The 111,873-nt window shown below is 65.6% G+C and carries 107 protein-coding genes and 1 riboswitch (2 of these 108 only partly in view); of the genes, 69 read left to right on the plus strand and 38 right to left on the minus strand.

The annotated features are described in order from the left end of the window. Positions 1-281 carry the 3' portion of a M48 family metallopeptidase gene (locus C8C99_RS04780; protein ID WP_108625119.1) on the plus strand. Its footprint begins 244 nt before the window's first position, so only the last 281 of its 525 coding nucleotides appear in the window; the start codon falls outside the window, past its left edge; it ends in the stop codon at positions 279-281. A gap of 104 nt (positions 282-385) precedes the next feature. Here C8C99_RS04780 and murI read toward each other — a convergent pair whose 3' ends face one another. The 3 genes from murI to C8C99_RS04795 form a co-directional block, all read right to left on the minus strand. Beyond that, positions 386-1,276 carry a glutamate racemase gene (gene murI, locus C8C99_RS04785; protein ID WP_108627043.1) on the minus strand — a complete coding sequence of 297 codons (891 nt, stop codon included), beginning with the start codon at positions 1,274-1,276 and terminating at the stop codon, positions 386-388. A gap of 142 nt (positions 1,277-1,418) precedes the next feature. Further along, positions 1,419-2,051, minus strand: a complete 633-nt coding sequence (locus tag C8C99_RS04790; RefSeq protein ID WP_056638176.1) for a DUF6882 domain-containing protein — start codon at positions 2,049-2,051, stop codon at positions 1,419-1,421. A 160-nt stretch (positions 2,052-2,211) separates the two neighbouring features. Beyond that, positions 2,212-3,768, minus strand: coding sequence for a fumarate hydratase (locus C8C99_RS04795; RefSeq protein ID WP_056638179.1), 1,557 nt, complete (start codon positions 3,766-3,768; stop codon positions 2,212-2,214). A 213-nt stretch (positions 3,769-3,981) separates the two neighbouring features. Between C8C99_RS04795 and fumC the strand changes: the two genes are divergently transcribed. Next, positions 3,982-5,367 (plus strand): class II fumarate hydratase, encoded by a 1,386-nt coding sequence (fumC, locus tag C8C99_RS04800; RefSeq protein ID WP_108627044.1) that lies wholly within the window; start codon positions 3,982-3,984, stop codon positions 5,365-5,367. A 17-nt stretch (positions 5,368-5,384) separates the two neighbouring features. Here fumC and C8C99_RS04805 read toward each other — a convergent pair whose 3' ends face one another. The 6 genes from C8C99_RS04805 to C8C99_RS04830 form a co-directional block, all read right to left on the minus strand. Further along, positions 5,385-6,545, minus strand: a complete 1,161-nt coding sequence (locus C8C99_RS04805; protein WP_108625120.1) for a DNA topoisomerase IB — start codon at positions 6,543-6,545, stop codon at positions 5,385-5,387. Positions 6,546-6,734: 189 nt separating this feature from the next. Beyond that, the gene (locus tag C8C99_RS04810; RefSeq protein WP_056638182.1) at positions 6,735-7,433 is read right to left on the minus strand and encodes a response regulator; all 699 of its coding nucleotides are present in this window, start codon (positions 7,431-7,433) and stop codon (positions 6,735-6,737) included. Continuing rightward, complete coding sequence (locus C8C99_RS04815) at positions 7,430-9,094, minus strand: ATP-binding protein (protein ID WP_108625121.1); 1,665 nt, start codon at positions 9,092-9,094, stop codon at positions 7,430-7,432. The genes C8C99_RS04810 and C8C99_RS04815 overlap by 4 nt, the downstream gene beginning before the upstream one ends. Before the next feature lie 6 nt (positions 9,095-9,100). Next, the gene (locus tag C8C99_RS04820) at positions 9,101-9,379 is read right to left on the minus strand and encodes a hypothetical protein (RefSeq protein ID WP_056638187.1); all 279 of its coding nucleotides are present in this window, start codon (positions 9,377-9,379) and stop codon (positions 9,101-9,103) included. Positions 9,380-9,422: 43 nt separating this feature from the next. Beyond that, entirely contained in the window at positions 9,423-10,301 is an 879-nt protein-coding gene (locus C8C99_RS04825) for an intradiol ring-cleavage dioxygenase (protein WP_108625122.1), read from the minus strand. Between the two features lie 213 nt (positions 10,302-10,514). Further along, a complete protein-coding gene (locus C8C99_RS04830) occupies positions 10,515-11,114 on the minus strand; it encodes a TIGR00645 family protein (protein WP_056638193.1) in 600 nt (199 codons plus the stop codon). A 258-nt stretch (positions 11,115-11,372) separates the two neighbouring features. Between C8C99_RS04830 and acs the strand changes: the two genes are divergently transcribed. Further along, positions 11,373-13,367: an acetate--CoA ligase gene (acs, locus tag C8C99_RS04835; protein WP_056638196.1), complete on the plus strand. Its 1,995-nt coding sequence runs from the start codon at positions 11,373-11,375 to the stop codon at positions 13,365-13,367. Between the two features lie 274 nt (positions 13,368-13,641). Then, positions 13,642-14,115: a hypothetical protein gene (locus C8C99_RS04840; RefSeq protein ID WP_056638200.1), complete on the plus strand. Its 474-nt coding sequence runs from the start codon at positions 13,642-13,644 to the stop codon at positions 14,113-14,115. 148 nt (positions 14,116-14,263) lie between these two features. On the opposite strand, the gene C8C99_RS04845 is transcribed toward C8C99_RS04840, so the two are convergent. Then, entirely contained in the window at positions 14,264-14,569 is a 306-nt protein-coding gene (locus tag C8C99_RS04845) for a c-type cytochrome (RefSeq protein WP_015014827.1), read from the minus strand. Positions 14,570-14,684: 115 nt separating this feature from the next. On the opposite strand from C8C99_RS04845, the gene C8C99_RS04850 reads away from it, so the two are divergent. Continuing rightward, positions 14,685-14,927, plus strand: a complete 243-nt coding sequence (locus tag C8C99_RS04850; protein WP_056638203.1) for a TIGR04438 family Trp-rich protein — start codon at positions 14,685-14,687, stop codon at positions 14,925-14,927. A gap of 201 nt (positions 14,928-15,128) precedes the next feature. Here C8C99_RS04850 and ilvD (C8C99_RS04855) read toward each other — a convergent pair whose 3' ends face one another. Further along, entirely contained in the window at positions 15,129-16,832 is a 1,704-nt protein-coding gene (ilvD, locus tag C8C99_RS04855; protein ID WP_056638205.1) for a dihydroxy-acid dehydratase, read from the minus strand. A gap of 246 nt (positions 16,833-17,078) precedes the next feature. Here ilvD (C8C99_RS04855) and ilvD (C8C99_RS04860) point away from each other — a divergent pair, with 246 nt between their 5' ends. From ilvD (C8C99_RS04860) to C8C99_RS04870, 3 genes are all read left to right on the plus strand, one after another. Continuing rightward, entirely contained in the window at positions 17,079-18,938 is a 1,860-nt protein-coding gene (gene ilvD / locus C8C99_RS04860) for a dihydroxy-acid dehydratase (protein ID WP_108625123.1), read from the plus strand. A 256-nt stretch (positions 18,939-19,194) separates the two neighbouring features. Further along, a complete protein-coding gene (gene lgt / locus C8C99_RS04865) occupies positions 19,195-20,022 on the plus strand; it encodes a prolipoprotein diacylglyceryl transferase (protein ID WP_056638452.1) in 828 nt (275 codons plus the stop codon). A 299-nt stretch (positions 20,023-20,321) separates the two neighbouring features. Continuing rightward, positions 20,322-21,812 (plus strand): M20 family peptidase, encoded by a 1,491-nt coding sequence (locus C8C99_RS04870; RefSeq protein ID WP_056638455.1) that lies wholly within the window; start codon positions 20,322-20,324, stop codon positions 21,810-21,812. A gap of 9 nt (positions 21,813-21,821) precedes the next feature. Here C8C99_RS04870 and C8C99_RS04875 read toward each other — a convergent pair whose 3' ends face one another. Continuing rightward, on the minus strand, positions 21,822-22,739 hold the full coding sequence (locus C8C99_RS04875) for a DMT family transporter (RefSeq protein WP_056638211.1): 918 nt from the start codon (positions 22,737-22,739) through the stop codon (positions 21,822-21,824). Between the two features lie 123 nt (positions 22,740-22,862). Here C8C99_RS04875 and C8C99_RS04880 point away from each other — a divergent pair, with 123 nt between their 5' ends. From C8C99_RS04880 to C8C99_RS04905, 6 genes are all read left to right on the plus strand, one after another. Beyond that, positions 22,863-23,780, plus strand: coding sequence for a LysR family transcriptional regulator (locus C8C99_RS04880; protein WP_108627045.1), 918 nt, complete (start codon positions 22,863-22,865; stop codon positions 23,778-23,780). 377 nt (positions 23,781-24,157) lie between these two features. Beyond that, positions 24,158-24,826, plus strand: a complete 669-nt coding sequence (locus tag C8C99_RS04885) for a GntR family transcriptional regulator (RefSeq protein ID WP_108625124.1) — start codon at positions 24,158-24,160, stop codon at positions 24,824-24,826. Next, positions 24,823-26,310: a malonyl-CoA decarboxylase gene (locus C8C99_RS04890; protein ID WP_108625125.1), complete on the plus strand. Its 1,488-nt coding sequence runs from the start codon at positions 24,823-24,825 to the stop codon at positions 26,308-26,310. Before C8C99_RS04885 ends, C8C99_RS04890 begins: the two co-directional genes overlap by 4 nt. 67 nt (positions 26,311-26,377) lie before the next feature. Then, on the plus strand, positions 26,378-27,367 hold the full coding sequence (locus C8C99_RS04895) for a tripartite tricarboxylate transporter substrate binding protein (protein WP_108625126.1): 990 nt from the start codon (positions 26,378-26,380) through the stop codon (positions 27,365-27,367). Positions 27,368-27,514: 147 nt separating this feature from the next. After that, a complete protein-coding gene (locus C8C99_RS04900) occupies positions 27,515-28,318 on the plus strand; it encodes an enoyl-CoA hydratase/isomerase family protein (RefSeq protein WP_108627046.1) in 804 nt (267 codons plus the stop codon). 82 nt (positions 28,319-28,400) lie between these two features. After that, a complete protein-coding gene (locus C8C99_RS04905) occupies positions 28,401-29,954 on the plus strand; it encodes a malonyl-CoA synthase (protein ID WP_108625127.1) in 1,554 nt (517 codons plus the stop codon). 45 nt (positions 29,955-29,999) lie between these two features. Here the strand turns inward: C8C99_RS04905 and C8C99_RS04910 are convergent, their stop codons facing one another. Further along, entirely contained in the window at positions 30,000-30,974 is a 975-nt protein-coding gene (locus C8C99_RS04910) for a LysR substrate-binding domain-containing protein (RefSeq protein WP_056638223.1), read from the minus strand. A gap of 224 nt (positions 30,975-31,198) precedes the next feature. On the opposite strand from C8C99_RS04910, the gene C8C99_RS04915 reads away from it, so the two are divergent. The 6 genes from C8C99_RS04915 to C8C99_RS04940 all read left to right on the plus strand — a co-directional run bounded on the left by C8C99_RS04915 (position 31,199) and on the right by C8C99_RS04940 (position 37,028). Further along, positions 31,199-32,431, plus strand: a complete 1,233-nt coding sequence (locus C8C99_RS04915) for an amidohydrolase family protein (protein ID WP_056638226.1) — start codon at positions 31,199-31,201, stop codon at positions 32,429-32,431. 42 nt (positions 32,432-32,473) lie between these two features. After that, positions 32,474-33,694: an ABC transporter substrate-binding protein gene (locus C8C99_RS04920; protein WP_108625128.1), complete on the plus strand. Its 1,221-nt coding sequence runs from the start codon at positions 32,474-32,476 to the stop codon at positions 33,692-33,694. Between the two features lie 87 nt (positions 33,695-33,781). Further along, entirely contained in the window at positions 33,782-34,657 is an 876-nt protein-coding gene (locus C8C99_RS04925) for a branched-chain amino acid ABC transporter permease (protein WP_056638232.1), read from the plus strand. 12 nt (positions 34,658-34,669) lie between these two features. Next, the gene (locus C8C99_RS04930) at positions 34,670-35,551 is read left to right on the plus strand and encodes a branched-chain amino acid ABC transporter permease (RefSeq protein ID WP_056638235.1); all 882 of its coding nucleotides are present in this window, start codon (positions 34,670-34,672) and stop codon (positions 35,549-35,551) included. Then, positions 35,548-36,318 carry an ABC transporter ATP-binding protein gene (locus tag C8C99_RS04935; RefSeq protein WP_082576724.1) on the plus strand — a complete coding sequence of 257 codons (771 nt, stop codon included), beginning with the start codon at positions 35,548-35,550 and terminating at the stop codon, positions 36,316-36,318. Before C8C99_RS04930 ends, C8C99_RS04935 begins: the two co-directional genes overlap by 4 nt. Next, positions 36,315-37,028: an ABC transporter ATP-binding protein gene (locus tag C8C99_RS04940; RefSeq protein ID WP_108625129.1), complete on the plus strand. Its 714-nt coding sequence runs from the start codon at positions 36,315-36,317 to the stop codon at positions 37,026-37,028. The genes C8C99_RS04935 and C8C99_RS04940 overlap by 4 nt, the downstream gene beginning before the upstream one ends. A gap of 122 nt (positions 37,029-37,150) precedes the next feature. Here the strand turns inward: C8C99_RS04940 and C8C99_RS04945 are convergent, their stop codons facing one another. Then, positions 37,151-37,594, minus strand: a complete 444-nt coding sequence (locus C8C99_RS04945; protein ID WP_108625130.1) for a universal stress protein — start codon at positions 37,592-37,594, stop codon at positions 37,151-37,153. Positions 37,595-37,702: 108 nt separating this feature from the next. Here C8C99_RS04945 and C8C99_RS04950 point away from each other — a divergent pair, with 108 nt between their 5' ends. The 9 genes from C8C99_RS04950 to C8C99_RS04990 all read left to right on the plus strand — a co-directional run bounded on the left by C8C99_RS04950 (position 37,703) and on the right by C8C99_RS04990 (position 45,817). Then, entirely contained in the window at positions 37,703-40,207 is a 2,505-nt protein-coding gene (locus C8C99_RS04950; protein WP_369867748.1) for a heavy metal translocating P-type ATPase, read from the plus strand. Further along, positions 40,207-40,344, plus strand: a complete 138-nt coding sequence (gene ccoS / locus C8C99_RS04955; RefSeq protein ID WP_010460651.1) for a cbb3-type cytochrome oxidase assembly protein CcoS — start codon at positions 40,207-40,209, stop codon at positions 40,342-40,344. Before C8C99_RS04950 ends, ccoS begins: the two co-directional genes overlap by 1 nt. Before the next feature lie 64 nt (positions 40,345-40,408). After that, positions 40,409-41,848, plus strand: coding sequence for a cytochrome-c oxidase, cbb3-type subunit I (ccoN, locus tag C8C99_RS04960; protein WP_056638247.1), 1,440 nt, complete (start codon positions 40,409-40,411; stop codon positions 41,846-41,848). Between the two features lie 18 nt (positions 41,849-41,866). After that, a complete protein-coding gene (gene ccoO, locus C8C99_RS04965; protein WP_056638251.1) occupies positions 41,867-42,499 on the plus strand; it encodes a cytochrome-c oxidase, cbb3-type subunit II in 633 nt (210 codons plus the stop codon). A 16-nt stretch (positions 42,500-42,515) separates the two neighbouring features. Then, a complete protein-coding gene (locus tag C8C99_RS04970; protein WP_056638254.1) occupies positions 42,516-42,653 on the plus strand; it encodes a cbb3-type cytochrome c oxidase subunit 3 in 138 nt (45 codons plus the stop codon). 24 nt (positions 42,654-42,677) lie between these two features. Continuing rightward, positions 42,678-43,592: a cytochrome-c oxidase, cbb3-type subunit III gene (gene ccoP / locus C8C99_RS04975; protein WP_056638257.1), complete on the plus strand. Its 915-nt coding sequence runs from the start codon at positions 42,678-42,680 to the stop codon at positions 43,590-43,592. A gap of 83 nt (positions 43,593-43,675) precedes the next feature. After that, positions 43,676-45,121, plus strand: a complete 1,446-nt coding sequence (gene ccoG, locus C8C99_RS04980; RefSeq protein ID WP_056638260.1) for a cytochrome c oxidase accessory protein CcoG — start codon at positions 43,676-43,678, stop codon at positions 45,119-45,121. A 64-nt stretch (positions 45,122-45,185) separates the two neighbouring features. After that, positions 45,186-45,464, plus strand: coding sequence for a FixH family protein (locus tag C8C99_RS04985; protein WP_056638263.1), 279 nt, complete (start codon positions 45,186-45,188; stop codon positions 45,462-45,464). A 59-nt stretch (positions 45,465-45,523) separates the two neighbouring features. Next, entirely contained in the window at positions 45,524-45,817 is a 294-nt protein-coding gene (locus tag C8C99_RS04990; protein WP_056638267.1) for a hypothetical protein, read from the plus strand. Positions 45,818-45,923: 106 nt separating this feature from the next. Here the strand turns inward: C8C99_RS04990 and fnr are convergent, their stop codons facing one another. Then, positions 45,924-46,646, minus strand: a complete 723-nt coding sequence (fnr, locus tag C8C99_RS04995; protein WP_015014806.1) for a fumarate/nitrate reduction transcriptional regulator Fnr — start codon at positions 46,644-46,646, stop codon at positions 45,924-45,926. A 189-nt stretch (positions 46,647-46,835) separates the two neighbouring features. On the opposite strand from fnr, the gene hemN reads away from it, so the two are divergent. From hemN to C8C99_RS05015, 4 genes are all read left to right on the plus strand, one after another. Beyond that, positions 46,836-48,218 carry an oxygen-independent coproporphyrinogen III oxidase gene (hemN, locus tag C8C99_RS05000; RefSeq protein ID WP_056638269.1) on the plus strand — a complete coding sequence of 461 codons (1,383 nt, stop codon included), beginning with the start codon at positions 46,836-46,838 and terminating at the stop codon, positions 48,216-48,218. A gap of 5 nt (positions 48,219-48,223) precedes the next feature. Beyond that, positions 48,224-48,961, plus strand: coding sequence for a sulfite exporter TauE/SafE family protein (locus C8C99_RS05005; protein WP_056638272.1), 738 nt, complete (start codon positions 48,224-48,226; stop codon positions 48,959-48,961). 234 nt (positions 48,962-49,195) lie between these two features. Further along, positions 49,196-50,500: an HD-GYP domain-containing protein gene (locus C8C99_RS05010; protein WP_056638276.1), complete on the plus strand. Its 1,305-nt coding sequence runs from the start codon at positions 49,196-49,198 to the stop codon at positions 50,498-50,500. After that, entirely contained in the window at positions 50,497-52,941 is a 2,445-nt protein-coding gene (locus C8C99_RS05015; protein WP_056638280.1) for an EAL domain-containing protein, read from the plus strand. Before C8C99_RS05010 ends, C8C99_RS05015 begins: the two co-directional genes overlap by 4 nt. A gap of 61 nt (positions 52,942-53,002) precedes the next feature. Here C8C99_RS05015 and C8C99_RS05020 read toward each other — a convergent pair whose 3' ends face one another. From C8C99_RS05020 to C8C99_RS05030, 3 genes are all read right to left on the minus strand, one after another. Next, on the minus strand, positions 53,003-53,818 hold the full coding sequence (locus C8C99_RS05020; RefSeq protein ID WP_056638283.1) for a sulfite exporter TauE/SafE family protein: 816 nt from the start codon (positions 53,816-53,818) through the stop codon (positions 53,003-53,005). Between the two features lie 405 nt (positions 53,819-54,223). Further along, on the minus strand, positions 54,224-54,598 hold the full coding sequence (locus C8C99_RS05025) for a cell division protein ZapA (RefSeq protein WP_056638286.1): 375 nt from the start codon (positions 54,596-54,598) through the stop codon (positions 54,224-54,226). Beyond that, a complete protein-coding gene (locus tag C8C99_RS05030) occupies positions 54,595-54,819 on the minus strand; it encodes a hypothetical protein (RefSeq protein ID WP_056638289.1) in 225 nt (74 codons plus the stop codon). Before C8C99_RS05030 ends, C8C99_RS05025 begins: the two co-directional genes overlap by 4 nt. Positions 54,820-54,982: 163 nt before the next feature. After that, positions 54,983-55,222: riboswitch (cobalamin riboswitch) on the plus strand. 84 nt (positions 55,223-55,306) lie between these two features. On the opposite strand from C8C99_RS05030, the gene C8C99_RS05035 reads away from it, so the two are divergent. From C8C99_RS05035 to C8C99_RS05090, 12 genes are read left to right on the plus strand one after another with little or no spacing between them, the layout of a single operon-like run. Beyond that, on the plus strand, positions 55,307-57,190 hold the full coding sequence (locus C8C99_RS05035) for a TonB-dependent receptor domain-containing protein (RefSeq protein ID WP_056638292.1): 1,884 nt from the start codon (positions 55,307-55,309) through the stop codon (positions 57,188-57,190). After that, positions 57,187-58,569, plus strand: a complete 1,383-nt coding sequence (locus tag C8C99_RS05040) for a cobyrinate a,c-diamide synthase (protein WP_056638467.1) — start codon at positions 57,187-57,189, stop codon at positions 58,567-58,569. Before C8C99_RS05035 ends, C8C99_RS05040 begins: the two co-directional genes overlap by 4 nt. Further along, positions 58,566-59,168 carry a bifunctional adenosylcobinamide kinase/adenosylcobinamide-phosphate guanylyltransferase gene (locus C8C99_RS05045; protein WP_056638295.1) on the plus strand — a complete coding sequence of 201 codons (603 nt, stop codon included), beginning with the start codon at positions 58,566-58,568 and terminating at the stop codon, positions 59,166-59,168. Before C8C99_RS05040 ends, C8C99_RS05045 begins: the two co-directional genes overlap by 4 nt. Further along, on the plus strand, positions 59,168-60,091 hold the full coding sequence (locus tag C8C99_RS05050; RefSeq protein WP_056638300.1) for an ABC transporter substrate-binding protein: 924 nt from the start codon (positions 59,168-59,170) through the stop codon (positions 60,089-60,091). Before C8C99_RS05045 ends, C8C99_RS05050 begins: the two co-directional genes overlap by 1 nt. After that, the gene (locus C8C99_RS05055; protein ID WP_082576728.1) at positions 60,091-61,173 is read left to right on the plus strand and encodes an iron ABC transporter permease; all 1,083 of its coding nucleotides are present in this window, start codon (positions 60,091-60,093) and stop codon (positions 61,171-61,173) included. The genes C8C99_RS05050 and C8C99_RS05055 overlap by 1 nt, the downstream gene beginning before the upstream one ends. Beyond that, on the plus strand, positions 61,174-61,980 hold the full coding sequence (locus C8C99_RS05060) for an ABC transporter ATP-binding protein (RefSeq protein ID WP_056638307.1): 807 nt from the start codon (positions 61,174-61,176) through the stop codon (positions 61,978-61,980). A gap of 21 nt (positions 61,981-62,001) precedes the next feature. Continuing rightward, on the plus strand, positions 62,002-62,571 hold the full coding sequence (gene cobO, locus C8C99_RS05065) for a cob(I)yrinic acid a,c-diamide adenosyltransferase (protein ID WP_056638310.1): 570 nt from the start codon (positions 62,002-62,004) through the stop codon (positions 62,569-62,571). A gap of 39 nt (positions 62,572-62,610) precedes the next feature. Further along, positions 62,611-63,588 carry an adenosylcobinamide-phosphate synthase CbiB gene (cbiB, locus tag C8C99_RS05070; protein WP_056638470.1) on the plus strand — a complete coding sequence of 326 codons (978 nt, stop codon included), beginning with the start codon at positions 62,611-62,613 and terminating at the stop codon, positions 63,586-63,588. Next, positions 63,585-64,670 carry an aminotransferase class I/II-fold pyridoxal phosphate-dependent enzyme gene (locus tag C8C99_RS05075; protein WP_233247159.1) on the plus strand — a complete coding sequence of 362 codons (1,086 nt, stop codon included), beginning with the start codon at positions 63,585-63,587 and terminating at the stop codon, positions 64,668-64,670. Before cbiB ends, C8C99_RS05075 begins: the two co-directional genes overlap by 4 nt. Continuing rightward, positions 64,667-65,461: a HipA family kinase gene (locus tag C8C99_RS05080; RefSeq protein ID WP_108625133.1), complete on the plus strand. Its 795-nt coding sequence runs from the start codon at positions 64,667-64,669 to the stop codon at positions 65,459-65,461. Before C8C99_RS05075 ends, C8C99_RS05080 begins: the two co-directional genes overlap by 4 nt. After that, positions 65,448-65,840, plus strand: a complete 393-nt coding sequence (locus C8C99_RS05085) for a DUF3037 domain-containing protein (protein ID WP_108625134.1) — start codon at positions 65,448-65,450, stop codon at positions 65,838-65,840. Before C8C99_RS05080 ends, C8C99_RS05085 begins: the two co-directional genes overlap by 14 nt. Before the next feature lie 35 nt (positions 65,841-65,875). Then, positions 65,876-67,330: a cobyric acid synthase gene (locus C8C99_RS05090; protein ID WP_108625135.1), complete on the plus strand. Its 1,455-nt coding sequence runs from the start codon at positions 65,876-65,878 to the stop codon at positions 67,328-67,330. A gap of 28 nt (positions 67,331-67,358) precedes the next feature. Here C8C99_RS05090 and C8C99_RS05095 read toward each other — a convergent pair whose 3' ends face one another. Further along, positions 67,359-68,147, minus strand: a complete 789-nt coding sequence (locus C8C99_RS05095) for a class I SAM-dependent methyltransferase (RefSeq protein ID WP_108625136.1) — start codon at positions 68,145-68,147, stop codon at positions 67,359-67,361. Here C8C99_RS05095 and cobT point away from each other — a divergent pair. Next, the gene (gene cobT, locus C8C99_RS05100; protein WP_108625137.1) at positions 68,146-69,210 is read left to right on the plus strand and encodes a nicotinate-nucleotide--dimethylbenzimidazole phosphoribosyltransferase; all 1,065 of its coding nucleotides are present in this window, start codon (positions 68,146-68,148) and stop codon (positions 69,208-69,210) included. The two genes, C8C99_RS05095 and cobT, sit on opposite strands and share 2 nt — an antisense overlap. A 21-nt stretch (positions 69,211-69,231) precedes the next feature. On the opposite strand, the gene C8C99_RS05105 is transcribed toward cobT, so the two are convergent. Next, on the minus strand, positions 69,232-70,365 hold the full coding sequence (locus C8C99_RS05105; RefSeq protein WP_233247160.1) for a GGDEF domain-containing protein: 1,134 nt from the start codon (positions 70,363-70,365) through the stop codon (positions 69,232-69,234). A gap of 248 nt (positions 70,366-70,613) precedes the next feature. Between C8C99_RS05105 and C8C99_RS05110 the strand changes: the two genes are divergently transcribed. From C8C99_RS05110 to C8C99_RS05135, 6 genes are all read left to right on the plus strand, one after another. Then, positions 70,614-71,684 carry an ABC transporter ATP-binding protein gene (locus C8C99_RS05110; protein ID WP_108625138.1) on the plus strand — a complete coding sequence of 357 codons (1,071 nt, stop codon included), beginning with the start codon at positions 70,614-70,616 and terminating at the stop codon, positions 71,682-71,684. A gap of 60 nt (positions 71,685-71,744) precedes the next feature. Further along, on the plus strand, positions 71,745-73,037 hold the full coding sequence (locus tag C8C99_RS05115) for a PotD/PotF family extracellular solute-binding protein (RefSeq protein ID WP_108625139.1): 1,293 nt from the start codon (positions 71,745-71,747) through the stop codon (positions 73,035-73,037). A 181-nt stretch (positions 73,038-73,218) separates the two neighbouring features. After that, entirely contained in the window at positions 73,219-74,133 is a 915-nt protein-coding gene (locus tag C8C99_RS05120; protein WP_108625140.1) for an ABC transporter permease, read from the plus strand. A 1-nt stretch (position 74,134) separates the two neighbouring features. Then, positions 74,135-75,028, plus strand: a complete 894-nt coding sequence (locus C8C99_RS05125; RefSeq protein ID WP_108625141.1) for an ABC transporter permease — start codon at positions 74,135-74,137, stop codon at positions 75,026-75,028. A 13-nt stretch (positions 75,029-75,041) separates the two neighbouring features. Next, complete coding sequence (locus C8C99_RS05130; RefSeq protein WP_108625142.1) at positions 75,042-75,806, plus strand: GntR family transcriptional regulator; 765 nt, start codon at positions 75,042-75,044, stop codon at positions 75,804-75,806. Positions 75,807-75,829: 23 nt separating this feature from the next. Next, positions 75,830-76,576, plus strand: a complete 747-nt coding sequence (locus C8C99_RS05135) for an aspartate/glutamate racemase family protein (RefSeq protein ID WP_108625143.1) — start codon at positions 75,830-75,832, stop codon at positions 76,574-76,576. A 210-nt stretch (positions 76,577-76,786) separates the two neighbouring features. Here the strand turns inward: C8C99_RS05135 and nth are convergent, their stop codons facing one another. Further along, a complete protein-coding gene (gene nth, locus C8C99_RS05145; RefSeq protein ID WP_108627047.1) occupies positions 76,787-77,425 on the minus strand; it encodes an endonuclease III in 639 nt (212 codons plus the stop codon). Positions 77,426-77,427: 2 nt separating this feature from the next. Continuing rightward, positions 77,428-78,393, minus strand: coding sequence for a LysR family transcriptional regulator (locus C8C99_RS05150; RefSeq protein WP_108625144.1), 966 nt, complete (start codon positions 78,391-78,393; stop codon positions 77,428-77,430). 123 nt (positions 78,394-78,516) lie between these two features. Here C8C99_RS05150 and C8C99_RS05155 point away from each other — a divergent pair, with 123 nt between their 5' ends. Together C8C99_RS05155 and C8C99_RS05160 are read left to right on the plus strand one after the other, a co-directional pair. Then, positions 78,517-79,989: an amidase gene (locus C8C99_RS05155; protein WP_108625145.1), complete on the plus strand. Its 1,473-nt coding sequence runs from the start codon at positions 78,517-78,519 to the stop codon at positions 79,987-79,989. 81 nt (positions 79,990-80,070) lie between these two features. Further along, positions 80,071-81,048 carry a tripartite tricarboxylate transporter substrate binding protein gene (locus C8C99_RS05160; RefSeq protein ID WP_108625146.1) on the plus strand — a complete coding sequence of 326 codons (978 nt, stop codon included), beginning with the start codon at positions 80,071-80,073 and terminating at the stop codon, positions 81,046-81,048. 52 nt (positions 81,049-81,100) lie between these two features. Here the strand turns inward: C8C99_RS05160 and C8C99_RS05165 are convergent, their stop codons facing one another. Further along, complete coding sequence (locus C8C99_RS05165; protein ID WP_108625147.1) at positions 81,101-81,580, minus strand: GyrI-like domain-containing protein; 480 nt, start codon at positions 81,578-81,580, stop codon at positions 81,101-81,103. Between the two features lie 124 nt (positions 81,581-81,704). On the opposite strand from C8C99_RS05165, the gene C8C99_RS05170 reads away from it, so the two are divergent. Further along, complete coding sequence (locus tag C8C99_RS05170) at positions 81,705-82,895, plus strand: PLP-dependent aminotransferase family protein (RefSeq protein ID WP_108625148.1); 1,191 nt, start codon at positions 81,705-81,707, stop codon at positions 82,893-82,895. Positions 82,896-82,902: 7 nt separating this feature from the next. Continuing rightward, entirely contained in the window at positions 82,903-83,130 is a 228-nt protein-coding gene (locus C8C99_RS05175) for a SlyX family protein (protein WP_008906148.1), read from the plus strand. 24 nt (positions 83,131-83,154) lie between these two features. Here the strand turns inward: C8C99_RS05175 and C8C99_RS05180 are convergent, their stop codons facing one another. Beyond that, positions 83,155-83,787, minus strand: a complete 633-nt coding sequence (locus C8C99_RS05180; RefSeq protein WP_108625149.1) for a TetR/AcrR family transcriptional regulator — start codon at positions 83,785-83,787, stop codon at positions 83,155-83,157. 109 nt (positions 83,788-83,896) lie between these two features. On the opposite strand from C8C99_RS05180, the gene C8C99_RS05185 reads away from it, so the two are divergent. Beyond that, positions 83,897-85,951, plus strand: a complete 2,055-nt coding sequence (locus tag C8C99_RS05185; RefSeq protein ID WP_108627048.1) for an NADPH-dependent 2,4-dienoyl-CoA reductase — start codon at positions 83,897-83,899, stop codon at positions 85,949-85,951. Positions 85,952-86,126: 175 nt separating this feature from the next. Here C8C99_RS05185 and C8C99_RS05190 read toward each other — a convergent pair whose 3' ends face one another. The 3 genes from C8C99_RS05190 to pstS form a co-directional block, all read right to left on the minus strand. Further along, on the minus strand, positions 86,127-86,795 hold the full coding sequence (locus C8C99_RS05190) for a 3'-5' exonuclease (RefSeq protein ID WP_082576725.1): 669 nt from the start codon (positions 86,793-86,795) through the stop codon (positions 86,127-86,129). Positions 86,796-86,873: 78 nt separating this feature from the next. After that, positions 86,874-88,397 (minus strand): CYTH and CHAD domain-containing protein, encoded by a 1,524-nt coding sequence (locus C8C99_RS05195; protein WP_108625150.1) that lies wholly within the window; start codon positions 88,395-88,397, stop codon positions 86,874-86,876. A gap of 111 nt (positions 88,398-88,508) precedes the next feature. Further along, positions 88,509-89,576, minus strand: coding sequence for a phosphate ABC transporter substrate-binding protein PstS (pstS, locus tag C8C99_RS05200; RefSeq protein WP_108625151.1), 1,068 nt, complete (start codon positions 89,574-89,576; stop codon positions 88,509-88,511). Positions 89,577-89,915: 339 nt separating this feature from the next. On the opposite strand from pstS, the gene C8C99_RS05205 reads away from it, so the two are divergent. Together C8C99_RS05205 and C8C99_RS05210 are read left to right on the plus strand one after the other, a co-directional pair. Next, complete coding sequence (locus tag C8C99_RS05205) at positions 89,916-91,568, plus strand: methyl-accepting chemotaxis protein (RefSeq protein WP_233247162.1); 1,653 nt, start codon at positions 89,916-89,918, stop codon at positions 91,566-91,568. 77 nt (positions 91,569-91,645) lie between these two features. Beyond that, entirely contained in the window at positions 91,646-91,849 is a 204-nt protein-coding gene (locus C8C99_RS05210; protein ID WP_056638382.1) for a hypothetical protein, read from the plus strand. A 102-nt stretch (positions 91,850-91,951) separates the two neighbouring features. Here the strand turns inward: C8C99_RS05210 and C8C99_RS05215 are convergent, their stop codons facing one another. After that, the gene (locus C8C99_RS05215) at positions 91,952-93,214 is read right to left on the minus strand and encodes a sensor domain-containing diguanylate cyclase (RefSeq protein WP_108625152.1); all 1,263 of its coding nucleotides are present in this window, start codon (positions 93,212-93,214) and stop codon (positions 91,952-91,954) included. A 90-nt stretch (positions 93,215-93,304) separates the two neighbouring features. Here C8C99_RS05215 and C8C99_RS05220 point away from each other — a divergent pair, with 90 nt between their 5' ends. After that, entirely contained in the window at positions 93,305-93,652 is a 348-nt protein-coding gene (locus C8C99_RS05220; RefSeq protein ID WP_108625153.1) for a DUF6172 family protein, read from the plus strand. 75 nt (positions 93,653-93,727) lie between these two features. Here the strand turns inward: C8C99_RS05220 and C8C99_RS05225 are convergent, their stop codons facing one another. Next, the gene (locus C8C99_RS05225) at positions 93,728-95,008 is read right to left on the minus strand and encodes a DEAD/DEAH box helicase (RefSeq protein ID WP_108625154.1); all 1,281 of its coding nucleotides are present in this window, start codon (positions 95,006-95,008) and stop codon (positions 93,728-93,730) included. A 235-nt stretch (positions 95,009-95,243) separates the two neighbouring features. Between C8C99_RS05225 and C8C99_RS05230 the strand changes: the two genes are divergently transcribed. From C8C99_RS05230 to C8C99_RS24020, 4 genes are all read left to right on the plus strand, one after another. Then, entirely contained in the window at positions 95,244-95,714 is a 471-nt protein-coding gene (locus C8C99_RS05230) for a DUF2721 domain-containing protein (protein ID WP_056638396.1), read from the plus strand. Further along, positions 95,711-96,073, plus strand: a complete 363-nt coding sequence (locus C8C99_RS05235) for a translation initiation factor Sui1 (RefSeq protein WP_108625155.1) — start codon at positions 95,711-95,713, stop codon at positions 96,071-96,073. Before C8C99_RS05230 ends, C8C99_RS05235 begins: the two co-directional genes overlap by 4 nt. 13 nt (positions 96,074-96,086) lie before the next feature. After that, positions 96,087-96,299 (plus strand): DUF3820 family protein, encoded by a 213-nt coding sequence (locus tag C8C99_RS05240; protein WP_108625156.1) that lies wholly within the window; start codon positions 96,087-96,089, stop codon positions 96,297-96,299. A gap of 96 nt (positions 96,300-96,395) precedes the next feature. After that, positions 96,396-96,569, plus strand: coding sequence for a LiaI-LiaF-like domain-containing protein (locus C8C99_RS24020; protein ID WP_199226324.1), 174 nt, complete (start codon positions 96,396-96,398; stop codon positions 96,567-96,569). A 44-nt stretch (positions 96,570-96,613) separates the two neighbouring features. Here C8C99_RS24020 and C8C99_RS05245 read toward each other — a convergent pair whose 3' ends face one another. After that, the gene (locus C8C99_RS05245) at positions 96,614-97,093 is read right to left on the minus strand and encodes a group III truncated hemoglobin (RefSeq protein ID WP_108625157.1); all 480 of its coding nucleotides are present in this window, start codon (positions 97,091-97,093) and stop codon (positions 96,614-96,616) included. Then, complete coding sequence (ytfE, locus tag C8C99_RS05250) at positions 97,090-97,860, minus strand: iron-sulfur cluster repair protein YtfE (protein ID WP_199226326.1); 771 nt, start codon at positions 97,858-97,860, stop codon at positions 97,090-97,092. The genes C8C99_RS05245 and ytfE overlap by 4 nt, the downstream gene beginning before the upstream one ends. Positions 97,861-97,951: 91 nt before the next feature. On the opposite strand from ytfE, the gene C8C99_RS05255 reads away from it, so the two are divergent. Continuing rightward, positions 97,952-98,470, plus strand: coding sequence for an Rrf2 family transcriptional regulator (locus tag C8C99_RS05255; protein ID WP_108627049.1), 519 nt, complete (start codon positions 97,952-97,954; stop codon positions 98,468-98,470). Positions 98,471-98,562: 92 nt separating this feature from the next. Here C8C99_RS05255 and serB read toward each other — a convergent pair whose 3' ends face one another. The 5 genes from serB to C8C99_RS05280 form a co-directional block, all read right to left on the minus strand. Then, positions 98,563-99,276 carry a phosphoserine phosphatase SerB gene (gene serB, locus C8C99_RS05260; protein ID WP_108625158.1) on the minus strand — a complete coding sequence of 238 codons (714 nt, stop codon included), beginning with the start codon at positions 99,274-99,276 and terminating at the stop codon, positions 98,563-98,565. A gap of 148 nt (positions 99,277-99,424) precedes the next feature. Further along, positions 99,425-99,613, minus strand: coding sequence for a DUF3149 domain-containing protein (locus tag C8C99_RS05265; protein WP_056638411.1), 189 nt, complete (start codon positions 99,611-99,613; stop codon positions 99,425-99,427). 101 nt (positions 99,614-99,714) lie between these two features. Next, positions 99,715-100,512, minus strand: a complete 798-nt coding sequence (gene map, locus C8C99_RS05270; protein WP_108625159.1) for a type I methionyl aminopeptidase — start codon at positions 100,510-100,512, stop codon at positions 99,715-99,717. Then, positions 100,509-100,763, minus strand: a complete 255-nt coding sequence (locus C8C99_RS05275) for a ParD-like family protein (RefSeq protein ID WP_015014749.1) — start codon at positions 100,761-100,763, stop codon at positions 100,509-100,511. Before C8C99_RS05275 ends, map begins: the two co-directional genes overlap by 4 nt. 89 nt (positions 100,764-100,852) lie before the next feature. Next, the gene (locus tag C8C99_RS05280; RefSeq protein WP_056638421.1) at positions 100,853-101,521 is read right to left on the minus strand and encodes an energy-coupling factor ABC transporter permease; all 669 of its coding nucleotides are present in this window, start codon (positions 101,519-101,521) and stop codon (positions 100,853-100,855) included. 424 nt (positions 101,522-101,945) lie between these two features. On the opposite strand from C8C99_RS05280, the gene C8C99_RS05285 reads away from it, so the two are divergent. Further along, complete coding sequence (locus tag C8C99_RS05285; protein WP_146186013.1) at positions 101,946-104,315, plus strand: bifunctional diguanylate cyclase/phosphodiesterase; 2,370 nt, start codon at positions 101,946-101,948, stop codon at positions 104,313-104,315. A gap of 33 nt (positions 104,316-104,348) precedes the next feature. Here the strand turns inward: C8C99_RS05285 and mfd are convergent, their stop codons facing one another. After that, positions 104,349-107,816: a transcription-repair coupling factor gene (mfd, locus tag C8C99_RS05290; protein WP_108625160.1), complete on the minus strand. Its 3,468-nt coding sequence runs from the start codon at positions 107,814-107,816 to the stop codon at positions 104,349-104,351. A gap of 300 nt (positions 107,817-108,116) precedes the next feature. Here mfd and C8C99_RS05295 point away from each other — a divergent pair, with 300 nt between their 5' ends. From C8C99_RS05295 to ispF, 3 genes are all read left to right on the plus strand, one after another. Then, positions 108,117-110,027, plus strand: coding sequence for a DUF4253 domain-containing protein (locus tag C8C99_RS05295; RefSeq protein WP_108625161.1), 1,911 nt, complete (start codon positions 108,117-108,119; stop codon positions 110,025-110,027). Between the two features lie 60 nt (positions 110,028-110,087). Next, a complete protein-coding gene (locus C8C99_RS05300; protein ID WP_199226327.1) occupies positions 110,088-110,996 on the plus strand; it encodes a 2-C-methyl-D-erythritol 4-phosphate cytidylyltransferase in 909 nt (302 codons plus the stop codon). Between the two features lie 113 nt (positions 110,997-111,109). Next, positions 111,110-111,589: a 2-C-methyl-D-erythritol 2,4-cyclodiphosphate synthase gene (gene ispF / locus C8C99_RS05305; RefSeq protein ID WP_056638431.1), complete on the plus strand. Its 480-nt coding sequence runs from the start codon at positions 111,110-111,112 to the stop codon at positions 111,587-111,589. 32 nt (positions 111,590-111,621) lie between these two features. Here the strand turns inward: ispF and C8C99_RS05310 are convergent, their stop codons facing one another. After that, positions 111,622-111,873, minus strand: partial view of a LacI family DNA-binding transcriptional regulator gene (locus C8C99_RS05310; protein ID WP_056638434.1) — the 3' portion only. The gene runs 786 nt beyond the window's last position; the window shows 252 of its 1,038 coding nt (coding positions 787-1,038); its start codon lies off the right edge, out of view — the gene reads right to left on this strand; it ends in the stop codon at positions 111,622-111,624.

Genomic DNA, 111,873 nt, shown 5'->3' on the forward strand with positions numbered 1-111,873 from the left:
TGGGCCTGCACACGGCCGTGTCGCGCGTGCAGGGCAACCGCTTGGCAGCCAGGCACGAGATCCGCATCGCGGCAATGTTCAAGCAGGCGCCAGAAGAATTTCTGCGCATGATCGTCGTCCACGAGCTGGCCCACCTGCGCGAGAAGGACCACGACAAAGCCTTCTACCAGCTGTGTACCCACATGGAGCCGCAGTACCACCAGTACGAATTTGACCTGCGCCTGTACCTCACCCATGTGGAGCAGGCAGGCACCCGGCTTTGGGGCGTGGACGGTTCCTGAAGACCGAGGCCCGCCGACACGTTCCAAGTCTCAAAGCGAGGTCGCTGCAAAAATAATAGCGACTCGTGCATATGAATCGGGCGCTGGCAGCCTTTTTTACCAAATCACGGCACTGAAACGCTCCGGCAGAGGCTGGGAGGCAGATTCAGCCAGCGCTGGGCTGCTGCTTCCAGCATGGCCACAGGGCCCGTGGTCAGCAGTTGTACGGACTCCGGGCCCTCGCGGGATGTGGGCTGGCCGTTGGGGTGCGGGGGCGGCGGCAACGCGAGCAGGTCGGCTGCCTCCAGCAGGCGCCGCGTCTGGCGCGCCACGGGTTCGCCCGTCTCTATGAACTGAACCTCGGGTCCCACCAGTGCACGCAACTCGTGGGCCACAAAAATGTAATGCGTGCACCCGAGCACCAGGGTGTCCATTTGCCCGGGCTCCTTACCAAAGCCACCCATGGCCTGCACATAGCGCTTGCACAGCGCTCCGGTCTCCGTGGCATCGACGGGACTGCCCGCGGCGGCTGGAGGCAGTGCCACGCTGCGCTCAATGGCGTGCGCCAGACCATCGCAGGGCTGCACCACAAAGTGGGCCTGGTCGGCCAGCGAGGTCATGAGCTTGCTGAACTTCGCGCTGGTCAGCGTGCCCCGGGTGCCAATCACGCCCACATGCCCTGTTTTGGTCACGGCAAGCGCAGGCTTGATGGCGGGCTCCAGACCCACCAGGGGCAATTCCGGGTGGCTGCTGCGCACCTCGTGAATGGCAGCCGCGGTGGCCGTGTTGCACGCCACCACCAGGGCCTTGATGTGGTGCTGGTCGCGCAGGTACTGGGTGATGGCGTGGGTGCGGGCGGCCACAAAGGCGTCACCACGCTCGCCATAGGGGGCGTTGGCGCTGTCGGCCAGGTACACGAAGCGCTCGTGGGGCATCGCGGCCAGCAGGGCGCGCAGCACGCTCAGCCCGCCCACGCCGCTGTCAAACACACCGATAGGAGAAGAGGCCAGCGGCATCAGGGAGCCCATGGTTGGACAAAAGGCTGGATTGTAGGAAAACAGCGGGGCCGGCGGCGTGTGCTGTGTATTGCCATGTACAGGGCAAGCGTGTGACCCTCGCCATGTCCGGCGAACCTGCGAGGTCCGTGAGACGAATGGGTCAACGTGCGGGCGTTTTGGCTTTGCCGCTGTCACTGGCAGAAGCGGCTGTGACTTTCGGGTGGGACAGCAGGTAGTAGCGTTTGACCACGGCCTTTTGCCCCTCCGGGCCCCCGGCGACCAGCTCGCTGGCCAACTGCGCAGTGTCGGCCTGCAGGATGTCGATACCGTGTTCCCGCCCGTACAAGCGTGTTTGTGCGCTGCCGGTGGCAAACGACTTGCGTTTCGGGTCTTTCAGGTCTGGGTCGTTCCAGGTGCGCTCAACGGCCGTCCATTCCCAGCGCCGGTCTTCGGGCCACCAGGTACCCAGCAGCTCCGCATCGAACACCGTGCGCTGGCCACCACGGACCACGGTGAAGGTCTTGGCAAAAAAGTCCAGTGTGCGCAAGGTGCTGCCGGATAGATGCCGGCTGTTCAGCAACTGCTGGCGTTCGATGTGCGAGGCGAGGCTGGCGTCCAGCAGCGCCGCATCGCGTGCGGGCAGTCGTCCGCCAAAGGCGGCCTGCGCGTCGCGTTGCGGGACCATCGGCGGATTGGCGCTGGCCGCCAAGGGCAGGGTGCCAATCAACGCTGTCACCAGCAGGGCGCACAGCCGCGGCCGAATGAATTGCACAAACCGGTGGTCCAGAAACATGGAAGAGGTGGCACAGGCCAACAGGAAGTGTTGAAGAGGCTTGATCCGTATTTTTGTCGAACTGCGGGTGCTGCAGGGGGGGGGATGGCCCAAAAAAACCGCCCGAAGGCGGTTCTTGGTCGGGGAAGAGCGCCGTGGCGCCCCGGCCCTCAAAAACGCATCAGGCCGCAGCGACCTCAATGCCCTTGAACTCGCCCGAGGCGATGCGCTTTTGCCACTCGGCCGGGCCGGTGATGTGGGCGCTGGTGCCGCCAGCGTCCACGGCCACGGTCACAGGCATGTCCACCACGTCGAATTCGTAGATGGCTTCCATGCCCAGGTCGGCAAAGCCCACGACCTTGGCGGTCTTGATGGCCTTGGAGACCAGGTAGGCGGCGCCGCCCACGGCCATCAGGTAGGCGCTCTGGTGCTTCTTGATGGCCTCGATGGCGACCGGGCCGCGCTCGGCCTTGCCCACCATGGCGATCAGGCCGGTCTGGGCCAGCATCATCTCGGTGAAGCCGTCCATGCGCGTGGCGGTGGTGGGGCCTGCAGGGCCCACGGCCTCGCCCTTCACGGGGTCCACAGGGCCCACGTAGTAGATAACGCGGTTGGTGAAGTCCACGGGCAGCTTCTCGCCCTTGGCCAGCATGTCCTGGATGCGCTTGTGGGCGGCGTCACGGCCGGTCAGCATCTTGCCGTTGAGCAGCAGCGTGTCGCCGGGCTTCCAGCTGGCGACTTCTTCTTTGGTCAGCGTGTCGAGGTTGACCTTCTTGCTCTTGTTGTAGTCCGGCGCCCAGTCCACGTTGGGCCACAGGTCCAGGCTGGGGGGCGTGAGGTACACGGGGCCCGAGCCGTCCATCACGAAGTGCGCGTGGCGCGTGGCGGCGCAGTTGGGGATCATCGCAATCGGCTTGCTGGCCGCGTGCGTGGGGTACATCTTGATCTTGACGTCCAGCACCGTGGTCAGGCCGCCCAGGCCCTGCGCGCCAATGCCCAGGGCGTTGACCTTTTCAAACAGCTCCAGGCGCAGCTTTTCGACATTGTCGAGTTCGGCACCGCTGGCTTGCTTGGCTTGCAGTTCGTACATGTCCAGGTCGTCCATCAGGCTTTCCTTGGCCATGAGCACCGCCTTCTCCGCCGTGCCGCCAATGCCGATGCCCAGCATGCCGGGCGGGCACCAGCCGGCGCCCATGGTGGGCACGGTCTTGAGCACCCAGTCCACCACGTTGTCGCCGGGGTTGAGCATGTACATCTTGGACTTGTTCTCCGAGCCGCCGCCCTTGGCTGCCACCGTCACGTCCACGGTGTTGCCGGGCACGATCTCGGTGAAGATCACGGCGGGAGTGTTGTCCTTGGTGTTCTTGCGGGCGAACTGGGGGTCGGCCACGACCGAGGCGCGCAGCGTGTTGTCGGGGTGGTTGTAGCCACGGCGCACGCCTTCGTTGATGGCGTCATCCAGGCTGCCGGTGAAGCCTTCCCAGCGCACGTCCATGCCCACCTTCAGGAACACGTTGACGATGCCCGTGTCTTGGCAGATGGGGCGCTGGCCGGTGGCGCTCATCTTGCTGTTGGTGAGGATCTGCGCGATCGCATCCTTGGCCGCCGGGCTCTTTTCGCGCTCGTAGGCGCGGGCCAGGTGGGCGATGTAGTCGGTGGGGTGGTAGTAGCTGATGTACTGCAACGCGCCGGCAATGGATTCGATCAGGTCTTCTTGGCGAATGGTCGTCGTGGTCATGGCGGTGGGGTTTTAGGGAAAACGCGAACCCCGAATTATCCCCCGGCGGGCTTGCACGGTCCTGTCAGGGCCGATCAGGGCGGCCAAGAGAGGGTGGGGAGTGGCGCGCCTGGGGCTTCGGTGGGTATGCTGCGGCCTGGTGTTGTTCCCTCCACTCCCATTCGCTCGTTGAGCGCGCAAGGCCCACCCGTGAAAACATCCACCCCCGCTGCGATCGCCTACCGTACGGAAAAAGACACCTTCGGCCCCATCGATGTGCCTGCCCAGCGCCTGTGGGGCGCGCAGACCCAGCGCTCGCTGCACCACTTTGCCATCTCGGGCGAACGCATGGCACCCGAGCTGATCCGCGCGCTGGCCCAGGTGAAGCGGGCCAGTGCCTATGTGAACAACGAGCTGGGCCTGCTCGATGCGGCCAAGACCACCGCCATCGTGGCCGCGGCAGACGAGGTGATCAGCGGCGGCCACCTGCAGGAATTTCCGCTGGTGGTGTGGCAGACCGGCTCGGGCACCCAGACCAACATGAACATGAACGAGGTGCTGGCCAACCGCGCGAGCGAGCTGCTGGGTGGCCCGCGCGGCGAGGCGCGGCTGGTGCACCCCAATGACGAGGTGAACAAGAGCCAGTCGAGCAACGACGTGTTCCCCACCGCCATGCACCTGGCGGCGGTGGACGCGCTGATGCACCGCCTGCTGCCCGCACTGCACGGCCTGCGCACCACGCTGGCGGCCAAGGCCGAGGCGTTTGACGGCATCGTGAAGATTGGCCGCACGCATTTGCAGGACGCTACCCCGCTCACGCTGGGCCAGGAGATCTCGGGCTGGGTGGCGCAGTTGCAGCATGGTGAGCAGCATGTGCGTGCCGCGCTGCCGCACCTGTGCGAGCTGGCCCTGGGCGGCACGGCCGTGGGCACGGGGCTCAATGCGCCGGCCGGTTATGCCCAGGCCGTGGCCAAGGAGCTGGCCGACCTGACGGGCCTGCCGCTGGTCACGGCCCCCAACAAGTTCGAGGCCCTGGCCAGCTGCGATGCGCTGGTGCATGCCCATGGCGCGCTCAAGACCCTGGCAGCCAGCCTGATGAAGATCGCCAATGACGTGCGCTGGCTGGCCAGCGGCCCGCGCAGCGGGCTGGGCGAGATCACCATCCCCGAGAATGAGCCGGGCTCGTCCATCATGCCGGGCAAGGTCAACCCCACGCAGTGCGAGGCGCTGACCATGCTGTGCGCGCAGGTGCTGGGCAACGACGTGGCCATCAACATCGGCGGGGCCTCGGGCAACTTCGAGCTGAATGTGTTCCGCCCGATGGTGATCCACAACTTCTTGCAGAGTGTGCGCCTGCTGGCCGACGGCATGGCCAGCTTCAACGAGCACTGCGCCGTGGGCATCGAGCCCAACCAGGCGCGCATCAACGACCTGGTGGAGCAGTCGCTGATGCTGGTGACAGCGCTGAACCCGCACATCGGCTACGACAAGGCGGCCTTCATTGTCAAGAAGGCGCACAAGGAGGGCACCAGCCTGCGGGCAGCCGCCGTGGCCTCGGGCCATGTGACGGGCGAGCAGTTTGACCAGTGGGTGGTGCCGGGGGATATGGTCGGGCGCTGATTTCCTTCGTGCAGGCCCTAGGCCTGAGGCTTGCTCAGAAACGCCAGCAGTCTGCGCTCGGCAGCGCTCAGGCCACGGGGTGACGCAGCGCCGCCAAGGCGCGTCCACACCTGCTCACTGCGTGGGCTGGGGTCGGACGCGATCTGTGCGCCCAGCGCCAGGACGGCGGGGTGCACGTACGATTTCTTGCACACGGCGGGTGTGTTGCCCAGCTGGCGGGCCACCTCGGCCAGGATGGCCTGGGCGCTATAGCGCAGGCCCTTGTCCGTGGCGTTGGCGGTATCGGTGCCAGTGCCGGTGCAGGCCAGCCGGGTCAGCTCCAGGGCCTGCGTGGTCCCGTGCCAGGTGCGGAAGTCCTTGGCGGTAAAGCGTTCGCCGTCGGTGGTGCCAGCGGTGCGGCTGATCTCGTTCAGGTAGTCGTTCACGTCGCCGGAGCCCAGGGTGCGGAGGTTGCCGTCTTCATCCTCGTACTGAAAAAGCTCTTGCCCTGGCAACTGTTGGCAGCGGCGCACCACGCGGGCCACCTGCGGGTCGTTCAGGGTGGTCTCCTGCTGCACCCCGCTCTTGCCGCGAAAGCGCAGCCTCAGCTCGCTGCCCTGCAGCTGCGCATGCCTGGTGCGCAGCGTGGTCAGGCCATAAGAGCGGTTGGTGCTGGCGTACTCCTCATTGCCGACGCGTAGAAAAGTGGTGTCCAGCAGGCGCACCAGCGTGGCCAGCAGCCGTTCGCGCGTCAGCACCGGGCCTCGGCGGGGTGTGGCCAGGTCGCGCGCCACGCGGGCCCGGATGCGTGGCAGCGCGCTGCCAAAGGCCTGCATGTGCTCGAACTTTCCTTCGTCCCGCTGGCGGCGCCACATGGCGTGGTAGCGGTACTGGCGCCGCCCGCGTGCATCCAGTCCGGTGGCCTGCAGGTGTCCGTTGGGCAGGGGGCAGATCCACACCTGGGTGTAGGCCGGCGGGATGGCCAGGCGCCGGATGCGGTCGATCTCGGCCGGGTCTTGCAGCCACTGGCCATCAGGCTGGCGGTAGCGAAACGCCTTGGCGCCGCAGCGCACCCGGGTAATGCCCGGCAGTGTGGGGCTGACGTACACCAGGCCGCCTTGCAGTCCGGGTGGTGGGTAGGGGGCGGGTGCGGATGAGCGTGCCGAGGAAGGGGTGCCGAGCTGGGGGGATGCGGGCATGAGGGGCAGTGGATAAAGCCGGTGAGTGGGCTTTGATCACACCCGCTGGTGCCCGCGAGCGGTGTAGGCCTGTGGCGTGCGCTGCGGTGAGCGACCCGCGCAACCGTGCTGTGGAATCCGTGCCGCGATGTGGCGCTAAAAGAGGCTGTAGCGTATATTGAATATGCGGCTGCTGCTATCAAAATCGTATCAATCTGGCGCCGTCGGATCCAGCGCAAAGCCCACGCCATACACCGAGCGGATCCAGTCGCTGCCGTCTGTGCTGGCGGCCTTGAGCTTCTTGCGCAGGTTCTTGATGTGGCTGTCGATGGCGCGCTCGTTCACGTCCAGCGTGTCGTCATAGGCCTGGTCCAGCAACTGGGCCCGAGAGAAGATGCGTCCGGTCTGCCGCGCCAGCACCTGCAGCAGCTTGAACTCGCGCCGCGTGAGTCCCAGCGGCGTGCCGTGCAATGTGGCTTGCCAGTGGGACTCGTCCAGCATCAAGGCGGCGGTGGTTGTCTGGTGGGCTGGCGGCTCTTGTGCGGCAGCGGTGCGGCGCAGCACGGCCTTGACGCGGGCCACCACCTCGCGCGGTGAAAACGGCTTGCAGATGTAGTCGTCGGCGCCCAGCTCCAGACCGATGAGGCGGTCCACCTCTTCCACACGGGCCGTGAGCATGATGATGGGGTGCTGCGTGTGGCGCCGCGCCTGGCGCAATATCTCCAGGCCGTCCATGCCGGGCAGCATGATGTCCAGCAGCGTGAGGTCGGGCGGTGTGGTGATGAGGCTGGCGAGGGCTGCGCGGCCTTCGGCCTGGTGCTCCACCGTGTAGCCCGCGTGGCGCAGGTAGTCCACCACGATGGCGGCGATGTCGGGTTCGTCTTCGACGACAAGGATGCGGGGGCTCATGAAGGGTTGTCCAGCAAGGGCAGTTGCAGCGTGATGCGCAGGCCGCCGAGGGGAGAGGGTTCGGCCGTCAGTGTGCCGCTGTGGGCGAGCACGATGGCGCGGCAGATCGCCAGGCCCAGGCCCGAGCCGCCGTGGTCGCGGTTGCGCGAGGTTTCTGCGCGGTACAGGCGGTCAAAGATGCGGGGCAGCTCGTGCGCGGGCACACCGGGTGCGCTGTCGTCCAGCTGCACCTGCAGCTGCGGGACTCCATCGGCCGGTGGCAGCAGGCGTGCCGCAATGCGCAGCAGGCCGCCCGCGTCGGTGTAGCGCAGGCTGTTTTCCAGCAGGTTCAAAAACACCTGGTGCAGTTGCTGCGCGTCGCCGCGCACCAGGGGCGCGGGCTGAGCAGTCCCCTGTGCGGTCAAGGCGTCCAGGCCGGTGGTGTCGACATCAATCCCTGCCTGCGCCAGACGGGGGCGCATGGAGGCTAGCGCCTCGGCCAGCAGCGACAGCGGGTGAACGGGCACCTGGGCCGAGGGGGCGCTGGTGCCCACTACATCCAGGCTGGCGCGCAGGTCGCCCACGAGCTGGATCAGCCGCATCACCTGCCGGTGCAGGCGCAGCGCGGTCTTGTCGTCAAAGGGGCGGATGCCGTCCTGCACAGCCTCGATCTCGGCGCGCATGGCGGCCAGGGGCGTGCGCAGCTCGTGGGCCACGTCGCCCAGCCACTGGCGGCGGCTGGCCTCGATGCTGCCCAGCTGTTCGGCCATGGTGTTGAAGGTGCGGGCCAGCTGGGCTAGTTCGTCGTTGCCGTGCACGGGCACGCGGGTGTGCAGGTGGCCCTGCGCAATGCCGCGCGCCCCGGTGGCCAGCGCTTCGACCGGAGCGAGCCAGCGCCGTGCGAGCCAGCCCGACAGCAGCAATGCCAGCGCCAGACCGGCGAGGCCGGTCCACGCCACAAAGCCCAGGTGCTGGGCCAGAAAGGCCTGATCGGCCTCGCTGCGCACGCCCTGGGGCGGAGCAAGCACCAGGTGACCAATGACCTGGCCGTTGGCGCCGCGCAGTGCCAGGCGGGCGCCCCAGGGCTGGGGCGGAGTGCCTGCGACCAGCTGGTCTTGCGCGTCCAGCAGGCCCAGGCGGGGGTAGATGTCATCCGGGTGGCGCTGGGGGGGCGCGGGGCGGCGGTCTAAGGGGCGCAGGCTATCGGGTGGACGGGGTGGCAGGCCGTTGCTGGCGGCCATACCAATGTCACTGCCACTGTGACTGCCCGGAGGGGTGTGGGCCATGCCGGACGGCTCCAACGCGAGGTCCGGTGGCAAGGGGGGGGCTGCGAACGGCGCTGTGCCTGTGCGGTCAGGGGGAGATCCGTTCGCGGGGCGTGCGCTGCCCGGTCCGCGCGGGCCGCCGCCAGGGTGGGTCAGCAAACCCCACAGGGCAGCCTGCCCACGCAGGCTGTCCCAGCCGCCCGTCTGTGTGTGGTGGGACTGCAGGCGCTCGGCCAGCCAGTCCATGCGGGCCAGCTCGATCTCGGCGACATACGGCCCCAGGCCTCGCTGCAGGCCCAGGCGCGAGAACCCTACAAAGATCAGCAGCAGCGTCAGCAGCAGCGCGGCCAGGGCGATGAAGGCTTTGCGGTGCAGCGTCAGGTGGGGCACGGGGACGAGGGAGCGCAGGGGCGGCATGGTGGGTCAGCGGGCGGGGGGCGGGCCACCCGCGCCGGGGCCACCGGGCCCGCCAGCGGGCATGGCCACCAGGGTGCTGTCCATTGTGCGGCAAGTGCCTGCCAGGGTTTTGCCATCGGGCATGGTGAGCGTGACGGAGGCGCCTTCGGTCTTGCCCTTGCAGGCGGCGTAGGCCTCTGGGGGCGGCGCGGGCGGCGTGCCGCGGGCGGGCTGGGCGTGGCTGGGGGTTGCGGCGGCCAGGGAGATCAGAGCCAGGCTGGCGAGAAGGGTGTGAATCTGGTGCATGGTGTGCCTTAGAAAAGAGCGAAAGAAGCGATGGTGAGGGGGCTCAGACCGCGATCGAGATCGTGATGTTGGCGGAGTAGCCACCGCCGGAGTTGGCCTGCATGGTGGTCATCTCCAGATCGGTGCCGTCGCTGAACACGTTGTCGGTGGCGAAGGTGATGGAGGCCAGGTTGCGCACGCTGGCGCTGTAGCCGGAATTGGCGCTGTAAATGCTGCCGAGCAGTGCGGTGGGGAAGGCCAGCTGCGTAGTCTTGATCTTGTTGGCCGCCTTGGTGGCCGATGCCAGCGTGGGGTAGATCTCCAGGTGCATGTGTGGCATGCGGCCCGAGTAACAGCCGGGCACGATGGTGGTGAAGGTCACGGTGCCATTGGCATCCGTAGCCTGCACGCCGCGCAGGTAGTTGTCGGCGATGTTGTTGGAGGTGTAGACCGAGTAGTTGCCGTCTTGCGTGCAATGCCACAGGTAGATGGCGTACCCAGACAGCGGTGCGCAGCTGGCCTTGGTGTTGGTGAGCGTGATGGTGATGGACAGCGGCACCCCACTGACTTGGGTGGATGAACCCACCGAGCTGCGGATGTCCGAACGCACGATGCCGCTGAGCGCGAGCACGTTGTAGGTGTTGCTGCTGGCCGTGGAGCCGTCGGCAGGGTAGGGGCCGGCGGTTTCCTCGGGCACGACGGAACAGGTGGTGGTTGTGCCGGTGCCCGTGCTGGTGCCCGATCCGGTGCTGGACCCGGAGTCGGTGCTGGTGCTAGTGCTGTCGCTACTGCCGCCGCAGCCCCACAGGGTGGCGACGCTCAGGGAGCCGAGCGCGCTCAATGCTAGGCGACGGCTGGTGGCGGTGCGCGTGGACGGGGAGTCTTCCGCAGCGGGTGCTGGCGCCGTGGCAGCGGTCGGAGAGAGAGAGGGCAGAGGGGGCATGGATTTCTCCTTCGGGTGGGTCTGCACCGCACTGTGCCTACCGATTGAGGAGAAATCTGGGAGCGCTCAGGGCGCTGAATGCCGAAGCGTGTTTACTTCAAATTTGATAGCTATCAGCGCATATGCGACTGGCACTATTGGCACTTTTGACTGATATTCTGGTGCCCGGGGCTCCCCCCGCGTTGCCGGGGAGCCTGGGGACCGTCGCCGTGCTCAGTGGCTGTCCGACGAGTGCGACATCAGCCGGTCGGTCAGCGCAATCGCCAGGGCGCTGAGCAAGAACACCACATGGATGATGGTCTGCCACATCAGCACCTTGAGGTCGTAGTTGGCGGCGTTGATGAAGGTCTTGAGCAGGTGGATGGAGCTGATGCCGATGATGGCGGTGGCCAGCTTGACCTTGAGCACCGAGGCATTCACATGGCTCAGCCACTCGGGCTGGTCAGGGTGGTCTTCGAGGTGCAGGCGCGAGACGAAGGTCTCGTAGCCGCCCACGATCACCATGATCAGCAGGTTGGAGATCATGACCACGTCGATCAGCGCCAGCACCACCAGCATGATGATGGTTTCGTTGAGTGCTGTGACCTGGAAATCGCTCTTGTAACCAATGCTGGACACCAGGCTTTGCAGGGCTGCGGCGTTGCCAAAGGCGGCCTCGATCAGGTGCACCAGCTCCACCCAGAAATGGAACACATACACCGCCTGCGCCAGGATCAGGCCCAGGTACAGCGGCAATTGCAGCCACCGGCTGGCGAAGATCATCGAAGGCAGGGGGCGCAGTGGCGCGGGGGGCTTGTGTTGGGGAGAGGACATGGCACTCGCAAAGGGTTGCAGGAGGCGCGATTTTAGGGGGCCAGCATGTCCCTGCAATGGCAGGTGGGTCTGGGCATTTCAGGCCCGTGCCCTTGGCCGGGAACGACCTCGCCACCAGCGTGGGGGTGACCGCTCCGTCTGCAGCAGGCAGGCCGCGATGGCGTACTCTGTAAGCTTCGCGCCAGTCAGTGGCCTGTAAGTGCCGCGCCCGACAGTACCGCCCAATTCCAATTCCCATTAGATCCAGGAGACAACACCATGAGTGCGCCCACATCCGCCATCGAGTCCGTGCTGGTTGAGAACCGCGTGTTCCCGCCCTCGGACGCCATTGTCAAAGCCGCGCGCGTGTCCGGCATGGCGGGCTATGAGGCGCTGTGTGCCGAAGCCGAGAAGGACTTCGAGGGCTTCTGGGCGCGCCAGGCGCAGGGCAACCTGCAGTGGACCAAACCCTTTACGCGCACGCTGGACGAGTCCAACGCGCCGTTTTTCCAGTGGTTTGCCGACGGTGAACTCAACGCGTCGGCCAACTGCCTGGACCGCCACATCGGCACCCCCACCGAGAACAAGACGGCCATCATCTTTGAAGCCGACGATGGCACCGTTACCAACATCACCTACAAAGAGCTGCTGGCCCGCGTGAGCCAGTTTGCCAACGCGCTCAAGGCCCACGGCGTGGCCAAGGGCGACCGCGTTCTGATCTACATGCCCATGACCATCGAGGGCGTGATTGCCATGCAGGCCTGCGCCCGCATTGGCGCCACGCACAGTGTGGTGTTTGGTGGCTTCAGCGCCAAGGCGGTGCACGAACGCATCATCGACGCTGGTGCAGTGGCCGTGATCACCGCGAACTACCAGATGCGCGGCGGCAAGGAGCTGCCGCTCAAGGCGATCATCGACGAGGCTCTGGCGATGGGCGGTTGCGACACCCTCCGCAACGTGTTTGTCTACCAGCGCACGGCCACGGCGTGCAACATGGTGGCCGGACGCGACAAGACCTTTGCCGAAGCCCTGGCAGGCCAAAGCACAGAATGTGCCCCGGTGGCCGTGGGTGCCGAGCACCCGCTGTTCATCCTGTACACCAGCGGCTCCACCGGCAAGCCCAAGGGCGTGCAGCACAGCACCGGTGGCTACCTGCTGTGGGCCAAGATGACCATGGACTGGACGTTCGACCTGCGCGCCGAAGACGTGTTCTGGTGCACGGCCGACATCGGCTGGATCACTGGCCACACCTACGTGGCCTATGGCCCGCTGGCGGCAGGCGCCACGCAGATCATCTTTGAAGGCATCCCCACCTTCCCGAACGCAGGCCGCTTCTGGCAAATGATCGAGCGCCACAAGTGCACCATCTTCTACACTGCCCCTACCGCCATCCGCTCGCTCATCAAGGCGGCCGAAGCCGACGAGGCGGTGCACCCTGCACGCTCCGACCTGTCGAGCCTGCGCATCCTGGGCAGCGTGGGCGAGCCCATCAACCCAGAAGCCTGGATGTGGTACCACAAGAACGTGGGTGGCGAGCGTTGCCCCATCGTGGACACCTTCTGGCAAACCGAGACGGGCGGCCACGTCATCACCCCGCTGCCCGGCGCCACACCGCTGGTCCCCGGCAGCTGCACGCTGCCCCTGCCTGGCATCACCGCCGCCATCGTGGACGAGATGGGCAACGATGTGCCCAATGGCTCGGGGGGCATTCTGGTCATCAAGAAGCCCTGGCCCAGCATGATCCGCACCATCTGGAACGACCCCGAGCGTTTCAAGAAGAGCTACTTCCCTGAAGAACTCAAGGGCTACTACCTGGCCGGTGACGGCGCCGTGCGCAGTGCCGACCGGGGTTACTTCCGCATCACCGGCCGCATTGATGACGTTCTGAACGTGTCGGGCCATCGCATGGGCACGATGGAGATCGAATCGGCCCTGGTGTCCAAGACCGATCTGGTGGCCGAAGCCGCCGTGGTGGGCCGCCCTGATGATGTGACGGGCGAGGCCATTTGCGCGTTTGTGGTGCTCAAGCGCTCGCGCCCCACGGGCGAAGAAGCCAAGCAGATCGCCAACGAGCTGCGCAACTGGGTGGCCAAGGAAATCGGCCCCATTGCCAAGCCCAAGGACATCCGCTTTGGCGACAACCTGCCCAAGACCCGCAGCGGCAAGATCATGCGCCGCCTGCTGCGCAGCATTGCCAAGGGCGAGGCCATTACCCAGGACACCAGCACGCTGGAAAATCCCGCAATCCTGGATCAATTGGCCAAGGCCAATTGATCCAGGAGGCGCCGTGCAGCGGCGCCAGCGCGCGGCGCTCGCCGGTTTGGGGACACTCATATCGCGCCGCGATGTGACGTGGCCACAAACCCGTTGATCACCCCGGTACGTGATCGAAGCAGTGGGCCCGTTCACCCGGCGGGCCCGCAGCGCGCTTTGTAGGACGCAATCTCCAATTACTCCTCTGGAGCGTGTGAATCCCTGCGCATGCGTTACAACGGCAGCATGGCGTGGTCGGTCATCGTGACCGGGTGCCGTTGACCGGAGATTTCACATGCAACTGCGTTCCTTCGTTTTGCTGCTGACCGTGCTGGCCATCGCCGCACTGGCCGCCCTGAACTGGTCCACGCTGGCGGCTCCCTCCCTCGTATCGCTGGGTGTGGTGTCGTTTGAAGCACCCCTCGGCCTGCTGATGCTGGCACTTACCACGTTGCTGGGTATTTTCTTCTTGGCCTATGTGTTGTCGCTGCAGGGATCGGTGCTGCTCGAAACCCGCCGCCACACCAAAGAAATGCAGGTGCAGCGCGAACTGGCCGATAAGGCCGAGGCGTCCCGCTTCACGGAGCTGCGTGCCTTTCTGGAGGCCCAGCACAGCCAAGCCCATGCAGCCGTGCTGGCGCGTCTGGACCACCTGGAAGCCCGCCTCGCCGCGCGCGCCGAGGAGTCGGACAACACCACGGCGGCCTATGTCGGCCAGCTGGAGCAGCAATTGCGCTCCCGCCATGCGCTGGGTACGCCCGTCGTTTAGATCTGCAGGTCTGCCTGGCGCAGATTCCTGCGCTCCTGGCACCCCAGCTACAAAGCGCTTGGGCACAAAAAAAGCCGCGTCATAGGGTGCGCGGCTTTTTTATGGGTCCTTTCGGGCATCAAACCCGGAACCCTTTGGCTGCAGCCAATTATTTCTGCGTCAGCACCCAAGCGGCCAGCTTCTTGGCTTCAGCATCATTCACTTGGGCGTTGGCGGGCATGGGCACCGGGCCCCACACACCAGAGCCGCCCTTGATGATCTTGGCAGCCAGCTTGTCCACGGCGTCCTTTTGGCCAGCGTACTTGGCGGCTACATCCTTGTAGGCAGGCCCCACCAGTTTCTTGTCCACTGCGTGGCAAGCCATGCAGTTCTTGGAGGTGGCCAAGGCCAAGTCGGCCATCGCGGGTGCCGCAACCGACAGCGTCAAGGCAAGGGTGATCAGGGAACGCTTCATGGTGGGATTTCCTGTGGTTGAGTTACAGTGCTTTTAATGCGATTGTAGTGACTTGGGTTGACACGAAGTTGTCCCCGGTCAATCCCGCTTTTCGCGGCATTCTTTGGAGAGAGCGATGTATCTGCTGGGTCTGTCCCTTCTCGTGCTGGCACTGAAATATTTTGAAATTGGTCCCGTGGCCAACTGGTCCTGGTGGTGGGTGATGGCACCCTTCGGGGCCACGGCCTTGTGGTGGGCCTGGGCCGATTCCACCGGTTACACCAAGCGCAAGGCCATGGAGAAGATGGATCAGCGAAAGAAAGACCGCATCAACAAGAACAAGGAAGCTCTGGGCATTGCCCCCCGCAAACCGCGTTGAAGGCGGTTGCAGGGACTGCTTGGCAAGGCTCACACGGGCCTGCGGTGCGTTTGCTTTCGCCCGCCCGTCCGTGTCTCAATAGCCAAAGTCAAAGCCCGCAGCGCATCTTGTGCTGCGGGCTTTTGTTATGCGCCGCGGCTTTGGTGCCGAAAAGGCGCCGGGTTGCGCCGTTGTGTCACACCCGACTGTGCTGGGCTGTGATCAATAAGCGTCCAGCACCGCTCCCTTGCTAGCGCTCGATGCGTTGAACGCAAACTTGGCCTGCACACCACGGGTGTAGCGCGGCGCAGGCGCTGTCCAGGCTGCGCGGCGTTTTGTAATTTCTTCTTCCGGCACGTTCAGCTCCAGCAGCAGCTGGCGCGCGTCAATGGTGATGCTGTCGCCCTCTTTGACAAAAGCGATGGTGCCGCCCGCCGCGGCCTCGGGCGCCACGTGGCCCACCACCATGCCCCAGGTGCCGCCGGAGAAGCGGCCGTCGGTGATCAGGCCCACGCTCTCGCCCAAGCCCGCGCCGATCAGCGCGCCTGTGGGCGCCAGCATCTCGGGCATGCCCGGGCCGCCCTTGGGGCCCAGGTAGCGCAGCACCATCACGTCGCCTGCCTTGATCTTGCCCGCCAAGATGGCTTCGAGTGCCGACTGCTCGTCGTCGAACACGCGGGCGGGGCCGGTGATCACAGGGTTCTTCAGGCCCGTGATCTTGGCCACGGCGCCTTCGGGGCTCAGGTTGCCCTTCAGGATGGCCAGGTGGCCTTGTGCGTACATGGGGTTGCTGATGGGGCGGATCACGTCCTGGTCGGCGCGCGGCTGGTCGGGCACGTCCTTCAGCACCTCGGCAATCGTCCTGCCTTCGATGGTGAGGCAGTCGCCGTGCAGCAAACCTGCATTCAGCAAAATCTTCATGACCTGCGGGATGCCGCCTGCGCGGTGCAGGTCCACGGCCAGGTATTTTCCGCTGGGCTTCAAGTCGCACAGCACAGGGGTCTTCACGCGCACGCGCTCGAAGTCGTCAATGCTCCACTCCACGCCTGCTGCATGGGCAATCGCCAGGAAGTGCAGCACCGCGTTGGTCGATCCGCCCGTGGCCATGATGACGGCCACAGCGTTCTCGATGGACTTTTTGGTCACGATGTCGCGCGGCTTGATGTCCTTCTTGATGGCCTCAATCAGCACCTTGGCCGACTCCCTGGCCGAGTTCATCTTCTCGTCGTGCGGGTTTGCCATGGTGGACGAATACGGCAGGCTGATGCCCAGGGCCTCGAACGCGCTGCTCATGGTGTTGGCGGTGTACATGCCGCCGCACGAGCCCGTGCCGGGGATGGCGCGCTTCTCGATCTCCTTGAGGTCGAAGTCGCTGAGCTTGCCTGCCGCGTTCTCGCCCACCGCCTCGAACACGCTCACGATGTTCAGGTCCTTGCCCTGGTAGTGGCCGGGCAGGATGGTGCCGCCGTACACATAGATGGCGGGCACGTTGGCGCGCAGCATGCCCATCAGGCCGCCGGGCATGTTCTTGTCGCAGCCGCCGACCACCAGCACGCCGTCCATCCACTGGCCGCCCACGCAGGTTTCGATGCAGTCGCTGATGACTTCTCGGCTCACCAAGCTGTACTTCATGCCCTCGGTGCCCATGGCCATGCCGTCGCTGATGGTGGGGGTGCCAAACACCTGGGCATTGCCACCGGCTTCCTCAATGCCCGCAATGGCCGCGTCGGCCAGCTTTTGCAGGCCGCTGTTGCAGGGCGTGATGGTGCTGTGGCCGTTGGCCACGCCCACCATGGGTTTCACGAAGTCGCCTTCCTCGTAGCCCATGGCGTAGTACATGGAGCGGTTGGGTGCGCGCGACTTGCCCTGGGTGATGTTGGCGCTGCGGCGGTTGATGGGCGCGGAGGGCTTGCTGGAGTCGGTCATCGTGGGGCGTCCTGGTGTCGGGTTGGGGGGCTGGAGCGGAATGGATCATTCTGCCAGCGCCGTCGCAGTGCGTGGGGTCTGCCCCCGCAATCCCCAACCCCGCCGCCCCGTGCGGGCCCAGAGGGCTGGGCGATAATTGACAGGTTTGCCCCCGGCACGGCTCAAGAGGTTGGTTGCACGGGTGCGCGAGGGGCCTTTATTCCGGCGGCCCGCTTCCCTTCCAGCGATTTTTCAGAAGCCAGCACGATGCCCATCTACCGTTCCAAAACCTCCACCGCCGGTCGCAACATGGCAGGCGCGCGTTCCCTGTGGCGCGCCACCGGCATGAAAGACGATGACTTCAGCAAGCCGATCATCGCGGTGGTCAATTCGTTCACCCAGTTCGTGCCCGGCCACGTGCACCTGAAGGACCTGGGCCAGCTGGTGGCCCGCGAGATCGAAGCCGCTGGCGGCGTGGCCAAGGAGTTCAACACCATCGCCGTGGACGACGGCATTGCCATGGGCCACGACGGCATGCTGTATTCGCTGCCCAGCCGCGACATCATTGCCGACTCGGTCGAGTACATGGTCAGCGCGCACTGCGCCGACGCCATGGTCTGCATCTCCAACTGCGACAAGATCACCCCCGGCATGTTGATGGCCGCCATGCGGCTGAACATCCCGGTGATCTTCGTTTCGGGCGGCCCCATGGAAGCGGGCAAGACCCGCCTGGCCAACCCGGTCACCAAGGTCATGGAGTTCAAGAAGCTCGACCTGGTGGACGCGATGGTGATTGCCGCCGACACCAACTACTCCGACGCCGACGTGGCCGAGGTCGAGCGTTCGGCCTGCCCCACCTGCGGCTCGTGCTCGGGCATGTTCACCGCCAACTCCATGAACTGCCTGACGGAGGCGCTGGGCCTGTCGCTGCCCGGCAATGGCACGGTGGTGGCCACCCACGCTGACCGCGAACAGCTCTTCAAGCGCGCTGGTCGCCGCATCGTGGAAATCGCCAAGCAGTATTACGAGCAGGACGACGAACGGGTGCTGCCCCGCTCGGTGGGCTTCAAGGCGTTTGAAAACGCCATGACACTGGACATCGCCATGGGCGGCTCCACCAACACCATCCTGCACCTGCTGGCCATTGCGAGCGAAGCGGAGATTCCGTTCACGATGGCCGACATCGACCGTCTCTCGCGCGTTGTGCCGCAGCTGTGCAAGGTGGCGCCCAACACCAACAAGTACCACATCGAAGACGTGCACCGCGCTGGCGGCATCATGGCCATCCTGGGCGAGCTGGACCGTGCAGGCAAGCTGCACACTGACGTGCCCACCGTGCACACCGCCACGCTGAAAGACGCGCTGGACCAGTGGGACATCGTGCGCACGCAGGACGATGCTGTGCGCACCTTCTACATGGCCGGCCCCGCTGGCGTGCCCACGCAGGTGGCGTTCAGCCAGAACACCCGCTGGCCTAGCCTGGACCTGGACCGTGCCGAGGGCTGCATCCGCTCGTACGACCACGCCTTCAGCAAGGAAGGCGGCCTGGCCGTGCTGACAGGCAACATCGCTGTGGACGGCTGCGTGGTCAAGTCGGCCGGTGTGGACGAAAGCATCCTGGTGTTCGAGGGCACGGCCCACGTGACGGAGTCGCAGGACGAGGCCGTGGCCAACATCCTGGCCGACAAGGTCAAGGCCGGTGACGTGGTCATCGTGCGCTACGAAGGCCCCAAGGGCGGCCCCGGCATGCAAGAAATGCTCTACCCCACGAGCTACATCAAGTCCAAGGGCCTGGGCAAGGCCTGCGCGCTGCTGACGGACGGGCGCTTCTCGGGCGGCACCTCGGGCCTGTCGATCGGCCACTGCTCGCCCGAAGCGGCTGCGGGCGGCGCGATTGGCCTGGTTCAGAACGGCGACCGCATCCGCATCGACATTCCCAACCGCACGATCAATGTGCTGGTGAGCGATGAAGAACTCGCCAAGCGCCGCGAAGCGCAGAACGCCAAGGGCTGGAAGCCCGCCCAGCCGCGCCCGCGCAAGGTGTCGGCCGCGCTCAAGGCCTATGCCAAGCTGGTGATGTCCGCCGACAAGGGCGCCGTGCGCGATTTGTCGCTGCTGGACGACTGAGGGTGGTTTTGCGGGGCCCGGTGCCCTGCTGCCGCTTAGAAGCCGCGCCCTGAGAGCGCGGCTTTTTTATGGGCGCTCTACTTTTGATAGCTGTCGACGCATGATGGACTAGCGCTTCCTCGGCTTTTTATTCAAAAACGGGTTGTGTGGCTCCAGCGGATCGCCCTGGCGCCGCAGTGGCCACCCGGTGGTCTTGCCCGGCGCATGCGGCCCTGCGTACGGGGTCATCGCCAGCGCGGGCACAATACCCGCCACCATGTTGACCTATCCCCACATCGACCCCGTCGCCCTGCAGATCGGCCCGCTGGCTGTGCACTGGTATGGCCTGACCTATCTTGCGGCCTTTGGCCTGTTCATGTTGCTGGGCATCCGGCGCCTGCAGCACCCGCCCTATGCTTCCATCACAGGGCCCGGCGCCTGGACGCGCAAGGATGTCGAAGACATCCTCTTTCTGGGAGTGGCGGGTGTGGTCATTGGCGGCCGGCTGGGCTACTGCCTGTTCTACAAGCCGGGCTACTACCTGAGCCACCCGCTCGAGATTTTTGCTGTGTGGCAGGGCGGCATGGCCTTCCATGGCGGGCTGCTGGGTGTGGTGGTCTCCATGCTGTGGTTTGCCCATTCGCGCCAGCGCCCCTGGCTGCAGGTGGCTGATTTTGTGGCGCCCTGCGTGCCCACCGGGCTGGCGGCGGGGCGAGTGGGCAACTTCATCAACGGCGAGCTGTGGGGCCGCTTTGCCAGCCCTGATCTGCCCTGGGGCATGGTGTTTGCGCACAGCGGCTCCATGCAACCGCGCCACCCGTCGCAGGTCTACCAGTTCCTGATGGAAGGGTTGCTGCTGTTCGTCCTGCTGTGGCTGTATGCGCGCAAGGAGCGTCGCCAGGGGCAGGTGGCCGCCGCCTTCCTGTTCGGCTACGGCGTGTTCCGTTTCATTGCCGAATACTTCCGCGAGCCCGATGCCTTCCTGGGCATCTTGTCGCTGGGCATGAGCATGGGGCAGTGGCTGTGCGTGCCCATGATCGTGGGCGGTGTTGCGCTGTGGCTGTGGGCAGAACGTCAGCCTGCGCGGGTTTCGGGTTCGCGGTGAAATTGAACCACCCTGAGGAGGCTTGACTTGCGCAGGGGCTTGCTGAGCGGGCCGGGCGGCTTGCCTGCGGGGGAGGGTAGGCGGGCGTGATGGGTGACGATTGGGTGGACACGGTCCCCTGTGTCGGCACCATGGTGGCGACACCTCGCCCGCCTGCTTTCCGGGTGGACGAGGGAACGCGGCGCCTTGGCATCTCGGCGCAGCCGCTGATGCCACTCGGCAACCGGTCCCTCCGCCGTTCCTTCTCAACCAAGTTCAACCAAGTTCAACCAAGTGCCTCCATGAGGCTCATGACATACATGATGAAAAAACTACTGCTGGGACTGCTCGCTCTTGCGGTGCTGCTGGCTGCGGCCTTGGGTATCAACACCTTGCGCAAGGGCTCGCGCCAGATGGCGGTGGCGCCCATTGCCCGCTTGCCAGTGGACGATGCCGCCGCCGCCCAGCGCTTGGCCGAGGCAGTCCGTCTGCGCACCGAGTCCTCGCGCGACGACGCCACCGCCAGTACCGGGCAGTTTTTGCAGTTCCACGTGCTGCTGCAGGAGCGGTTCCCGCTGGTGCATGCCAAGCTCAAGCGCGAGGTGGTGGGTGACTTGAGCCTGCTCTACACCTGGCCTGGTAGCGATGCGAGTGCTGCGCCCGTGATGCTGCTGGCCCACCAGGACGTGGTGCCTGTTGCCCCTGGCACCGAGGGCGACTGGGCGCAGCCTCCCTATTCCGGCGCGATCAAGGACGGGTTCGTCTGGGGCCGTGGCTCCTGGGACGACAAAGGCAACCTGATGAGCCAGCTTGAAGCCGTGGAGATGCTTCTGGCGGCTGGCTTCCAGCCCCAGCGCACCATCTATCTGGCTTTCGGCGCCGATGAGGAAGTGGGCGGGCTGCGCGGGGCTGCCCAGATCGCCGCCCTGCTGCAGGAGCGCAAGGTGCATCTCGATTTTGTGATCGATGAGGGCTTGCTGATTCTCGACGGCGTGATGCCGGGGCTGGACAAGCCTGCGGCGCTCATCGGCGTGGCGGAAAAGGGCTACATGTCGGTGGTGATGAAGATGTCGGGCACACCGGGGCATTCGTCCATGCCGCCCCACAAGGGCAGCAGCGCCATCGCCATGGTGAGCGACGCGCTGCGGCGTCTTGACGAGGAGCAGTTGCCTGGCGGCATTCGCGGGGTGGCGGGTGAGATGTTCGACACCCTGGCGCCCGAGATGGGCGGGGTGAACCGTGTTGTGCTGTCCAATCTGTGGTTGTTCCGGCCGGTGGTGCAAAAGCAGCTCGAGGGAGCCTCCAGCACCAATGCCATGTTGCGCACCACCACGGCGCTGACCATCGTGAACGCCGGCAACCGCGACAACGTGGTGCCCGGTCGCGCCGAAGCCACGGTCAACTTCCGCCTGCTGCCGGGCGATACCAAGGAGCAGGTGATGGACCATGTGCGCAGCAAGATCAGCGCACCCGCGGCGCAGTACGAGCTGAGCACGTTGCCCGGCGCGGTGGATGCCTCCAAGGTAGCACCCACGGACTCCACCCAGTACCGCCTGCTCAACCAGACCATCCGGGAGATCTTTCCCGATGTGCTGGTGGCCCCGGGCCTCATGGTGGCGGGGACCGATTCGCAGCACTATGGCGCCATCAGCGACCACATCTTCAAGTTCTCGCCTGTGCGTGCGAATTCGGAAGACCTGAAGCGCTTTCACGGCACCAACGAGCGCCTGGACATTGCCAACTACGCAGACGCCATTCGCTTTTACCACCGGCTGATCGGGCAGATCAGCCAGAAGGACCCCAAGCCCTGACGCGGGGGCTTAACCGTGTGGATCACTGCGGCGCGCCATGGTCCACAGTGCTGCCACCACGATGAGCCCACCCCCTACCCAGCCCGTGGTGCTGAGTTGCTCGCCCAACCAGAACACCGCAAACAGCGCGCCAAAGGCGGGCTCACTGCTGGTCAGCAAGCCCACCCGCGTGGGCGAGCTGTGGCGCAGTGCCCAGTTCTGGGCCACAAACGCAAACACCGTGCAGCCCGCCACCAGGTAGACGCAGGCCCACCAGAAAGCGCTGGCCTGGGTGATCGATGGCAGCGGGGGCAGTTTGCCCGGCAAGGCCAGCGCCAGCAGCAGGCAGCCCACTCCGATGACGCCCGACTGCACCGCCGTGAGGGCCAGCACCGGCGCATTGCGGCGGCGGGTGAGCCGCGTGGTTTGGCACACCGTGATGGCGCGCAGCACAGCGGCCGCCAGCATCAGCGCGTCGCCCCAGCCCCACCGGCCCGTGTAACCCCCGCTGAGCAGGGCTGCGCCCAGCAGTGATGCGGCAGCAAAACCAAACATCGCGCGCTCGGGCCGCTGGCGCAGCAGCCACCACTCGGCAAACGGTGTGAACACCACGCACAGGCTGATCAGAAACGCTGCATTGCTGGCCTGCGTGAGTGCCAGGCCAAAGGTCTCGCACAGAAAGATGCCCAGCATCAGCACGCCCAGCGGCAGGCCCGCCACCAGCGCATCGCGCCGCTCGGGCGCACTGGCGCGCAGCAGGGCAGGGAGCAGCACGGCAAAGGTCAGGAGGAAGCGCACGGCCAAAAAGCCCAGTACCGGGTAGAACACCAGGGCCCCCTTGGCCACGCCATAGCTCGTGCCCCACACCACGGCCACCATCAGCAGGGCCAGGTCAGACAGGCGCGGGGCCAGCGGGGAGGGGGCGGACAGGGGCAGGGTGTGTGACATGGGAATGCAGTCGGTTGGAGGAAGGCAGCGGAGCGCCGCGCCGGGTGATGACCGGGCGTTAGGAAATTATCAATTTGCGTCGTTGGATTGATAATCGCTGCCAAAGAACTGCACTTGTTCCTCATGCGCATCAATCAACCCCTGGACAGCCTCCCCGACATGGCGGTGTTTGCCCGCGTGGTGGACGCAGGCAGCTTCTCGGCTGCTGCGCGGCAGCTGGGCATCACCCCGTCGGCGGTCAGCCGCCAGGTGGCCCGGCTGGAGGGGGCGCTGCGCGTGCGTCTGCTGGAGCGCACCACCCGCAAGCTGCGGCTGACCGATGCGGGCACGGCGGTCTACAGCCGCTGCCAGGACATGGTGTCTGCCGCGCGCGAGGTGTGGGCGCTGAGTGACACGCACTCTGCAGAGCCTTCTGGCATGGTGCGCATGAGCATGGCCAAGGCGGTGGGGCGCCAGCTGGTGCACCCGCTGGTGCTGCCGTTTTTGCAGAAATACCCCCAGGTCGATGTGCAGCTGCTCATCACCGACCGCACGGTGGACCTGTTCGAGGAACCGATTGACCTGGCCCTGCGCGTGACAGACACGCCGCCTCCGGGCCTGGCCGGGCGCCCGCTGGCCACCTTGCGCCATTTGGTCTGCGCCAGCCCGCGTTACCTGGCCGAACGGGGTCACCCCCAGCACCCGCGTGACCTGGAGCGCCATGCCTGCATCACCCTGGGCGAGGACGAGCGCGACCGGCACTGGCGCTTTGAGCGTGCGGGCGAGGCCGCCACGGTGGCCGTGCGCGGTCGCTATGTAGCCAACCACAGCGAGGTGCGGCTGGAGGCCGCGCTGAGCCACCTGGGCATTGCCAGCCTGCCGGGCTTTACCGCGCGCGCTGCGTTAGAACGGGGTGACCTGGTGACTGTGTTGCCCGACTGGGAGCACAAGACCTCGTACGCGGGCACGGCCTGGGTGCTGTACCCGTCCCACCGCTTTCTGCCCGCCAAGCTGCGGGTGTGGATTGACCACCTGGTGGAAGGATTTGCCGGTGTGGAGTGAAGCGGCTAAAGGGCGCGAGGGCAGGGCGAGCCTGCGGTGGGCTTAGCGGGTGTTGCACCCTCGACAGCTCATCTGGCCCGGGGCGGATCACCCAACGGCGGCGCCTCCGGGCCAACAGCGAGGTGCGCCACCCTTGCCGCTCTCTGGCACGCAGCGTTGCGCAACCACCGCAATTGCCATCTTTTGTGTAACCAAAGCCTGCAAATCAGGGTTTTCATCTTGTCATTTTGCGTAATTATGAGAAATTACGCACATGGCGGGGCAATCGCTACTGTTGTCAGCTGATGGAGGGGTGTTGCAGGCATTCGGCTTGCACAGTCCGCCAGCCGCTGATAGCCGATGCCTCGCGGGTTGGTGCCTTGGAGTCTTGTTTTCACATGCGTCCTGTCCCGAATTCACTGCACGACGAAGTCGCCTCCCGGCTGCGGGAGCAGATTTTTGCGGGCGCCTTGCCGCCCGGCAGCTTTCTGGACGAGGCCGCCTTGTGCGAGCGGCTGGAAATCTCGCGCACCCCCCTGCGTGAGGCGCTCAAGGTGCTGGTGGCTGAGGGGCTGCTGCGCCACGAGCCGCGCCGGGGCTGCTTTGTGGCTGAGGTCACCGAGAGCGATCTGGACAACATCTTTCCTGTCATCGCATTGTTGGAGGGGCGCGCCGCACACGAGGCCACGCGCAAAGCCGTGGCGGCCGACATTGCCGCGCTGGAGCTGCTGCATGAGCGCCTGCAGCAGTGCGCGGCCGACGGAAGCATTACCGATTACTACGAAGCCAACTACGCCATCCACGAGGCCTTCATCACGCTGGCAGACAACCGCTGGCTGGCCCAGGTGATTGGCGACCTGCGCAAGATCTTGCGCCTGGCGCGCCACAAGACGCTGCATGCCCCGGGGCGCCTGCAGCAAAGTTTGGCCGAGCACCTGGCCGTGTTTGCTGCCCTCAAGGCCCGCGACTGCGATGCAGCCGAAGAAGCCATGCGCACCCATTTGTTGCGCCAGCGTGATGCGCTGCGCGACGTAGCCCGCAACCAGCAATCGAGGTTGACCCCATGATCAACAGCACCCCCGAATGGATCGCCCGCAGCGTGTCCCGTCTGCGCACTGCCGCGCCTGCCCCCGACAAGGCGGGGGACAAGTCGGCCAAGGCCGCACTCGACAAAACCGTGACCGACGTGGTTGCCAAGGTCGCGGTGCCGCGCTCTACCCATGAGCGCCTGCAGGCCACGCTGCGTCGCGGCCAGGAGGCGCTGTCGCCCCGTGCGCTGCGCCGCCTGCTGGCCGACCTGCAGGAGGTGGTGGCCCCGCAGGTGAGCGAGATCGAAGGCGGCCGCCGCGCCCAGGCTGTGGCCGACTGGTACGCCAAGGCCGCGCCCGAAGAGCGGCGTGACATGTGGCTGCTGATGTGCGAGCAGTTTGCGCCGGACGCCACGCGCTTCAAGTCGGCCCGCCAGCGCTACGAGGCAGCGGCCGGCACGGCGGAGGAAGGCCAGGCGGAGATCGGCCTGCGCCGCGCCTTGGTGTCGCCCCGCACACGGTTGCTGCAGCGGTTTTCGGCGTTCCCCGAAGGCATGCGCTTTCTGGTGGACATGCGCGCAGAAATCCTGCCGCTGCTCAAGGCCGACAAGCGCCTGCTGCCGCTCGATGCCGAGCTGGAACACCTGTTCTCGACCTGGTTTGATGTGGCCTTTCTGGAACTGCGCCGCCTGTCGTGGGACTCGCCCGCCTCGCTGCTTGAAAAGCTCATCAAATACGAGGCCGTGCACGACATCCGCAGTTGGGCCGACCTGAAGAACCGTCTGGACAGCGACCGCCGCTGCTATGGCTTCTTCCACCCGCGTCTGCCCAACGAGCCGCTGATCTTTGTGGAGGTGGCTCTGGTGGACAAGATCTCGGCCAGCATCACGCCGCTGCTGGACGAGGCGGCTGCGCCCGTGGACATCACACGGGCCACCACGGCCATCTTCTATTCCATCAGCAACACACAAACGGGCCTGCGCGGCGTGAGCTTTGGCGACTCGCTGATCAAGCATGTGGTGGAAACGCTCACGGCCGAGTTCCCGCGCTTGCGCACCTTTGCCACGCTGTCGCCCATCCCGGGTTTCCGCGCTTGGCTGGGCAAGCATGCGGGTGCGATGCTGGACCGCCTGGACGACAAGCGCCGCAGCGAACTGGGCCGCGCGGTGGGGTTCGAGCCGCCGCAGGCCACGCATTTTCTCGGCGCGGTGGACAAGGCGCTGGAGCTGGACGCCAAATCCCCCGTGCGCCAGATGCTGCTGGAATGCGCCGCGTACTATCTGGGCCGCGAGCTGCAAGAAGGCAAGCCGGCAGACCCCGTAGCCCGCTTCCACTTGGGTAACGGCGCGCGGGTAGAGCGCCTGAACTGGGCGGGCGACCCGTCCACCAAGGGGCAAAAACAATCGTACGGGCTCATGGTGAACTACCTGTACGACTTGAAGCGCATCGACAAGCACCGCAGCTTGCTTGCGCAGGGCAAAGTGCCAGTGTCGGGGGACATCGACAGCCTTTGCCGCGACTGACGGGGCGCCCGGCATGATGTCGGGTGGACCAGAGACAGCGTATTTTTACAACGACAGGAGACAACGAATGATTGAATCGCGAATCCAACGCCGGGATGTCTTGCTCGGCGCAGCGGCTGCAGGTTTGGGCCTGGCCAGCGGCAGCAGCTGGGCCGACAGCAACTGGCCGACCAAGCCGGTGACGGTGGTGGTGCCTTTTCCCGCCGGTGGCGGTACCGATGCCTTTGCCCGGCCGCTGGCCGCGCAGTTTTCCAAAAGCACAGGCAAGACGCTGGTGATCGACAACCGGGGGGGCGCCGGTGGCACGCTGGGCGCCAGCATTGCCTCCAAGGCTGCTCCCGACGGCTACACCTTGTTCATGGGGGCGGTGCACCACGCCATTGCCCCGTCGATGTACCCCAAGCTCGACTACGACATCGAAAAAGACTTTATCCCGCTGGCGCTGCTGGCCAATGTGCCGCAGGTGGTGGTGGTCAACCCCAAGACGCCGTCTGCCAACTTCAAGCAGTTTCTGGACTATGTCAAGCGCAACCCTGCCAAGCTCAACTACGGCTCGGCCGGGGCCGGCACCTCGCACCACCTGGCGGGCGAGCTGTTCAAGCAGCAGACGGGCACCTTCATTACTCACATCCCGTACCGGGGCGCAGGCCCGGCGCTGCAGGACCTGATTGGCGGCAACGTGGACATGATGTTCGACGGCCTGGGGTCCTCCGCCAACCACATCAAGAGCGGCCGCATCAAGGCGCTGATGGTGTCCGGCCCCAAGCGCAACCCTGCCTTCCCCGACGTGCCCTGCGCCTCCGAAGTGGGCCTGCCCGACTACACCGTGACCACCTGGTACGGCCTGTGGGCGCCCAAAGGCACACCGGCTGATGTGCAGGCCCGCATCGTGGACGAAATCAAGCGCCTGGGCACGGCCGAAGAGCTCAAGGCCGTGTGGGCCAGCAACGGCGCGGACTACGGTGGCATGACGCAACAGCAGTTCGGCGCGTTTGTGAGTAGCGAGGTCAAGCGCTGGGCGGCCGTGGTGAAGGCGTCTGGCGCCAAATTGGACTAACCCCCTGTGGCGCTTTGCGCCTTCCCCCTGAAGGGGGACGCCACCCGTGGCCTGGCAAAGCCAGTTCCACGGTGGCGCTGGCGATGGTGCCGCGCGGGTTTCGAGGGCTGCAAGTGTTGAGCAGTGTAGGACGGGATGGATAGCAAGATGTCTGGTGAAGTGTTGATGAATGCCGGTGAGGGTGGAGTGGTGCATGTCACTCTGCGCCACACCGGGCGGCTGAACGCCATGTCGCGGCCCATGTGGCGGCAGTTGCGCGCGGTGTTTGAAGACGTGCAGCGCCGCTCTGATGCGCGCTGCGTGCTCATCGCGGGCGAGGGCGGGGCGTTTTGTGCGGGCGGAGACATTTCAGAGTACCCCGGCTTCCGTTTTGACGCGGCAGCCCTGCGCGACTTTCATGAAAACGACGTGTGGGGCGGGCTGAACGCCATGCTCCAGTGCGACGTGCCCATCGTGGCCCAGATCAACGGTGCCTGCATGGGCGCCGGCGTGGAGATTGCCAGCTGCTGCGACATCCGCGTGGCGGGCAGTGGCGCGCGCTTTGGCGCGCCGATTGCCAAGCTGGGTTTTCCGATGGCTCCGCGCGAGGCGCAACTGGTGGCCGGTGCGGTGGGTGACGTGACCGCACGCCAGATGCTGCTGGAGGCCGCCACCTTCAGCGCCCCCGACATGCTGGCCCGTGGCTTTCTGAGCCGCGTGGTGGCCGATGACATGGTGGCCACCGAAGCCCTGGGCAGTGCCCAGCGCATCGCCGCACTGGCGCCCCAGGCCGCCCGCATGAACAAACAGACGTTTCGAGCATTAAAAGCGCCTGTGGTGCTACAGAATCATGCCCAGTCTGCTATCGAAAAAATAGTAAATGGCCCTGCCGATCCCTATGCCTACGCCGCCAGTGCCGAGCACCGCGAAGGGATCGCTGCCTTTCTGGACAAGCGCGCGCCGGTGTTCTGACCGACGCCTTCATCCCCGCTTTCTCCCATTCAGCCAGTCCCAAACTCTCAACCCAGCTACCCAGCCCATCGAAGTCTGAGCCATGAGCCAACACAACCTCTTCAGCGCCCTGCGCGCCGCGTTCCCGTCTGACCTGGACAGCACTGCCGTCGAGACCACAGCGGCCGACGGCACCCCGCTGTACTACACCTGGCGCGACCTGGACCGCGCCAGCGCCCGCATCGCCAACCTGCTCGCATCGCTCAAGCTGCCTGAGGGCAGCCGCGTGGCCGTGCAGGTCGAAAAATCGGTCGAAGCGATGGCGCTGTACCTGGCCACGCTTCGTGCGGGCTACGTGTTCCTGCCGCTCAACACCGCCTACCAAAGCGCCGAGATCGAGTACTTCATCGGCAACGCCGAGCCTGCCGTCGTGGTGTGCTCGCCCGGTAACTTTGGCTGGGTCAGCAAGATCGCCTTCACCCTGGGCACGCAGCATGTGTTCACCCTGGGTGACGACCGCACCGGCAGCCTGCTCGATCGCGCTGCCCACCACGGTGACGAGCACCAGGCCGTGGCCCGCAGCGCCGACGACCTGGCCGCCATCCTCTACACCAGCGGCACCACCGGCCGCAGCAAGGGCGCCATGCTCACGCACGGCAACATGCTCAGCAACGCGGTCATGCTCAAGGACTACTGGGGCTGGAAGAAGGGCGATGTGCTCATCCACGCGCTGCCCATCTTCCATGTGCACGGCCTGTTCGTGGCCATCCACGGCGCGCTCATCAACGGCAGCAAGATGATCTGGATGGCCAAGTTCGACCCCAAGGCCGTCATCGCCGCCATGCCCCGTGCCACCGTGTTCATGGGCGTGCCCACGCTGTATGTGCGCATGCTGGCCGAGGCCGGTTTGAATAAGGATGCCGTGAAGAACATGCGCCTGTTCATCGCAGGCTCCGCACCGCTGCTCATCGAAACCTTCAAGGAATGGCAGCAACGCACCGGCCACACCATTCTGGAGCGCTACGGCATGAGCGAAACCATCATGCTCACCAGCAACCCCTACAGCGCAGATAAGCGCTACCAAGGCCAGGATGAACGCCGTGGCGGCACCGTGGGCTTCCCCCTACCGGGCGTGAGCCTGCGCGTGCAGGGCGACGACGGCAAAGACCTGCCCGTGGGCGAGATCGGCGGCATCCAGGTCAAGGGCCCCAATGTGTTCAAAGGCTACTGGCGCATGCCCGAGAAGACGGCGGAAGAGTTCACGAAGGACGGTTACTTCAAGACCGGCGACGTGGGCAAGGTGGACGAGCGTGGTTATGTGCACATCGTGGGCCGCAGCAAAGACCTGATCATCAGCGGCGGCTACAACGTCTACCCCGCAGAGATCGAGGGCTACATCAACGACATGCCCAGCGTGGCCGAAAGCGCCCTGGTCGGCGTGCCCCACCCCGACTTTGGCGAAGTGGGCGTGGCCGTGGTCATTGCCAAGCCCGGCGCCAGCCTGGACGCTGATGCCATCGTGGCCCAGCTCAAGTCGCAGCTTGCCAACTTCAAGATTCCGAAGAAGTGTTTTGTGGTGGCGGAGCTGCCGCGCAACACCATGGGCAAGGTGCAGAAAAATCTGCTGCGGGATCAGTACAAGGGGTTGTTTGCCTGATGCGGTCCCGAGGGGGGATGCGCTGCGCCTCCTGAGCGGGGTCGCTCACCCCGCCGTCTGACCCGCCGCCGCTGAGACCTGTGGGCTGCAGAAAATGCAGGGAGTTGCGGCTGGCGCTGCGGCGCCCTCGGCATGGTTGCAGCAGTGCTCCAGCCACCCGGCCACCAGCCGGTACACCGACAGATTGGTGCGTGCCGTGGGTGCGCACAGGTAGTAGCCCAGCGGGCTGTCAAAGCGGTCTTTCAGGGGCTCCACCAGGGTGCCCGCCGCCAGTTCGTCCTCCACCAGGCAGGTGGGCACGATGCCTACGCCAAAGCCTGAGACGGCGGCTCGGATGATCAGCGAGTACAGATTGAAGCCCGGACCGAACCGGCTGGCGCTGGTGTCCAGGCCGTGGGCTTCCATCCAGTCTTGCCAGGCCAGGGGTACTTCGATGTGCTGCAGCAGCGTGGCACGCATCAGGTCTTGTGGGGTGCGCAGGGGCAGGGCGGATTGCAGTTGGGGGCTGCAGACGATGCTGGTTTCTTTGCCAATCAGGTAGCGGGCATTGGCGCTGGGCCAGTTGCCGTAGCCGTACTGGATGGCCGCGTCGAACTCGTGCGGCGTCGCAAAGTCGTGCGCGTGCTGGTAGCGCACGAAGTTCAGCGACACCTGCGGCAGCGTGCGCTTGAAGTGCCCCAGGCGCGGGAAGAGCCACTGCGCCGCGAACGTGGGCGGCACCGACAGGTTGAGCGAGCCGCCGTCGCCCCCGTACGACATGAGTTGCGCTGTGGCCGATTCCAGTGCGGCCATGGCGGGGCGGGTAGCGTTGAGGTAGGTGGCGCCCGCCTCGGTCAGCTCCAGCCCCGTGGCCTTGCGGATGAACAGCTTCTGGCCCAGGTAGTCCTCCAACGCGGCAATGTGGCGGCTGATGGCGCTTTGCGTCACGCATAACTCGCGCGCAGCCATGGTGAAGGCCTGGTGCTTGGCGGCGGAGTGAAAGGCGTTCAGCTCTGAAATAGTGGGGCAGAGGCGGCGCATAGGGTTATCCCTTGATATGAGTGCTGCTCATGGGTGGGTGAGATTTTAGGCGTTGCGGCCAAGGGCAATTGGCCCGATAAATGCGTCCTGTGACAGCAACGTGTCAAGCGTCACACTCTGTAGATGCTGCAATGCACCAGATGGATGCTTGATGGTCATCATGGCTCCCCAAAAAATGGGCCATGAGTAATTTTGAAGCCATTGCGCCCACTTTGACGAACCTCATGACCTCTTTGTTGATTAAAAACAGCCGTGTGCTGGATGTGCATGCCCTGACTTTGCGCACCGGCTTGTCCGTTCTGGTGCAGGACGGCCGCATTGCGGCGGTAGGCGCCGACCTGGAGGTGCCAGAAGGTACAGCCACACTGGACGCAAAGGGCATGACCCTGATGCCTGGCTTGATCGACTGCCACGTGCATGTGGTGGCCTCGTCGTTCAACCTGGGCACGGTGGCCAAGATGCCCAACGTGTTCACCATGATGCGCTCGCTGCCCATCATGAAAGGCATGCTGGACCGGGGCTTCACCACCGTGCGCGATGCGGGCGGCGCCGACTGGTCGCTGGCCGAAGCGGTGCGCACGGGGCTGGTGCAGGGGCCGCGCATCTTCCCGGCGGGCAAGGCGCTGTCGCAAACCGGTGGGCATGCGGACTTTCGTCAGCGCAACGATGACCTGGATGTGTGCTCGTGCGCTTACAAGCTGGGCAACATTGGCCGCGTGGTGGATGGGGTGGATGCCTGCCGCCTGGCGGTGCGCGAAGAGATCCTGAAGGGCGCCACACAGATCAAGGTGATGGCTTCGGGCGGCGTGGCGTCGCCCAACGACCCGATTGGCAACCTGGGCTATTCCGAAGCCGAGTTGCACGCCATCGTGGAAGAGGCATCCAACGCCAATACCTATGTGATGGCCCACGCCTACACGCCGCGCGCCATTGCCCGCGCGGTGCGCTGCGGGGTGCGTACCATTGAGCACGGTAATTTGGTGGATGCCCCCACGGCAGAGTTCATGGCCGAGATGGGCGCTTTCATGGTGCCGACGCTCATCACCTATGAAGGGTTGGCCAACGAGGGCGAGCGTTATGGTTTGCCCGCGGTGTCGATTGCCAAGATCGACTCGGTGCGTGGGCAGGGCAAGCAGGCCATCGAGATTCTGGCCAAGGCAGGCGTAAAAATGGGCCTGGGCAGCGACCTGTTGGCCGAAACGCACTACCTGCAGTCCGACGAGTTGCGCCTGCGCGCCGACGTGCTGGGCAACGGGCCCGTGCTGCAGCAGGCCACGCTGATCGGCGCCGAGATCCTGGGCCAGCAAGGCCAGCTGGGCGAAGTGACGCCTGGTGCCATTGCCGACCTGCTGCTGGTCGATGGCGACCCGCTCACCGACATCACCTGCCTGCTGAACCAGGGCGAGCGCATTCGCGCCATCGCCAAGGACGGCGTGTGGGTCAAGAACACCCTTTGAGTCCCTTTCACCCCCCTCACCCCCAAAAGACCGGAGATCACCATGCAACGTAGAAATTTCGTCAAGCTCGGCGGCGCCGCAGCAGCTCTGCAGTTCCTTCCCTCCATCGGGTTCAGCCAGCAGGGCGAGGTGTTTCGCATTGGCTCGCTCACGCCCATCACGGGGGCGGGCAGCCCTTACGGCCCAGGCATGCAACAGGCCATTCGCCTGGCTGTGGACGAGGTCAATGCTGCAGGCGGCGCAGGTGGCCGCAAGCTCGAACTCTTCACCGAAGACGACCAGACCAAGCCTGACGCCGCCGTGCTGGCCGCCAAGAAGCTGATCGAGGTGAACAAGGTGCAGGCGGTGCTGGGCACCTGGGCCTCGGGCGTGACGCTGGCGGTGATGCCGCTGACCGATGCGGCGGGCATCATCCAGATGAACGTGTCGGGCGCACCCGCCATCTCCACGCTGGACACCAAGGACCTGGTGTGGCGCTTTCAGGCCACCAACGACCGTTTTGGCGCGGCGTTTGCCGAGATCTGCACCAAACGCGGCTTCAAGCGACCAGCCACCATGGCGTTCAACAACGCATCCGGTCTGGGCAATGTGGAAGGCTTCACGCGTGTGTGGGAAAAGCGTGGCGGCAAGGTGGCGGCGCATGTCACGTACGAGCCCAACCGCCCCAGCTACCGCAGCGAGCTGCAGAAGATTCTGGCCACCAAGCCCGACGTGATCGTGATGGGCTCGTACCTGCCCGACACCACCATCATCCTGCGCGAATGGTTCCAGTCTGGCGCAGACACCAAGTGGATCATCCCGGGCTGGGCGGCCAACCCCGATCTGGTGAAGGCCCTGGGCGCCGAGGTGTGCGAAGGCATCATCTCGGTGGACACCGTGTCCAACGAAAAGAGCGCGTCTTACGCCCAATTTGATGCCGCCTTTACCAAGGCCACGGGCAAGGCCGCATCCACCAACATCTACGCCGCCATGGCCTACGACATGGTGATCTCGCTGGCCCTGGCCATGGAGGCCGCTGGCCCCAAGGCCACGGTGGAGCAGGTCAATGCCAAGATGCGCGATGTCTCCAACGCCCCCGGCACGGCCGTGTTCACCTTTGCCGAAGGCAAGGCGCAACTGGCCAAGAAAGCCAAGGTGAACTACGAAGGTGCATCGAGCAAACTCGACTTTGACAAGGCGGGCGACGTGACGCCGGACTTTGGCGTGTTCATCATCGAAAAGGGCCAGCTGGTGCGGCGCGACGTGGTGTCCATCACCCTGTGATGGTTGTGCCCGGTGTAGCCGCAGGGTGCGGGCGCCGGGCTTTGTATTTTTGGACTCCGCAGGGCGAGAGATGCACGGAATGACGCAATGACCTGGATCGACTTTGTAAACCTACTGATCAATGGATTGATCGAGGGCCTGGTGGTGGCATTGCCCGCCTTGGCCATGACCCTGGTGATGGGCGTCAACCGCTTTCCCAACGCCGCCACGGGCGACATGATGACCACCGGCGCCTACGCGGCCGTGGCGGTGCAGCTGCTGGGCGGCTGGCCGCTGTGGGCGGCGGCGCTGGGCAGCATGGTGGTCACGGCCCTGGTGTCTGCAGGCTCGTACACGCTGATTTTTCGCAAGCTGGCCGGGCGGCCCATGGTGTCGTCCATGCTCGCGGCCATTGGCCTGGGGTTTTTGCTGCGCAGCCTGATCGGCTTTTTTGCCGGGCACGACCAGCGCACGTTTGACCTGCCCCTGGTGCGTGCCTGGAATTTTGGCGGCATCCGCATCCTGCCCACCGACCTGGCAATTGCGGCGGTGGCCGCCGCATGCCTGCTGGTGGTGTTTGTGCTGATCTACCGCACCAGTTTTGGCCGCCAGTTGCGCGCCGTGGCGGACAGTGCCGACCTGGCGCGTGCCAGCGGCATCCGCGCCAACGGGCTGATGCTGAGCCTGTGGTTGCTGGTGGGGGCGCTGTCATCGCTGGGCGGCGTGCTGCTGGGCATGAAGGCCGTGGTCAGCCCCGAGATGGGGTGGGAGAGCCTGATCCCCGCGTTTGCCGCCATGGTGCTGGGTGGCATCGGTAGCCCGGTGGGTGCGGTGTTGGGTGCGCTGCTGCTGTGTGTGGCGCAAGAGCTGGCGGTGCCGCTGATGGGGCCGTCGTACAAGCTGGTGCTGTCGTTTGTGGTGCTGGCGCTGGTGCTGCTGGTGCGCCCGGCGGGCATCATGGGCCGCGTGCAACTGGTGCGGTAAGGAGTCCGATTCATGATTGCTTATCTGTGTGCCATTGGCATTGTTGCCCTTATCTATTGCTTGCTCGCGCTGGGCCTGAACCTGCAGTTCGGCCTGACCCGGCTGGTCAACTTTGGCGTCGTGGCGTTCTTTGCCGTGGGCGCCTACACCTCGGGCCTGCTGGCGCTGCAAGGCGTGCCGCTGGTGCTGTGCTTTGTGGCGGCTGGCGTGCTCGCTGGTGTGCTGGCGCTGCCCATCGGCTTGCTGTCGCTGCGGCTGCGGGATGACTACCTGGCCATCGTCACGCTGGGTTTTTCTGAGGCGGTGCGCATCTCCATCCAGCAAGAGAGCTGGTTGACCAAAGGCGTGCAGGGCTTGCCTGGTCTGCCCAAGCTGTTTGCGTCCTGGGGCAGTGGCACGTCGGACATGGCGATCTTTGTCACGCTGCTGGCGGTGGTTGCGGTGGTGGCATGGGGCACGGTGCGCCTGGCGGCCAGCCCGTTTGGGCGCCTGCTCAAGGCCATTGGGGACGATGAGCCCGCACTGTCGGCCCTGGGCAAGGACCCGGCCTGGTTCAAGGTGCAGGTGTTCATGCTGGGGGCTGCGCTGGCCGGGCTGGCTGGCGCGTTCTATGCCCACTTCATCACCTTCATCACGCCCGAGCAGTTCATCCCGCTCATCACGTTTTATGTGTGGATGGGCCTCGTGATGGGCGGCTCGGGCACCGTGCGCGGCGCGGTGTTTGGATCGCTGCTGCTGATGGTGTTTCTGGAGGGCTCGCGTTTTGCCAAGGACTGGGTGCCGGGTGTGTCGGAGGTTGGCATGGCCAGCCTGCGCCTGGCGGCGGTGGGCCTGGCGCTGATCCTGGTCACCTTGTACAAGCCCAACGGCCTGTTTGGAGGCAAATCCCAATGACTGCAACAACGATGCTGAAGGTGGGCGCCGTCACGCGGCAGTTTGGGGGCTTTAAAGCGGTGGACGGGGTGTCACTGCAACTGGCCGCGGGCGAGATTCTCGGCATTGCAGGCACCAACGGTGCGGGCAAGAGCACGCTGTTTGCGGCCATTGCCGGACAGCAGCCCGCGGATGCGGGGCAGATCCACTTTGAGGGACAGGACATCACCCGCATGCCCCCATATCGCCGGGCCCGGCTGGGGCTGGTGCGCACGTTCCAGATTCCGCGGGAGTTCAAGAGCCTGACGGTGCACGAAAACCTGATGGCTGCCGCTGCCAACCCGCAGGGAGAGCGGCTGCTGAACGCCTTCTTCCAGACCCGCGCCCGCCGCGAGCATGAGGCACAGCTCTCCATCAAGGCAGACCGCATCCTGCAGTTTTTGAACCTGGCGCGGGTGCGCGATGTGAAGGCGGGTGGCCTCTCGGGTGGGCAAAAGAAGCTGGTGGAGCTGGGCCGGGTGCTGATGCTGGACCCGCGCTGCATCTTGCTGGACGAGCCGTTTGCCGGGGTCAACCCGGTGCTGATCGAAGAGATTTGCGACCGCGTGCGCGAGCTGAACGGGCAGGGCATCGCGTTCATCGTGATCGAGCACCACCTGCAGGCGCTCAAGTCGCTGTCGAACCGCATGATCGTGATGGACCGGGGCAGCATCCTGGCCGAGGGCGACCCGCACACCGTGCTGGACGACCCACGTGTGCAGGAAGCCTATATGGGAGGGGTGGTATGAGCGGCGCAGACAACTTGCTGCAGATCGCGCAGTTGCGCGGCGGGTATTCCGAGGTGGACATCATTCACGGCATCGATCTGGCCGTGGCGCCGGGCGAGATCGTGACCATTGCGGGCACCAACGGTGCGGGCAAGTCGACCCTGGTCAAGGCGCTGCTGGGCTTGCTGCCGCGTGTGGCAGGCACCATCCACCTGGGCGGACGCGACATCACGGCCTTGTCGGCGGAAGACCGCTTTGATGCCGGGCTGGCCTACGTGCCGCAGGTGGCGAACGTGTTCCCATCTCTCACCGTGCGTGAGAACCTGCAGGTGGTGCGGGGAGTGAAGCACCTCAAGCAGCGCATGGACGAGGTGCTGGCGGACTTTCCGGCGCTGGTGGAGCGCTTGCCGCAGCCCGCCAGCAACCTCTCGGGCGGCGAGCGCCAGCAACTGGCCTTTGCGCGGGCCCTCATGCCGTCGCCCCGCATCATGGTGCTCGATGAGCCCACGGCAGCGCTGGCGCCGTCCCTGGTGGGCAAGGTGTTCGACATGGTGCAAAAGCTGCCCGCCGCAGGCGTGGCGGTGCTGATGGTGGAGCAGCGCGCACGCCAGGCGCTGCAGATCAGCCAGCAGGGCTACATCCTGGACCAGGGTCGTTGCGTGTTGCAGGGCCCGGCGCAGGGTCTGCTGGCCGATGAGCGGATGGCGCAGCTTTACCTGGGCAACCACTGAGCCACAGGGCACACAGCCCTGAATGAAGAACACCGAGGAGGCTGTAGGCCTGCTCGATGTTTTGCTACATATTCAATAGCTATTGGCGCTTGATGGACTAGCGCTTGCGGCCGTTTTGATGCTTAACGAAGCACCAGTACCGGGATGTGCGAATGCGTCAGCACATGCTGGGTTTCGCTGCCCAGCAGCAAGCGCTTGATGCCCTTGCGGCCGTGCGAGGCCATCACGATCAAATCGCACTTGTGCTTCTTGGCGGCTGCGATCACGGCCTCGGCCACCAGGTCGGACTTGGCGACCACGGCCTTCACGGTCACGCCTTGCGCGCCGCCCTGGGCCTTCACGCCATCAACCATGGCCTGTGCGGAATCGCCCCATTGGGCTTCGATGCGTTTGACATCGTTCATGTCCACCGGCATGCCGCCTTCAAAGTAGCTGCGGGGATAGCGGGGCACCACCTTGAGGGCGACCACGGTAGCGCCGGTCAATGCGGCCAGCGACAGGCCATGTTCCACCGCTTTGTCTGACAGAGGGGATCCGTCTGTGGCGATCAGGATGCGTTTGTACATAAAAGGGCTCCTCAAAGTGATGGAACAAGCTTAGGATGAATCATGTTCTGGGGCTTGATCCACGTCAATGTACTGGCGATGTCCCGCAGATAGGCTTGACCCATGTCCATGTTTCAACCCGGTGCGCCGGCTGCATCTCCGGCGCTGCAGCTTGACAGCGTGACAAACCCGTTGCCGATGCAGCGGGTGGAGCTGCTGGACGACCCCCAGGAGTGGCTGGCGTTTGGCCGCCCTTGCACACCGGCAGGGACCCCATTGGCCGGTAGCGCGGCGGACAGCGCTTCGGCAGACCCCGCATCCACAGCCTGGGACTCCCAGGTGGTGCTGGAGGGCATGCACTGCGCTGCCTGCGCCCTCACTATTGAAGATGCCTTGCGGGCCGTGCCGGGCGTGGTGCAGGCCGATGTGAGCGCCGCCACACGCCGGGCCCGCGTGGTGTGGCAACCTGGCCGGGTTGTGCCGTCGCAGTGGATGGAGGCTGTGCGCCGAGCGGGTTACCGCGCCATGCCGGCGATGGATGCGTTTGCGCGCGACCAGCGCCTGCGCGAGAGCCGCCGCGCGCTGTGGCGTTGGCTGGTGGCAGGCTTTTGCATGATGCAGGTGATGATGTACGCGTGGCCCGCCTACGTGGCGCAGCCGGGCGACCTGTCGGGCGAGATGGAGCAGCTGTTGCGCTGGGCTTCGTGGGTCATCACGCTGCCCATGGTGGTCTTTTCTTGCGGTCCTTTTTTTGCCAGTGCGCTGCGTGACATCCGCCTGCGCCGGGTCAGCATGGACCTGCCCGTGGCACTCGGCATGGCGATCACTTTTGTGGTCAGCACCGCAGGCACCTTTGATCCCGCAGGCATTTTTGGCAAGGATGTGTACTACGACTCCTTGACCATGTTCGTGTTCTTCCTGCTCACCGGGCGCTGGCTGGAGCTGCGCCTGCGCGACCGCACGGCGGGTGCGCTGGAGGCCGTGATGAACCGCCTGCCCGACAGCGTGGAGCGGCGCGCGGCGGATGGCAGCTTCACCCGCGTGGCCACGCGGCGCATTGGGGCGGGAGACACCATCCGCGTGCTGCCAGGGGAGGCTTTCCCAGCCGATGGCCGCATCACGGCGGGCAGCACCCACGCCGACGAGGCTTTGCTGACGGGCGAGTCCACTCCCGTGGCACGCCCTGTGGGCAGCAGCGTGACAGCGGGCAGCTACAACCTGCAGTCGCCCGTCGAGGTGCTGGTGGAAGGCACCGGTGGGCAGACCCGCTTTGCGCAAATTGTGGCCCTGATGGAAAGCGCGTCGCTGCAGAAGCCCCGCCTGGCCCAACTGGCTGACCGCATTGCACGGCCTTTCCTGGTGGCCGTATTGCTGGCGGCAGCGCTGGCTGCTGCCTACTGGTGGCCGTCGGACCCTGGGCATGCGTTGATGGTGGCGGTGGCGGTGCTTATCGTCACCTGCCCGTGCGCGTTGTCATTGGCCACCCCGGTGGCCATGCTCACCGCCGCGGGTACGCTGGCGCGCCATGGCGTGCTGGTGCGCAATCTGCAGGGGCTGGAAGCGCTGGCCCAGGTGGATACCATGGTGTTTGACAAAACGGGCACGCTGACCCGGGACGGTATGGCGCTGCAGGCCGTGCGTCCTGCCGGCAGTTGCAGCGCAGAAGAGGCGCTGGACCTAGCAGCCGCGCTCGCGCGCCAGTCGATGCACCCGGCTTCGCGGGCCCTGGCTGCGGCGGCTGCACGGCAGGCCCCGTTGGGACGCTGGCAGGTGAAGGGCCTGCAGGAAGATGCGGGGCAGGGGCTGACCGCCACTGTGGAGGACGTCACCGGGGGAATGGTCGCGCGGACGATCCGCCTGGGTTCGGCCCACCATGCGGGTGTTGCCAGCGATGACAGTGGTGCTGCGCTGCAGGTGGTGCTCTCGGAACAAGCGTCGGATGGAGCCCTGCGTGAGCTGGCCCGCTTCGATCTGGTGGAAGACTTGCGGGCCGAGGCCTCGGCCGTGGTCCAGACGTTGCAGCAAGATGGCGTCGCCGCGCAACTGCTCTCGGGTGACCGCCGCGGGGCGGTGCAGCGGGTGGCCGCGCAGGCGGGCATTGCCCGCGCCCAGGGCGAGTGCACGCCTCAGGGCAAGCTGGCTGCCTTGCAGGCGCTGCAGGTGCAGGGCCACCATGTGGCCATGGTGGGCGACGGCCTCAATGATGGCCCCGTGCTCGCAGGTGCCCATGTGTCGTTTGCCTTTGGGCGTTCCGTGCCGCTGGCACAGTCGCGGGCGGACTTTGTGGTGCTGGGTGACAGCCTGGCGTTGGTGCCGCAGACCGTGTTGCTGGCACGCCGCACCTTGCGCGTGGTCCGACAGAATCTGTGGTGGGCTGCGGGCTACAACGCGCTGTGTGTGCCACTGGCGGTGGTGGGCTGGATGCCCGCCTGGCTGGCCGGGCTGGGCATGGCGCTCAGTTCGCTGCTGGTCGTGCTCAATGCAGCGCGCCTGGCGCGCGACCTGCCTTCGCTGCCAGGATGGCAGGGATCGCAGCCGAGGGAGGGCGCGGTGCCTGCGCGCCCAGACTCCTTGGCTGGCAGCCCGCCGCCGCAGCCTCTCGATCTTTCCAAAAACCCACTGGAGCCCGTCTGATGGACATCCTGTATTTGCTGATTCCGTTGTCCGTGATGTTGGTGCTGCTGATCCTGGGAGGACTGTGGTGGGCGGTGTACCACGGGCAGTTCGAAAGCGTCGAACAAGAGGGGGAGCGCATTCTCCGAGACGGTTGACTTGTGTCAATGCCCGATAGCCGCGACTGCAACAAACTCTTACTGCAATATAAAGAGGTGCCCGATGGATTTTCCAAAAACAAATGCTGCGCACTACAACGATACGGTAGTGCGGCAGTTCTCTATACTGGCCGTGGTGGTGGGGGTGGTTGGTATGCTGGTAGGCGTCATCATCGCCGCCCAGCTCGCCTGGCCAGAACTCAACTTTGGCATTCCCTGGCTCAGCTATGGCCGCTTGCGACCTTTGCACACCAATGCGGTGATCTTTGGTTTTGGCGGTAGCGCGCTGTTCGCCACCAGCTACTACGTGGTCCAGCGCACCAGCCAGGTCCGGCTCTTTGCTGGTCCTTTGGCTGCCTTCACCTTCTGGGGCTGGGTGCTGGTCATTGCCGCCGCGGTGGTCAGCCTGCCCATGGGCTATACCCAAGGCAAGGAATACGCCGAGCTCGAATGGCCCATCGACATCCTGATCACGCTGGTCTGGGTGTCCTATGCCATCGTGTTCTTTGGAACCATTGGAACCCGCAAGGTCAAGCACATCTACGTGGCCAACTGGTTCTTTGGTGCCTTCATTCTGGCCGTGGCTCTGCTGCACCTGGTGAACAGTGCAGCCATTCCTGCGGGCTTTATGAAAAGCTACTCGGCCTATGCCGGTGTGCAGGACGCCATGGTGCAATGGTGGTACGGCCACAATGCGGTGGGCTTCTTCCTGACCGCTGGTTTCCTGGGCATGATGTATTACTTCATCCCCAAGCAGGCAGGCCGTCCGGTGTACAGCTATCGCCTGTCCATCGTCCACTTCTGGGCGCTGATCTTCACCTACATGTGGGCCGGCCCACACCACCTGCACTACACCGCGCTGCCCGACTGGACGCAATCGGTGGGTATGGTGTTCTCGCTCATCCTGCTGGCCCCCAGCTGGGGCGGCATGATCAACGGCATCATGACCCTGTCGGGCGCATGGCACAAGCTGCGTGACGATCCCATCCTGCGCTTCCTGATCGTGTCGCTGTCGTTCTACGGCATGTCCACGTTCGAAGGGCCCATGATGTCCATCAAGACCGTCAATGCCCTGAGCCACTACACCGACTGGACCATTGGCCACGTGCACTCGGGTGCCTTGGGCTGGGTGGGCCTGATCTCGATGGGCTCGCTGTACTACCTGGTGCCGCGTCTGTTCGGCAAGGACAAGATGCACTCCGTCAAGGCGATCGAGCTGCACTTCTGGATGGCCACTATTGGCATCGTGCTGTACATCGCCGCCATGTGGATCGCCGGTGTGATGCAAGGCCTGATGTGGCGCGCTGTCAACCCCGACGGCACGCTCACCTACACCTTTGTGGAAAGCGTGAAGGCCACCTATCCCTTCTATGTGATTCGTGTGGCGGGTGGCTTGCTGTACCTGGGCGGCATGCTGGTCATGGCCTGGAACGTGTGGCTGACTGCCATCTCGGGCCGTTCGGTCAAGGTCGCCATTCCTGCAGTGAATACGGCCCACGCTTGAGTCCGAAGGAGATCATTCATGTCCAATAACAACCCATCTGCTTCGACCGGCTTCTCCCATGAAAAGGTGGAGACCAACAACTTTCTGATGATCGTGCTCATCCTGATCGTGATCGCCATTGGCGGGCTGGTCGAGATCGTGCCCCTGTTCTTCCAGAAGTCCACCACCGAGGCGGTCAAGGGCGTGGAGCCCTACAACGCGCTGCAACTGGCTGGCCGCGACATTTACATCCGCGAGGGTTGCTACAACTGCCACTCGCAGATGATCCGCCCCTTCCGCGCCGAGACGCTGCGGTACGGCCACTACTCGGTGGCGGGCGAGTTTGTGTATGACCATCCCTTCCAGTGGGGCAGCAAGCGCACGGGTCCTGACCTGCACCGCGTGGGCGGCAAGTACAGCGACGAATGGCATCGCATCCACCTGAACAACCCCCGTGATGTGGTTCCCGAGTCCAACATGCCTGCGTACCCCTGGCTCGAAAAGAACCAGGTGGACCCTGCCGTCATGGCGCCTCGCATGAAAGCGCTGCGCACCGTGGGTGTGCCTTACACCGACGAGCAGATCACTGCTGCGGCGGGCGAGGTCAAGGGCAAGACGGAGCAGGACGCGCTCATCGCCTACCTGCAAGTCATGGGCCGTGCGCTCAAGTAAGCGAAGGAGATATCCCATGGACATCACCACCATGCGCATCGTCGCCACCCTGGCATCGATGGCCTGCTTCATTGGCATCTGGGTCTGGGCCTACCGGGGCCGTAACCAGTCCCGGTTTGACGAGGCGGCCCAGCTGCCGTTCGACCAAGATTGACCTTCACCAGAACGAGAACACCCCATGAGTGACTTCACCAGCAATTTCTGGTCGGTCTTTGTGACCACGATAACCCTGGCCGGCATCATCGCCTGCGGCATTCTGCTTTGGATGGCAGGCCGCAAGAAGGTGGCAGCCACCTCCGATAACACCACAGGCCACGTCTGGGACGAGGATCTGGTCGAGATGAACAACCCCCTGCCGCGCTGGTGGGTGTGGCTGTTCGTCATCACCATTGTCTTTGGCCTCGGCTACCTGGCCGCTTACCCGGGCCTAGGCAGCTTCACCGGTAAGCTCAACTGGACGCAAAAGGGCGAGTACGAAGCCGAGATGGCCAAGGCCAAGACGGAGTTGGAGCCGCTGTATGCCCGCTTTGCTTCCATGAAGCCCGAGGACGTGGCCGGAGACCCCCAGGCCCATGCGATCGGCGAGCGCTTGTTCATGAACAACTGCGCACAGTGCCACGGCTCGGATGCTCGCGGCAGCAAGGGCTTCCCGAACCTGACGGACAACGACTGGCTGCATGGTGGCACCCCCGAGAAGATCCGCGAGACCCTGGAGAAGGGCCGCATCGGCAACATGCCTCCCATGGCGGCTGCTGTGGGTAGCCCGGAAGACGTGCGCAATCTGTCGCACTACGTGCTGAGCCTGTCGGGCAGCCCGCATGACTCGCTGCGTGCTTCGCTGGGCAAGCCCAAGTTTGCAGCCTGCGCAGCCTGCCATGGCATGGACGGCAAGGGCAACCAGGCGCTCGGCGCTCCCAATCTGACCGATGACATCTGGCTGCATGGCTGGGGTGAGGCGGCCATTACTGCCATGATCAACAACGGCAAGGTCAACCAGATGCCTGCCCAGGCCGAAAAGTTGACTGAGGCACAGATCGGCGTACTCTCTGCCTATGTCTGGGGTCTGTCGAACAAGCAGGTGGCAGCGCGTTGACCTGGCAACCGGACGGCACTGTAGGTGCCTTCCGGTGTTTTTCTGAGCGACCCATCCTGCTTCCCTATCCATAAAGCGACACCATGAGTACACCCAGCGAGCCCGCTCGCAAGGTCATCCCGATCACGCCAGTCGCCCCCGATGCATCTTCCGCGGGGGAGATCATTTCGTTGTACGAAGCGCAGAAAAAGATCTATCCGCGCTCCATCAGCGGTTTGTTTGCGCGCTGGCGCTGGGGCATGGTGTTTCTTACCCAGTTGGTGTTTTATGGATTGCCCTGGTTCGAATGGGGGCAGCGCCAGATGGTGCTGTTTGACCTGGGGGCTCGCAGGTTCTACATCTTCGGCTTGGTGCTGTACCCGCAGGATTTCATCTACCTCACCGGCCTTTTGATCATTTCGGCGTTGTCGCTGTTCCTGTTCACAGCCGTGGCGGGGCGTCTGTGGTGCGGCTTTGCGTGTCCGCAAACGGTGTATACCGAAATGTTCATGTGGATCGAGCACAAGATCGAAGGGGAGCGCAGCGCACGCCTTCGTCTGGACAACGGTCCCTGGACGTTCGAGAAAATTCGCAAGAAGTTTTTCAAGCAGGTCGTATGGATTGCCGTGGCTTTGTGGACTGGGTTCACCTTCGTCGGGTACTTTGTGCCTATCCGCGAACTGGGCAGCGAACTGCTGGCGTTCCAGGGCGGCTGGCAGATTTTTTGGGTCCTGTTCTACGGTTTTGCTACCTATGGCAACGCAGGCTTCATGCGTGAGCAGGTCTGCAAGTACATGTGCCCTTACGCGCGCTTTCAGAGTGCGATGTTTGACAGGGACACCCTGATCGTCACGTACGATCCAGAGCGGGGCGAGCAGCGAGGTCCGCGCAAGAAGAACGTCGATTACAAAGCCCAGGGGCTGGGCGACTGCATTGACTGTTCCCTGTGTGTGCAGGTCTGTCCGGTGGGCATTGATATCCGCAACGGCCTGCAATACGAATGTATTGGCTGCGGCCTGTGCGTGGATGCCTGCAACACAGTGATGGACAAGATGCAGTATCCACGCGGACTGATCCGCTATTCCACCCAGAACGGGGTGGCCAAGCGCTGGACGCAATCTCAGATCTTCCGCCGAGTGCTGCGCCCCAGGGTACTGATTTACAGCGCAGTTCTGGTGGCCCTCTGCGTGGCCATGCTGGCCAGTCTGGTGGTGCGTACGCCGCTGAAAGTGGACGTTGTGCGTGACCGCGCTGCACTCTCGCGCATTGTGTCGGGCGGCAAGCTGGAGAACATTTACCGGTTGCAGATCATGAATGCCACCGAGGGCGAGCAGCGCTATCGCATCAGCGCGCGTGGGTTGGAGGGGCTGGAGGTAGCCTCTGAGGCCGATGTGGATATTGGGCCTGCAGAGTCCCGCTGGGTGGCTGTGCGCCTGCAGATTCCGTATGGCTCGGCCACGCCGGGATCGCACGCGGTCCAGTTTGACGTGCAGGCCGTAGGGGCTGCCACCCATGTGACGGAAAAATCCGTATTTCTCGTGCCGCGCTGAGCGGCGTCCCGGAGCGGCCCGTCAGGACCGCACTTTGATCGAATTTGTTGAGGAGTAGAGCGCCATGCCTTCAAACCCTGCCATCGCTACGCCGGCAGTTTCCCCGCCCTGGTGGAAGTTTGGCCACGTGTGGCTGGTGATTGCCGGGCCTGCGATCGTGATCGTGGCCGGCTTTGTAACCCTGTGGCTCGCGATTTCGCGGCCCGATCCCGTGGTGGCCGAGGACTACTACCGCCAGGGTATCGAGATCAACAAGACCCTGGTCGCTCCAGGTAAGAGTCTGGCGCCGGCCCTCAAGGCCCGCAACCATGCGGCCACCCCGGTCCAGGACCAACCACGCTGACAACCCTGCGGTCTCACGCCTGAGCGTGACCGCATGCAGCACCAGGAGACAAAATCGATATGTGGACGCAACGCCTGATGTGGATTGCCTGGCCCGCCTTCTTGATGGCGGGCGTGCTGGAGATGCTTGTTTTTGCCATGGTGGACCCCCAGGACCTGCACTGGTTCGGGCAGCCTCTGGCGTTTTCGAGGGAGGGTGTCTACACCCTTGCTTTTTTTGCGTTCTGGGCCATCACCATGGCCACCAGCGCACTGACGACACTGCTGTCCATGTCACCCTTTGAGGTCAACCGGTGTCCGGTGCCCAATGCGGAGCGGCCCGACGATTGCCGCAAGACATCTTCTTGCTCCTGAACTTTGTCGGTTGCCTGTCTGGGCTCGCGTTGCGTGCCCGGCGGCAATGAGCCAGCACTGCACGAACCTGGTGTAGTGCCCGGCTCTGGGCGAGTGCCGCCGTTGCTCAGTGGCAGGTTTGCTGGCTATTCACAATGCGCCGCAGGGCATCGGTGTCGAGGATGCGGACATGGCGCTGCTTGACCTCCACGATACCTTCCTCCACAAACTTGGAGAACGTGCGGCTGACCGTTTCGAGCTTGAGGCCTAGGTAGCTGCCAATCTCTTCTCGCGTCATGCGCAGCACCAGCTCGGACTGCGAGAAGCCCCGCGCATGCAGGCGCTGTACGAGGTTCAGCAAGAAGGCTGCCAGACGCTCTTCTGCGCGCATGCTGCCGAGCAGCAGCATCACGCCATGCTCGCGCACAATCTCGCGGCTCATGATCTTGTGCACATGGTGCTGCAGGGCCGTGACTTCACGTGACAGCTCTTCGATACGGTCGAAAGGCATGACACAGACCTCGGCGTCTTCCAGTGCCACCGCATCGCAGGTGTGGTGGTCATTGACGATGCCGTCCAGCCCGATGATCTCGCCCGCCATCTGAAACCCCGTGACTTGGTCGCGACCATCTTCGGTGGCCACGCAGGTCTTGAAGAATCCTGTGCGGATCGCATAAAGGGATGTGAAGGATTCGCCATTGCGGAACAAGGTGCCGCCACGCTTGACCTTGCGACGCACAGCAACGACCTCGTCGATACGCTGCAGCTGTTCTTCATTCAGGCCCACAGGCATGCACAACTCCCGAAGGTTGCAGTTGGAGCAGGCGACTTTGATGGTGAGCGGATTCATAAGCACTTGGACTTGGGTTGGTGGCCGGGCATATCGCGCTTGCCGCGCATGGACATTTGAGCATGGCGCGGGCCAGCGGCTGACCTTCATCAAATTGTCGCCGTATGGCCGATGGGTTCACTTGATGCAGGTCAAGGACGTGTCCTGGAGCCTACGGCACAGTCAAGGTGTACGCAAGGAAATTCTCCCATGACTGCTGTTTCGCAAGATCTTCTGCGCCGTTTTGACGTGCCAGGGCCCCGTTATACATCGTATCCAACGGCCGACCGTTTTGTGGAGGCGTTCGGTGAGGAAGACTATGTGCTGGCGCTGGAGCAACGCCGTTCAGGCACGGTGGCCAAGGCCATGCCGCTGTCTTTGTACGTGCACATTCCGTTTTGCGAATCGCTGTGTTACTACTGCGCTTGTAACAAGATCATTACCAAGCACCATGACCGTGCTGACGTCTACTTGCGCTATCTGAGCCGTGAGATTGACCTGCACACGGCCCACTGCGGGGTGGGGCAGGTGGTCAGTCAGTTGCACTTTGGCGGCGGAACGCCCACCTTTCTCTCGGACGCTGGCTTGCGAGAGCTGATGGCCATGCTCAAACGCAGTTTCACGCTTGCGCCGGGAGGGGAATACTCGATCGAAGTGGATCCGCGTACTGTCAACGCGGATCGATTGGCGCTGCTGGCCGAACTGGGGTTCAATCGCTTGAGTTTTGGTGTGCAGGACTTTGACGCCGAAGTGCAAAAGGCCGTTCATCGCATCCAGCCGGCCGAACAGGTCTTTGCGCTGGTGGACTCCGCTCGTTCGCTGGGTTTTGATTCGGTGAACGTCGACCTGATCTACGGCTTGCCGCGCCAGACACCCGAGTCTTTTGACCGCACGCTGGCACAGGTTGCGCAGTTGCGGCCTGACCGCATTGCCTTGTATGCCTATGCCCACTTGCCGGAGCGCTTCAAGCCACAGCGGCGCATTGTCTCCGCCGAGCTTCCCACTGGCGGGAGCAAGCTGGCCATGCTGTCACGTTCGCTGGATGCGTTCATGGACGCTGGGTATGTGTATGTGGGCATGGACCACTTTGCTCTCCCTACGGACGCGCTGGCCGTGGCCAAGCGCCAGGGGCGTCTGCACCGTAACTTCCAGGGCTATAGCACGCAGCCAGACTGCGACCTGATTGGCCTCGGTGTATCGGCCATCGGCCGGGTCGGTGCCACCTACAGCCAGAACTCGAAGACACTGGACGAGTACTACGACTTCCTGGACCAAGGGCGCTTGCCCGTGGTTCGCGGGCTGGCCCTGACGCGGGACGACTTGGTGCGTCGTGCAGCCATCATGGCCTTGATGTGCCAGGGCGAGTTGCTGTTCGAGCCGATGGAGCAAGCGTGGCTGATCGATTTTCGTCAGTACTTCGCAGCGGAGTTGGCTCAGCTGGAGGGCATGCAGGAGCAAGGGCTGGTGCGGGTGGGGCCAGAGGGTATTGAAGTGACCGCTACCGGCTGGTTCTTCGTGCGCGGCATAGCCATGGTGTTTGATCGCTATCTACAGGCAGACCGCAACCGGGCTCGGTTTTCGCGCATCATCTGACACCTATGCTTGCAACGGTTGGCTGGACTGCATTGTTCATGGGACTCGCTGGAGGGTCCCACTGCTTGGCCATGTGCTCCGCACCCTGTGGGGCGTTGGTGGGGCAGGGTGGGGCGATTGCAGGTGCGGGGCAGTCACCGGAGGGAGCTGAACAGGTGGTGCGCTGGGCGCCGCGTGGCGGCGTGGTGCATCGCACCGTGGCTTTTCATGCGGGGCGCATTCTGGGGTATGCGGGTGCGGGGGCAGCGGCTGCCTTGGCTATGGGCAGCCTGGCATGGCTGACCCAGCAGACCACGGCCCTGCGTCCTGCCTGGACGCTCATGCATGTGGCGGTGATGGCCTGGGGTCTCATGATGATGGTGCAGTCGCGTCAGCCTGCCTGGGTGGAGCAGGCCGGCCGGTTGGTGTGGGGCCGTGTTCGTCCGCTGGTGGGTGCTCCAGGCGGGGTGCTGGCGGCCGGTGCTTTGTGGGCCCTGATGCCTTGCGGACTGCTGTATTCGGCCTTGTTGGTGGCGGCGCTCAGCGGTGGAGCCTTGGAGGGCGCGCTGACCATGGCGTTGTTTGCCGTGGGCAGCGGGGTATGGCTGGTGAGTGGTCCCTGGGCATGGAGCAGGCTTCGCAGCCGTTTGAACCTGGTGCGGTCCGATTGGGGGACGCGAGCTGCAGGTGGCATGCTGTGCGCAGTGGCCGCCTGGGCGCTGTGGATGGATCTCATTTACAAGCCATCGCTCTGGTGCCGTTGACTGCGGCGTAACGCAGCGGTCATTGGCTGCGTCGGCAGGAGTGATCAACGCGGCAGTTCAAGACCGGGCGGCCCCTCCGACGGGAGACTGCAGTTGCCTTTGAGGGGCCGGTGTTCGCAAAGTGTTGCCTTATCGCTGCGGTGCCAGCCGGTTCTTCGTCGCGCAGCTGGAACTGGTGATAATCTGCGTAACTATTGGTGGCATTGATGTCACCTTGTATCGCGTGCGCCTGAAGTGAACTCATCCATCCTCATCGACATCAGCCAACTGCGTGTCGGCATGTACATCCAGCTCGATGTGGGTTGGATGCACCATCCGTTCCCGACCAGCAGTTTCCGGGTGGCGACGATGGAGCAGATATCCACCCTGCGGCAACTGGGGCTGACAGAGGTGCGTTATGTGCCCAAAAAGAGCGATCCTGAGCTGCAGGAGCTGGTGCCAGCCGCGTGGAGCGTGCCAGAGATGACGGAATCTCCTCCCAATGGTCTGGATTCACCTGGCGCTGGTACGGCCGGCGCCGTGGACCCCGAAGCGCAGCGGCGCCGGGACCTGCTGGAGGCACAAAACCGGGCGCTGGCTGCCTGCAACCAGCGTTTTTCAGAGGCCACACGGCAGTACCAGTCCATGGAGCGTACGGTGTCCGAGCACCCGGACCAGGCCAGGGCCAAGGGTGAGGCACTGGTTTCGGGCTGTGTCACGGAACTGCTGGAGAACGGTGACTCCGTCATCCGGCTGCTGTCCGAAGGTGTGGGCGAACGCAACGGTTTGCACCCGATCAACGTGATGGTGATCTCGCTGTTGCTAGGACGCTCTCTGGGCATGAAAAGCGAGGAGCTGCACGATCTGGGTGTCGCTGCCTTGATCCACGACATCGGCAAGCTCAAGCTGCCGCCCAACCTGCGACAGCCTACTCCTTCCATGATCCCGATGGAGCGCACACGCTATGAGACCCATGTGGCGGAGTCCGTAGCCTTGGCCAAACGCATGGGGTTTACCGAAGCGGTGTTGACTGCGGTTGCCCGGCACCATGAGATGTGTGACGGCAGCGGGTTTCCCCTGCGCCTGAAGGGGCCTGATCTGGGGCGCACGAGCCAGGTTCTGGCCTTGGTTAACCAATACGACCGGATGTGCAACCCCGCCATGGGCGTGACGGCGCTCACGCCGCATGAGGCGCTCTCCGTGATCTTTGCCCAGCTCAAGGCGCGGTTCGATTCGGTGGTTCTGGGGGCTTTCATTCGCATGATGGGTGTCTACCCGCCCGGCTCCATCGTGCAGTTGGTCAATGATCGTTATGCCATCGTGGCGTCGGTCAACTCGTCGCGACCGCTGCGGCCCAAGGTCATCGTGCACGATCCCCGGATTCCCAAGGATGAGGCGCCGATACTGGACCTGGAAACCGTACCTGAACTGGGCATACGGCGCAGCCTGAAGCCTGCGCAGCTGCCGCGCGACGCGCTCGACTACCTATCTCCCCGGCAGCGGATCTGTTACTTCTTTGAGCGAGCGGTCAGTCCGGGCTCTGACGAGGCTGCGGCGTGAGCGATTTGCAAGCGCATGGTTGGCTCGATGGCCTCCAAGAGGCTGTCTGGCTGCTGGACGAGGAGAGCCTGCACATTCTGCAGGCCAATGCGGGCGCGGAGCGCCTGACAGGCCTCTCCGTAGCCGCCATGCAGGGACGGTCTGTGCTTGATCTGGCCAGCACGCCCCAAGAGCTGGCTTTTTGGTCCGAGCCTGCCGACGTGATTGCCCAGGGCATTACTGCCCACACCAGCTTGCTGCGTGCCGACGGCACCTTGGTGCCGGTGCAGCGCTGTGTCAGGCGCGTGCCGTGGGGGAGCGAGGGCAGAAGCGCGCTGCTGCTGACCATGCTGGACCGCAGCCGCCAGGAGACCACGGAGCGTGAGTTGGAGACGCTGCTTTCGGAGCTGCGCGCTACCCTCGATTCCGCCGCTGACGGCATGCTGGTGTGTGGGCTCGACCGCGAGGTGCGCGCCTTCAACCAGCGTCTGGCACAACTGTGGAGCCTGCCGCGCCAACTGCTGCTCGAGCGTGACGATGCTGCGGTGTACGCCTTCATGGCGGGCCAGGTGGCTGACGCCCGCTTGTATGCGGAGCGCTTGGCCGCTATCGACCGAGAGCCCATGCAAGAGAGCACTGACATCGTCGCACTGCGCAATGGCGTGGTGCTGGAGATGCGCACGGTGCCGCAGTTCAGCCAGGGCCGTGCGGTGGGGCGGGTGTATTCGTTCCGGGACATTACCCGCCAGACGGAGATCCAGGCCAGCCTGCGACTGGCGGCGCGTGTGTTCGAGTCCAGCCTGGATGCGATCTTCATCGCAGACAGTCAACACCACATCATGCGCATGAACCCCGGGTGCGAGCGCCTGGTGGGGCCTACCGCCAAGGATTTTGAAGGCTGTGTGGCGGCCTCGCTGTTTGGCGGCGGCTCGGATGCCTCGTTCATGGAGCAGGTACTGCAAGGTTGGGGCCAGGATGGTTTCTGGGAGGGCGAGCTGTGGTTGCCCCGTGACAACGGCGCGTACTGCGCGGTCCAGTTGTCCTGGGTCGCCCTGCGCGACGACGAAGGGCGGCTGGTGCAGAGCATTGGCTTCATGCGCGATCTCACGCTGCAGCATGCTGCGCAAAAACGCATTGAAGAGCTGGCCTACAGCGATGTGCTCACCGGTCTTCCCAACCGCTTGCTGCTGTCGCAACGCGTGGATACGGCCATCCAGGGGGCGCGCCAGAGCGACACGGGCTTTGCCATCCTGTTCCTCGACATGGATCGCTTCAAGATCATCAACGATTCCCTGGGGCATCCGTTCGGTGACCGGGTCCTGCAGCTCGTGGCCGAGCGTCTGCAGACCTGCTTGCGGCAGACCGACATGCTGTGCCGCCTGGGGGGTGATGAATTTGTCATCTATCTGCACGGTGGAGACGCATCCGTGGCCGAGAGCGTGGCACGCCGGATCCTGGACGACATGCTCAAGCCCTTCATGCTCGACAGCATGGGTTTTTCGATCCAGTGCAGCATTGGCATCGCGCTGTATCCGCAAGATGGCACCACCCTCGACGACCTCATCAAGCAGTCCGACACTGCGATGTATCGTGTGAAGGAGCGGGGGCGTGGCAGCTATGGCTTCTACCAGCCCCAGATGAACGCCAACCTGCTGGCGCGCATGCAGATGGAGCATGCGATGCGCCAGGCGCTGGGCCTGCAGCGCATGGCCGTGCACTACCAGCCCCAGGTCAACATGGCGACCGGGCGCATTACTGGGGCGGAGGCACTGCTGCGGTGGACGGACGCCGAGTTCGGAGCAGTGTCGCCCGCCGTGTTCATCCCGTTGGCCGAAGAGTCAGGCTACATCGTGACCCTGGGCGCCTGGGTGATGGAGCAGGCGGTGCGAGAGGCCGCACTCTGGATGCACGGCGGCACGCCCATCATGATTTCGGTGAACGTGTCGGCGCTGGAGTTTCGCCAGCCCGACTTTGTGGACCGCATTACCAGGCTGCTGGCGGTGCACCAGTTGCCGCCCACCTTGCTGGAGCTGGAGCTGACGGAAACCATCCTGCTGCAGGACGCGCAGGAGATGGAGCAGCGTCTGCGCGTGTTGGCTGACCTGGGCATTGGGCTGGCCATCGATGATTTCGGCACGGGCTATTCGAGCCTGGCCTATCTCAAGAAGCTCCCCATTCACAAGCTCAAGATCGACCAGTCTTTTGTGCGTGGTTTGCCCGACGATGACGGCGACCGGGCCATCGTCAGCGCCATCATCAGCATGGGCCGCGCCATGCACATCGAAGTGGTGGCCGAGGGGGTGGAAACTGAAACCCAGCAGGCCGTGCTGCAACAAATGCAGTGCGAGCACTACCAGGGCTTTCTGTGCGCGCCCGGGTTGCCGGCAGACCAGTTCCGCGCGATGTTGAGCAAGCCCCTGCCGCTCAAGGCCCAGGGTCGTCACCGACCTCTGAACACCTGAAGCGCCAGCGCTCAGATATTGCGACGAGGCGGACTGCCGGGAGTATGCCTCTGCGTCAGCCTCAGGCGGCCGATACGCCTTTCCACAGCATGTAGGCTGCCAGGCCAAACAGCAGCGATGCAAACACGCGCTTGAGTTGCTTGACGGGAAGGTTGTGCGCCGCTTTGGCTCCCAGTGGGGCCGTCAGTACGCTGCAACTGGCAATCACCCCCAATGCTGGTAGCCAGATGTAGCCCAGGGACGCAGACGGCAGGCCGCTCACGTTCTGGCCGCCAATGGCGTAGCCAATCACATTCGCCAGCGCGATCGGAAATCCCAACGCTGCGCTGGTGGCGACGGCATTGTGGATGGGTACATTGCACCAGGTCATGAAGGGCACGCTCACAAAGCCGCCGCCCGCGCCAACCAGGCCCGACAGGAAGCCGATCACACCGCCGGCTGCCACCTGGCCTGCGCCACTCGGCATCTGGCGGGTGGGTGCAGGCTTTTTGTCCAGAAACATCTGCGTGGCCGAGAAGCTCACGAACAGCGCGAAGAAGATAGCGAGGAACGAGCCCTTGAGCAGCGCAAACACGCCCAGGCTGGCGATGAAGCCGCCCAGCACAATGCCAGGCGCCAGGCGCTTGACGATGTCCCATCGCACTGCACCCCGCCGGTGGTGAGCCCGCACGCTGGAGATGGAAGTGAACATGATGGTGGCCATTGACGTGGCAATCGCCATCTTCACGGCCAGGTCGGGCGCTACTTGCCGCGCGCCCAGGATATAGGTCAGAAACGGCACCAGCAGCATGCCGCCCCCAATCCCCAGCAGCCCGGCGAGAAAACCTGTGGCCAGGCCGAGCACACCGAGTTCAACAATCAGCAGGGGGTCCAGCATGGTGGGATGTCAGTCAAGAGGGACGGAGCACGCGGAGGGCCGCGAGGAAATGCCCAGTCACAGGCGCAGCAGCGGGTGGTTGCGGTGACAGGGGCACGAGAAAGAGGGTGTCTGCGAATGCCACCGGACCCTCATCCTGAACCGGGGGTTCAGGTGGGCGAGGGCAGCCTGGCGTTGGGTTCATCTGACGCGAGATGATCACGCTCACCGGACGATGTACCAAGCCCGAGCTCAATGAGCATTGGTTCAAGGAAATATAAAGCCCGACAGCTTCGCAGACCTGTTGATTGTAGGGGCTGCCTGCGTGCTCGGTGGGCATGGAGCCATGTAAAGCCCGCAAGCGACTGTGACCAGCGGGATTGCTGAGCATCCCCCGGTGAGAGGGAGGCGCCGAAAAGGCGAGACCTAGAGCAGGCGCCCGTCGTCGCCCAGCGCATCGTCCAGGCGATGCACCAGGCTTTGCAGGCGCTGTTGGTCGCTGTCGGGCAGAAGGCTTTCCTGGTGCCCTGCGGTTGTGTTGGGGCTGGCACTGGGGGAGGGGCTTGCAACCGGAAGGGCTGCGGCCGCAAGGTCTGCCGCTTCGCGATCGGCGATCTCGAAAGCCAGGTTCAGGGCCGCCAGCACGGCGATGCGTTCCCGTGCGCGAACCTTGCCCGCATCGCGGATGCGCGTCATGGCAGTGTCTACGCGCTCAACGGCATCCAGCAGGCGGCTTTCGTGCCCCTCGGGGCAGGTCAGCAGATAGCTTTGCTGCAGGATCTGCACCTCGATTTGCTTCATTCGGCTTCTTTCGTGAGCGGCGCGGCGGCGGGCAGGCGTTCGAGCAGGGCATCCACCCGGGCGCGTGCTGCGCTCAAGCGGGATTTGAGCGAATCGCGCTCTTGGGTCAGTGCCGCTACCTGGTCAGTCAGCAGGGCATTGGTGCGCTGCAACTCCGCGTGTCGCAGCAGCAGGCGCTCTACGCGTTCGGCGATCTGGTCGGTGGGGGACGGTATTGCCATACAGCCTCGGATTGTAGGCGGTGTGACACCGAGCGGCCCCTGGCCCCAGTTTGCGGTGGTGTGCATAACGCAACACAAAACAGATCAAAGTGCATCACCGGCCGCGCGGGTGCGCTGCCGAGTTGCTTGCCTGTTCTGCCGCAAAAAAGACGCTTGTAAACGGTCGTAAAATCCCGCTGTTGGTGCTCGCGGCGTGGTTCACATGCCGCAGTTCAACGGGAAGCAGGAAGGCTCCGTACCACCGGTACTTGCCCAGCCTGCGCTGCCCCCGCAACGGTCAGCGGACGAATCGTCTGATTCTCTCTCCATCCATAAGCCACTGAGCGCCTTGAACAAGCGCATGGGAAGGTATTGGGGGGGTGTTCCGCCAGCCCGGATACCGGCCAACACGGTGGCTGCGTGCGCCCGCTTGGTCCGGCGCTGCGCAGCTGTATCACCCACATGCTGGCGGGAGGCCGGCCCGGGTTGTTTGTTGACGTTGATCCCCATGAAAATCCGTACCCTTCGTGCGCGCCCTGTGGCGTCGTTGCGCCTGTCCGTACCCCGCTTGGCAATGCTGTCCCTGGTTGCGGGCAGCGCCTGCAGCGCTTTGGCCCAGAGCGCTCCGGCCTCCGGTGAGTTGGTGGCGCAAAACCTGCGCGCCCCGTCGTTGTCTGAAACCGTGGTGGCCGCCACGCGCACGCCGCAGCCGCTGGCCGATCTGGTGGCCGACATCTCCATCGTGGACCGCGAAACCATCGAAAGCAGTGGCGCCACCGGCCTGGCCGACCTGCTGGCCCGCCTGCCCGGCGTCGAGTTTTCGCGCAATGGCGGCCCCGGCACAACGACCGGTGTGTTCCTGCGTGGCGCCGAGTCCCGCTTCACAGCGGTGTACATCGACGGGGTGCGCATCGATTCGCAGTCCACGGGCGGCGCACCCTGGGAGAGCATTCCGCTCGGCCTTATCGACCGCATTGAAGTCCTGCGCGGCCCGGCGGGTGCCGTGTACGGCTCGGATGCCCTCGGTGGCGTGGTGCAGATCTTCACCAAGCGCGGTGAAAACGGCACGGCACCCTACGTGGGTGTGGGCGTGGGCAGCCACAACACCACCAAGGTGGAAGCCGGGATCAGCGGTGCCAGCGGTACTGTGGACTACGCATTGGGCCTGGCCCGAGAGAACAGCCAGGGCTTCAACGCCCGCCCCATCGCCGGGCAGAACCCCGACCGTGATGGTTACCGCAACACGGCGGGGCACGCGCGGGTAGGCCTGCAGGTGAACGCCGTGCACCGCCTCGAGGGCACGCTGATGGTCAACGACACCAACAGCGGCTACGACAGCGGCCTGGGCAAGGACGACCGGAACCTGCACACCCTGCACGCGCTGGGCCTCAACTGGACAGCCCAGTGGAACAGTGCCTACAAAACGCGCTTTTCCATCACCGACTCGCGCGACGAATACGAAACACGCCCCTCGCCCTACCTGAGCGAAACGCGTCTGCGCGGCTACTTGTTCCAGAACGAATGGCGCCAGGGCGCGCACCTGGTCACGGCCGCGCTGGAGCGCCGCGAAGACCGCCTGGAGAACCAGCCCATCGACGCCAAGCGCTCGCAAGACGCGCTGGCGCTGGGCTACGGTTACAACGCCGCAGGCCACACCGTGCAGCTCAACCTGCGCCACGATTCCGACAGCGAGTTCGGCGGCAAGGGCACCGGCAGCGTGGCCTATGGCTATGCGATCACCCCGCAGTGGCGTGCCACGGCATCGGTGGGCACGGCCTTCCGAGCGCCCACGCTGTACCACCGCTTCAGCGAATACGGCGTGGCCACGCTGCGTCCCGAAAGCAGCCGCAACGCCGAAGTGGCACTGCGCTACGCACAGGGCAACAGCACCTTCTCGGCCACGCTGTTTCGCAACCGTGTGAGTAACCTGATCTCCTTTGGCGGCGCGGGCACTTGTGCCTCCAGCTTTGGTTGCTATGCCAACACCGCCCGGGCTGAATACAAGGGCGTGACGTTCGCCGGTTCGCACCGCGTGGGCGACGTGCAGTTGCATGGCTCCATCGACCTGCAGCGCCCGCGCGACCTGGACACCGGCAAGCAGCTGGCGCGCCGCGCCAAGCAGCACGCCACCTTTGGCGCCGACACGCGCTTGGCAGGCTGGACCGTGGGCGCCGAGGTGCAGGCCTCGGGCCGCCGCTTCGACACTGCGGCCAATACCACCGTGCTGGGCGGCTACACCTTGGTCAACCTGTACGCCAGCACGCGCCTTGCGCGCGACTACACGCTGCTGGCCCGCATCGACAACCTGGCCGACAAGGACTACCAGTTGGCCCGCACCTACGCCACCGCAGGCCGCACGGTCTACGTGGGTGTGAAGTGGGCACCGCAGTGACCCTGGCGACGGCCACTGCTGCCCGCTGCCCGGCGCTGCTGATTGCGGCCCCGGCCTCCGGGCAGGGCAAGACCACCGTCACTGCCGCCCTGGCACGCCTGCATGCGCGTCAGGGGCGGCGTGTGCGGGTGTTCAAGTGCGGGCCGGACTTTCTGGACCCGCACTGGCATCAGCTGGCCAGCGGCGCACCCGTGCACCAGCTCGACCTGTGGATGAACGGCGAGGCCGACTGCGCGCAGCGCCTGCACGATGCTGCGCGTGATTCGGACCTGATCCTCATCGAGGGCGTGATGGGCCTGTTTGACGGCAGCCCCAGCGCGGCCGACCTGGCGCGGCACTTTGGCGTGCCGGTGCTGGCGGTGGTCGATGCCTCGGCGATGGCGGGCACCTTTGGCGCGCTGGCCTATGGCCTGCGCCACTACCGGCCGGGCCTGCCCTGGGCCGGTGTGTTGGCCAACCGCGTGGGCAGCGCGCGCCATGCCGACATGCTGCGGGACGGCCTGCACGATGCCGATGACTGGATGGGCGCGCTGATGCGGGTGCAGCCCGGCAACGCACCAGCAGCCGCCAAGGCCGGTGCGGCACTGCTGCCCGAACGCCACCTGGGTCTGGTGGCCGCACACGAGCTGGACGACAGCCTGCAGCGGCTGGATGCAGCGGCCGACGCGTTGGCCGCCACGCCGCTGGGTCAGATGACGCTGGATGACCTGCAGGGCTGGACCGTGGACTTTCCGGCGCCCGCGTCGAAGATTGCAGTGCCTGCGCTGCTCGCAGGCCGCACAGTGGCCGTGGGGCGCGATGCGGCGTTCTGCTTCATCTACGCCGCCAATGTGCAGTGCCTGGAGCAGATGGGCGCGCGCGTGGTGTTCTTCTCGCCGCTGCACGATGCCGCATTGCCTGAGTGCGATGCCGTGTGGCTGCCCGGCGGCTACCCCGAGCTGCACACTGCGCAGATCGCGGCCAACACCGGCATGCAGGCCAGCCTGCGGGCCCATGCGGAGGCGGGCAAGCCGCTGTGGGCCGAGTGCGGCGGCATGATGGCGCTGTTTGAATCCATCACCCTCGCGGACGGCAGCGCAGCCCCGCTGTGGGGCCTGCTGCCCGGACGCGTGACCATGCACAAGCGCCTGGCAGCGCTGGGCCCACAGCACCTGACGGTGGCCGGGCACACGCTGCGCGGCCACACCTTTCACTATTCGACCAGCGACAGCAGCGCCCCCGTGGTGGCCCGCACGGCGCGCCCCCACGAGGCCGTGGCGCCCGACGCGGGCGAGGCGCTGTACCAGCAGGGCAGCTTCCACGCCAGCTACTTCCACGCCTGGTTCCCGTCCAGCCCCGAGGCGGTGGCGCACCTGCTGGGCGGCGAGGGCCACGCATGACTTTGGCCCCGCACCCCATCACCACCGAGCTGATCCTGGGCGGCCAGAAGAGCGGCAAATCCCGCCGCGCCGAACTGCTGGCACGCGACTGGCTGGCGCAGTCTGCCGACCGCCGCGCCGTGCTGATCGCCACGGGCCAAGCCTGGGACGACGAAATGCGCGAGCGCATCGCCCGCCACCAGCGCGACCGCGCCGAGCGCGTGCCCGGCCTGCGGACGGTGGAAGAGCCGCGCGATGTAGCGGCGGCTCTCACGCGGCTCAGCACGCCGCAGACCCTGGTGGTGGTGGACTGCCTCACGCTGTGGCTCACCTCCTGGACCATGCCGCTGGGGTTCGAAACCATGAATTCAGAGCAAAAACAGGCGCAAGCGCTAGAGTGGCATGCCCAAGCTGCTATGTTTTTAGAAGCGATTCGGCAATCCCCCGGGCCCGTTGTTCTGGTGGGCAACGAAATAGGCCTGGGGGTCATCCCGATGGGGCGCGAGGTGCGCGCCTTTGTGGATGCGCTGGGCGCCCTCAACCAGCAGGTGGCGCAGGTCTGCCCCCGCGTTACGCTCATGGCCGCAGGCCTGCCGCTTACCTTGAAAGAACCCCGTTGATGAAACCCACCCCCGTGCGCCGCATCCTCTGGGTGATCGCCATCCTCATCGTGCTGGGCCTGCTCATGGCCGGGCTGGCGCGGGCGCAGCCGGTGCAGGTTACCGACGACCGGGGCCGCGCGGTGACGCTGCCGCGCCCGCCCCAGCGCATCGTGAGCCTGCTGCCTTCGCTCACCGAAACGATTTGTGCGCTGGACCAATGCCACCGCCTGGTGGGAGTGGACCGTTATTCCAACTGGCCCGAGTCCGTCACCCGCCTGCCGCAGGTGGGCGGTGGGCTGGACCCCAACATCGAGGCCATCGTCGCCCTGCGGCCCGATGTGGTGCTGATGGCGACATCGTCCCGCGCCTCGGCCAGGCTGGAGCAGCTGGGCCTGGCTGTGGTGGCGCTGGAGCCCAAGACCCACGCCGACGTGCAGCGCGTGATGGGCAAGCTGGGCCAGGTGCTGGCCGTGCCCGATGCCCAGCGCGTGTGGCGCCATATCGACGCAGCGGTCGAGGCCGCCGCGCAGTCCGTGCCGCCAGCGGCACGGGGCGTGCGCGTGTACTTCGAGGTGAACCGGGGGCCGTACGGGGCAGGGGCCTCGTCGTTCATCGGCGAGACACTGACCCGGCTGGGCGCGCGCAACATCCTGCCCGCGTCGCTCGGGCCGTTTCCCAAGCTCAACCCCGAGTTTGTGGTGCGTGCCGACCCCGATCTGATCATGGTGGGCGCGCGCAGCGTGGAGGGCCTGACCGAGCGGCCTGGCTGGAGCAGCCTGCGCGCCCTGCGCGAGCAGCGGCTGTGCGTGTTCCCGCCCGACGATGCTGACGTGCTGGTGCGGCCCGGCCCGCGCATGGCGGAAGGCGCGCGCATCATGGCACGCTGCCTCGCCAGCAAGGCCGCGCCCGGTGCCAAGGCGCCTGCGGCGGTGCGCCCATGATGGGATCGGTGGTGCAGCGCGGTCGCTGGCTGGCGGGCCTGCTGCTGCTGGCCAGTGCGCTGCTGGTGCCGCTGGGCACCGGCGTGGGCAGCGTGGGGCTGGAGAACCTGTGGCCCGCGCTGTGGGATCGCAGCGTCGACCCCGCCGGGAATGCCGCACGGGACATGGCCTGGCAGATCGTGTGGGAGATCCGGCTGCCGCGCACGCTGGGCGCGTGGTGCGCCGGTGCGCTGCTGGGCCTGGCCGGTGCCGTGGCGCAAGGCCTGTTTCGCAACCCGCTGGCCGACCCGTACCTGCTGGGCAGCGCCTCGGGCGCCTCTCTGGGCGTGGCCACGGCCCTGGCGATGATGGGCGGCGCTGCGGGCATGGTGGGCAGCGCCAAGGGCGCGGCCGTGGCCATGGTGTTCTCGGGCCACTGGCTGGTGCGCCTGGGCCTGACCGGCGCGGCGTTTGCCGGGGCCGTGCTGGCGGTGCTGCTCACGCTCGCGCTGGCGCGCGGCGTGCAGCACACATTGCGCCTGCTGCTGGCCGGGGTCATCGTGGGCGTGGTGCTGGGCGCGTTCACCTCGCTCATTCTGCTGCTGTCGCCCGATTCCCTGCAGGCCATGCAGGCGTTTCTGCTCGGCTCCACCGGCTTTGTGGGCTGGACCTCGTGCCTGTTGATGGCCGGGGTGTGGCTGCTGTGCGTGGTGGCCGCCTGGGCGCTGTCGCGGGTGCTGGATGGCCTGGCGCTGGGCGAGTCCACGGCCCACAGCCTGGGCTTGCCGCTGGCGCCGCTGCGCGCCGCGCTGGTGGCGGTGCTGGCCCTTGCCACCGGCACGGCTGTGGCGCAGACGGGGCTGATCGCTTTTGTGGGCCTGGCCGCGCCCCATCTGGTGCGCGCCGCGGTCAAGGTGCCGCATGGCCGTCTGATGGGGCTGGCCAGCCTGATGGGTGGTGTGCTGCTGGCCGGCGCAGACCTGCTGGCGCGCGGGCTGATCGCGCCGCAAGAGCTGCCTGTGGGCGTGCTCACCGCCGTGCTGGGTGGCGGCTACCTGCTGTGGCTGATGCACCGGCGCACCGGACCGGGAGGCGTGCTGTAAATGCGCAATGCTCCTGAAAACATAGCTGTCAGCGCAGATTTAATAAGCGCCAGCATCGGAAAACACCCCATATTGCACGGCATCACGCTGCACCTGGCGGCGGGCCGGTGGACGAGCATCGTCGGCCCCAACGGCGCCGGCAAGTCCACGCTGCTGCGGGCACTGGCGGGCCTGCTGCCTTGCACTGGCAGCGTGCAGTTGCTGGGCCGGCCGCTGGCCGCCTGGCACCGCAGCGACCGGGCGCGGGCCCTGTCGTGGCTGGGCCAGAACGAGGTGGCCGCCGACGACCTGCTGGTGTACGACGTGGCCATGCTGGGCCGCCTGCCGCACCAGCCCTGGCTGTCTCCCCCCAGCGAGGCCGACCACGCCGCCGTGGAGCAGGCCCTGCGCGCCACCCAGGCCTGGGACTGGCGCCGCCGCGCGCTCTCGCAGCTCTCGGGCGGCGAGCGCCAGCGCGTGCTGCTGGCCCGCGCGCTGGCCGTGCAGGCGCAGGTGCTGTTGATGGACGAGCCGCTGGCCAACCTCGACCCGCCCCACCAGTCCGACTGGCTGCTGCTGGTGCGCGACCTGGTGGCCCAAGGCAAGACGGTGGTCAGCGTGCTGCACGAAGTCTCGTTTGCGCTGCAGGCGGATGATGTGGCTATCGTTGCAGCCGGCCGCCTGCGCCACCATGGCTCCACCCAAGACACCCACACCCACCGCGCGCTGGAGCAGGTGTTTGACGACCGCATTGCCATCCACCCGGTGGAGGGCCAGTGGCTGGCCTTGCCCCGTTTGCTGCCCCGCCGCCCCCCGGCGGAGCAATGACCTCTGATTGAAAGACAAGCTATGCAGATCGAAGCCGCCCCCACCGAAAAACGCTACGAGAAGGCCGAAGGCGAACGCCGGGGGCTCATCATCGTCAACACCGGCGACGGCAAGGGCAAAAGCACGGCCGCCTTTGGCTTGGCGCTGCGCGCCCATGGCCGGGGCAAGGCCGTGAAGATTTTCCAGTTCATGAAGGTGCCCACCGCGCGCTTTGGCGAGCACCGCATGTTCGAGCAGATCGGCCTGCCCATCGAGGGCCTGGGCGACGGCTTCAGCTGGAAGAGCAAGGACCTGGAGCACTCTGCCAAACTCGCACGCGACGGCTGGGAAAAGGCGCGCGCCGCCATCCTGTCGGGCGAGCATTTTCTGGTGGTGCTGGACGAGATCACCTACCCACTGATCTACGGCTGGCTGCCGCTCGATGGCGTGCTGCAGACCCTGCGCGAGCGGCCCAAGGACGTGCATGTGTGCCTCACCGGCCGCCGCTGCCCGCCCGAGATCATCGAGCTGGCCGACACCGTGACCGAGATGCAGATGGTCAAGCACGCGTTCAAGGCGGGCATTCCCGCGCAGCGCGGCATTGAAGACTAGGGCCTGGCCCTCGTGTCCACCCCCTGGCTTTTCCTGCTGATGCCTACCTGGGCCTGGCCCGCTGCGGCGGTGGGCCTGGGCGTGCCGCTGCTGGCGCTGGCCATCGACTGGTGGCTGGGCGAGCCGTCGGCGCGCTGGCATCCGGTGGTGTGGATGGGCTCGGCCTTGCACCGGGGGGGCGAGTGGGTGGCCCCGCTACAGCCTGTGGCACGGGACTTTCGGCGTTTTTGGCTGGGGGCGCTAGTGTGGATTGCCCTGGCTGCTATTGTTTTGATAGTTTCCTGGTGGCTGCAGCATGCGGCCTTGATGCTGATGGCCTGGCTGGCCGTGATGATGCTGGCGTTTTTGCTCAAGCCCTTGCTGGCCTGGCGCATGCTGCACGACGAGGTGCTGGCGGTGGAGGTGGCGCTGGGCCAGTCGCTGCCCGCCGGGCGCGCGCAGCTGGCCCGGCTGGTGAGCCGTGACGTGAGCGCACTCACCGCCGTGCAGGTGCGCGAGTCGGCCATCGAGTCACTGGCCGAGAACCTGAATGATTCCGTGGTGGCGCCGCTGTTCTGGTTTGCGCTGCTGGGCCTGCCGGGGGCTGCGCTCTACCGCCTGGCCAATACGGCCGATGCCATGTGGGGTTACCCCGGTATGCGCAGCGGGCGCTACTGGCAATGGGCGGGCAAATGGGCGGCGCGGGCGGACGATGTGCTGTCTTGGGTGCCTGCCCGCATTACGGCCCTGTTGTTGGCCGTGGTGGCCAAGGGCCTGCCGTTTTCTGCCCTGGCCCGCCAGGCGCGCAAGACGCCATCCCCCAACAGCGGCTGGCCCATGGCGGCCATGGCGCTGGCGTTGAATGTGCGCCTGGCCAAGCCCGGTGTGTACACGCTGCACAGCAAGGGCCGCAGGGCGGGGCCGCTGGATACGCGGCGCGCTGCGCGCCTGGGCACGCAGGTGGTGCTGACCATGGTGCCCGTGGTGGCGTGCCTGCAGTTGCTGGTCCTGGTTGCAGTCGCTTGGGCGCACCCATGACCTCCCCGAGTTGTTTCTCCACGTCCGCACCATTGCATGGTGGCCCAGACGCGGCGGGCATCCCGCTGTTGGATTTCTCGACCAACAGCAATGCCTGTGGGCCATGCCCGGAGGCGCTGCACGCCGTGCAGGCGGCCGACGCCACGCGTTACCCAGACCCGGCCTACACGGCGCTGCGCGAAGCCCTGGGCACTTTCCATAGCGTGCCACCCGGCCGCATCGTGCTGGCGGCCAGTGCCAGCGAGTTCATCCACCGCATCACCGCGCTGGCAGCGCAGCAGGGCGCCGTGCAGGTGGCCGTGCCGCCGCACAGCTATGGCGACTACGCGCAGGCCGCGCAGGTCCGTGGGCTGGAGGTGGTGCGGGGCGTTAGAGCGGCTGCAGGTTTGCAGTGGGCGTGTGGGCCGTCCAGTCCGCTGGGCCTGGAGGATCCCCGCCTGCACGCCTGGCGGCAGGGGGATGTGGATGCCGTATGGCGTGTGCTCGACTGCGCGTATGTCCCCCTGCGGCTGGACCCGGAGGGCACATGGACGGGCGCGCCGTCGCAGCGCACGCCCTCGGCGTGCTGGCAGCTCTGGACCCCCAACAAGGCCCTGGGGCTTACCGGCGTGCGCGCCGCCTATGCCATTGCTCCGCCGGACTGCGAGGACCAGGCGCTTGCGCTCACAGCCCTGGCGCCATCCTGGCCTGTGGGTGCCCATGGCGTGGCCCTGCTGCAGGCGTGGATGCAAGCCTCCGTGCAACATTGGCTGGTGCACAGCCTGCGCACGCTGAGCGATTGGAAGGCGCGTCAGCTGGCCTTGTGCACCGACCTGGGCTGGGCCGTGCACGCGGGCAGCCTGGCCAACTACTTCTGTGCGCAGCCTGCCACCTCCACATTGCAGAGCGACCTGGCGGCGCTGCGCGCCAGCGGCATCAAGCTGCGCGACGCCACATCGTTCGGCCTGCCCGGCACCGTGCGCCTGGGGGTGCTGGCGCCCGCTGCGCAAGACGCGCTGCGGGCCGCATGGCAGGCCATCTTGGGAAATTCGGGTCGTACCATCCCGAGCTGCGTTTCAACCGGTTCAGGGGAGACCTCGTGAGAACCATCACCGTCAATCGCTACGTCACGCCGCTGTGTGAAGGTGGCTCCATGCCTGCCATCGTCGAAGGCGACGATCTGGGCACCTACGTGCTCAAGTTCCGCGGCGCAGGGCAGGGTGTGCGCGCACTGCTGGCCGAGATGATCGCGGGCGGCATCGCCCGTGCGCTGGGCCTGCCCGTGCCCGAGATCGTGCTGGCCCAGCTCGACCCCGCCCTGGCGCAGACCGAGCCCGACCCCGAGATCCAGGACCTAGTGCGCGCCAGTGGTGGCCTGAACGTGGGGCTGGATTACCTGTCGGGCGCGCTCAACTTCGACCCGGCGGTGGATGTGGTGTCCGATGACTTCGCGTCGCGCCTGGTGTGGTTTGACGCCCTGGTGGGCAATGTGGACCGCACCGCGCGCAACACCAACCTGCTGATGTGGCACCGCCAGCCCTGGCTCATCGATCATGGCGCGGCGCTGACTTTTCACCATGCGTGGAACGGCACGGTGGCGCAGCCCGCCAAGCCCTTCGCGCCGATTGCCGACCATGTGCTGCTGGCCCGGGCCACGCTGCTCGCGCAGGTGGATGCCGAGCTGGCTGCGCGCCTCAAGCCCGAGGTGGTTGCAGGCATCCTGGCGGAGGTGCCCGACGAGTTTTTGTTGCTGGCCGGTGCAGACCACGAAGAAGGTCTGCTGACTGCCGCCGCCACCCACCGCCAGGCCTATGTGGACTACTTCTGCGCCCGCCTGGCCGGGCGCGCCACCTGGGTGAATGCGTTGAAGGAGGCTGTCGATGCACGCGCCTGAGGTGTATGACTACGCCATCGTGCGCGTGGTGCCGCGCGTGGAGCGCGAGGAATTCATCAACGCGGGCGTGATCCTGTCGTGCCAGCGCACCGGCTTTTTGCAGGCATCGATTGCGCTGGACGAGGCCCGCCTGCTGGCCATAGACCCGCACGCGGATATCGACACCGTGCGCCGCCACCTGGCCGCCATTGTGGCCATCTGCGCGGGCGACGAAGGCTGCGGCCCCATTGCCCGCCTGCCGTACCGCCAGCGCTTTCACTGGCTCACCGCCAAGCGCAGCGCCATCATCCAGACCTCGCCCGTGCACACGGGCCGCTGCACCGATGCGGCAGCAGCGCTTGAACACATCATGGACCGCATGGTCCGCCCACTGCCGTGACTTCGACCACATCCTCCCCACTGGCCCGCTGCGTGATGGTGCTCGGCACCACCAGCGGCGCAGGCAAAAGCTGGCTTACCACCGCGCTGTGCCGCTACTACAGCAACCAGGGCCTCAAGGTGGCGCCGTTCAAGGCGCAGAACATGAGCAACAACGCGCGCGTGGTGCCGGGCCCTGCGGGCGTGATGGGCGAGATCGGCAGCGCCCAGTATTTCCAGGCCCTGGCTGCGCGTGCCGAGCCTGAGGTGCGCATGAACCCGCTGCTGCTCAAGCCCGAGGCCGACACGCACAGCCAGGTCGTGCTGATGGGACAGGTGAGCGCCGAACTCACGGCCATGCCCTGGCGCGGCCGCAGCGAAAAGGTGTGGCCGCAGATCGCTGCAGCCCTCGATGCACTGCGCGCCGAGAACGACGTGGTCGTGATCGAGGGCGCAGGCTCGCCCGCCGAAATCAACCTGCACGCCAGCGACATCGTCAACATGCGCGTGGCGCGCCATGCCAATGCACGCTGCCTGTTGGTGACCGACATCGACCGGGGCGGCGCGTTTGCGCACCTCTACGGCACCTGGGCGCTGCTGCCCGAGGAGGAACGCGCGCTCATCCACGGCTTTGTGCTCAACAAGTTTCGCGGCGATGCCAGCCTGCTGGCGCCCGCGCCGCAAATGCTGCAAGACCTCACGGGTGTGCCCACCGTGGCCACCATCCCCATGCAGTGGCGCCATGGCCTGCCCGAAGAAGACGGCGTGTTTGACGACCGCACCTTGTCCGCAGGCACCGTGCACACCACGGTAGCGGTGGTGGCCTACCCGCGCATCAGCAACCTGGACGAGTTCCAGCCGCTCAAGAACGTGCCCGGCGTGCGCCTGCTCTGGGTGCGCAGTCCGGCCGATCTGGCGGGGCTCAAGCCCACCGACTGGGCGGTGCTGCCCGGCTCCAAGTCCACCGCCGCTGACCTGGCCTGGCTGCGCGCGCAAGGGCTGGACCAGGCCATTGCCCAGCACGCGGGGCAAGGCGGCACCGTGCTGGGTGTGTGTGGTGGCCTGCAGATGCTGGGCGAGGCGCTGATCGACACCGCTGGCATCGACGGCAATGCGCCGGGCCTGGGCCTGCTGCCGCTGGTCACCACCTTTGAGGTCGCCAAGACCGTGCAACGCACCCAGGCGCAGTTTGGTGCGGTGTTGGGGGCCTGGGCCGCGCTGGCGAGTGTGGCCGCCACAGGCTACGAAATCCACCACGGCCAGACGGCCCAGCACCCGGCCATGGCTGCCAAGGGCGATGTGGCGCGCGAGGTCATCCCCGGCATCGCTTGGCAGAACCCGGCGGGCAATGTGCTGGGGGTGTACCTGCACGGCCTGTTCGAGGACGCTGCGGTGCTGCACGCGCTGTTTGGCGCGCAGGTGCCCACGCTGGACAGCGTGTTTGATGGCCTTGCGGGTTTTCTGGGCAGCAGCTTTACACCGGGCGTGCTGGATGCGCTGGTGGCGCGGTAGGGAACCGGCCACCGTGCGTCTCAACGCCTCACAGTCGTTCGCAGTGGCAGGCGAGGGTGGTGTACGGAAAGCGCACGGTGTCTTGTCCGCGCAGTGCGGGGTGCCGCTCTATCAAGGCCTCGATCTGCGCGCGCACTGCGGTGCGTTCGGCATCGGGGAGGGCCGCGATGAAACTGATCGACATGAAGCGGTCCACGATGACCTGCTGGGGTGGCCCCACGTGCTCGTGGGTCAGCCGGGTCTCGACCAATGGGCTGAAGCCGGGGTGGGGAAAGGGCTTGCGCCAGTCGCCCTTGTAGAAGCGCGGGGCATCGCCCTCGTAAGGCGTGATGATGGTGGTGAGCTCGGCCACCCAGTCCACCGACTCATCGCGCACGTTCCACACCAGCCCGAGCTTGCCGCCCGGGCGCAGCACGCGGTGAAATTCGTCCAGGGCATCGCGGGTGGCAAACCAGTGGAAGGCCTGCGCACAGACCACTGCATCCAGCTTGCCGGATGGCAGCGGAATGGCCTGCGCCGTGCCCGCCACGGCGCGCACCGTAGGCAGTTGCAGTGCATCGATCTTGGCCCGCATGGCGTCCACGGGCTCCACGCCCACCACCGTGGCCCCGGTGGTCGCAAGCAGGGCGGTGAACTTGCCAGTACCCGCACCCACATCGGCCACCTCGCGGCCGGGGCCCAGGCCCAAGGCCTGTGCCAGCCAGGCCGACAGCGCCGCCGGGTAGTCCGGCCTGCCGCGCGCATAGGCCTGTGCCTCTTTTTCAAAACCCTGCTGTGCCGCTTTGTGCACGGCGTTCCTTGTGTTTTCCATCACCATGACCTCACCTTTCGCAATTCCATCCGTTGCTGACCTGCATGATGCCGCGTTGGCCAACCGCCTGCAGCATGTCATTGACCACAAGACCAAGCCCCTGGGCTCGCTGGGCCTGCTGGAGCGCCTGGCGCTGCGCCTGGGCGTGATCCTGGGCACCGAATCCCCCGTACTGCATGCCCCCCAGATGCTGGTGTGCGCGGGCGACCATGGCCTGGCCGCGCGGGGGGTGTCGGCGTTCCCCAGCGACGTGACCTGGCAGATGGTGGAGAACTTTCTGGCGGGTGGCGCGGCCGTGAGCGTGCTGGCGCGCCAGCATGGCCTGGGCCTCACGGTGGTGGACTGTGGCGTGGCCAAGCCCATTGCTGCGCGCGATGCCGTACCCGGCCAGCCGCGCTTGTTGCTGCGCAAGGTGGCAGCCGGCACGCAGGATGCCTCCGTCGGCCCGGCCATGAGTGCCGAGCAATGCGCCCAGGCGCTGGCCAACGGGGTGGAGGTGGTGCGTGGGCTGCCGGGTAACGCCTTGCTGCTGGGCGAGATGGGCATTGCCAACACCTCGGTGGCATCGCTGCTGCTGGCGCGCCTGGCGGGGCTGCCGCTGGCCGAGGTGACGGGTGCGGGCACAGGGCTGGATGCTGCGGGCATCGAACGCAAGCGCGCTGTGCTGCAGCAGGCGCTGGACGCAAATGCCAGTGCCACCAGTCCGCTGGATGCTCTGGCCGCCTTAGGCGGCTACGAGGTGGCTACGTTGGTGGGCGCAGTGCTGCAGGCAGCAGCCGAGCGGCGCGTGATTGTGGTGGACGGCTTCATCACCAGCGCGGCCGTGCTGGTGGCCAGCCGCATCGCGCCGCAGGTGCTGCAGCGCTGCGTGTTCGCCCACCGCTCGGGCGAACGGGGCCACAGCCTGATGCTGGAGCAGATGCAGGCTGAGCCTCTGCTGGACCTGGGCTTGCGCCTGGGCGAAGGGTCGGGTGCGGCGCTGGCCTGGCCGTTGCTGCAATCGGCCTGCGCCGTGCTGCGCGAGATGGCAAGTTTTGAATCGGCCGGTGTGGCTACGCAGACAACCTGAACCTCAGTCCTGGAAGATGTTTCAGCCCACCACAGTGCGGTTGCGGCCTTCTTCCTTGGCGCGGTACAGCGCGGCGTCGGCGCGGGAGAGCATGGCGTCGAGGGTCTCCTGTGGCCCGGTCCAGCTGGTCAGCCCGATGCTCACCTCGCAGTCCAGCGGGTGGCCCGTGGCCAGTGTGGCGTGGATGCGCTGGGCCACGCCCAGGGCGGCCTGGGCGTCGGCTCCCGGCAGCAGCACTATAAATTCCTCGCCCCCATAGCGGCCCAGGCGGTCGGCGCGACGCAGCACCTGGCGGGTGCGCTCGGCAAAGTGCACAAGCACCGCATCGCCGTGCTGGTGGCCGCGTGTGTCGTTGACTGCTTTGAAGTTGTCCAGGTCCACCATCATGATGGACGGCCCGTTGCCGTAGCGCTGCGCGCGCTCCAGCTCGTCCTCACAGCGCTGCAGCAAGGCACGGCGGTTGAGGGCCTGGGTCAGCGAGTCGTAGGTGGCCAGGTGTTCCAGCTCGGTGCGCAAGCGGTCGGTGGCCATCAGCACCGCGCCGATGGACAGCATGAGCACGGTGAGCGCATAGGCACCGATGTACAGGGTCTGGAACAGCGATGGCTCCATCAGGTCGTTGCCTGCGTGCCCAGCCAGTATCGAAACCAGCCTGACGCCCAGCACCAGCATGTGCAGGCCCAGCATCACCTCCACCAGCCGCACGGGGAAGTTGCGCCCACCGTGGTGCAGCATGAAGCGCAGCTGCGCGGCATACAACGCCCCCATCACCACGGTGAAAAACCCCACCCGCACCGCATAGTTGGGCCACCCGTAGGTCAGCCAGGCAAACACGACCGTGGTGCCCGCCATCACCCAGTTCCAGGTGCGCCAGGTGGCGGGCTGGCCCATGAACTGTCGCGTGCCCATGTAGTAGGTGACCGAGCCCAGCACCAGCAGCTGATTGGCCAGCACCAGGCCCAGCCAGTCAGGGATGGCGCCGCGCGCGCCAAACAGCACGGTGGACAACAGCCACAGCAGTGGCGCCGCCGCCCAGCCCCCCACACCGCGAATGCTGGGCGGGTAGTGCCGCCGCATGAACAGCAGCACCATGGCCATGACGGCAGACATGAAGCCCGCCAGGGCGATCATGGAGCGCGGGTCGAGGTTCGTCATGCGGCAGGCAGGAGAAGGAGGAAGGACGCGCTGACGTAATAAATTGTTTCAGATGCGAAGCCAGTATAGCCACGCACCTGGCGGGCACAGCGCTGTTTCGGTGCATGGTTTGCCCGGGGTAGGGTTGGGGGCAGGACGGGTGTGGGCCGGTATGGGGCGGCAAGGTGCGCCTTGTTGGTGCATTTTGTATGCAAAGCACATAAAACATTGTGTACAAAGTTGGCATGGGCTTTGCGTAGGGCATACCCATGCAAAGCACCATCCCTGCGCCCACCCCCGCCGCCATTGAAATCATCGCGCTCACCAAGCGCTATGCCAGCGGCAAGCCCGCCGTGGATGCGATCAACCTGCGCATTGCCAGCGGCAGCTACTGCTGTTTGCTGGGGCCCTCGGGTTGCGGCAAGAGCACCACCTTGCGCATGATTGCGGGGCACGAGTCGGTGACCAGCGGCGACATCCTGCTGGAGAACCGCAACATCACTGATCTGCCCGCCGCCGCGCGGGGCACGGCCATGAGTTTCCAGAGCTTTGCGCTGTTCCCGCACCTCTCGGCACTCGATAACGTGGCCTTCAGCCTGAAGATGAAAGGCGTGGGCAAGGCCGAGCGCCAGGCCCAGGCGCGCGACCTGCTGGAGCGCGTGGCCCTGGGCCATCTGGCCGAGCGCAAACCCGCTGAACTCTCGGGCGGCCAGCAGCAGCGCGTGGCGCTGGCACGGGCCCTCATCACCCAGCCGCGCGTGCTGCTGCTCGACGAGCCACTGTCCGCGCTCGACCCCTTCCTGCGCATCCAGATGCGCGCCGAGCTGCGCCGATGGCAAAAGGAGCTGGGCCTGACCTTCATCCACGTCACCCACAGCCAGGAAGAAGCCATGGCCCTGGCCGACACCATGGTGGTGATGAACCACGGCGTGATCGAACAGGTGGGCAGCCCACACGAGGTCTACAACCGGCCTGCTAGCGAGTTTGTGGCGCGCTTCATGGGCGGCCACAACGTGATCGATACCCCCGAAGGCAAGGTGGGCGTGCGCACCGACCACCTGCAGATCGCCCCTACCCAGGCCGAGCTGCCCTGGAGTGCCCAGCACATGTTGGCCGTGGTGACCGATGTGGAATACCAAGGCACCTACGTGCTGGTGGGCCTGCAAAAGCAGGGCGTGGCCTTGTCGGCCAACGCCACGGCGGCCTATTCAGTGATGGTGTCAGAAGCCGCCTTTGCCGCGCACCCTTATCAAGTGGGGCAGGGCGTGCAACTGCACTGGACGCCCGACCAGGCGCACCCGTTGTCCGTGCCTGCTTCTGCCATGGCGCAAGCCGCCTGACCGTGTCGCCACGCAACCCCTTTTTCACCCGTCCCCTTCCGCAACCCAAGGAGTTTTCCCATGTCCGATGCTTTCCGTGCTGATTCCCCTGCTGTTGTCCCCGAAGCCGCTGGTGTGGCGCGCCGCTCGCTGCTCAAGGGCACAGCGGGCATCCTGGCCGCTGGCATGTTTCCGGCCGTGCATGCGCAGGAAAAAATCGTGCTGCGCTACCTGGGAACGGCCGTGAACCAGGACAAGGCGATTGCCGAGAAATTCAAGGCCGACACCGGCATCGAGATCCAGTACGTGGCCGTAACCACCGACGACGTGACCAAGCGCGCCGTCACGGCGCCCAACAGTTTTGACCTCATCGACACCGAATACTTCTCGCTCAAGAAGATCGTGCCCACCGGCAACCTGAAGGGCATTGACACCAAGCGCATCAAGAACGCCGACAAGATCACCACGCTGTTCACCACCGGTATGGTGGCCGGCAAGGCCGTAGGCGACCAGGGCACGGCGCCCAAGAAGGTGATCTACCTGGAGGGCGAGAAGTCCAAGAAGTTCGCCACCGCGCCCACGCAGTTCATGTCGCTGATTCCGACGACGTACAACGCCGACACGCTGGGCATACGCCCCGATTTGATCAAGCGCCCCGTCAACTCGTGGGCCGAGCTGCTCAACCCCGAGTTCAAGGGCAAGACCGCCATCCTGAACATCCCCTCCATCGGCATCATGGACGCTGCCATGGTGGTCGAGGCCATGGGCATCTACAAGTACCCCGACAAGGGCAACATGACCAAGAAGGAAATTGATCTCACGATCAAGACCCTGATCGAAGCCAAGAAACAAGGCCAGTTCCGCGCGCTGTGGAAGGACTTCAACGAGTCGGTGAACCTGATGGCTTCGGGCGAGGTGGTGATCCAGTCGATGTGGAGCCCTGCCGTCACCGCTGTGCGCACCAAGGGCATCGCCTGCAACTTCCAGCCGCTCAAGGAAGGCTACCGCGCCTGGGCCGCGGGCTTCGGCCTGCCGGCCACGCTGTCGGGCCGCAAGCTCGATGGCGCGTACGAGTTCATCAACTGGTTCCTGGACGGCTGGGCCGGTGCCTATCTGAACCGCCAGGGCTACTACAGCGCCGTGCTGGAGACCGCCAAGTCCAAGATGGAAGCCTACGAATGGGCCTACTGGATGGAAGGTAAGCCCGCCACGCAAGACATCAAGAGCCCGAACGGCGATGTGCTGGCCAAGGCCGGTGCGGTGCGCGACGGCGGCAGTTATGAGTCGCGCATGGGCGGCATTGCTTGCTGGAACGCGCTGATGGATGAGAACAACTACATGGTGCAGAAGTGGAATGAATTCGTCGCGGCATGAGGTAGGCACCCCCTGAGGCGCTGCGCGCCTTCCCCCTCTCTCGTCCCGCTGCGCGGGTCGGGAGGGGGACGCCCCCGGTGCGGCGGGGCGGCCCTTGCACGGGGGCACTGGCCTTAGGCAGCGCCAGTCTCAAGAGCAAGAGCCGAACAGTAGACCTTTGGATTCATTGATTGCAAACACCATGAGCATGACCACCACACCGTCCTTACCCGCTGCTGCCGTTCCTGGTCGCACCATAGCCGCCTGGTGGCAGGCAGCGCCATTCACGCTGGTGTTCGCGCTGTTCTTCCTCACTCCACTGACGCTGATCGTGATGGTCAGCTTCTGGGACTTCAATGAGTACGAGCTGTTGCCCGGGTTCACGTTCAAGAACTACGTGTCGATCTTCGCGGGCTGTGGCGATGCGTCGGAGGGCCTGTGTGTCACGCTCAAGACGTATTACTCCACGCTCAAGTTCAGTTTTCTGGTGTGGCTGATCACGCTGGTGATTGGCTTCACCGTGGCTTACTTTTTGGCTTTCCATGTGCGCTCATCGGGCATGCAGACGCTGCTGTTCGTGCTGTGCACCATCCCGTTCTGGACCTCGAATGTGATCCGCATGATCTCGTGGGTGCCGCTCTTGGGTCGCAACGGGCTGGTCAACCAGACTTTGATGGGCATGAACCTCATCGAGACGCCCATCGAGTGGCTGCTGTTCTCCGACTTCTCTGTGGTGCTCGCCTTTGTGCACCTGTACACCATGTTCATGATCGTGCCCATCTTCAACAGCATGATGCGCATTGACCGCAGCCTGATCGAAGCCGCCAGCGACAGTGGCGCGAGTGGCTGGCAGACGCTGTGGAACGTGATCGTGCCGCTGTCGCGCACCGGCATCATCATCGGCTCGATCTTTGTGATCACAATCGTCATGGGTGACTTCGTGACCATCGGCGTGATGGGCGGGCAGCAGATCGCCTCCATCGGCAAGATCATCCAGGTGCAGACGTCGTACCTGCAGTTCCCGCTGGCGGCGGCCAATGCCGTGATCTTGCTGGCCGTGGTGCTGATGATCATCTGGGGCCTCACGCGGCTCGTCGATATTCGCAAGGAGCTGTGAGATGACCACCCGCATCCGCGAAACCCGCCCGGCCAGCTTCTGGCCCTTGGCCATAGTCTTTGCGCTGTTCGTGCTGTTCATGTACGGGCCCATGTTCGTGATCTTCATCCTGAGCTTTCAGGGGCCGGAAGGCGGGCTCACCTTTCCGATGCGGGGCGTGTCGCTGCACTGGTTCGCCAAGCTGGCCGAAGGGCTGGGCGTGGTGGACATTGGCGCGGCGCTGTGGCGCTCGCTGGGCCTGGGCCTGGCGGTGATGCTGTGCACGGTGGTGCTGTCGGTGCTGGCGGGCCTGGCGTTTCGCAAGCGGCTGGCGGGGGGCAACACGCTGTTCTTCATCGTCGTGGCCAGCCTCATCATGCCGTCCATCATCGTGTCGCTGGGCATTGGGCTGGAGTTCCGGCTCATCGACAACGGCATCAAGGCGGTGCTCGAATGGCTGGGCATGGAAAGCGCGCTGGAGGGCTATGGCACCTCGCTGGGCCTGTTTACCTCTGCTCTGGGCGCACACCTCACATGGACGCTGCCGTTTGGCTTGCTCATCATGTTTGCGGTGTTCAACCGCTTCAACCCTGCGTACGAAGAGGCTGCACGCGACCTGGGCGCCACACCCTGGCAGGGCTTTGCGCATGTGGTGCTGCCGCTGATTGCGCCCTCGGTGGTGGGTATCGGCATGTTTGGCTTCACGCTCAGCTGGGACGAGATCGCCCGCACCTCGCAGGCCATTGGCGATGTGAACACGCTGCCGCTGGAGCTGCAGGGGCTGACCAGCACGGTGACCACGCCGTCCATCTATGCGCTAGGCACACTCACCACCGTGGTGTCGTTCGTCGTGATGGGCATCACGCTGGCGCTGGTGTGGGCACTGGGCCGCAGGCGCAAGGGCCATTCGGGGTAAAAACGGCACCCTTATGACCACCACCCTCCCCAAGCCCCGGCGCGCGCGCGCTGCGGTCACCGAAGCGCCCGTGCAGCCCGACATGACCGGCCAGCTCAGCGACAACGACATGTACGACCGCATGGTGTCGGCCATCCTCGATCACCGGCTGCCGCCCGGCACCAAACTGGTGGAGGACAAGCTGGCGGCTGCCTTTGGCGTGTCGCGCACGCGGGTGCGGCCTGTGCTGGTGCGGCTGGCCAACGAGCAGGTCGTCACGCTCACGCCCAACCGGGGCGCATCCATTGCCCAGCCCACGCCGCAAGAGGCGCTGGAAGTCTTTGAAGCCCGCCGCCTGCTGGAGCCGCGCCTGGTGGAGCTGTTCATCGCCAACGCCACCGACGCTGACATCGCCGCGCTGCGCACCTGCATCGACGACGAAGAGGCCGCCCGCGCCAGTGGCGACATGCGCCGTGCCATCCGCCTGTCGGGCGACTTTCACCTGCACATCGCGCAGGCAGCAGGGCACCAGACGTTGGGGCGCATCCTGCGCGAGCTGGTGTCGCGCACCTCGCTCATCCTGATGACCTACAGCCCCAGCCATGCCCAAACCCGCGAAGAGGCCACGGCCTGCGGCTGCCGCGAGCACCGGGCACTGATCGACGCGATTCGCCTGCGCGATGCGCGCGAGGCGCCCCGGCTGATGCTGGCCCACCTGGCGCGCATCGAATCGCAGCTGGAGTTCACGCCCCCTGCGGCGGAGGCCCCTGATTTGGCACAGTTGCTCGGCGGGGCCTGACTCGCTTTCCAAAGCCTTCCTCCATGCGCCAACTGCTCGTCATCAACCCCAATATGTCGGCCCATGTCAGTACCTTGCTGCAGCGGCATGTGCAGGGGGCTGTGGGCTCGCATGTGGCGGTGCGCACGGCCACGGCCCGCTTTGGCGCACCGTACATCGCGTGTGAGGCGAGCTACGCCGTGGCGGCCCACGCAGCGCTCGATGTGTGGGCGCACGAGATCGCACAGCCACACGCCCCGCCCGACGCGGTGCTGATCGGCTGCTTTGGCGACCCTGGCCTGATGGCGCTGCGCGAGAGCAGCCCCGTGCCCGTCACCGGCCTGGCCGAAGCGTCATTCATCGAAGCCGCGCGCCACGGCCGCTTTGCCATCGTCACCGGCGGCGAGCGCTGGGGCCCCATGCTGCAGCGCCTGGCCCAGGCGCTGGGCCACGCCCACGCACTGGCAGGCATCCAGACCGTGGCCCCCACCGGCGCGCAACTGGCGGCTGACCCCGAAGCGGCCCGCTCGCTGCTGGCCCAGGCCTGCAGAGACGTGGTGCGGCAGATGGGAGTGCAAGCGGTGATTTTGGGCGGGGCGGGGCTGGCAGGCATGGCTGCCGCTGTGCAGCCGCAAGTGTCGGTGCCGGTGATCGACAGCGTGGTGGCCGGTGCCACCTGGGCGCTGCGCGCGCACCCCGTGCCGCCGGAGCGCAAGGTGGCAGGGTTTGATGTGGCGTGGGTGGGGGTGTCGCAGGAGATGGCGGCGCTGGGCACCCCCTGCGTGGCCTGACCCGGCCTGGAGGGCCGACGGTTGCGCAAGGGTTCGGAGTCTCTGCCAGAGCGCAGTTTTCGAGTGTTTTTGGCCGGATGCGCTAGAAAAATATGCGTCAAATGCTATGAATTTTGAAGCGCAGTGCGTTCTGTGCGTTCTGTGCGTTCTGTGCGTTCTGTGCGTTCTGTGCGTTCTGTGCGTTCTGTGCGTTCTGTGCGTTCAGGGCGTTCAGGGCGCCAGCGTCTTCGGCCGGTAGTCGCAATACTCGCTCACCACGCATTCCCAGCAGCGCGGCTTGCGCGCCTGGCACACATAGCGGCCTAGCAGGATCAGCCAGTGGTGCGAGTCCACCGCATAGGCGGCGGGCACGCGCTTCATCAGCTGCAGCTCCACGGCCAGCGGGTTCTTGCCCGGTGCCAGGCCTGTGCGGTTGCTCACGCGGAATATGTGCGTGTCCACCGCCATCGTGGGCTGGCCAAAGGCCACGTTCAGCACCACATTCGCCGTCTTGCGGCCCACGCCGGGCAGGGCCTCCAGCGCTTCGCGCGTGCGGGGCACCACGCTGCCGTGCTGCTCCACCAGGATGCGGCAGGTCTCCATCAGGTTCTTGGCCTTGGTGCGGTACAGGCCGATGGTCTTGATGTAGCCCTCCAGCCCCTCCAGACCCAGGTCCAGGATGGCCTGGGGCGTGCCCGCCACCGGGAACAGCTTGCGCGTGGCCTTGTTCACGCCCACGTCGGTGGCCTGAGCCGACAGCAGCACGGCGGCGAGTAGTTCGAACGGCGTGGTGTATTCCAGCTCCGTGTTGGGCAGGGGGTTGGCCGCCTTGAGGGTGGCGAAGAAGGGCTCGATCTGGGCGGTTTTCATCATCATCGTTGGCGGGGTGGGGCAGGGGGCTGGCTTCTTTTGGTGGGTGTGGCCGGTGCCGCATTGTCCCGCAGCTGTGTCTGCAAAAATTCCAGGAACATCCGCACCGCAGCGGGCAGGGTGCGGCCGCTCAGGGTTTGCAGCTCGGCGGCGCGGGCGTTCATGCCGGGCTCGCGGATCTGCGCCGCGTGCAGCTCGCCGCGCTGCACCCGGTCGCGCACCGTCACCTCGCCCGAGATGGACAGGCCGCCGCCATGCAGCACAAAGTGCATCAGCGTCTCGAAGTGGTTGCACACCAGCGCGGGCTCGAAGACCAAGCCGCGCTGGCTGCAGCCAATGTCGAACAGCTGGCGCACGGTGTTGTCGCGCTCGGGCAGGGCGATGGGGTAGGCGTGCATCTGCGCCAGCGTGACGGAGTGGGCGCGTGCCAGCGCGTGGTCGGGCCGCATGATGGCAATGACGGGCGCGGCCTGGCGGTGCTGCACCACGATGTCCCGCTCGGCCGAGCGGCTGTAGGTCAGGCCAATGTCCGCGTCGCCGTTGAGTACTGCCACGGTCACTGCTGCCGGGCTGGCCACGCGCAGGTGGAACTGAATGCCGGGGTACTGCAGGCGGAACTGCGCCATCACACGTGGCAAAAACTCGATGGCAAAACCCGCCGAGCTGCAAATGCGCACCAGCCCCGTGCGCAGGCCCTGCAGCGCCTGGATGTCGGAGACCACGCGGTCGGCCTCCAGCGCGCCGCGCCGTGCATGGGCGGCCAGCAACTCGCCCGCAGCGCTGGGCGCCATGCCGCGCGGGCGCCGGTCAAACAGCGGCACGCCCAGCAGGTCTTCGAGGGCGGCCACCTGGCGACTCACGGCCGAGGGCGATACATTCAGGCGCGTGGCGGCCTCGCTGACGGAGCCGCTGCGCACCACCTCCAGAAAGTAGCGCAGCGCGGTGTCCTGCAAGCGGCTGGAAAGCATGGGGGCCTTTCGGGGTGTGGATTGCATAAAACGCAAAGATAACCCCAGAAATCGTCGATTGTCGAAACGCAGCGGGCTGCGTATGCTGACTCGCCAATGACACATTCAACGGCCCCAGCACCCATGTCTTCTGCAAACAGCCTTCCCCCGGGCGACACCCCCAGCCGCATCGTGGACCACACGGCCACCGGCCTGTCGCGCGCCATCCACGCGCGCGAGGTCTCCTGCACCGAGGTGCTGGACGCCTACCTGGCCCAGGTGGACCGGCTCAACCCCGTGGTGAACGCTCTGGTGGCGATGGTGGACCGCAACGCCCTGCGCGCGCAGGCGGCGGAGCGCGATGCGCAACTGGCGCGCGGCGAGAGTCGGGGCCCGCTGCATGGGTTTCCGCAGGCGCCCAAGGACATCATGCCCGCTGCGGGCATGGTCACTACGCGGGGCTCGCCCATCTTTGCCGGGCAGGTCTCGGCCACGGATGCGGTGGTGTTCGAGCGCATGCGCGCGGGCGGTGCGCTCTTCATTGGCCGCAGCAATTCGCCGGAGTTTGGCCTGGGCGGCCACACCTACAACCCGGTGTACGGCACCACGCGCAACGCCCACAACCCGGCCGTATCGGCGGGCGGCAGCAGCGGTGGGGCGGCGGTGGCGGTGGCATTGCACATGCTGCCCGTGGCTGATGGCTCGGACATGATGGGATCGCTGCGCACGCCAGCGGCCTTCAACAATGTGTATGGGCTGCGCACCTCGTTCGGCTTGGTGCCGCATGGGCCGACAGAAGAAGTGTTCTTCCAGCAGTTCAGCGTGGCCGGGCCCATGGCCCGCAACATTCCGGACCTGGCGCTGCTGCTGTCGGTGCAGGCGGGTTTTGATGCGCGCCTGCCGCTCACGCGCCGCCACGAGGATGTTGCCCTGCTGGGCCAGCCGCTGGAGCGCGACTGGCGCGGTGCCCGCATCGGCTGGCTGGGCGACCTGGGCGGCCACCTGTCCACCGAGCCCGGTGTGCTGGCCACCTGCGAAAAGGCGCTGGAACACTTCCGCTCCGCAGGCTGCACGGTGGAGTCCGTCGTGCCCGCGTTCGACCTGAAGCAGCTGTGGAACGCATGGATCGACCTGCGCAGCTTCAGCGTGGCAGGGGCCAATGCGGCCTTGTATCGCAACCCGGCCACGCATGCGCTGCTCAAACCCGAGGCGGTGTGGGAGATCGAGCGCGGCATGCGCCTGACTGCCTTGCAGGTGTACGACGCAGCCCGTGTGCGCAGCGCGTGGTACCAGTTGCTGCGCGGCCTGTTCGAGCAGTTCGATTTTCTGGTGCTGCCCGCCGCACAGGTCTTCCCGTTCGATGCCGCTATGGACTGGCCCCACGAAGTCGGCGGCCGGACCATGGACACCTACCACCGCTGGATGGAGGCCGTGGTGCCCGCCACCATGGCTGGGCTGCCCGCGCTGGCAGCCCCCGCAGGCTTCGGCCCCAGCGGCCTGCCTGCGGGTCTGCAGATCATCGGCCCGGCGCAGTCTGACGCCGCCGTGCTGCAGATCGGCCACGCCTACGACCAGGCCAGCGGGTATGCGCGCCAGCGAAGTCCCTTGCTGGATTGATGGGGGCCTGGCCGTTCGCCATTCCTTACCACACCGTTACCCCCCTCGCTTTTGTCAATGTGCTTTCTGGAGAGCTTCACCATGCTGCGTTCCCGCTTCGTATCGAGTCTTCTGCTCAGTGCCCTGGTACTGGGCGCGCCCGGCCTGGCGCAGGCACAGACTTACCCTGACCGGCCCATCAAGCTGGTCGTGCCTTTTGCAGCAGGTGGCGCGACCGACATCCTGGGGCGGTTGCTGGCCACAGCCATGGGCGAGCGCCTGGGGCAGCCCATGGTGGTCGAGAACCGACCCGGCGCGGGCACGGTGGTGGCAGCATCCGTGGTGGCCAAGGCGCCTGCTGACGGCTACACGCTGCTGCTCGGGTCCAACACCACGCTCACGATGAACCCGGCCATTCGCACGAACCTGCCGTACGACCCCCTCAAGAGCTTCACGCCCCTGGCCCTGGTGGCCGACATGGGGTTGCTGCTGGTGGCCCACAACGACACCCCGGGCCAGTCGCTCAAGGACATCGTGGCCCAGGCCAAGGCGGCGCCGGACAAGTTTTCGTATGGCTCCTACGGCACGGGCTCGTCGGTGCACTTTGGCGCCGAGATGCTCAAGACCACGGCAGGCTTTCCGATGATGCATGTGCCTTTCAACGGCAGCTCGCCCAGCCTTACGGCGCTGATGGGCGGGCAGGTGCAACTGGCGGTGGACACCGTGGTGGCGTCCACGCCGCTCATCAAGTCCGGCAAGATCAAGGCGATTGCGGCGCTCAGTCCTCAGCGCCTGGCCCTGCTGCCCAATGTGCCCACGGTGGCCGAAAGCGGCTACCCCGGCTTTGACATGGGATCGTGGTTTGCCTTTGTGGGGCCCGCAGGCCTGCCCGCACCCGTGCAGAAGAAGCTGGAAAAGGCCCTGGCCGAGACCATGGCCTCGTCGGAGTTCAAGAAGAAGATGGTGGACATCGGCCTCACACCCCTGGGTGGCAATGGGGATGCGCTGCGCGCACGCATTGAGCGCGAGCTGCCGCTGATGCGCGCCGTGGCGGCGCGGGCGGATATCCGGGTGGATTGACGGTGGGCGCCGGAACCTGGCTGATCAGCCTTTCAGCGTCGCCCGACAGGTTTCAGCGCGCCCGCTTGACTGGGATGCACAGCCAGCACGGAAAGCGCCCGGTGGCCGGGTCCACCGCAAAGTCCTCGTCGTAAATTTCCAGCGCGGCGCGGGGCTCGCATTCCCAGCCTTCGGGAATCTGGCCCGGCGCGCCCATCTGCGCCCAGGCGGCAGCGATCTCGGGCCCGGTGCCCACAAAGTGCATGCAGGCGTAATCGCCGCCTTCGTAGTCCATCACCTGCACATCGGGCCCGGTGCGCAGGCCCACGCCAATCTGCACCGCTGCGTCATAGCGGCACCGCTCGGGCGGCGTGCAGGCCGGGTCGTCGTGGCTGAAGCCGTAAAACTTGGGTCGCGGATCATTCAGGCGATTTGCGGCACACCAGCTGCCAAAACGCTCCCACAGCTCGGTCAGGCCCGGGTGGCCGTAAGCGCCGGTGTGGCGCATGGTGGCAAGGCGCATGCGGGGCAGGGTGCGGATGGTCAAGGTCATGGCGGGCAGGGCAATGGCGTGGAGGGAAAACCCAGTTTAGAGCCTGTCGGACGGACACCGCATGAATCCTGCGTCGCAATTGGCGACAATGCACGGTTTGTTGCCAACCACTTCTGTCCACGCCATGCAATTTGCCGACCGCCTGAACAACGTAGAAACCTCCGCCATCCGCGAGCTTTTCAAGCTGCTGGGCAAGCCCGGCATCATCAGCTTTGCAGGCGGATTCCCCGACAGCGCGATGTTCGACGTGGAAGGCATCCGCGCCGCCAGCAATGCTGCCCTGGCCGAAGAACCCGGTGCGGCGCTGCAGTACGGTGCCACCGAAGGCTATAACCCGTTGCGCGAGCAACTGGCCGCCTTCATGACCAGCAAGGGCGCCAGGGATGTGGCGGCCGAACACCTCATCGTCACCACCGGCAGCCAGCAGGCGCTGGACCTGCTGGGCAAGACGCTCATCAGCCCCGGCGACAAGGTGATTGTGGAAGGCCCGACCTTCCTGGCAACCATCCAGTGCTTCCGCCTGTATGGCGCCGAACTCATCAGCGCGCCCATCGACGGCAACGGCGTGAAGACCGACGAGCTGGAAAAGCTCATCGCCGAACACAAGCCCAAGTTCGTTTACCTGATCCCTACCTTCGGCAACCCCAGCGGCGCCATGCTGAGCCTGGAGCGCCGCAAGGCCGTGCTGGCAATGGCCGTGAAGCACAACACGCTGATCGTCGAGGACGATCCTTATGGCGATCTGTATTTTGGCGATGCGCCTCCCCCTAGTCTGCTGAATCTGTCGGCCACCGTGCCCGGCAGCCGCGATCTGCTGGTGCACTGCGGCAGCCTGAGCAAGGTGCTGTCGCCCGGCCTGCGCGTGGGCTGGATGATTGCCCCGGCCGAGTTGCTGGGCAAGGCCACCATGTGCAAGCAGTTCAGCGATGCACACACCAGCACCTTTGCGCAGGCCACGGCCGCGCAGTACCTCAAGGCCGGCCGCATGCCTGGCACGCTGGCCAACGTGCGCAAGGTGTATGCCGAACGTGCCCAGGCCATGGGCGACGCGCTGCGCAAGGAACTGGGCGACGCCATCGAATTTGTGCAGCCCCAGGGCGGCCTGTTCGTGTGGGCGCGCCTGACGGGCGCAGGCGGCAAGGTGGCCGATGGCAACGTGCTGGCCAAGCGCGCGATTGAAAAGGGTGTGGCCTTTGTGCCCGGCACGCCGTTCTTCTGCGCCAACCCCGACCACGCCACCTTCCGCCTGTCGTTCGCGACGGCCGATGTGGACAAGATCCGCGAAGGCGTCGCGCGCCTGGGCCAGGCGATCTGACGCCTCCATGTCCGACACCAACGATCTCGCCAACGTTCTCCAGCGCCTTGAAAGCCTGGAGATCAAGGCCAGCTTTACCGAAGACTTGCTGGACCAGCTGAACATGACCATCTACCAGCAGCAGCAACTGATCGACCGGTTGACGCACGAGGTCATCCAGCTGCGCCAGCAAGCGCCTGAAGGCGGCTCGAACGGCCCGCGCAACCTGCGCGACGAGCTGCCGCCACATTACTGATCGGAGCTGATCCGATCGCTCGGTCTACGCCCTGACGGACCGCCAGGCAGCCTCGGCCAGCTCGGTGCGGTAGGTAGTCGGCGAGGGCAAACCGCCCTGTGCCGCGTTGCCCGACAGCCAGGCCCTGCAGTAGCTCTGCACTGGCCCCATCACCAGTGACGGCATCAGCTCGCACGGCAGGTCGCGCAGCGCGCCGGACCGGCGGTGGGGCTCAAACCAGGCCACCAGCGCCTGGTTGCGGCGGCGCGCGGCCTCGGCCAGGTCTGGCGTGCGCGGGCCGGCGGCCACGGCGCCCCGCGCCTGAAACAGAAAACGCGCCCGCTCGGGCTGCGCCACCACCCAGTCCAGATAGCCCGTGACCAGGGCCTGCACGCCCGCCTCCACGCCCTGGGCGGCATCCAGCTGCGCCTGCACGCTGCGCGACTGGTCGTGATAAATCTCGAAGAACAGCGCCGCCACGATGCCGTCGCGGTTGCCAAAGTGGTGATAGATGCTGCCCACGCTGGCCCCGCAGCGCGCGCGCACGCCGTCGATGGTGACCGCATCCACGCCGCCTTCGGCCGCGCAGGCCAGGGCGGCGTTCAGGATGTCCTGGCGGCGGTCGGTGGGGGCTTCAGCAGGGGATGAAGTGGGGGGCGGGGAATTGCGGCTTGCCATGGAACGTGATTCTAGAATAAAGTTCTAGAAAATACTTCTAGTCCACAATCCTCCCATGCATTCCTCTCCTTCCATGGCCGCTCCTGCCGCCCCTGCAGCCGCTGCCTCCATGCCCGGTGCCGCCTTGTACCCGCACCTGCTCGCCCCCCTCGACCTGGGGTTCACCACCCTCAAAAACCGCGTGCTCATGGGCTCCATGCACACGGGGCTGGAGGATGGGCGCGACCTCTCGCGCATGGCGGCGTACTTCCGCGAGCGGGCTGAGGGTGACGTGGGCTTGATCGTGACGGGTGGCTTTGCTCCCAACATCGCGGGCTGGGCCAAGCCGTTTGCGGGCACGCTGGCGACCTCGGGCGCGGCCAAGCGCCACCGCGTGGTGACCGAGGCCGTGCATACAGCGGGCGGCAAGATCGCGCTGCAGATCCTGCACACCGGGCGCTACGCCTACCACCCGCTGGCCGTGGCGCCCTCGCGGCTGCAGTCGCCGATTTCGCCGTTCACGCCGTTCGCGCTGTCGGCACGGGGGGTGGAGCGGCAGATCCGCGCCTTCGTCAATTGCGCGATGAAGGCGCGCGAGGCCGGGTACGACGGCGTGGAGGTGATGGGCTCCGAGGGTTATTTCATCAATCAGTTTCTGTCGCAGGCCACCAACTTGCGGCGCGATGAATGGGGCGGCGACTACAGCCACCGCATGCGCTTGCCGGTGGAGATTCTGGCCCGCATGCGCGAGGCCGTTGGCAAGGACTTCATCATCATCTACCGCCTGTCGATGATCGACCTGGTGCCCGGCGGCAGCGCTTGGGACGAGATCGTCACCCTGGGCAAGGCCGTGGCCATGGGCGGGGCGAACATCGTGAACACCGGCATTGGCTGGCACGAGGCGCGGGTGCCCACCATTGCCACCAGTGTGCCGCGCGCAGCGTTTGCGTGGGTCACGCAGAAGATGAAGGCCGAGTTCGCGGCGGCAGGCATTGCCACACCGCTGGTCACGTCCAACCGCATCAACACGCCCGAGGTGGCCGAGCAGGTGCTGGCCGAGGGCTGCGCCGACATGGTGTCCATGGCTCGCCCGCTGCTGGCCGATGCCGCGTTTGTGAAGAAGGCTGCGCAGGGCCGGGCCGACCGCATCAACACCTGCATCGCCTGCAACCAGGCCTGCCTGGACCATGTGTTCCAGAACAAGACCAGCAGTTGTCTCGTCAACCCGCGCGCCTGCCATGAGACCGAGTTGGTGTACCGCCCCGTGTCGTCGCGTAAGCGCGTGGCTGTGGTGGGCGCGGGGCCAGCGGGCCTCACCGCCGCCACGGTGGCCGCCGAGCGGGGGCATGAGGTGCACCTGTTTGACGCCGCGCCCGCCATCGGCGGCCAGCTCAACATGGCCAAGGTGATTCCGGGCAAGGAAGAGTTCCACGAAATGCTGCGCTACCTGGGTACACGCGTGGACGACACGGGCGTGCAACTGCACCTGAACCAGCGCGTGCAGGCCGCCGACCTTGTGGGCTTTGACGAGGTCATCGTCGCGACCGGCGTGGAACCTCGCGACCCGAAGATCCCCGGCCAGGACCACCCCAAGGTGCTGAGCTACATCGACGTGCTGAAGCGCGGCAAGCCCGTGGGCGAGCGCGTGGCCATCATCGGCGCGGGAGGCATCGGCTTTGACGTGGCCGAATTCCTCACGCATGGCGATCACCTCTCCACCACGCTCGATTTGTCTGCCTGGAAGGCCGAATGGGGCATCACCGATCCGGCCGAGGCGCGCGGTGGCCTGGCCACCAGTGGCCCGCGCGTGACGCCCCCTGCACGGCAGGTGACGCTGCTGCAGCGCAAGAAGGGCAAGCTCGGCGCGGGCCTGGGCAAGACCACGGGCTGGATTCACCGCACCACGCTCAAGATGAAAGAGGTGCAAATGGTGAGCGGCGTGAACTACGAGCGCATTGCCGACGAGGGCCTGCTGGTGTCTTATGGCGAAAAACGAGAGGACCCGACCTGGATCCCGTGCGACACCGTCGTGCTGTGTGCGGGGCAGGTGCCGCTTTTCAGCCTGGCGCAGGCACTGGAAGCCCAGGGCCTGAAGCCCCATCGGATTGGCGGAGCGCTGGAGGCCGGTGAGCTGGACGCCAAGCGCGCCATCGACCAGGCGGCGCGTCTGGCGGCCCGGCTGTAGAGGTCGCGGTGTGCGTACCGCCCGGAGGGCGGGCTACTTGACCTGCTGGGCGTGTTGTTGAGGTGTTTTTGGTTGGTAGCGCCGGAAGAATATGCCTGAGTAGCTATTGTTTTGATAGTAAATGTGCTGCCGTTACTGCGATGGTGTGCCGCTGCGGCCGTGCCCGCCCAGTCCCTCAGGCGGGCAGGTCCAAGGCGTTGAACACCCGCAGCGCGGCCCAGGCGTCGTTGGCGGCGTACACCAGTTGGGCCTCGCTGAGCTGCGGGTTGGCCCAGTTGGATGTGGCGGCTTTTTTGGACTTGATAAAGCGCTTGTTGAACAGCACCGCCACTGCGCCCTTCACGCCCATGTCCTTGCGGTAGCCCTGCTTTCGGAACACGGTGTTCAGCTCCAGCACATCGGCCGGCTGCACGCCCAGCTTGTGCTGGATGCGCTTGGTGTCGTCCCCCAGGCCAAAGCCCGCCTTGGTCACACCCTGCAGGGCCAGCAGCTCGGCCACGCGCGCGCGGCAGCCGGGGTCGTGCAACTGGAACACCCAGGCCCGTTCCAGCGTGGCCAGTTGCACGATGTGCGGACCGTCCGATGACTGCCCCTGCACAAAGGTGGGTTTGGACTCGGTGTCGAAGCCCCAGGCGCTGGCGCTGGCCAAGGCTTTGCAGGCCTGGTCGGCCTGAGCGGGCGTGGAGACCAGCGCTATGCGGTCTGTGCCCAGGCGCTCAAAGGGCTCCAGTAGGGCGATCTGTTCTTTGTCTGGCGTGGGGCGTTGGGCGGTGCGCGCAGAGGGGTGGTGGAGAGCGGAAGCCGGCTGGCGCAGGGAGGGAGGAGGGGCCGTCATGCTGGCCATTGTGCCGCGCGGGGCCCCACGCCCTTCCTCTTTCTGTGCGTACTGCATGCAGCTGTGCAGGCGCAGCGTCTGGCAGCGTCAGCGCTTGCTGGCTTTGCGCAAGCGGGGTGCTTCCGCCACGTGCGCCAGGGCCTGTTCACAGGCTGCCACGGCCAGCGCCTGGCGTCCCGCCAGCCAGCCTACGCCAAACCAGGCGTTGGATTTGCCCGCCTCAGCGCTCTCGCGGTACAGCGCGGCGGCTACGCGCTCGTCGTTGAGGCGGCCCAGTGCTGACAGCGCGGGCTGCAGGCTGTCCAGAAACCGGGCGCTGTGTGCATCCAGCGCGGGCGCCACGAACTCGGTGAGGTAGCGCAAGCGTTTAAGGCGCTTGCGCAGGCGGTGCTGCGCCTGTGGCGTGCGCGCGGCAAAGCCCCGGGTGCCTTTTTGCACCTGGGCATGCAGTGCGCGCAGGCGGTGCTGCAGCAGGCGACGTGTGGCCCGGGTGTCCAGGCCCGCCGGGTCGTCGCCAGTGGCGTCCAGGCCCTGGGTGGTGAAGGCCATCAGGCCCACCAGCGCGCCCTGGAAGGCTGCGTTGCGCACGATGTGCGCGGCGGTGGCTTGCCCTGCGTCTGCACTCTTTTGCGACGGCAGGTGTGGTGCTCCGGCGGCGTGCAGTTCGGTTTCGATGCGTTCCATCACCTGGCTGCGGTCCCGCAAATGGCCGAGCTGCTGGAACACATCGACCAGGGGCGGCTCCCAGGCGGGGTCGAAGCTGCCGGGGGCCAGCGGTGCCAGCTCGCGCAAGGCGGTGCGCAGGCGGCGGATGCCGATGCGCAACTGGTGCACCTGCTCATCGTCGTTTGCGCCTTCGGCGATGTCGCTGGCAGGGCCTACCATCTGCTGCAGGCAATGCGCCACCACGGCGCGCTGCAGCGCGGGCCCTGGCGGCAGTGGCAGGGAGGGGTAGGTCAGCGGCCGGGGCTTGCGTGCGGGCCTGCCACCGGGTGCTGCCAGCAGCCGCTCGCCCCGCTCGGCCTTGGACACGGTGCTCAGAAACAGCCCGTGGCGCGCGGACCATTGGGTGGCGAGCGCCGCCAGGCCCGCCACTGTCCCGGCCTTGAGTTCAAGCTCCAGTTCGCAAATCGGGGCCTCGGCCTGCTGCGGTGTGCCCCGGTGGGCCACCACCCGACCGGTGTCCAGTGCCAGCTCGACCACCGCCCCCTGTCGGGTGATGTCGCGGGTCATGCGGTCCATCTCGGTGCCGTAGGTTTCTTCGAGCGGGCCGCTGGCGGCCTGCAGCGCCTGTAGCAGCCGGGCACCCGCCACGGTGCCGTCGTGCAGCTGGGGCAGGGGTTCAGGCGCTGCGCCAGCGGTGGCTGGGCCGCGGGCGACGTTGTGCTCTTGCCGGTCCAGCGGGCCGTCGCCCAACGCCTTGACGGTTTGCACCCATTGGTCGCCCTCACGGCGCAATCGAAACGCAATGCCCCGGGAGGCCAGGGCGCCATCGGGCGTGTCGAAGTAGCGCGCCTCCATGCGGACGGTGACCCACCGGCCCCGGCGCACGGCCGCCTGCACAGCGGCAAGGCGCTCGGGCGGGATACAGAACTTGAATTCAATTTCCATGGTGGCCGCATTATCCCGTGGTATCGCCGTTGCGGCGCGATGCTGGATTATGGGCGACCGATAACACTGTGAAAGTATTTAAAACTCGATGAGTTTTATTGAATTGATTAACTATATCGGACGATTGAAGGAGGAAATCAGGCTCATGCCCAGTGGTTTGCCTTGATTATCCCGAATGGAGGTAATGATTTTGAATGCCGAGGCCTGAACCCGGTCTGGCAGGCGGACAAAATTATTTTCCTGCACCAGGGTATCGCCATTGAGGAACGACCAGAGGATGAACCGGAGCGCCTGGGCCGTCTGGTCAGGGTTCTGCGTGACCTTGGGGAACACCACAAACGTGCCCATGGTGATGGGCCACACCGATTTGCCGGGCCGCTGGGTCAAGGTGCTGTTGAAAACCCCGGTGGCCGCCCAATCGCTGTTGGCCAGGGCGGCCTTGAACGCATCGATGGAGGGTTTGACATAAACGCCGTCGGCGTTTTTCATCTGCACAGAGGTCAGTCCGTATTCAGCCACATAGCCGTGGTCCACATACCCAATGGCACCCACCGTGTCGCGCACGCCCTTGGCCACGCCGTCGCTGCCTTTGAAGGCCAGCACCCCCGCGGGCCAGGCGATGCTGGTTTTGGCGCCGTACGAGGTTTTCCATTTGGGACTCACCTTGCCCAGATAGTCCGCAAAGTTGTAGGTGGTGCCGGAGCCATCGGCACGCACCACCACCTTGATGGGCAGGTCGGGCAGGGAGATGTCGGGGTTCAGGGCCGTGATTTCTGGCGCATTCCAGCGGCCAATCTCGCCCATGAAGATGCGGCTGAGTACCTCGCCCGTGAGGCGCAACTGGGCGTTTTGCACCTTGGGCAGGTTGACGATGGGGCTGATGCCGGTGATGGCCACGGGCAGCGCCAGCAGACCCTGTTCGATCAGGTCCTTGTCAGCCGGGTACACATCGGTTGCACCAAATCCCACGGCCTGTTGCTGGATTTTTTTCATGCCTGCGCTGGAACCCACCGGGTCATAGTCCACCGCGCTGCCGGTGGCCTTGGCATAGGCCTTGGCCCAGCTGCGGTAGATGGGCGCGGCTGCCGACGACCCGGCGCCCGTCACGGCTTGTGCGCTGGCAGGGATCGCGTGCCACAGGCTCGCTGCAAGCAGAAAAATGGAGTAAATATATTTCATGTGTTTTATTTAATGGTTTTTTATGAATAACGATATGCCATGCGATTCTGATGCAACGGAAATTTACGCAACGCGCGATCCTCGTCGGATGTGCGTTCAGCGCGCCAATCCTAGCAAAAAGGGGCGGATTTTAAAGGCTGCCTTGGAGGTCCGGGGTTTCTCTGCTCGTCATTAATCTGTCATTTGAAACAATTAGTATCTTTCGCAGACAGCCAGGGGCCGGTGCGCGGGGCCAAGGTGCTGCGCCATGGGCTTGTGCTCAGCGGCAGCACGCGTTTGCCTCCCACAAGATGGCGGCGCCCTGGTGGACCTTCACGAAAGATTCAGATGCTTCAAAAAATGAAAATTGGTACCCGCCTGGCCTTGGCATTTGCCGTGCTGTTGCTGCTGATCTCGGCCCTGGCGGCCGGCGGCATCAGCGGCGCCAAGCGGTTGACCGAGCGCAGCGCAGCCTTGTATGGCGACCGCACCGTGCCCATGGGTGTGCTGGCCGAGATCAGCCACCTGACGCAGCGCAACCGGGTGCTGGTAATGGACATGCTGATGGACCCTGGCACCAGCAACCTGGAGGCCAGCCACGCGGCTCTGAGCGCCAATGTCGAGCGCATCCAGGCCCTGTGGAAAGACTACGCCGCCAAGCCGCTGGGGGCTGAGGAGCAAGCCCTGGCGCAGGCCTTTGCCGACGCCAACGCCACCTACCTGGACAAAGGCCTGATCCCGGCGTCGGCCGCGCTGGTGGCGGGCAAGTACGACGATGGCTCGGAGTTGTATATCACCCAGATCCGTCCCAACGCGCTCAAGGTGCAGGACGCCATCGAGCGCCTGGTGGCCCTGCAGATCAATGTGGCCGCGGCAGAGTTTGCAGGGGCCCGTGCGATGAGCGACACCATCCACTGGTGGATGCTGGCGGCCACTGCCCTGGCGTTGATGGTGGGGGCCGCGATGGCCTGGGTCATCACCCGCTCCATCTCGCGGCCGCTGCGTCAGGCCGTGGTGCTGGCGCGCACTGTGGCGGGTGGCGATCTGACGGCGCACATTGATGTGCGTGGCAATGACGAGACAGCCGAGCTGCTGGGGGCCCTGCGCGAGATGAACCACCAGCTGGTGCGCGTGATCACCGAGGTGCGCGCCAGTACCGAGACCGTTGCCCACGAGGCGGTGGTGATGGCGGGTGGCACCGAGGACCTGGCGCGCCGCACCGAGGTGCAGGCGTCCAACCTGCAGGAGACTGCCGCGTCGATGGAGCAGCTGACCATCACGGTGCAGCACAACACCGACAACGCCCAGCGTGCCACCGCCTTGGCGCAGGAGGCGAGCAATGTGGCCAATGAGGGCGGCAGCGTGATGCGCGACGTGATCGCGACCATGCAGGAGATCAAGGTCCAGTCGCAAAAGATCACGGACATCATCAAGGTGATCGACGACATCGCCTTCCAGACCAACCTGCTGGCACTCAATGCGGCGGTAGAGGCTGCCCGTGCCGGTGAGCAGGGCCGGGGCTTTGCGGTGGTGGCGGGCGAGGTGCGCGGGCTGTCGCAGCGCAGCAGCATGGCAGCGCGCGAGATCCGCGGCTTGATTTCGGCCAGCGTGCAGGGGGTGGAGCGCGGATCGACCCTGGTGGGGCAGGCGGGCGAGCGCGTGGCCAACACCGTGCACCATGTGAACCAGGTGGTGTCGCTCATCACCGCCATCAAGGACGCGGGGCAAGAGCAGGCCCGGGGCATTGCCCAGATCGGCGAGGCCGTGCGCCAGCTGGACGCGGCCACGCAAAAGAACGCTGCTCTGGTGGATGACAGTTCGTCCGCCTCGACTGGTATGAAGAACCAGGTGCGGCGCTTGCTGGAGGTGATTCACCAGTTCCGCCTGGCGCCCGATGCCGCTTTGTCCGGGGCAGCTGTCCCCCGGTTGCCGGCCGGCGGCCCAGCGCCTGCGGCTGCTGTGCTGCAGGGTGGCGGGGCCAACCCGGCGCAGCTGGCTCTGTCGGCGCGCTAAGCGGTCCAGCGCATGCAACCCAGGCCACCGGTGCTCTGCGGCGTTCAGACCTGCAGTGCCTGGCCCCCGACTCAGCCATGAACCGCACCGATGTCCTGATCGCCATCGCCGAAGTGGCCCGCAGCGGCGGTGCCGCCGCGCCGGAGGACGCCATCTCGCAACTGGCCATGATCATTGATGACCTGGAGCTGTCCTGTAGCGGATCGGAGCATGTGATGGAGATGCTGCTGGGCATCGCCGCCTGCCTGTGGAACCTGCAGCAGGAGCGGATGCGGCTGTAGTCAGCCACGGGCCTTGGGTGCCTCCGTTGCACTGCCCGCCTGGCGTTTCATCCCGCCACCGCCGCTGCGCAACTCCTGCGATCGTCCACCGGCTCTTGGCGCTTAATCGTCTTGCGCTTCAAGCGACGCCACCTGGTTGCGCCCCCGGTGCTTTGCCAGGTACAGCGCCTGGTCGGCACGGTCTAGCATGTCGCGCAGGCTGCGGTCGCTCTGGCGGAAGGTGCCCACCCCCAGGCTGGTGGTGAAGCGGTAGCTGTGGCCGGCATCGTCCGTGAGCTGCAGCGCGCGAATGCTGTGCAGCATGCGCGTGGCGACCTCCAGGCCTTCTGCCAGGGTGGTCAGTGGCAGCAGCACGCCAAACTCTTCACCACCCAGCCGACCCACCGTATCGCTGGCGCGCAACTGGCCTTTGATGGCCTGCGCAAACGCCAACAGGGCACGGTCACCTTCCAGGTGGCCAAAACGGTCGTTGATGGCCTTGAAGTGGTCCAGGTCCAGCATCAGCAAGGTAAGGGGCTCGCCGTTGCTGCGCGAATGGGCATAGGCCGACTCGGCACATTCCAGAAACGCGCGGCGGTTGGCAATGCCTGTCAGCATGTCGGTGGTGGCGAGGCGCTGCAGTTCGCGCTCCAGGTTCTTGCGCTGCGTCACATCGCGGTAGATGCCTTCGACCCCCGCAAAATTGCCCGCGTGGTCGTACAGCAAATGGCTGCTGATGGAGATGTCGATCACGGTGCCGTCGCGCCGCACCATCTGGCCCGGAAAATCCGACACCTCGCCGTGCTCCATGATGGCGGCCTTGAAAGCGTCGCGGTCGGTGCTCTGCGGGTAGTAGGACTCGGCGGTGCGCCCTTCGATCTCATGGGGCTCGTAGCCCAGCACCCGGCGCACGCCGGGGCCCACATGCTGCACGACGCCCTGCGCATCGGTGCGGTAGTACACGTCCTGCATGTTCTCGAACAGGCGCCGGAAGCTTTGCTCGCTCTCGCGCAACTGGGCCTCGATCTCGCTCTGGTGCGTCATGTCCATGCCGCACATCAGCACGGCGGGCGCGCCGTCCCATTCAATGGCCACGCTGCTGATCAGCACCATGCGCAGGTTGCCAAGCTCGGTGCGAATGCGGAACTCGGAGGACTTGTTGGGCCGCCCGGCCTGCTCGGGCACGGCCACTTGCTGAATGCGGTTGGTGGAGCGCACCTGGTCCAGGGGGTGCACAAAGTCGCCGGACAGCCGCCCGATCAGGCTGTCAATGCTGGGCGCTTCCAGCAATTCCATGCTGGCGGCGTTGGCGAAACGAATGGCGCCCTTTTGCGTGACAAGCACGGCCGCTGGCAGCAGGTGCAGCAGGCGCAGGTCGTGGTTCATGGGCTTGGCGGTAACCAAAAGTAATACACCATTGTGGCACCTGGATGCGGGGGCGTGAACCAGCAACTGTCACAGGCGGTACCATCGCCCATGAGAAAAACTTTCCAACTCCACGTTGAAGGCAAGAACCGCGACCGCGTTCTGGATGCCGTCAAGCACGAAATCCGCAAGTACATCAAGCGCGAACGGCGCCGTGACCTGCCTGAAGGCGCCGACTTCTGGGACTTTGATTGCCAGTTTGGCCCGACCAAGGAAGACGCCGCCGTGGCGCGCCTGTCGGCGTTGACCGGGCTGATCAACGGCGTGGCCGCCGAGGGCGGCGCCCAGTTCTATGTCGAGATTCTGGCCAAGCCTGGCAAGCGCACCCCTCGGCCTGCTGGCGAGGCGCCGCGCGCCGGGGCCGATGATTGGGACGAAGACGGAGAAGAAGGCGCGTGAAACCGGGGCTGGGCGGCCGCCGCGCCCAGCCACCCAGGCCCACCCCGTATGCAAGCCAGCACTGCAGGCCCCTTTTCAGGGGCCTTTTTTGTGCTCGGTCGGGGCGTGGGCTGTTGCTGCCGCGGAAGCGGCGCGCAGCTTGTCCTTCTTGCTGGGGCGTTTGCCCTTGACGCCGCCGGTGCCCTGGGGGTCGGTGGTCGATGCGGGGGCTGGAGTGTCGGTGGGTTCAAAGCCCGCGATCTGCTCGCGTGGGATAGTGAGGTGCTGGCGCTTTTCGATCAGCCGGAAATGCGCCTCGGCATCGGCCGTCACAAAGCTCACAGCCATGCCGCTTTCGCCCGCCCGGCCAGTGCGACCGATGCGGTGCACGTAGTCCACCGCCGAGCGGGGCAGGTCGTAGTTCACCACGGCAGGCAGCTGGGCGATGTCAATGCCGCGCGCTGCCAGGTCGGTGGTGACCACCACCTGCCAGCGGTCGTCCTTGAACTCCTGCAGCACCTGGTTGCGGGCACCCTGGCTCAGGCCGCCGTGGAAGGGCGTGGCATAGATGCCCGCTTTGTACAGTTTTCCGGCCACGTGCTCGGCGGCGTACTGCGTGGCCACAAACACCAGCACGCGCGACCAGTTGTGCTCCTTGACCAGGTGGCGCAGCAGCTGGGTGCGGCGGCTGGCGTCCACCGCAATGGCGCGTTGTTCGATGGCGGGTTCGTTGCCCGGCGTATGGGGCACCTCCACGCGCACAGGCTGCTTCAGCAGGCCATCCGCCAGGGCCTGCACCGCGGCGGGGAAAGTGGCCGAGAAGAACAGGTTTTGCCGCTGCGCAGGCAGCAGCGCCAGCACGCGCTGCAGTTCTTCCGCAAAGCCCAGGTCCAGCAGCCGGTCGGCTTCGTCCAGCACCAGGTGTGCGACGGCTGACAGGCGCAGGGCGTTGTGGTCTACCAGGTCCAGCAGGCGCCCCGGCGTGGCCACCACAATGTCGGCACCGCCGCGCAAGCCCAGCATCTGCGGGTTGATCGACACGCCACCAAACACGATGGCGATCTTGAGCGGCTGCTGCAGGTGCTGCGCCAGGCTGCGCAGCACTTCGCCCACCTGCGCGGCCAGTTCGCGGGTGGGCACCAGCACCAGGGCGCGCACCCGGCGTGGCCCCCCGGTGGCGCTGAGCTGCAGTTGCTGCAGCAAAGGCAGGGCAAAGGCCGCCGTCTTGCCCGACCCCGTCTGCGCCGCACCCAGCAGATCCGCCCCTTGCAGGATGGCAGGAATGGCGCGCGCCTGAATGGGGGTGGGCGTTACAAAGCCTGCTTTGTCGGCAGCATGGACGAGGGCAGGGGACAGACCGAGGGAAGCAAAAGGCATGGAAGGGCGCTGGGGAGGCGTTGAAGGGGGCCCGCAAGGCAGCGCGGATGGAACGGTACAGGCCTGCATTGTCGCCGCAGTTGCCAGATGCACCCTTGTCTGGCGCGCCCATGCCGGGGCATAGCACACATTGCCCGTCCCTTTGCGACAGGGAATGCGAGCGGCCCGGGCCCGCACGTAGCAACCGATAATCGGGCCGCCCTGTTTCTGTTGACTGTTTTCGGACCCGCACCCCATGGCTTTGCCCCTTGATACCACCGCCATCACCCACGGCATCCAGCTGGCGGTGGCACCCGTGTTTTTGCTCACCGCCGTGTCCGGCATGATCGGCGCGGTGGCAGGGCGCCTGGCCCGCATCATCGACCGTGCGCGCGTGGTGGAAGACCGCGCGCGCGTCAATGCCGAGCCCGAATTCCTGGCCCGTGCCTACAAAGAGCTGGGCGACTTGCGCTTGCGCGGGCGGCTGGCCAACGGCTGTATTGCTCTGTTGACGTTTTGTGCCTTCCTGATCGGCACGACCATCATCCTGCTGTTCCTGGGCGAAACCACCGACTTTCAGTCCAGCCGCCTCGCGGTGGGCGGGTTTCTGGCGGGCGTTGCCTGCTTTTTGCTGGCGCTGGTGTGTTTTCTGACCGAAACGCTGCTGGCCACACGGCTGCTCGACTTTCACATGCTGCAGCAAGAGGTGGAGGGGAGGAAGCCATGAAGTCGTTTTCCGATTTGGGCGGCCTGGTGTATTCCACCGAGTCGGGCCGCATGTGCCCCGCCTGCCGACAGCCGGTGGCGCAATGCGTGTGCAAACCGAACAAGCCTCTGCCCACGGGCGACGGTATCGTGCGTGTGTCGCGCGAGACCAAGGGGCGCGGCGGCAAGGCGGTCACACTGGTCAAGGGTGTGCTGGTGGACGAGGCCGCGCTGGAGCAACTGGGCAAGCAGCTCAAGGCCGCCTGTGGCAGCGGCGGCACAGTGAAGGACGGTGTGATCGAAGTGCAGGGCGACCACGTGGAACGCGTCATGGCCGCGCTGCAGAAGCTGGGGCACAAGGTCAAGCGCGCTGGCGGCTGAGGAGCCTAGGGCAATGGACGCAGAGAAACTGCAGCGGCTGGTTACCACCGAGATGCCCTACGGAAAATACAAGGGCACGCTGCTGGCGGACCTGCCTGGCAATTACCTCAACTGGTTTGCGCGCGAAGGGTTTCCCAGGGGCGAGCTGGGCCAGTTGCTGGCGCTGATGCACGAGATTGATCACAACGGATTGTCAGATCTGCTCAGGCCGCTGCGTGGACGCTGAGCGGGGTGTGCCGGGGCTGGGGGAGGGGGCTCTGCCCCTGCAGGCGTCCACCATAATGAGCGCCTTCAGACCTACAACCACACCGAGGAAATGCACATGAAGGGCAATATCGCTGCGATCGTTCTGGTCGTGCTGGGCGTGTTTTTTCTGCTGACCAACCTGGGACTGATCAGCATCAGCCTGCGCGAGCTGTTGCGCGTGTGGTGGCCGGTGGCGTTGATTGCGGTGGGGGTGGCGCTGTTCTTCACGCCGGGTAACAAGGGTAAGTAAGCCAGGCGCTGGCGACCTTCTTGCTAATCGCCAGTCTTCCCTCTTCAGCCTCGCCGGGCTTCTCCGCCGCCGTGGCGGTGTGCGCCGTGCTCATGGTCCTCTTGGCGGGGCTGCGCAAAACCGGGGTCGTGGGCAAAGTAGCCCCGGAACAGGTTGCGTGCAATGCCATGTGCCGCCACCTGCAGGTCGTGCGCCACTTCGGGCGCAAACAGGCGATTGGTGTGTTGCTGCCACAACCCCACCCAGGCCGCGAAGTGGGCGGGTGTGACGCCCTCCAGCGCCATGTGCTTGCCAAACACGTCCCCCTTGAAGCTGCGGGTGCCCAGGGCCACGGTGCTCCAGAAGTCCACCAGGCGTTGCAGGTGAGCGTCCCACTGGCCGTGCAAGGCCTTTTCAAACACGGGCCCCAGCAGCGGGTCCTGGCGCACGTCCCCATAAAAGCCATGCACCAGCCGAGTGATGCTTTCCACACTGGGGGGCGCGTGGGCCCCGCCGCTGTCGGGCGGAGTGGTTGGCAGGGTCATGCCTGCGCTGCGCCGCCGCTGCAGGCGCAGCCCGAGGGACCGCAGCCTTGCGACGACGGTGTCTCGCTGGCTTCGAACGACGGGAACAGCACGTTGTTTTCGAGGTGAATGTGGTTGATGAGGTCGTCGCCCAATTGGCCAATGCCTGCATACAGCGCGCGCCAGGTGTTGCAGGCGCCCTGGGGAGGCGTGGCGTCGTTCGTCAGCGCGTTCAACTTGTCCAGCGCCTCGCCGTGGTCCACATGCTCTGCGCGCATCATGCCAATGGGCTGGCCCACAAACGGGTTGCTGCCGGCCTTGAGCATGGGGAACAGCACCTGCTCTTCCTTGAGCATGTGCGAGAGCAGCTCTTCGTGCATCGTTTCGAGGTGGTCGGCCAGGCCGACAGGCACATGGGGGTTGTCGCGGTGCACGGCCTCCACGCGGCGGGCCATGCGGATCAGCTCGGGCAGTTGCTGGCGGTGCACATCGTGGTAGCGCACCAGGATGTGGTCGATGAGTGCGCTGGGCGACGCGGCTTCGGGCACGGCATCGCTGCGCTGCAGGGCTGCCAGCTCGGCCAGCACGGCATCCGGGTCCAGCCCCTTGTCGGCAGCCGCCTTGGCCAGGCTCACCTGGCCGCCGCAGCAAAAGTCCAGCTTCAGACGCCGGAACACTGCCGTTGCGCCCGGCAACTGCACGGCGATCTGGCCGATTTGCTGGTCGGTACTCAGTGGCAGCGGGGTGGCGAGGGCAGCGGTGTGCAGGGTGTCGATGCGGGCGTTCATGGTGGTCCTTTTAAAGATTCATATCGTGTGAATATTTTATCCAATAAAATTCAGGATGTATGCATCTTTTTGATTGATCTTCGGCAAACCCATGCGACTGACCCAATGGACTGACTACACGCTGCGCGTGCTGATGTATTGCGCCGCCACCGAGGGGCGGGCGCAGCCCGTCACCATCACCGAGGTGGCCGAGGGCTATGGCATCTCGCGCAGCCACCTCATGAAGATCGTGCAGCAGCTGTCTGCACAAGGGCTGCTGGAGACCACGCGCGGGCGGGGCGGTGGCATGCGGCTGATGCGGCCTGCATCGGAGATTCACATCGGTGCCGTGGTGCGAGCTACCGAGACGGATTTCAACCTGGTGGAGTGTTTTGACCCAGCCTCCAACCAGTGCCGCCTGAGCAGCCACTGCCGGCTCAAAGGCGTGCTGGGCCAGGCCATGCAGGCCTATCTGGCAGTGCTGGATGGCGTGACGCTGGCGGACCTGGTGGCACCCTCGTCACCACAGGGTATGGCGCTGCAGGTCATGGTGGCAGCGCCGCGCGCGGGCAGTGCCCGCCGCATTCCCCCTATGGTGCCCGGATTGCCGGGTGAATACGAATTTGAATGAAAACGCGGTAATGCGCTAGTGCCACATGCCTGAATAGCTATTAAATTAATAGTATTCAGCGGGTGCCCTGGACCCTGGGGGCGCCAGGCCGCTCAGCGCAGCACTTCCAGCAACCGGTCGAGCCCACCCTGGTTGATGGCCACCTTGGCCTGGGCGCGCACGGCGGGCTTGGCGTGGTAGGCCACCGACAGGCCGGCCGCGCCCATCATGGGCAGGTCGTTGGCGCCGTCGCCCACGGCGATGGCCTGCCGCGGCGAGATGCCCATGAGCGAGGCCACTTCGAGCAGCGTGCGGCGCTTTTCGGCGCCGTCGCAGATGTCGCCCCAGGCCTGGTCCACCATACGGCCTGTGAGCTGGCCGTCTTGCACTTCCAGCATGTTGGAGCGCGCAAAGTCGATGCCCAGGCCTGCCTTCACGCGGTCGGCAAAGAAGGTGAAGCCGCCCGAGACCAGCAACGTGGTCAGGCCCGCTGCCTTGGCGGCGGTGATCAGCTCCTTGGCGCCGGGGTTGAAGCGCAGGCGCTCGGTGAACACCTGCTCCATGTGCTGCACCGTCACGCCCTTGAGCAGCGCCACGCGTTGGCGCAGGCTCTCCTTGTAGTCGGTGATCACGCCCTGCATGGCCGCCTCGGTGATCGCGGCCACCTCGGCCTTGCGGCCGGCGGCATCGGCGATCTCGTCCACGCACTCGATGTTAATGAGGGTGGAGTCCATGTCAAAAGCGATGAGCTTGTAGGCAGACAGGGACAGCGGAGGCTCGATGCCCTGGATGACGAGGCCAGGGGCGAATTCGGTAGCGTGGGTCATGGCAGAAAAAGGGGAACAAATGCGGGGGTAAGAACCCGCAATGGTATCCCCGGCAGGCTGCCACACCCGCCATGCATCGCTCTAGGCGCTATCCTGGGACGGCTGCAGACGCCACACCCGGCGCCAGGGCTTTCGTCAGATCCTTTGCTTAGCGCGGATGCGGCATGTTTTGGCCGCCGCCCGTCAGCGCCTTGGCGGCCGGATTGGGCTGGGGCGGCTCGTTCATCTTGACCAGGAACATGCGCACAAAAAAGGCGGCCATGCAAATCATGAACCCGATGCCGATGATGCTCATCAGGCCGTAGTCGGTAGAAAACAGATCGTTCAGCAGCTTCATGAAGACCCTCCTCGTTGTGGTGGTGTTCACCACTATCGGGCGGTCCCTGCGGCGGCTGCTTGTGCTGCGTCAATGACTGTGGCGTGCGGGCAAGACGCAGGTCAAACCATGGCGGGATAGCGGCCCGTGCCCTCGGGCCAGGGCGTGAGCACCTCGAACCCGTCGGCCGTCACGGCCACCATGTGTTCCCACTGGGCAGAGAGCGAGCGGTCGCGGGTGACCACCGTCCAGCCGTCGGCCAGCTCCTGGGTATCACGCTTGCCGGCGTTGATCATGGGCTCGATGGTGAAGACCATGCCTTCCTCCAGCCGCAGGCCCTGGCCGCGCTGCCCGTAGTGCAGCACCTGGGGCTCGTCGTGGTAGATCTGCCCGATGCCGTGGCCGCAGTATTCGCGCACCACGCTGAACCGCTCGCGGTGGGCCACGCTCTGTATGGCATGGCCCACGTCGCCCAGCGTGGCGCCGGGGCGCACCTGGGCGATGCCTGCGTACATGGCTTCGTAGGTGGTGTCCACCAGGCGGCGCGCCAGCGGGCTGGGCTCGCCCACAAAGTACATGCGGCTCGTATCACCAAACCAGCCATCCTTGATGATGGCCACGTCGATGTTGATGATGTCGCCTGCCTTGAGCACCTGCCCGGGCGACGGGATGCCGTGGCAGATCACGTGGTTGACCGAGGTGCACACCGTTTTGGGATACCCCAGGTAGCCCACGTTGGCGGGGGTGACTTGCAGTTCGTTCACGATGTAGTCGTGACAGAGCCGGTCCAGTGCCTCGGTGCTGACGCCGGGCTGCACATGCGGCGTGATCATGTGCAGCACGCGGGCGGCCAGGTGGCCGGCCTCACGCGCCTGAGCGATTTCGGCGGGGGAGCGCAGGGTGACGCGGGATGACTTCATTGAACACGCCGCCCGCTGTGGCCCGGCTTGGCGGCCACCGAGGCCGCCACCGTGTCCAGATCGAAACCCCCAGCCTGCTCGGCGCGGATCAGCAACTGGCAGATGTCGCTGTGGTCGAGGTTGGGATGCAGCTCGGCCAGCATGCCGATGCGCATCCAGTGCTCTGCCTGTGCGTTGATGGAGCGAGACAGGGCGTTGCTGGCAACGCGCAGGTTCTCGTGCATTTGGTCTGAAATTTTGACAATACCCATGCAGCGAATTGTATGCGAAACATATATGTTTTGTATCGCTTCCTGCCTGCCTGCCTGCGGTGCGTGGGGTGTGCGTTGGCAACGCTGCGCTACTGCGGAGGCCGCTTCAGATAGAGCTGGTCCGACCAGGTGGCCAGCCACTCGGGCTTGAACGCCACGAAGATGGCAACGAGCATGCCCGTCACAAAACCGTCGCCCCAGGCCATGAGCCAGCGGGCCACCAGCGAGAGTTCACTGCCCACGCCGGGCAACAGGTGCCCGCTCCACTGCGACAGCACGCCCGCCAAAAACACGCAGGCCACGGTACCCAGAAACGCCCGGCCCAGCACATAGACAAAAGGCTGGGTGCCGACAAAGCGCCGCACCAGTGCGCCCAGCGCCAGGGTCAGCGTGGCGGGTACCACACCCAGCCAGACGGCGGCACCCAGCGCATCGGCCCAGTCCAGGGCGGGTGAGAGCAGGCCCGCAATGGCGCCGACTGCCAGCAGCACCGGGATGGCCAGCGGCCAGCCCAGCATCAGCACCACCAGGCCCGCGCCCGACCACTGCAGTTGCAGCGGCATGGCGTGGAGCGTGGGCAGCGCCCACAGCCAGGGCAGGAACACGAGAGTTGCCAGCAGAGGTGTCAGCAGCGGCGACAGGGAGCGTTGTCCATCTTCTTGTCGTGCCGCACCCTTTGGCTGCTCCAGAAGGCGCCAGGGTTGCGTCCACAGCGATACGGCCAGTGACAACAGAAGGAGCGCGGCTTCAATCAGCATGGTGATAGCGGGCGGCGTTGATGCTGAAAGTGCTGATGGAGGTGGCGCAACAGGGCATCGCTGGCGGTGCTTGCGAGGGTTGCGTTGATCTTGGAATTCTCGCATCCACCGCGCCAAATGCTTGCCGCGCTCCGATCCGTCAGCGATTCATCCGACGTATCGCATCAAGGGTTTGACTTCAGCATTCCGGTGGTAGTGGCGGCCCCCGTCAGTGTCTGAGATGTTGCGGTACCGGTCCCTGGGTCAGATGCGCTGGTCCTGTCGCATTCCGACCGGACTGATCGTGCGCTGGGTCTCTGTTCACCTGAAGTCCTTGTACTTTCTTGATGTGAGTCAAGAATTGGCTGCACGGTCGCTACTCCGCCATAAATTGGTTAGCACTTTGGGGATTGCCCCCCAGAATGGGTCTCTTGGAGGCTCATCCATGATCAACAGATTTTTGAATCGGGTGTCGCCGTTTCGAAGTGTTCGGGCGCGCTTTTCCGCAGTCATGGGCGGATCCGGCATTGTTTTGGGCCTCGCTTTGACATTCTTCATGGAATGGCATCTGGAGGACGGCTTGAGCAACTCCGCTCGGGACGCGCTCAATGGGGTGGCAGACGAGATCGCCCATGAGCTGAAAGAAGACCTCGCCAGCAGGCAGCGCGAAGTTTCGCTGATGGCCGGCATGATCGGTCCACACCATGCCCTGGATCCCCACTCCATCCAGCAGGTGATGGATGGGCTCCAGCGTCGCGAGGACACTTACGCCTGGATTGGGCTTGCAGATATGCGGGGTCGAGTCACTGCCGCCACGGGCGGGATTCTGCGGGATGTCGATGTGTCCGCCCGGCCCTGGTACTCCGCCGGGTTAAATGGCGTTTTTGTCGGTGACCCGCACGATGCGGTTTTGCTCGCCAAATCGCTGCCTCCGCGGGCTGACGGCGAGCCCTTGCGTTTTCTGGATGTGGCTGCGCCCGTCCAGAATGCACAAGGCAGTGCCATCGGGGTGCTCTCAGCGCATTTGCACTGGGACTGGGTCCATCGGGTGGTTGTCGAGGCAGTGAACAAGCGCCGCAAGAAGGCCCGCATCGAAGTCTTGATCGCAAACCGTACAGGCGAGTGGCTGCTGCAGCTCAATACCGATACGAAGGTCGCAAGCAACTCGCTACAAGCCGTGTTGCAGGACCCAGCGTACTTGATCGTCTCTCAGCCAGTGGTGACTGAAGTTCCCCCAGATGGCCTGGGCTGGACGGTGGTGGTCCGGGAGGATGTTGCCACCGCGTATGCGCAGGTTTACGAGATCCGCAAGCTGATGCTGGCCTTCACTGCACTGGTGGCGGTGCTGTTTGCATTTGCCTCCTGGATGCTGGCGGGCCGATTGGTCCGGCCAATCGTGGCCCTGGCAGATGCAGCCAAGTCTCATACAAACGTCATTGGTACCAGCAGCGCACAGCCAGGACGCAAGGCCCTGGACGAAACATTGGTGCTGGGGGCTGCCATGGACCGCCTCGCTCATCGCGACAGGCTGACAGGGCTGCTCAATCGCGAAGAACTGCTCAACCGGTTGCACCACGCCATTGAACGCGCTGCTGTCCAGCACACTGCTGCAGCGTTGTTGCTGGTCAATCTTGACAATTTCAGCGTGCTCAACAACACGCGGGGGCACGAGGCTGGCGATCAAATGCTCATTGCAGCGGCCGGTCACCTGCAGCAACTGGAGGAGTCCGGGGCCGTCTTGGCGAGGATTGGAGGCGATGAATTTTTGGTGCTGGCCGAGAACCTGGGCAGCGATCCTTCCCTGGTCCAACGGCGAGTCACCGCGATGGCAGCGGATGCGCTGGAGCACTTGCGGGGGCCGTTCGTGCTGGGTGGCGTGGCCTGCCCGGGGCAGGCGTCCATTGGCATTGCGCTGGTAGGTGACGACTTGGCAACGGCCGACGATATCCTGCAGCGCGCGGAACTAGCGATGCTGGAGGCCAAGAAGCGCGGCAAGGGGCAGGCTGTGATGTTTGATCAGAGCATGCGTGACGCGCTGCATGAACGGGTGCAATTCGAACAGGCCCTCAAGGGAGCGATTCCAAGTCAACTCATCGCTTACTACCAACCCCAGGTCCACGTGGCAACGGGGTTGATAGGGGCGGAGCTTCTGGTGCGATGGCGTCACCCCGTGCTGGGCATGGTGTCCCCAGCCCGTTTCATCCCCTTGGCTGAAGAGACTGGCCTCATACACCCCTTGGGCCGGTGGGTACTCGAGACTGCTTGCCTTCAACTGCGTGACTGGGAGTCCGACCCAGCCAGGAACCATCTGGTGTTGGCCGTCAACGTCAGTGCCAAGGAGTTTCGCGAGCAGGGTTATGTCCAGGGGGTGTGCAGCATTCTGCAGGCCACGGGCGCCAATCCGCAGCGCCTGAAACTGGAGCTGACCGAAAGCGTATGGGCCGAGGATGTGGAGGAAATCGTGGCCAAGATGCAGAAATTGAAGGCCCTGGGTATCCGCTTCTCGCTGGATGATTTCGGCACGGGTTTCTCCTCGTTGGGATATCTGAAGCGCATGCCGCTGGATCAGCTCAAGATCGACCAGTCGTTCGTGCGCGATGTCGTCGTGAACGCCAGCGATGCCTCCATAGTCCGGGCCGTCATTGCGTTGGGGCAGGGGCTGGGCCTTGAGGTCATTGCCGAAGGCGTTGAGACCGTAGCGCAGCGCGAGATGCTTTGCCGCTACGGGTGCACCAGCTATCAGGGTTACCTCTTCGGTCGTCCAGCGCCTGTTGAAGAGTTCGCTAGTGAGATACAGAACGGCTGGAGCACCTGAGCGAGGCCGCGCTCCACAGGGGGCCCACGCAAGTCATGCTGGCACCGCCACCGGCTGCCCCAGTGACCGCAGCACGTCGCGCACCATCTGCGCACGATCCTTGGGCTCTTTCAGCTCGCGCTCAATGCGCAGCTTCTCGTTGCCTGCCAGCTTGATGTGCTTGTTCTTCTGGATCAGCTCGATGATGCGCATCGGGTCGATGGGCGGCTGGGGCTTGAAGGTGATGGTGATGACGCCCGGCGCCGCATCCACCTTCACCACGCCATACGGCTGGCTCAGCACGCGCAGGCGGTGTACGTCGATCAGCGTCTGCGCCTGCGGCGGCAGCTTGCCAAAGCGGTCCACGATCTCTTCGAGCAGGCCGTCGATCTGGTCGGGCGTCTTGGCGGTGGCCAGCTTTTTGTAGAACGACAGGCGCAGGTGCACGTCGCCGCAGTAGTCGTCGGGCAGCAGGGCGGGGGCGTGCAGGTTGATGTCGGTGGTGACGGACAGGGGCGAGAGCAGGTCGGGCTCCTTGCCCGCCTTGAGCGCCTTGACGGCTTCGTTGAGCATCTCGTTATAGAGCTGGAAGCCGACCTCGAGCATGTTGCCGCTCTGGTTCTCGCCCAGCACCTCGCCCGCACCGCGAATCTCCAGGTCGTGCATGGCCAAGTAGAAGCCGCTGCCCAGTTCTTCCATCTGCTGGATGGCTTCCAGCCGCTGCTGCGCCTGCTTGGTCAGGCCGTCCACGTCAGGCACCATCAGGTAGGCGTACGCCTGGTGGTGGCTGCGGCCCACGCGCCCGCGCAGCTGGTGCAACTGCGCCAGGCCGAACTTGTCGGCGCGGCTCATGATGATGGTGTTGGCCGTGGGCACGTCGATGCCGGTCTCGATGATGGTCGAGCACAGCAGGATGTTGTAGCGCTGGGCCACGAAGTCGCGCATCACGCGTTCGAGCTCGCGCTCGGGCATCTGGCCGTGGGCCACGGCGATGCGGGCCTCGGGCAATATCTCTTCGAGCTTCTGGCGGCGGTTCTCGATGGTCTCCACCTCGTTGTGCAAAAAGTAGCACTGCCCGCCGCGCTTCAATTCGCGCAGCACGGCTTCGCGGATCACGCCCGTGCCCTCGTTGCGTACAAAGGTTTTGATCGCCAGGCGCCGTTGCGGCGCGGTGGCGATGACCGACAGGTCGCGCAGCCCTTCGAGCGCCATGCCCAGCGTGCGCGGGATGGGCGTGGCCGTCAGCGTTAGCACGTCCACCTCGGCGCGCAGGGCCTTCATCTGCTCCTTGTGGCGCACGCCAAAGCGGTGCTCCTCGTCGATGATCAAGAGGCCCAGGTTGTGGAACTTGGTGGACTCCGACAGCAGCTTGTGCGTGCCCACCACGATGTCCACCGTGCCGTCGCCGATGCCCTTGATGGCGGCGGTAATCTCCTTGCCCGAACGGAAGCGCGACACCTCGGCCACCTTCACCGGCCACTTGCTGAAGCGGTCCACCAGCGTCTGGTAGTGCTGCTCGGCCAGCAGCGTGGTGGGCGCCAAAAAGGCCACCTGCTTGCCACCCGTGACAGCCACGAAGGCCGCACGCAGCGCCACCTCGGTCTTGCCAAAGCCCACGTCGCCGCAGACCAGGCGGTCCATGGGGCGGGGGCTGATCATGTCCTGGATCACCGCGTGGATGGCGGCGTTCTGGTCGGCCGTTTCATCGAAGCCAAAGTCGTTGGCAAAGGTCTCGTAGTCCTGCGGGCTGTAGCGGAAAGCATGGCCCTGGCGCAGTGCGCGGCGAGCGTAGATGTTGAGCAGCTCGGCCGCGCTGTCGCGCACCTGCTCGGCGGCCTTGCGCTTGGCCTTTTCCCACTGGCCGCTGCCCAGCTTGTGCAGGGGCGCCTCGTCGGCGCTCACTCCGGTGTAGCGGCTGATGAGCTGCAGCTGGCTCACGGGCACATACAGCACCGCCTTGTCGGCGTATTCGAGGTGCAAGAACTCCTGCATGGCGGGCGTGCCATCGGGGTTCTTGTTGCCCACGTCCATGTTGATCAGGCCCCGGTAGCGGCCGATGCCGTGCTGGCTGTGCACCACCGGGTCGCCCAGGGTCAGCTCTGCCAGGTCTTTGATCAGCGCCTCGACATCGCTGACTTGCTCCTGCTTCTTGCGGCGGCGCGTGGTGGGGCCTGCGGCAAACAGCTCCGTCTCGGTCACGAAGTCGATGCCGTCCTCGATCCAGCTAAAGCCCACGGTGAGCCCGGCGGTGGCAATGCCTACCTTTTCGTCAGCCGAACTCTGGAACTCGGCCAGCGAATCGAACGCAGGTGGACTGACCCCGCTGGCGCGCAGAAAGTCGAGCAGGCTCTCGCGCCGGCCATCGCTCTCGGCCAGCAGCAGCACACGGTGCTGGGTGTTGCGGATGTGGGCGTGCAGGCGCGCCAGCGGGTCTTCGGCCCCGCGTACCACCGACAGGTCGCCCAGCTTCTGGAAGTGCGGGTTGTCGTCCACGTCTTCCACGCCGGGGCGGATGGACAGCTGCGCATGTTCCTTGGCGCGCGTGTAGAACTGGTCGGCAGAGAGGAACAGCGCCTCGGGCGGCAGCACAGGTCGTTCGGGGTCGCCCTGCACCAGGCGGAAGCGGTCTTTGGTGTCCTGCCAGAAGCGCTGGAACGCGGGCTCCAGGTCGCCGTGGAGAACCACGGTGGCCTCGCCGCCCAGGTAGTCGAACACGGTGGCCGTGTCGTCAAAGAACAGCGGCAGGTAGTACTCGATGCCCGCCGTGGCCACGCCTGCGCCCATGTCCTTGTAGATGCGGCTCTTGGTCGGGTCGCCTTCCAGCATCTCGCGCCAACGGCTCCTGAACTTGGCGCGCGCGTCGTCGTCCATGGGGAACTCGCGGCCGGGGAGCAGGCGCACTTCGGGCACGGGGTACAGGCTGCGCTGGCTGTCGGGGTCAAACGTGCGGATGCTGTCGATCTCGTCGTCAAACAGATCCACGCGGAACGGCACCAGCGAACCCATGGGGAACAGGTCGATCAGCCCGCCGCGCACGGCATATTCGCCGGGGCTTACGACCTGCGATACATGGCTGTAGCCCGCCAGCGTGAGCTGGGCCTTGAACTTCGCCTCATCGAGCTTTTGCTTGACCTTGAAGTGGAAGGTGTACCCCGCCAGGAAGGAGGGCGGCGCCAGCCGGTACAGCGCTGTGGTGGCGGGCACCAGCACGACATCGGCCTCACCTTGCGAGATGCGCCACAGCGTGGCCAGCCGCTCGCTGATCAGGTCCTGATGCGGGCTGAACGTGTCGTAGGGCAGCGTCTCCCAGTCGGGGAACAGTGCACAGCGCAGGCCGGGCGCAAAGAAGGCCATTTCGTCGATGAGGCGCTGCGCGTCGGTGGCGTCGGCCGTAACGATGGCGGTGGTGCGGCCTGCGGCCTTGTCGCGCTCGGCCAGGCGGGCCAGCAGCAGCGAATCGGCGCTGCCCACAGGGCGGGGCAGGGCAAAGCGTTTTCCGGGGGAGAGTTTGGGCAGTTCCATGCGGACGGGGTGGGGCGTCTGGGCCACCGCATCCCCACGGGCGCGAGGCGCGCACGGGCTGGATGCGAGGCAGCCAAACATTTTAGGTGGTGCGGGCCACTTATGTCCCCGCCTCGGCTGCGGTAGCGGCGGTCCATGTCGTCTGGCACCGTTGGTCCCCCGTGGCTTCGCGTTTGTCCGTCGATGCCCTGGACTACCCGCCAATCCAAGGCGGCGTGTCTACGATCTGCGTGACGCTCTCGGCAAGCAACCGAGGCACGAGCTCGCCGACCCTACTCAGTGTCCGTCAAAAGGAACCCCTTGAACCAACTGACCACGCGCCACGTGCAGGCCCGGCGCATAGACAACGCTCTGAGCGAACTGCTGACCAACGCCCGCCGGGTTGTCCTGGCTGGCCATGCACCACAGGCCCTGGAGGCGCTGACCTTGTTGCTGCAGCCCGACGGGGTATGGCGATTGCCTGCGCACGGTGCGCTGGTCACTCAGGCACAGGGCATGTTGCCCGTTGCGGCCCTGTTGGCAGAGCAGCGCTGCCCCGCCGTCGGCGAGCAGGAGGCCATGGCGTCCCCGCAGCTCGACGACTGGGCTATGGAGCGGGCGCAGCAGCAATTGCGGCAACTGGTGCGGCTGGACCACGAGCAGGCGGGCGCAGCCGGTGAGGGCTGGTCGCCTGACTTCCTGGCCACATTGGTCCGGCGCCGGGGCGGGGCTCACGAGCCGCGCCCCCATTTGGCTTTTGGCGCGTTCTGCCGAGAGGCAGAACTGGTGCTCAAAGACCGGCTGGCGCAGCTGTTTGAGGTGTCGCATGCCGGTGTGGCGGACATCCCCACGGCTCAAGATCTGCTGGCGCTGGGTTTGCCCGAGGACGAGGTGGCCACGATACTGGAGCAACTGCAGTCGGCCGGGCAGATCACCGTGGCGCCAGCGGCCAAGGCCACCGACACCCTGGTCATCGCGCGCGCCGTGGCCGACTACTTGCGCGCCACTGGTTTTGGTGGCGGCCATACCGCGCACGCCCTGTGGCAAGCCTGCTGGCTGCTGCTGGCACAGGAGGGGCGCGGCCACGATGCCATCGAAGTCGCCACGGCGTGGCTGACGCACGACGAGCCCGCCGCTGCCGCCGCGCTGCTGGAATGGGCCGTGGTGCCTGCTACCGCACGTCTGCTGCGGGCGGGTCATTTGGCTCACGCGGTGGGGGTGGACGTCGATGCGGTGTCTCGATGGAGGGCCGAACTGGGCAGGCGCCCGGCATTCGCATCCGCACCACCCGCAGCGGTGGCGGGCACCCCTTCTGAATCGCGAGAAGCTTGGCGGAATCTGATGGAGGGGACGCCCCTGGCAGTGCTCGATTGGTTGCCACTGCCGATTCCTGGGCATGGCGCTGCGGCCAGCGGCGAAATCGCCTGGGCCGCACAGGTGCCTGTCGAGGAGCGCCAGACCTTATGGCATGCGGCGCAGGCGCTGGTGGAGTCGCGCACTGCTCGCTGGCCCGTGATAACCACCTTGTGGTCCGGCGCCACTGACACTTCGGAGGTTGATGCTCTTGCCGATGAGCTGTTCACGCGGTTTCCTTATGAGCAGAGCGGGGCGCGCGATGATGTATCGCCCCGCTACATCGTTGCCGGTGCGCGTGGCATCGATGCCGAGGAGTTGTTGGTCGAGCTGGCGGAAAGTGCCGTGCCCTTGGGCGACGCGGAGCAGTTCGCTGTCTGGTATGGCGAATTGGCTGCTGCGGGCGTGCCCGCCGCGGGTTTGGAGGCTGCCTGGGCCGAGTGCGCGGGGGATCGCCTGCGTTTTGAGCGTTGGCTGGCTTCGCTCGAAAGCACCCACGGTGTGGATGACCCCGCGCGCGGCCACCAAGAGTGTTTTGTTCCTGACAACGCCTGGTTGGTGCTGCTGCCAACACCGCATGCGGAAGAAGCGCTGGCCTATCTGCACTGGTACGCCATGGAGCGGGGCAGCGCCGAAGACTTCATTGCGCTGCTACGCCGCTGGCGCGAGCGCCATGGCGCCGAACTATGGGCCCACTATGGCACCATGCTTGAATTCGAGGTGAGCGAGCCGCCGCAGAATATGGACAGCGCCTTGGCGCTGGCGCGCGAGCATGACCTGGCCGCGCCCTGCACCCTGGCCCTGCCGGGCATCCCCCTGCGCCACCACGCGCTGGGACTGGTGGGGCACAACACCTGGTTTCTGCATGAGCGGCCATGATCGTCCTGGCATCGTCTGCCCGCGGCCCAACGGTGGTGTCCCTTCTAGAATAAGCGCCCCATGACCATCGACCCGTTGTTGCAACCTGCGCTCGCTGCCTCCTACGCGCCCACGTCTTCGCAGGGGCGTTTTTGGGCGCTGGTGCCCTGTGCGGGAACGGGTTCGCGCGCTGTGGCGACACCGGCCACCCTTGCAGCGGGCTCAACCCTCTCGGCTTTTGGCGCGCTGGCTGGCACTGCTGACGAGTCTGCGGTGCGGCCGCCGTTGCCCAAGCAATACCACTTGGTGGCTGGCCACCCCATGGTGCTGCACACGTTGGCCGCCTTTGCTGGCGTGGGGCGCCTGCTGGGTACGCTGGTGGCTGTGGCACCGGGGGATCGCTTTCTGGATGCCCATGCCCACCCTGCGTTTTTTATGGTCGAGTGCGGCGGCCCTACGCGCGCCGACACGGTGCTGGGCGGCCTCAAGGCGCTGCTGGAGCGCGGTGCGCAGCCTGGTGACTGGGTGCTGGTGCATGACGCTGCGCGCTGCCTGGTGACCTCCGGGCAGATTGATGCACTCGTCGACCAGTGCGCGGGTGACAGTGTGGGAGGCCTCCTGGCGCACAAGCTGGCCGACACGCTCAAGACCTCTATCGACGGCCCGGGCGGCGTGCGCGTGGCCTCTACCGTGGACCGCAGCGACAAGTGGCTGGCGCAGACGCCGCAGATGTTTCGCATTGGCCCGCTGATGGAGGCGATCGACAAGGTGGGCTCCAATGTCACCGACGAGGCCAGCGCCATGGAGGCCATGGGGTTTCACCCCCGGCTGGTGCCCGGCGGGGCACAGAATTTCAAGGTCACCTACCCGGACGATTTCGCGCTGGCCGCTGCCGTGCTGGCCCAGCGGGCGCACAGTACCACGCTGGAGCGTTTTGGCGGCGAGCGGGGGCAGGTGAGCACGGCACCCGGCAAGAAGAATCTTTTTTAGCCTGGCGCAGGGCGCCACGGGCACGACCGCCGCGGGCCGACTGCAGTGCGCAGCAAGGTGCCCATCAGGCGGGCCCTGCGACCCCACCGACAAATACCCATAAAGGCAGACAGATGAATTTCAGGATTGGAGAGGGCTGGGACGTACACGCGCTGGTGCCCGGCCGCCGGTTGGTGATTGGCGGTGTGGAGATCGCCCACCCGACGGGCCTGCTGGGCCACTCGGACGCCGACGTGCTGCTGCACGCCATCACCGATGCACTGCTGGGCGCTGCGGCTCTGGGAGACATTGGCAGCCATTTCCCCGATACCGACGCTGCGTTTCGTGGCGCAGATTCGGGTGTGCTGCTGGCCGAGGCGGCGCGGCGGGTGCGCGCAGCGGGCTTTGAGATCGGCAACATCGACAGCACGGTCGTCGCGCAGGCCCCGCGTCTGGCGGCGCACATCCCCGGCATGCTGGCCGTCATTGCCCGCGCGTTGGGCGTGACCGAAGGGCAGGTGAATGTGAAAGCCAAGACGGCCGAGCGCTTGGGCCCGGTGGGGCAGGGCCTGGCCATGGAAGCGCGGGCGGTAGCGCTGGTCTACCGTACATAGGCGGCCCTGGCGGAGCCCAGCCGCTCAAGCGCTTAGCTGCTGCAACGCTCCACGATGGAAAAGCCGATGTCCACCACAGACTGGATGACGGCCTTGCCCTCGGCCCGATCGGCGATCCACTGAGCCGCTGTCTGGCCCATGCGTGTGCCATCGATGCGCACGGTGGACAGGGCTGGGCTGACGGTCTCGGCAAAGTCAATATCGCCGAACCCCACGACGGCCAGTTGCTGGGGTACCCCAATGCCGCGCACCTGCGCTTCGGTGAGCACGCCCAGTGCCAGCAT

It is taken from the genome of Acidovorax sp. 107 (assembly GCF_003058055.1).
Classification (GTDB): domain Bacteria; phylum Pseudomonadota; class Gammaproteobacteria; order Burkholderiales; family Burkholderiaceae_C; genus Acidovorax.

Coding starts and splice junctions, on each gene's coding strand:
- C8C99_RS04820 (WP_056638187.1), bottom strand. CDS start 9,379: ATGCACCAGATTCACACCCTTCTCGCCAGCCTGGCTCTGATCTCCCTG.
- C8C99_RS05025 (WP_056638286.1), bottom strand. CDS start 54,598: ATGAAGCAAATCGAGGTGCAGATCCTGCAGCAAAGCTATCTGCTGACC.
- C8C99_RS05160 (WP_108625146.1), top strand. CDS start 80,071: ATGCTGCGTTCCCGCTTCGTATCGAGTCTTCTGCTCAGTGCCCTGGTA.
- C8C99_RS05060 (WP_056638307.1), top strand. CDS start 61,174: ATGCGCAATGCTCCTGAAAACATAGCTGTCAGCGCAGATTTAATAAGC.
- C8C99_RS05170 (WP_108625148.1), top strand. CDS start 81,705: ATGCAATTTGCCGACCGCCTGAACAACGTAGAAACCTCCGCCATCCGC.
- C8C99_RS04905 (WP_108625127.1), top strand. CDS start 28,401: ATGAGCCAACACAACCTCTTCAGCGCCCTGCGCGCCGCGTTCCCGTCT.
- C8C99_RS24020 (WP_199226324.1), top strand. CDS start 96,396: ATGAAGGGCAATATCGCTGCGATCGTTCTGGTCGTGCTGGGCGTGTTT.
- ytfE (WP_199226326.1), bottom strand. CDS start 97,860: ATGAACGCCCGCATCGACACCCTGCACACCGCTGCCCTCGCCACCCCG.
- C8C99_RS04970 (WP_056638254.1), top strand. CDS start 42,516: ATGGACATCACCACCATGCGCATCGTCGCCACCCTGGCATCGATGGCC.
- C8C99_RS04945 (WP_108625130.1), bottom strand. CDS start 37,594: ATGTACAAACGCATCCTGATCGCCACAGACGGATCCCCTCTGTCAGAC.
- C8C99_RS04925 (WP_056638232.1), top strand. CDS start 33,782: ATGACCTGGATCGACTTTGTAAACCTACTGATCAATGGATTGATCGAG.
- ccoN (WP_056638247.1), top strand. CDS start 40,409: ATGGATTTTCCAAAAACAAATGCTGCGCACTACAACGATACGGTAGTG.
- ispF (WP_056638431.1), top strand. CDS start 111,110: ATGAATTTCAGGATTGGAGAGGGCTGGGACGTACACGCGCTGGTGCCC.
- C8C99_RS04810 (WP_056638182.1), bottom strand. CDS start 7,433: ATGAGCCCCCGCATCCTTGTCGTCGAAGACGAACCCGACATCGCCGCC.
- C8C99_RS04795 (WP_056638179.1), bottom strand. CDS start 3,768: ATGACCACGACGACCATTCGCCAAGAAGACCTGATCGAATCCATTGCC.
- C8C99_RS04920 (WP_108625128.1), top strand. CDS start 32,474: ATGCAACGTAGAAATTTCGTCAAGCTCGGCGGCGCCGCAGCAGCTCTG.
- C8C99_RS05130 (WP_108625142.1), top strand. CDS start 75,042: ATGACCACCACCCTCCCCAAGCCCCGGCGCGCGCGCGCTGCGGTCACC.
- C8C99_RS04910 (WP_056638223.1), bottom strand. CDS start 30,974: ATGCGCCGCCTCTGCCCCACTATTTCAGAGCTGAACGCCTTTCACTCC.
- C8C99_RS05220 (WP_108625153.1), top strand. CDS start 93,305: ATGAGAAAAACTTTCCAACTCCACGTTGAAGGCAAGAACCGCGACCGC.
- C8C99_RS05300 (WP_199226327.1), top strand. CDS start 110,088: ATGACCATCGACCCGTTGTTGCAACCTGCGCTCGCTGCCTCCTACGCG.
- C8C99_RS05205 (WP_233247162.1), top strand. CDS start 89,916: ATGAAAATTGGTACCCGCCTGGCCTTGGCATTTGCCGTGCTGTTGCTG.
- C8C99_RS05055 (WP_082576728.1), top strand. CDS start 60,091: ATGGGATCGGTGGTGCAGCGCGGTCGCTGGCTGGCGGGCCTGCTGCTG.
- C8C99_RS04940 (WP_108625129.1), top strand. CDS start 36,315: ATGAGCGGCGCAGACAACTTGCTGCAGATCGCGCAGTTGCGCGGCGGG.
- C8C99_RS04915 (WP_056638226.1), top strand. CDS start 31,199: ATGACCTCTTTGTTGATTAAAAACAGCCGTGTGCTGGATGTGCATGCC.
- ilvD (WP_056638205.1), bottom strand. CDS start 16,832: ATGACCGACTCCAGCAAGCCCTCCGCGCCCATCAACCGCCGCAGCGCC.
- C8C99_RS05195 (WP_108625150.1), bottom strand. CDS start 88,397: ATGGAAATTGAATTCAAGTTCTGTATCCCGCCCGAGCGCCTTGCCGCT.
- C8C99_RS05095 (WP_108625136.1), bottom strand. CDS start 68,147: ATGGTGATGGAAAACACAAGGAACGCCGTGCACAAAGCGGCACAGCAG.
- C8C99_RS05225 (WP_108625154.1), bottom strand. CDS start 95,008: ATGCCTTTTGCTTCCCTCGGTCTGTCCCCTGCCCTCGTCCATGCTGCC.
- cobT (WP_108625137.1), top strand. CDS start 68,146: ATGACCTCACCTTTCGCAATTCCATCCGTTGCTGACCTGCATGATGCC.
- C8C99_RS05020 (WP_056638283.1), bottom strand. CDS start 53,818: ATGCTGGACCCCCTGCTGATTGTTGAACTCGGTGTGCTCGGCCTGGCC.
- C8C99_RS04830 (WP_056638193.1), bottom strand. CDS start 11,114: ATGTCCTCTCCCCAACACAAGCCCCCCGCGCCACTGCGCCCCCTGCCT.
- C8C99_RS04840 (WP_056638200.1), top strand. CDS start 13,642: ATGCAACTGCGTTCCTTCGTTTTGCTGCTGACCGTGCTGGCCATCGCC.
- C8C99_RS05255 (WP_108627049.1), top strand. CDS start 97,952: ATGCGACTGACCCAATGGACTGACTACACGCTGCGCGTGCTGATGTAT.
- C8C99_RS05265 (WP_056638411.1), bottom strand. CDS start 99,613: ATGAAGCTGCTGAACGATCTGTTTTCTACCGACTACGGCCTGATGAGC.
- ilvD (WP_108625123.1), top strand. CDS start 17,079: ATGCCCATCTACCGTTCCAAAACCTCCACCGCCGGTCGCAACATGGCA.
- C8C99_RS05125 (WP_108625141.1), top strand. CDS start 74,135: ATGACCACCCGCATCCGCGAAACCCGCCCGGCCAGCTTCTGGCCCTTG.
- ccoP (WP_056638257.1), top strand. CDS start 42,678: ATGAGTGACTTCACCAGCAATTTCTGGTCGGTCTTTGTGACCACGATA.
- ccoS (WP_010460651.1), top strand. CDS start 40,207: ATGGACATCCTGTATTTGCTGATTCCGTTGTCCGTGATGTTGGTGCTG.
- C8C99_RS04870 (WP_056638455.1), top strand. CDS start 20,322: ATGATGAAAAAACTACTGCTGGGACTGCTCGCTCTTGCGGTGCTGCTG.
- C8C99_RS04990 (WP_056638267.1), top strand. CDS start 45,524: ATGTGGACGCAACGCCTGATGTGGATTGCCTGGCCCGCCTTCTTGATG.
- C8C99_RS04825 (WP_108625122.1), bottom strand. CDS start 10,301: ATGCCCCCTCTGCCCTCTCTCTCTCCGACCGCTGCCACGGCGCCAGCA.
- C8C99_RS04890 (WP_108625125.1), top strand. CDS start 24,823: ATGATCAACAGCACCCCCGAATGGATCGCCCGCAGCGTGTCCCGTCTG.
- C8C99_RS05245 (WP_108625157.1), bottom strand. CDS start 97,093: ATGACCCTGCCAACCACTCCGCCCGACAGCGGCGGGGCCCACGCGCCC.
- C8C99_RS04875 (WP_056638211.1), bottom strand. CDS start 22,739: ATGTCACACACCCTGCCCCTGTCCGCCCCCTCCCCGCTGGCCCCGCGC.
- C8C99_RS04885 (WP_108625124.1), top strand. CDS start 24,158: ATGCGTCCTGTCCCGAATTCACTGCACGACGAAGTCGCCTCCCGGCTG.
- C8C99_RS05150 (WP_108625144.1), bottom strand. CDS start 78,393: ATGCTTTCCAGCCGCTTGCAGGACACCGCGCTGCGCTACTTTCTGGAG.
- C8C99_RS05235 (WP_108625155.1), top strand. CDS start 95,711: ATGAAGTCGTTTTCCGATTTGGGCGGCCTGGTGTATTCCACCGAGTCG.
- fnr (WP_015014806.1), bottom strand. CDS start 46,646: ATGAATCCGCTCACCATCAAAGTCGCCTGCTCCAACTGCAACCTTCGG.
- C8C99_RS05175 (WP_008906148.1), top strand. CDS start 82,903: ATGTCCGACACCAACGATCTCGCCAACGTTCTCCAGCGCCTTGAAAGC.
- C8C99_RS05190 (WP_082576725.1), bottom strand. CDS start 86,795: ATGGCCAGCATGACGGCCCCTCCTCCCTCCCTGCGCCAGCCGGCTTCC.
- C8C99_RS04930 (WP_056638235.1), top strand. CDS start 34,670: ATGATTGCTTATCTGTGTGCCATTGGCATTGTTGCCCTTATCTATTGC.
- C8C99_RS05090 (WP_108625135.1), top strand. CDS start 65,876: ATGGTGCTCGGCACCACCAGCGGCGCAGGCAAAAGCTGGCTTACCACC.
- C8C99_RS05185 (WP_108627048.1), top strand. CDS start 83,897: ATGCCCGGTGCCGCCTTGTACCCGCACCTGCTCGCCCCCCTCGACCTG.
- C8C99_RS05230 (WP_056638396.1), top strand. CDS start 95,244: ATGGCTTTGCCCCTTGATACCACCGCCATCACCCACGGCATCCAGCTG.
- C8C99_RS04900 (WP_108627046.1), top strand. CDS start 27,515: ATGTCTGGTGAAGTGTTGATGAATGCCGGTGAGGGTGGAGTGGTGCAT.
- cobO (WP_056638310.1), top strand. CDS start 62,002: ATGCAGATCGAAGCCGCCCCCACCGAAAAACGCTACGAGAAGGCCGAA.
- C8C99_RS04790 (WP_056638176.1), bottom strand. CDS start 2,051: ATGTTTCTGGACCACCGGTTTGTGCAATTCATTCGGCCGCGGCTGTGC.
- C8C99_RS04985 (WP_056638263.1), top strand. CDS start 45,186: ATGCCTTCAAACCCTGCCATCGCTACGCCGGCAGTTTCCCCGCCCTGG.
- C8C99_RS05180 (WP_108625149.1), bottom strand. CDS start 83,787: ATGGCAAGCCGCAATTCCCCGCCCCCCACTTCATCCCCTGCTGAAGCC.
- mfd (WP_108625160.1), bottom strand. CDS start 107,816: ATGGAACTGCCCAAACTCTCCCCCGGAAAACGCTTTGCCCTGCCCCGC.
- C8C99_RS05105 (WP_233247160.1), bottom strand. CDS start 70,365: ATGACGAACCTCGACCCGCGCTCCATGATCGCCCTGGCGGGCTTCATG.
- ccoO (WP_056638251.1), top strand. CDS start 41,867: ATGTCCAATAACAACCCATCTGCTTCGACCGGCTTCTCCCATGAAAAG.
- C8C99_RS04950 (WP_369867748.1), top strand. CDS start 37,703: ATGTTTCAACCCGGTGCGCCGGCTGCATCTCCGGCGCTGCAGCTTGAC.
- serB (WP_108625158.1), bottom strand. CDS start 99,276: ATGACCCACGCTACCGAATTCGCCCCTGGCCTCGTCATCCAGGGCATC.
- murI (WP_108627043.1), bottom strand. CDS start 1,276: ATGCCGCTGGCCTCTTCTCCTATCGGTGTGTTTGACAGCGGCGTGGGC.
- map (WP_108625159.1), bottom strand. CDS start 100,512: ATGAAGTCATCCCGCGTCACCCTGCGCTCCCCCGCCGAAATCGCTCAG.
- C8C99_RS05135 (WP_108625143.1), top strand. CDS start 75,830: ATGCGCCAACTGCTCGTCATCAACCCCAATATGTCGGCCCATGTCAGT.
- C8C99_RS05155 (WP_108625145.1), top strand. CDS start 78,517: ATGTCTTCTGCAAACAGCCTTCCCCCGGGCGACACCCCCAGCCGCATC.
- C8C99_RS05120 (WP_108625140.1), top strand. CDS start 73,219: ATGAGCATGACCACCACACCGTCCTTACCCGCTGCTGCCGTTCCTGGT.
- acs (WP_056638196.1), top strand. CDS start 11,373: ATGAGTGCGCCCACATCCGCCATCGAGTCCGTGCTGGTTGAGAACCGC.
- C8C99_RS05210 (WP_056638382.1), top strand. CDS start 91,646: ATGAACCGCACCGATGTCCTGATCGCCATCGCCGAAGTGGCCCGCAGC.
- C8C99_RS05085 (WP_108625134.1), top strand. CDS start 65,448: ATGCACGCGCCTGAGGTGTATGACTACGCCATCGTGCGCGTGGTGCCG.
- C8C99_RS05035 (WP_056638292.1), top strand. CDS start 55,307: ATGAAAATCCGTACCCTTCGTGCGCGCCCTGTGGCGTCGTTGCGCCTG.
- C8C99_RS05045 (WP_056638295.1), top strand. CDS start 58,566: ATGACTTTGGCCCCGCACCCCATCACCACCGAGCTGATCCTGGGCGGC.
- C8C99_RS05075 (WP_233247159.1), top strand. CDS start 63,585: ATGACCTCCCCGAGTTGTTTCTCCACGTCCGCACCATTGCATGGTGGC.
- nth (WP_108627047.1), bottom strand. CDS start 77,425: ATGAAAACCGCCCAGATCGAGCCCTTCTTCGCCACCCTCAAGGCGGCC.
- C8C99_RS04845 (WP_015014827.1), bottom strand. CDS start 14,569: ATGAAGCGTTCCCTGATCACCCTTGCCTTGACGCTGTCGGTTGCGGCA.
- C8C99_RS05280 (WP_056638421.1), bottom strand. CDS start 101,521: ATGCTGATTGAAGCCGCGCTCCTTCTGTTGTCACTGGCCGTATCGCTG.
- C8C99_RS05115 (WP_108625139.1), top strand. CDS start 71,745: ATGTCCGATGCTTTCCGTGCTGATTCCCCTGCTGTTGTCCCCGAAGCC.
- C8C99_RS04895 (WP_108625126.1), top strand. CDS start 26,378: ATGATTGAATCGCGAATCCAACGCCGGGATGTCTTGCTCGGCGCAGCG.
- C8C99_RS04935 (WP_082576724.1), top strand. CDS start 35,548: ATGACTGCAACAACGATGCTGAAGGTGGGCGCCGTCACGCGGCAGTTT.
- C8C99_RS05275 (WP_015014749.1), bottom strand. CDS start 100,763: ATGGGTATTGTCAAAATTTCAGACCAAATGCACGAGAACCTGCGCGTT.
- ccoG (WP_056638260.1), top strand. CDS start 43,676: ATGAGTACACCCAGCGAGCCCGCTCGCAAGGTCATCCCGATCACGCCA.
- C8C99_RS05110 (WP_108625138.1), top strand. CDS start 70,614: ATGCAAAGCACCATCCCTGCGCCCACCCCCGCCGCCATTGAAATCATC.
- C8C99_RS05215 (WP_108625152.1), bottom strand. CDS start 93,214: ATGAACCACGACCTGCGCCTGCTGCACCTGCTGCCAGCGGCCGTGCTT.
- C8C99_RS04880 (WP_108627045.1), top strand. CDS start 22,863: ATGCGCATCAATCAACCCCTGGACAGCCTCCCCGACATGGCGGTGTTT.
- C8C99_RS05005 (WP_056638272.1), top strand. CDS start 48,224: ATGCTTGCAACGGTTGGCTGGACTGCATTGTTCATGGGACTCGCTGGA.
- C8C99_RS05240 (WP_108625156.1), top strand. CDS start 96,087: ATGGACGCAGAGAAACTGCAGCGGCTGGTTACCACCGAGATGCCCTAC.
- C8C99_RS04850 (WP_056638203.1), top strand. CDS start 14,685: ATGTATCTGCTGGGTCTGTCCCTTCTCGTGCTGGCACTGAAATATTTT.
- C8C99_RS05030 (WP_056638289.1), bottom strand. CDS start 54,819: ATGGCAATACCGTCCCCCACCGACCAGATCGCCGAACGCGTAGAGCGC.
- cbiB (WP_056638470.1), top strand. CDS start 62,611: ATGCCTACCTGGGCCTGGCCCGCTGCGGCGGTGGGCCTGGGCGTGCCG.
- C8C99_RS04805 (WP_108625120.1), bottom strand. CDS start 6,545: ATGCCCGCATCCCCCCAGCTCGGCACCCCTTCCTCGGCACGCTCATCC.
- C8C99_RS04815 (WP_108625121.1), bottom strand. CDS start 9,094: ATGCCGCCCCTGCGCTCCCTCGTCCCCGTGCCCCACCTGACGCTGCAC.
- pstS (WP_108625151.1), bottom strand. CDS start 89,576: ATGAAATATATTTACTCCATTTTTCTGCTTGCAGCGAGCCTGTGGCAC.
- C8C99_RS05050 (WP_056638300.1), top strand. CDS start 59,168: ATGAAACCCACCCCCGTGCGCCGCATCCTCTGGGTGATCGCCATCCTC.
- hemN (WP_056638269.1), top strand. CDS start 46,836: ATGACTGCTGTTTCGCAAGATCTTCTGCGCCGTTTTGACGTGCCAGGG.
- C8C99_RS05165 (WP_108625147.1), bottom strand. CDS start 81,580: ATGACCTTGACCATCCGCACCCTGCCCCGCATGCGCCTTGCCACCATG.
- C8C99_RS05285 (WP_146186013.1), top strand. CDS start 101,946: ATGATCAACAGATTTTTGAATCGGGTGTCGCCGTTTCGAAGTGTTCGG.
- lgt (WP_056638452.1), top strand. CDS start 19,195: ATGTTGACCTATCCCCACATCGACCCCGTCGCCCTGCAGATCGGCCCG.